We start from the raw sequence: 89,438 nt of genomic DNA, 5'->3' as shown, positions 1-89,438 counted from the left end.
TCCGACGCCCAGGTTCCACGTTCCTTCTGTGTCGGCCAGGTCGATGCCGCCCATGTCGGCGAGCACGCGGAACACGTCGTGCGGCGCCCACGTCGAACGCTCCACCTCGGCCCAGGAGCCGCGCGGCAGAACGCGCGCCAAGTTCGCGGCGATGCCCCCGCCGGTGACATGGCTGAGCGCATGGACGGCCCCCGGATGCGCGTCGAGCAGTCGCACGAGCGGCCCCGCGTAGAGGCGGGTCGGCTCGAGCAGCACCTCGCCGACCGTGCCGCCCAGAGCATCCGAATGATCGGTGAAGCCGACGCCCGCGCCCGCCAGGATGTGACGCACGAGCGAGAAGCCGTTGCTGTGCACACCGGATGATCGCATCGCGATGACGACGTCGCCGTTCGTCACGCGATCCGGGCCGAGCAGGGCATCCGCCTCGACCGCGCCGACCGCGGCACCGGCAACGTCGTAGTCGTCGACGCCGAGCAGGCCGGGGTGTTCCGCCGTCTCGCCCCCGACCAGCGCTGTGCCCGTCTCGGCGCAGGCGTTCGCGATGCCGGCGACGATGTCGGCGATGCGGTTCGGGAACACCTTGCCGCAGGCGATGTAGTCGGTCATGAACAGGGGTGCGGCACCGACCACGATGATGTCGTCGACGACCATGCCGACGAGATCCTGGCCGATGGTGTCGTGCTTGTCGATGGCCTGCGCGATGGCGACCTTCGTGCCCACGCCATCCGTCGACGTCGCCAGCAGCGGGCGCTTGAACGCGGTCAGGAACGACACGTCGAAGAGACCGGCGAAGCCACCGAATCCGCCCAAAACCTGCGGGCCGTGCGTGCGGGTGACGGCCTTCTTCATGAGTTCGACGGCGAGGTCTCCTGCCGCCGTGTCGACACCGGCGCGGGCGTAGCTGTCAGCCATCGGCGTGATCCTCTTCTGGGGAGTTCGCCGGGGGTTGCCCGGCGTGAAAGACTATGGTCAACAATCACTCTACGGTCTGGAGTCTGCACCGAATGTGCGGCATCGTCGGCATCGTCTCATCGGAGCCTGCCAACCAACTCGTCTACAACGCCCTCCTCCTGCTGCAGCATCGCGGCCAGGACTCGACGGGCATCGCCACCGCCGAGGGCTCGACCTTCCACTTCCACAAGGCCAAAGGCCAGGTGCGGGAGGCGTTCCGCACGCGCGACATGCGCGCGCTGCCCGGCACGATGGGCCTCGGGCATGTGCGCTACGCCACCAAGGGCACCGCCGAGAACGAGGAGGAGTCGCAGCCGTTCTACGTGAATGCGCCGTACGGCATCATGCTCGTACACAACGGCAACCTCACCAACACCCGCGAGCTCACCGACGAGCTGTTCCGCATCGACCGGCGGCACCTCAACACTCACTCCGACACGGAACTGCTCGTCAATGTGCTCGCCAACGAGCTGCAGGAGCAGGTCAGCGGCACCGACCTCGACCCCGAGCAGATCTTCGCCGCCGTCAGCCGCGTGCATGAGCGGGTCGAGGGCTCCTATGCGGCGATCGCGCTCATCGCCGGGCACGGCCTTCTCGCGTTCCGTGACCCGTTCGGCATCCGGCCGCTCGTACTCGGGCGTCGCACGAGCGGGCTGGTCGGCGACGAGTGGGTGGTCGCATCCGAATCTCTCGTCCTGGAGAGCGGCGGATACGAGATGGTGCGCGACATCGCTCCGGGCGAGGCCGTGTTCATCGCCAAGAACGGTGAGATGGTGTCTCGCCAGTGCGCCGCCAACCCGGTGCTCATCCCCTGCTCGTTCGAGTACGTGTACCTGGCCCGGCCCGACTCCATCATGAACGGCATCTCCGTCTATGAGGCACGCCTGCGCCTCGGCAACCGCCTCGCCGACACCATCGCCAAGCACACGCCGCTCGGCGACATCGACGTGGTCATGCCCATCCCCGACTCGTCCCGCCCCGCCGCCATGCAGGTCGCCCAGAAGCTCGGCGTCGAATACCGCGAAGGCTTCTACAAGAACCGCTACGTCGGCCGCACCTTCATCATGCCCGGCCAGGCGGAGCGCAAGCGCAGCGTCAAGCAGAAGCTGAACGCGATGGGCAGCGAATTCAAAGGCAAGAACATCCTCATCGTCGACGACTCGATCGTGCGCGGCACCACCTCGAAGGAGATCGTCGAGATGGCCCGTCAGGCGGGCGCCAACAAGGTCACCTTCACCTCGGCTGCGCCGCCCGTGCGCTACCCGCACGTGTACGGCATCAACATGCCCTCGCGGCAGGAGCTCGTGGCGCACGGCCGCAAGATCCCCGAGATCACCACGGAGCTCGGCGCCGACCACCTCATCTACCAGGAGGTCGCCGACATGCAGTCGGCCATCCTGGAGGGATCCTCGGTGCAGTCACTCGAGATGAGCTGCTTCACGGGCGACTACGTCACCGGCAACGTCAGCGAGGAGTACCTGCGCTGGGTCGAGCAGAACCAGCTCAGCTAGCGGGGCTCTCGCCGGGCTTGTCCGGCTCCTGTTGCGTGTCCGGCTCCTGCTGTTCGTCCGGCTCCTGCATGCTCTCGTGCTCGACGGTGACCTCCGCTGCGCGCCTGCGCGAGCGACGATCCAGCACGAGGGCGACGATCGCGCCGAGCACGATGCCGGCGGGGATGCCGTAGAGGGCCAGGTAGCCGAAGGTCGCGCCGAATCCGACCCGACGGTCGAGGTCGCCGACCGCGGTGAGCACGAACGCGACGATCGCGCCGAGGCCCGCGCCGAGCACCAGGAACACGGGCAGCTTGGGGGCACGGCGGATGCTCACGCGCTCCTGCTCCCGGACGACCCGCGGCTCCACGGGCTCCCCAGCGGCGCCGTCAGCCTCGTGCGGGCCCTCGGGCGTGTCCTGCTGTTCAGTCATGCCTCCATTGTCGCCCATTCGGGCTCGGGTTATTCTCCCCCTTTGGCGACCCCGGGCATCCGCACCCGCTCCGCGACGCGAGCCCGCCCATCCCGATCCGCGAGAGGTCAATACTGGCCCCACCGGCGCGAACTTGGGCAACTTTCTGACCACTCGCGGCGCCTCTTGAGGACGCGAGCCCCGCGAGAGGTCAACGTTCGCCCGAAGATGCCCCTCGAACGGCGAGTAATGACCACTCGACACGACACGAGCGACCACTCAGAGCTATACGAGGTCGTCACGCCGCCACGCGACGGGCAGCAGCCCTGTGAGGTCTGCGCGGGTTCCGGATGCCGACACGCGGGCGGCAGAGACGGCATCCGCCCAGGAGAGGGCACCGGTGGCGAGCTGCAGCCAGGTCGCGGCATCCGTCTCGATGACATTCGGCGGGGTGCCGCGCGTGTGGCCGGGGCCTTCGACACATTGCACGGCACCATGCGGCGGGACTCTCACCTCGAGGGTGTTGCCGGGCGCGGCATCCGCCAGCATCTGCAGAAGGTAGCGCACGGCGGTCGCCTCGATCATCCGGTCGTCCGATCCGGCGAGCGCCTGACGCACCGCCGCCTCGCCGACGAGCGGCACTATTCTCGCTTTGGCCATGGAACAACGGTAACAAGCTCACCACGCACGCGGCGGATGATCGTGCCCGCCCGGGAGTGACGAGTGTCACCTCTGCCAGAATCTAGGCATGGATTCCGCCGCCGATCATCTGACCGCCGAGCTGCTGCCCCGCGCGGGCAGCCTCTCTCGCAGGGTCTGGAGTTGGGCGAAGACGCTCCTGGGCGCGGCGACGGGACTCGGAGACGGGCTGCCACCTGTCGACCTCGTGATCCGGCGCATCCCCTCAGGCGCGGAGGTGATGCGGACACCGGCGGATGTCGGTTCTCCGGATTTTCTGCTCGAACAGGTGCGGAGCGATCTGCAGGAGATGACGGTCGACGAGTTCCTCTCCGAGTGGAGAGCGGAATGAGCCCGCTCGCACACTGAGCGGCGACCGCTACTCTGGCAGGGTGAGAATCCTTGTACTCGGTTCCGGTGCCCGCGAGCACGCCATCATCACCGCGCTGCTCGCCGAGGATGCCGGCCACGAGATCATCGCCGCCCCCGGCAACGCCGGCATCGCGGCGAGCGTTCCCGTGATCGCCCTCGACCCGACGAACCCGGGCATCGTCGCCGACTTCGCCGTCGACAACAGCATCCAGCTGGTCATCATCGGCCCGGAGGCGCCGCTGGTCTCCGGTGTCGCCGACCGCGTGCGCCGCACCGGCATCGCCGTGTTCGGCCCCGACAAGGCGGCAGCCCAGCTCGAGGGCAGCAAGACCTTCGCGAAGCGCATCATGGAGGCGGCGGGCGTGCCGACCGGCCGGGCCACCCGCGCGGGCACCCTCGAGGAGGCGATCGAGGCGCTGGATGCCTACGGCGCCCCCCATGTGGTGAAGGCAGACGGTCTCGCAGCGGGCAAGGGCGTGCTGGTCACCTCCGACCGCGACGCCGCGATCGCCCACGCCACCCACTATCTGGCGCAGGGCAGCGTGCTCATCGAGGAGTTCCTCGACGGCCAGGAGGTGTCGCTGTTCCTGCTCTCCGACGGCCATGATGTGCTCCCCCTGAGCCCCGCGCAGGACTACAAGCGCCTCGGCGACGACGACGAGGGCCCCAACACGGGCGGCATGGGCGCATACTCGCCGCTGCCGTGGCTGCCCGACACCTTCGTCGACGAGGTCATCGACACGATCGCCGTGCCCACGGTGCGCAGGCTCGCCGAGGAGCAGACGCCATTCATCGGCCTGCTCTACTGCGGCCTCATCATCACCGACCGCGGCATCCGGGTCATCGAATTCAATGCGCGCTTCGGCGACCCCGAGACGCAGGTGGTGCTGCCGCGTCTGGTCACCCCGCTCAGCGGGCTGCTCTTCGCCGCCGCGACGGGCGGCCTCGCATCGCTGCCGCGCCCCCGGTTCTCCGACGATGTCGCCGTCACGGTCGTGCTCGCCAGCGAGGGCTACCCCGAGACGCCCATCACCGGGCGGCCGATCACGGGCATCGATGCGGCCCTCGCCGTGGAGGGCGTAACCATCGCGCATGCGGCGACCGCAGCATCCGCCGATCACAACGATTTCGTGTCGACCGGCGGCCGCGTGCTCAGCGTCGTCGCGACGGGCGGCGACTTCGCCGAAGCCCGCTCGCGTGCCTACCGCGCGCTCGACGCGATCACGCTCGAGGGCGGCCAGTTCCGCAGCGACATCGCCCTGCGCGTCAGTGATGAGGCGAGCGCGTGAATCTCGTCGGCTGGCAGCACGAGTACTCGGGCAAGGTCCGCGATCTCTTCACCTCTGCAGACCAGCCGGGGCGGATGCTTGTGGTCGCCAGCGACCGCGTCAGCGCCTACGACCACGTGCTCGAGCCGGGCATCCCGGGTAAGGGCGAGCTGCTGACCCGGCTCAGCCTGTGGTGGTTCGACAGGCTCGATATTCCCAACCATCTCGTGGAGGGGAGCGTCCCCGCCGAGGTCGCCGACCGCGCCATGCTCGTGAAGGCGCTCGACATGTTCCCGATCGAATGCGTCGTGCGCGGCTACCTGAGCGGCAGTGGCTGGAAGGAGTATCAGGCCACGCAGTCCGTCTGCGGCGTGCCCCTCCCCGCCGGCCTCGCCGACGGTGACCGCCTGCCCGAGCCCATCTACACGCCCGCCTACAAGGCGCCGCTCGGCGAGCATGACGAGAACATCAGCTTCGAGCGCACCGTCGAACTCGTCGGCGCCGACACCGCCTCAGCCCTGCGCGAGCTCTCGCTGCGGGTCTTCTCGCAGGCATCCGCCATCGCCGAGGAGCGCGGCGTGATCCTCGCCGACACCAAGTTCGAGTTCGGGGCGGATGTCGACGGCACCATCACCCTCGGCGACGAGGTCCTGACCAGCGACAGCAGCCGCTACTGGGACGCATCCCTCTACGCCGCCGGCAACCGCACCGCCAGCTTCGACAAGCAGATCGTGCGCGACTGGCTGAGCGCCCACTGGGACGGCATCGGCGTGCCCCCGCAGCTGCCGCACGAGATCGTGGAGCGCACAGCCGCCCGCTATCGGGAACTCATCGAGCGCCTCACGGCGCAGCAGGGAGCATCCGCATGACCGCATCTGAGATCGAGCACGAGATCAAGTCCGTGGCGTACGACCACGCCGACAGCACGATGCTGCGCGCCGCGCAGCGGGCCGAGATCGCGGCCGCCTACGGGGGCGAGGAGACCGAGCCGGGCGAGCCGCTGAGCGCCGCCGATGCGGCCCTGTTCCTGGTCGCCTACGACGACGGCATTCCGGCCGGATGCGGTGGGCTGCGCATTCTTGAGGGCGGCGACGCCGAGGTGAAGCGCATGTATGTGACTCCGTCTCGGCGGGGCACGGGTGTTGCGCCCGACGTACTGCACGCCCTGGAGGCGGCGGCGCTCGAGCTCGGCATCGCACGGCTGGTGCTCGAGACGGGCGACCGACTGAAGGCGGCCATCCGCTTCTATGAGCGTGAGGGCTACTCCCGCATCCCCAACTTCGGCGCCTACGTGGACGCGCCATTCAGCTTCTGCTACGCGAAGACGCTTCTGCCGGCATCCTGATCGTGAATCGGGAATAGAGAAGAGAGAAGGTTGTTGCTACAACCATGAGCACACTCGACATTCTCGCCGCAGACACCGCCATGGGCGCGGTCACCCTCAAGGTCGCCGACCTCGACACGATGATCGCCTTCTACCGTGACGGCGTCGGCCTCACCCTCCTCGCACAGGAGGGCAACACCGCCATCCTCGGCCGCACCGGCAACGCCTCGCTCGTGCTCGAGCTCGCCCCCGAGCTGAAGCACGCGCCCGATTCCGCCGCCGGGCTGTTCCACACGGCCTTCCTGTTCGCCGAGAAGAGCGACCTCGCCGCATCCGTCTACTCGACCGCGAAGCTCTACCCGAACAAGTTCACCGGCAGCTCCGATCACTTCGTCAGCAACGCCTTCTACTTCGACGACCCCGAAGGCAACGGCGTCGAACTGTACTGGGACACCGACCGCAGCCTGTGGGAGTGGAACAACGGCTCCGTGCACATGGGCACCGTCTACCTCGACCCGAACCGCTTCCTGCAGGAGAACCTCACCGAGGCAGGACTCGCCGCCCCCACCGTGGGCGAGACCGGCATCGGCCACGTGCACCTGAAGGTGGGAGACATCCAGACGGCGAAGCAGTTCTACGTCGACACCGTCGGCTTCGAGGTGACCATCGAATACGGCACCCAGGCGCTGTTCGTGAGCGCCGGCGGCTACCACCACCACGTCGGCATGAACACGTGGCACAGCTCGGGCGCCCCCGCCCGCACCCCCGCGCTAGGCCTCGGTCAGGTCGCCATCCAGGTGCCCACAACGGATGAGATCGGCGCACTCGCCGAACGGCTGACGGCCCGCGGCATCCAACAGGCAAACGACGGCAAGGTGCTCACCTTCGACGACCCGTGGTCGAACCTGATTCGGGTGACGGCTGCGGCGTAACCCGCACCCACCCCTGCGCCGGCACCCGCGATCGGTCACTTCTCACCCCAAGGGCTTCTCCTTCGGGCGAGAGATGACCACTCACGCACTTGAGCGAAAAGTGAAAGCTCGTGAAAGGTCACTTCTCGCCCCAAGACCGCGGACGAAGGGCGAGACTTGACCACTCGCACGCGGAGACGCGAAAGCGGCCGACCCCCGAGGGGGCCGGCCGCTTCTGCGTGCGGGGTGCTACTCGCCGACACCCACGGGGTCGGCCGACGCGATGTCACCGTGCTTGACGGCCTCAATGAGCTTCGCACCGAGACCCGAGTCGACGGAGGTCCAGTACCAGATGAAGCGGTCCTTGATCGCGGGGACCGTCAGGGCGCCGTACTGGCCGGCGAGCGTCTGAAGGAAGCGCGCCTTCGACTCCTCGGTGAACACCTCACGGTAGAGGGTGCCCGCCTGGCCGAAGTCGTCGTCCTCCGAGTGCAGGGTCTGCGCGGCGCGCACGAGCTCGCCGTCGCTCTCCCAGCGACCCTCGGATGCACGGGCCGGGTCGGCGGCGGGGCCACCGAACGAGTTCGGGGTGTAGACGCGAGCCGAAGCATCCGGGTAATTGAAACGCATCTGGCCCTCGTGCTGGTAGTTGGTCACCTCCGTCGCGTGCGGACGGTTGACCGGCAGCTCGTTGTAGTTGGTGCCGATGCGGTTGCGCTGGGCATCCGGGTACGAGAACACGCGAGCCATGAGCATCTTGTCGGGGCTGATGCCGATGCCGGGAACCAGGTTCGACGGCGAGAACGCGGCCTGCTCGATCTCAGCGAAGAAGTTCTGCGGGTTGCGGTTGAGCGTGTAGTGCCCGACCTTCTGCAGCGGGTAGTCGGCGTGCGGCCACACCTTCGTGATGTCGAAGGGGTTGAAGCGGTACGTCTTCGCGTCCTCGTACGGCATGATCTGCACGAACACATCCCAGGTGGGGAACTCGCCGCGCTCGATGGCCTCGTACAGGTCGCGACGGTAGTAGTCGGAGTCGGAACCGGCGAGCTTCTCGGCCTCGGCGGCCTCCATCAGCTCGACGCCCTGGCGGGACTTGAAGTGGTACTGAACCCAGAATCGCTCACCCTCGGAGTTGATCCACTGGTAGGTGTGCGAGCCGTAGCCGTTGAGGTGGCGCCACGACTTGGAGAGACCGCGGTCACCCATGACGTAGGTGACCTGGTGGGCCGACTCGGGCGAGAGAGTCCAGAAGTCCCACTGCATGTCGGCGTCGCGCAGGGCCGAACCGCCGAGGCGCTTCTGCGAGTGGATGAAGTCAGGGAACTTGATGCCGTCGCGGATGAAGAACACCGGAGTGTTGTTGCCGACGATGTCGTAGTTGCCCTCGGTCGTGTAGAAACGCAGCGCGTAGCCGCGCACATCGCGCCAGGTGTCGGGTGAGCCCTGCTCGCCGGCGACAGACGAGAAACGCAGAAGCATCTCGCTCTTGGCGCCCTGCTGGAACACTGCGGCGCGCGTGTACGCCGACATGTCCTCGGTCGCCTCGAACTCACCGAACGCTCCGCCGCCCTTGGCGTGCGGGTTGCGCTCCGGCACGCGCTCGCGGTTGAACGAGGCGAGCTTCTCAACGAGCGCGAAGTCGTGAAGCGCGGTGATGCCGTCGGGGCCGGTCGTGAGCGAGTGTGCGTCGCTCGCGAGAGGCGCCCCACTCTGGGTCGTCGTGAAGTTGGTCACGGTGTCTCCTTCTATCTGTTGGGTTCGGTGGTCGCGTTGTGGCATGAGGGGCAGAGTCCCCAGAAGGTGACCTCTGCAGTGTGGATGGCGAAACCAGAAGCATTCGACGGGGTCAGGCAGGGCGCCTCACCGACGACACAGTCGACGTCTTCTATGGCCCCGCATCCGCTGCACACCACATGGTGGTGGTTGTCGCCCGTGCGCAGCTCGTAGAGCGCGCTCGAACCGGCCGGCTCGATTCGGCGCAGCAGTCCGGCGCCGGTGAGCGCGGCGAGCACGCCATAGACGGCCTGCAGGGAGGTGCCGGGCAGCGTCTGCCGCACGGCGCCGAACACGGTGTCGGCGTCGGCGTGCGGGCTGGCGTCGAGCGCGCGCAGCACGGCCACGCGGGGCTCAGTCACCTTGAGACCGGCACCGCGGATGCTCTCGCCGAGCGTCTGCGTCGTGGCCGTTTCCATGACATCCATTCTAGCGTTGTTTTGAGTAATTCAAAATAAGGCGGGCCTAAGCATCCGGGTAGAATGAAGGCATTCATCCGCGCGATCCCCTGGAGTGAACCGTGCCCACAATCGTCGTCGAGGTCATGCCCAAGGCCGAACTGCTCGACCCCCAGGGCAAGGCCGTCTCCGGAGCCCTGCACCGCCTCGGCAAAACCCACTTCGCCGGCGTGCGCATCGGCAAGCGCTTCGAGATCACCGTCGACGAGATCACGGATGCGGTGCTCGCCGAAGTGCGCGAGCTCGCCGAGACAATGCTCTCCAACTCGGTGATCGAAGACGTCATCAGCATCACGACGCCCGACTCGGCCGTCGCAGGGGAGACGCACTAGTGACCATGCGCATCGGCGTCATCACCTTCCCCGGCTCGCTCGACGACCGCGACGCCGCCCGCGCCGTTCGCTTCGCCGGCGCAGAACCCGTCGCCCTGTGGCACGGCTCGCACAGCCTCGAAGGCGTAGACGCGCTCGTGCTGCCCGGCGGCTTCAGCTACGGCGACTACCTGCGCTGCGGCGCCATCGCCGCGCTCTCACCGATCATGTCCGAGGTCATCGACGCGGCCAACAAGGGCATGCCTGTGCTCGGAATCTGCAACGGCTTCCAGATGCTCGCCGAAGCGCACCTGCTCGAGGGTGGCCTCATCCGCAACGACCACGGCAGCTTCATCTGCCGCGACCAGCTCCTGCGCGTCGAGAACGCCTCCACCGCCTGGACGGGCAACTTCGAGCAGGGCCAGGAGATCACCATCCCGCTCAAGAACGGCGAAGGCGGCTTCATCGCCGACGCCGACACCGTCAAGCGGCTCGAAGGCGAAGGCCAGGTCGCGTTCCGATACCTGGGCGTCAACCCGAACGGCTCAGTCAACGACATCGCGGGCGTCTCGAACGCGCGCGGCAACGTCGTCGGCCTGATGCCGCATCCGGAGCACGCCATCGAGGAGGGCTTCGGGCCCGACACCCACGCCGCCATGCGCAACGGCACCGACGGCCTCGCATTCTTCACAAGCGTCATCACGCAGGCGCTCGTCGCGCGGTAGCCTCAGCGAAGGCGGCAGCCTCAGTCGTGGGGCTGCTCCGACGACACGCGCGGCTGCTCCAGCGACACCCGTGTCACCGGCAGGGCCTCAGGATGCTCCGCCTGCAGCCAGGTCATGATCTCCTCGCGCACCAGGCAGCGCAGCGCCCACTGGTCGCCCGAGTCTGCCGATGAGACGAGAAAGCGCAGGGTCACGAAACCGCCCTCCGACCCTGTGACGAGCACGCTGGCCGCGCGCCGATCCCAGGCATCCGAGCCCTCCACGATCTCCATGAACTTCTCGCGCACCGCCTCCACGGGCACGCGCCAGTCGAGGTCCATGTACACGGTGCCGAGGATCTTGTCGGAGCGTCGCGTCCAACTCTCGAACGGCTTCGACGTGAAATAGGTGCTTGGCAGCACCAGCCGCCGCTCATCCCAGACATTCACCACCACATACGACAGCGTGATCTCACCGATGCGGCCCCACTCGCCCTCGACGACAACCACATCACCCACCCGGATGGCGTCACTGAACGCAAGCTGGATGCCCGCAATCAGATTGCCGAGCGTCGACTGCGCGGCCAGGCCGGCGATGATGCTGACGATGCCCGCCGAGGCAAGAACACTCGCCCCCACAGCCCGCACCTCAGGAAACGTGAACAGCACCGCGCCGAACGCGATCACAGCAATAAGCACCGTCGCGAGTCGCTGCACGACCGACAGCTGGGTGCGCATCCGCCGAGCCTCAGGGCCGAGAACGCCGCTCGCGTCGTAACGCGCCATCACCCTCTCGATACCGAACGACGTGATCGCCGACAGCAGCCACCCGGCCGTCAGGATGACCACAATCAGGAACACCCGCGACAACGCCGGCCACCACGGGAGGTCGGCGGGGGCGCTCACCGCACAGGCGACCCACAGCGCCACAACCAGCAGCAGGAAGCGCCAGCGGTGACGCATCCGCTGCAACAGCAGGCCCATCCACGGGGCGCGCCTGCTCGCTAGGGCCACCACCAGCCGCACGAGCAGAACCAGCACCACCACAGCCACCACCGCCACGGCGATCGCGAGGAGCGTGCCCAGCCACGGGCCCCATCCGGTCAGGTCGTCTTCTTGGATCGGCATCCGCCCAGCCTAGGCACGGGCGCGCACGAGATCGAACTTTCGCATGATGGGCGAGCCTCCCGCGCACGAGAGAATGGTCGAATGACCACGACCTCCCCACCCACGACCCGCCTGACCCCGCAACGCTTCTACCGCGTCGTCGCCATCGCCGAGGCCATCACCTGGACGCTCCTCATCGCCGGCCTGCTCATGAAGTACGTGTTCGACGCCGGCGACCTCGGAGTGCGCATCGGCGGCAGCATCCATGGCTTCGTGTTCCTGCTGTATGCGGCGACCGCCGTGCTGGTGGGCGTGAACCAGAGGTGGAGCATCCGCCTCATCGTCGTCGGCGTGCTGACCGCGATCGTGCCCTACGCGACCATCCCGTTCGACCTGTGGCTCGACCGCCGCGGGCTGCTCGCCGGCCGCTGGCGCACCGAGAAGACGGATGACCCGCGCGACGCCCACTGGATCGACCGGCTCATGAGATGGTTCCTGAAGCACCCGCTCGTGCTCGTCGCATTCGTCGTCGTCGTCGTCGCCGTGATCTTCACGGTGCTGGTCACTCTGGGGCCTCCCGGGGGGCGCTGACCCGTACTTCTCCTCCCCTTAGCTGCGGCACTGCTTGCCCGAACGCGGCGCCGGCGTTCAGCCAGTGTAGGAGGTGGTTCCGGCGAGGCCGATGAGCCCGCCGATTGCGGCCAGGATGACCCCGCCCAGCAGCACCCAGAACAGCATGAACAGGGCACCGATGACGATGCCGGTGATCGCCATCCCCCTGCCCGCCGGCTCCTTCTTCAGGCCCACGATGCCGAAGATCAGCGCACCGAGCGGCACCAGAAACGTGAAGCCGAAGAGGATGGATGCGAGACCCAGCACCATCGAGGTGACGCTGAGGCCGCGCGGCGGGGCCTGCACGAAGTACACGGGCTGCGGCTGGCCGGCAGGCTGGTTCAGGGCGGGATCGCTCATGGCTGTGTCATCTCTCTGGGCGCCGTCTCTCGGGGCCGGTTCGGTTGCATGCATTCTCAGGTTCGGCGCGTCCCCAGCAAACTAGCAGGTCTCGAGACTGCACAAAACGTACGTTTTCGGGCCAAAAGCGTGCGATCTGCGTACTCTCGGCGGACGCGCGCGCGGCGACCGTCGTCGAGAGTGCACGAAACGTACGGTTCGAGGCGAAAAGCGTGCAATACGTGCAGTCTCGGCGAGGGGTGCGGGCGGGAGCGGATGCGGGCGGGCCGGGCACAGAGGGCCGGGCCGGACGGGGCGGATGCGGGCGGGGCGGATGCGGGCGGGGCGGATGCGGGCGGGCGCCAGGCAGGCGGGCGGGCCACACAGGGAGGGGTGGGCCAGTCAGGCAGGCGGGCCAGGCCAGGCGGGCGGGCCACACAGGAGGGGTGGGCCAGTCAGGAGGGGCGCCGCCAGCAGCTCGGCCGGGCACTCAGGGGCTCGCGTGCGCGACGGCCTGCAGCGCTGGCGTGCGCGTCTGGCTGCGCGGGTCGATGGCGACCCGCAGGTGCGTGCCCCGCGCGGCGAGCTCAAGCGCCTGCTCGACCTCCCCGAGCCCGAAAGTTTCGCCCACGAGCGACGCGAAGGGGTACCGCCCGGCGGCGCCTTCGAGGTACTCGGCGGCGCGCTCCAGCTGGCCGCCGCCGTAGTTGTGCACGCCGCGCAGGGTGACGAGCCGACGCACGATCGACTCCGGGTCGATGGGAACCAGCTCGCCGGGTGAGACGCTGCCCACCAACACGACAACACCGCCGACGCCGACCGTAGACACGAGGGCGGCGACGGCGGAAGGCGCACCCGACATCTCGATGGCGACAAGCGGTTCCCTGCTGCCCTGTTCGAGCATCCGGGCCAGTGTCGGCTGAAGTGCCACAGGCTCGACCGCGGCGGCCGCACCGAAGCGCAGCGCGACCTCGCGACGCATCGCATCCGGATCGGAGACGATAACCGTGGCGCCCGCATCCGTCGCCATGGCGCAGGCGGTGAGGCCCAGCAGGCCGGCCCCGGCGATGACGACCGTCTCGCCGGCGAGGGGAACGACCCCGGATGCCGCATCGAGCGCGGCAACGACAGTGGCGGTCGCGCAGCTGGCTGGGGCGATGACGGCGGCGGGCAGCTCGTCGTCGACGATGATGACAGCGGTTCCGGCGAGCACCTGAACGTGCGTGGCGAAGCCGCCGCTCAGCTCCCAACCGCGACGAACCCTGTCGTGCCCGTACTTGGCGAGGGTGCGGCACTTCTGGCTGAGGCCGCGCACGCAGCGATCGCAGTCGCCGCACGCGACCGCGACTGACCAGATGACGCGCATGCCGACCATGAGCGGGGTGCCATTGGATGCCCGCGCGTGCTCGCCGAGGGCGACCACCCGTCCCACCTGCTCGTGACCGAGCACGAGCGGAGTGTCGGCGCTGCGGTGGCCGAGCACGGTGTGCAGATCGGAGCCGCAGACGGTCGCCAACTCGACCTCGACGAGCAGGTCGCCAGCTCCGAGCGAAACGCCCGGGGTGGCGATCTGCACGAGGGGGTGGCCGGCTCCCGACCAGACGACGGCCGTCGGCGACGGGCTCAGCAGCACATCCCGCGTGGGGTGGGTGGCGTTCGGCATGCCGACTACTCGATGACGTCGTCGATGCCGAGCAGCGGCGCGAGTTCCGCGATGCTGTCGAGCACGACATCCGCACCGGCCGCCTCAAGGGTCTCGCGGTCGTGGGCGCCCGTCAGAACACCGACGATGAGGCCTGCGCCCGCGTTCACCCCCGAGAGCATGTCGCTGGCGGTGTCACCGACGATGACCATGCCGGCGGTGCCCGAAGCGCCGACGCGCATCAGCGCGGTGAGGGGCAGATCCGGGAACGGCCGACCGCGGCCAGCCTCGGCGGGCACAAGCGTCACGTCGACGAGCGCCGCCCAGCCGAGCACCTCGAGGATGGCGTCCATGGTGGCCCGCGAGAAACCGGTGACGAGGGCGATCTTCACATCGAAGTCACGCAGCTGGCGCAGCAGCTCTTCCGCGCCGGGGATCGCCTCGATGCCGCCCTGGACGGCGAGCTCCAGGTAGGCGGTCTCGAAGGCTTCGTTGGCACGCTCCGCGGCAGCATCGTCTGCGGCAAGCGCCCGGAACACGTCGATCTTCGACTGCCCCATCGTCTCGCGCACATAGCCGAGAGCGCCCGCAAGCTGCTCGTCGCCGTCGACAATTCCGGTGCGCTCAGCGGCGAGCGCGAAAGCCCGCTCGACGAGGCCGTCGTCGCGCACCGTGGTGCCGGCAAGGTCGAGCACGACGAGTTCGATCTCCACGTCGAGGTCTTCGTCGAGCTCCTGTGCGATGTCGCGTTCGATGGTCATGGTGCGCCCTCCGTTGTTCGCCATACGCCGGATACTCACGGCGTTGTCGTAACGTCACGCTAGACAGCGCAGGGCAACACGAGCGGATGCCCCGGTTAAGCCGCGATGAACGGAAGGCGTCAGCTACGCCCCGCGGTCAGCGAACAAGCTCTTTCTCCATGCGCGCGTACGAGGCCTCCATGCCGTCGGTCATGCCCGTGGCGAGGATCATGTCGCGCAGTTCCCTGCTGGGGTACTCGATGAGCAGGGTGAGAAGGGTTGCCCCATCCTCCTCGTCGAGGCTCAGATCGTTCACCGTGCCCGGGCCGTCGACGCCGGTCATGCGCTCCGTCGTGACCATGCGGCGCGGGGCCTCCACGAGGAGCGCTTCGCCCTCGAAGCCGAACGCCTCACCCTCGGTGCCGTCGACCGGCGCCCAGGCGGTGCGGTAGCTGTCGCCTGCGGCGGCCGCGATCACACAGTCCGTCATCACCCAGCCGTCCGGGCCGAGCAGCCACTGGCGCATCAGCTCGGGCTCGTTGTGGGCGCGCCAGACGAACTCGCGCGGGCCCTCGATAAGGCGTGTGATGCGCACATGGGTGTCATCGAGCAACTCGGTGCGTGTGCCCTTGCCCTGCGCGTAGGCGCGCAGCCCCTCCAGCACGATGTCGAGCTGGTTCATCGCCATGGTCGAGCCCTCGACCATGCCCATCGCTGTGAGCTGTTCGAGCGCTTCGACCGAATCGAAATAGGTGACGTTGATCATCCGCGTGCCCGATTCGGTGACCTCGAACTCGTACGTCATGCGCATCGACGGCATGCCATCGGCGGCCGCGCCGTCGCTGTCGACGAAACCGTCGATCACCTCGAAACGGCGGGGCTCATCGATCATGAGGAACTCCCACGCCCCGGATGAGCGCTCGCCCTGCGGGCTGGTCATGTGGTACCTCGCGCGACCACCGACAGTGTGGTCGAATTCGGTGAACGTGGCCGGCCATCCGGGCGGGCCCCAGAAACGCTCAAGCTGCCGCGGGTCGGTGAAGGCGGCCCACACCCGCTCGACGGGGGCGGCGAAATCGGCGACGAGCGTCATGGTGAGCTTCTCGGCATCGGTGGTGACATCGGTGACAGGCATGTCATTCTCCTTCAGGTTGGGCGGCCAGCAGCACGTCGAGGCGATCGACGCGTGTTCGCCAGAGGTCTTCGTAGCGGGCGAGAAGGGCCCGCGCGCGGGCGATCATCTCAGGATTTGCGCGCACGAGACGTTCCCGCCCCTCCGCACGCTTGACGATGAGCTGAGCCGCTTCGAGCACGGCGACGTGCTTCTGCACGGCCGCGAACGACATGTCGTATTCGCGGGCCAACTCCGAGACCGACTGCTCCTCGGCGATCGTGCGTCGCAGGATGTCCCGCCGCGTTGATGCGGCGAGGGCCTGGAACATGCGATCGATGTCGACATCACTCAACTCATTTTGTGCAACCATTTGGTTGCACGTTACGCCTGCGTCGGGCATCCGTCAAGAGGCGATCGAAACCACTTCAGCGGCGGCTACGCGTCCACAGCATCCGCGCCCCGACGCCGACCGCTCCGATCGCCGCAGCCACCACGACAGGGCCCAGGTCGACCCAGAGAGCCATGCCGAAGACCTGGGCACCAGCATCCGCCATCTCAGCGAGATCCCCATCCAGCACGCGCATACCCAAGGCATAAGCGGTCGCGGTGAACAGCGCGGGAATCAGCCACAGCGCGAGGAGGAGACCCGCCCAGACGCCGAGTCGGGCCACAGGCTTGACCCCGCACCAGGCGAGCGCAAGCCCCACGATGAGCGCCGGCAGCCACCGCAGCACATCTGCCGCGAGCGGCGGGTACCCGGCCAGACCGGTCACTGCGACGATTCCCGTGCCGATCCAGGAGGCGAACGGCACCGCCGCGAGGCCGACACCGAGCGCAACAGGGCCAACAGAACGCCGCGAGGTCAACCGGAATGCGAGCAGGGCGAGCAGCGCACACGCCTCAACGCCCGTCAGCATCCCCGTGAAGTAGAAGAAACCGCGATCGTCGGCGCCCTCCGCGAAGGCGCCGACACCATCAGCGACAACCACAAAACTCTGCACAATCGCGATCGTGTGCACCACCAGCAGCCCGGCGGCCACCGGACGGGCCGCTATAGGACGCCGCCGCCGGATGACACGAACAGCAAGCCCGGCCACCACACCTCCCATCACGAGCAGCGCCAGCAGCGTGATCGCCTGGTACTGACTCACCGGAAGCAGTGCGAACGGCATGTCCTCGGGAAGAGTCTGCGTCGTCCACAGGTTCTGCAGCGGCAGGCGCCCGCCATCGAGAAGGGCCGGCAGGATGCCCCCTGCTGCGGCAAGAGCACCGAGGGTGAACGGCGCGATGGCCGAGATGAGGCGTGCGCGGGCCGCTTCGGCAGCAGGCCCTGCCGCGGTGTCGGCGGCGGCTGAAGCATCGGCTGCGGAGTCGGCTGACGGCACGGCTGCAGGCTCGGCTGCAGCGTCGGCTGCGGGCTCGGCTGACGGCACGGCTGTGGAGTCGGCTGACGAGTCGGCATCGGCATCGGTCACGGCTGAAGCATCGACTGCGGGCTCGGCTGGGGGCACGGCTGCGGAGCCTGCTGAAGGCACGGCTGCGGAGCCTGCTGAAGGCACGGCTGCGGAGTCGACTGCGGGCTCGGCTGTGGGCTCGAGCACCGGATCGGCTGAGGGGTCGGCGGGGGCATCGGTCACGGCTCAAGCGTGGCAGACGCCCCGGACATCCGCCCCTCCTCTTCGCCGAGACTACGCAAATCGACCGTTTGAGCCGGAAAAGCGTGCGATTCGCGTACTCTCGCTGAACATCCGAGTGTCCGTCACCCCTCCAACTTCGCCGAGACTGCACGAATCGCACGCTTTGGGCGCGAAAGCGTGCGATTCGTGCAGTCTCGGCGAAGTGGGGGTGGGGAGGCAGGCGGGCGGATGCGCGGCGGGCGGATGCGCGGCGGGCGGATGCGGTGAGCTGCAGCGGTAGACTGGCCGAGCCGGCGAACGTGCCTGCGGCATCCGTAATCCTCTGGGAGAAGCCCCCTCGTGACCGACGTCTCAGCCACCCCCCGCCACCATGTCGCCGACACCGTCTCGAACGCCGTCGCAACGCCCGAGAAGGAGCAGCCGTATGCGGCGCTCGGGCTGAAGCCGGACGAGTACGCGAGCATCCGCGAGATCTTGGGCCGCCGCCCCACGAGCGGCGAGCTGGCCATGTACTCGGTCATGTGGAGCGAGCACTGCTCCTACAAGTCGAGCAAGAAGTACCTGCGCCAGTTCGGCGAGAAGGTCAGCCCGGCCATGAAGAAGAACCTCATGGTGGGCATGGGCGAGAACGCGGGCGTCATCGACGTCGGCGAAGGCTGGGCGGTCACCTTCAAGATCGAGTCGCACAACCACCCCAGTTACATCGAGCCGTTCCAGGGTGCCGCGACCGGTGTCGGCGGAATCGTGCGCGACATCATCTCCATGGGTGCGCGCCCCGTCGCCGTCATGGATGCCCTCCGCTTCGGCAAGATCGATGACCCCGATACGGCCCGCGTCGTGCACGGCGTCGTCAGCGGCATCAGCTTCTACGGCAACTGCCTCGGCCTGCCCAACATCGGCGGCGAAACCTACTTCGACTCCGTGTACCAGGCCAACCCGCTCGTGAATGCGCTCGCGGTCGGCGTGCTCCGCCACGAGGACCTGCACCTGGCCAACGCCCGCGGCGTCGGCAACAAGGTCGTGCTCTTTGGGGCGCGCACCGGCGGCGACGGAATCGGCGGAGCATCCATCCTCGCCTCCGACTCCTTCGACGAGGGTGGCCCCACCAAGCGGCCCGCCGTGCAGGTCGGCGACCCCTTCGCCGAGAAGGTGCTCATCGAGTGCTGCCTCGAGCTCTTCAAGAACGAACTCGTTGAGGGAATCCAGGATCTCGGCGCGGCCGGCATCTCGTGTGCGACCTCTGAGCTCGCGGCCAACGGCGACGGCGGCATGCGCATCCAGCTCGAGAACGTGCTGCTGCGCGACCCCACGCTCACGGCCGAAGAGATCCTGATGAGCGAAAGCCAGGAGCGCATGATGGCCATCGTGCGCCCCGAGAAGCTCGACGCTTTCATGGCCGTCGTGAACAAGTGGGACGTCGAGACGAGCGTGCTCGGCGAGGTCACCGAAGGCGACCGCCTCGTGATCACCCACCACGGCGACGAGATCGTCAACGTCGACCCCAACACGGTCGCCGTCGACGGGCCCGTGTACGACCGACCCGTCGCCTACCCCAGCTGGATCGACGCGCTGCAGGCTGACACGTCCGCCCGGCTGCCCCGCGCATCCGGCCCCGACGAACTGCGCGACCAGGCCCTGCGCCTGCTCGGCAGCCCCAACCTTGCCTCCAAGGAGTGGGTCACCAACCAGTACGACCGCTACGTCGGCGGCAACACCGCCCTGTCGTTCCCGGATGACGGCGGCATGGTGCGCATCGACGAGAACAGTGGGCTCGGCTTCGCCGTGGCGACGGATGCGAATGGCCGCTACTGCCAGCTCGACCCGCGGCAGGGCGCCCGCCTCGCGCTCGCGGAGGCGTACCGCAACGTCGCCGCCACCGGCGCGACCCCCGTCGCCGTCAGCGACTGCCTCAACTTCGGCTCCCCCGAGAACCCTGAGGTCATGTGGCAGTTCAGTGAGACCGTCGAAGGACTCTCGGATGCCTGCCTCGAGCTGGAGATCCCGGTCACCGGCGGCAACGTGTCGTTCTACAACCAGACCGGCGACGTGCCCATCCACCCGACCCCCGTCATCGCCGTGCTCGGCACCATCGACGACGTCGCCCGCCGCATCCCCAGCGGTTGGCAGGACGAGGGCAACAACATCTACCTGCTCGGCACCACCCGCGACGAGCTCGACGGCAGCGCCTGGGCCGGAGTCATCCACGACCACCTGGGCGGGCTGCCGCCCACCGTGTCACTCGACGACGAGAAGATGCTCGCCGGGCTGCTGCACTCCGGCGGCCAGGGCAGCCTGCTCTCCTCCGCGCACGACCTCGCCGACGGCGGGCTCTTCCAGGCGCTGGCCGAATCGGTGCTGCGCTTTGGCGTCGGCGCCCGCGTGTGGCTGACCGGAATCACCCAGCGCGACGGCGTCGACGAGACGGCGGCCATGTTCAGTGAGTCGACCGGCCGGGTCATCGTCAGCGTCCCGCGCGAAGACGATGTGCGCTTCGTCGGCCTGTGCGAAGGCCGCGGCTACCCTGTGCTGCGCATCGGCGTCACCGACAACAACGGGCAGCTGGAGATCCAGGACCAGTTCACGGTGTCGGTCGACGAACTGCGCGGCGCGCACACCGCCACACTGCCGGAGCACTTCGGGGCGGTCGTCGGCGGCTAGCGAGGCGGAGGCGCGTTCCGCGCTACTCAACCCGCGGGAGTTGCTCGGCGGCTAGTCGCCGTTGCGGATGCGGTCATGGTGGTGGATGACCTCCGCGACGATGAATCCGAGGAACTTCTCTGCGAACTCCGGGTCGAGATTGGCCTGCTCGGCGAGCACCCGCAGGCGCGCGATCTGCACCTTCTCCCGCTCCGGGTCAGACGACGGCATACCGTTCGCCGCCTTCAGCTCGCCCACCTGCTGCGTGAACCTGAACCGCTCCGCGAGCATGTGGATCAGCGCCGCATCGACATTGTCGATGCTCTTGCGCAGCCTCAGCAGATCGGATGCGGCATCGTTCTCGCTCATCACGCCCTCCAGGCCGGCCCGCCCCATGCGGTGGCCACCACCCAATTTACAGGGTGGCGACCGTCAGTCGGGCAGCCCGCGGAACAACACCGGGCGACCGCCCTGCGCCGCAAGCCGCTGTTCAAGCCCGGCCCGAACATCCGGCCATTCCTCGAGCAGGATCGAGTAGACCGCGGTGTCGCGCCAGCTGCCATCGGCGCGTCGTCTCACGCGCCGCAGCACACCCTCGAAGGCGGCCCCGATGCCGGCGATCGCCGCCCTCGACCGCTGATTGATCGCATCCGCCTGGATCTTCACCCGCCCGAAGCCGCTGTCGAAGGCGTGGCCGAGCAGCAGCAGCTTCGCCTCCGCGTTCACGGCCGTGCCCCACACCTGCGGCGCGTAGGCCGTCCAGCCGATGTGCGTCGACTCGTTCTCGACATCGAAGTCGGCCAGCGAGCTGGTGCCGATGACCTCGCCATCGTGCGGCCCGCCGCGCAACAGGACCGCATACGGGATGCCCGACGCGAAGGGGTAGTAGCCGCGAGCCCACTCGGCGAAACCTTCGGCTGTGTCGCTCAGCCCCGCCGGGCCGCCGCCGTAGCCTCCGGCGAAGACCTGCGGATGCCCTATGGCCGCGAACAGCGCGGGCATGTGCTCATCGCGCAGCGGTTCGAGGGAGATGTAGCGCCCCTCGAGGCGCTCGGGCTGGGGTCGTTTCGCGGTCACGAAATGCAGTCTTCCACCGAAAGTGCCACGATGGTATCCGTGACCACCACAGAGCTCTTCTCCAGGTCGGCCGATGCCTTCGTCTCACTGCTCGGCGAGGTGACCGACGATCAGTGGTCGCTGCCCGGGCTCGGCGTCTGGGATGTGCGCAGCCTCGCGGGCCACACCGCCCGCGCCATCCTCACCGTTGAGAGCTACCTGGGCCAGGATGAGCCCGGCGGCGTCACCATCCCCAGCGCCGAGGACTACTACAAGTCGGTGCTCGAACAGTTCACCGACCACGCCTCCATCGAGCGGCGCGGCGTCGAAGCCGGCGAGTGGCTCGGGGCCGACCCCGTCGCGACCGTGCGCGAAGCGCTGCAGCGAACCCGCGCGCTGATCGCCCGGCAGCCCGCAGACCGGGTGGTGTCGATCGGCGGCATGGGCATCCTGCTGAGCGAATATCTGCGCACCCGCGTCGTCGAGCTGGTGGTGCACTCCATCGACCTGGCTCGCGCAATCGACTCCGACTTCACCCCTCCCGCGGATGCTGTGATGGGCACCGTGGCGCTCCTCAGCTCGACCGCGGTGAACAAGGGGCAGGGCACGCCGCTGCTGTTGGCGCTGACAGGGCGGGAGCCGCTGCCGGCCGGGTTCACGGTCGTCTGATCTGCCTTCCCGGCTGCCCCGCGCATCCGGATGTCGTGATCACCTCGCGAGCGTCACTCCGCGTCGGGGTCGCTGCCGCCACGCCTGCTGTACAGGAAGTAGCTGAGCAGGGGCGTGATGATGACCGCGATGATGATGAGGATTCCCGGGGTGAGCCATGGCGAGACATGGTCGGTGCTCGCCTCCGCGGCGGCGAGCACGGTGACGGAGCACAGAAGCAGCAGGATTGTGGTGGTAGCACCGAGCAGCGGCATCACTGGCCCCCTGCCCGCACGTGTCGATCATCGCCGGGGCAGGTCGTCCACCCCGATATACCGATGATTCCACGAATTGCGCGCGCTCTCTACTCCCGCAACCGGGGCGCAGGCCTCCGGGCATCCGCATCGTTGTGCGGCTTTTATGTCGTTGTGCGTGCACGGGCGCGCACAACGACATAAAAGCCGCACAACGTCGGCGCGGCAGCGCTCAGCTCAGCCGATCAGGTCGTGGCGCACGACGATGGCGTCACGGCCGGGGCCGACGCCGATCGCCGAGATGCGCGAGCCGCTGATCTTCTCCAGGGCGAGCACGTAGTCCTGCGCATTCTGCGGCAGATCTTCGAAGCGACGCACGCCGGTGATGTCCTCCGACCATCCGGGGAACGTCTCGTAGACGGGCTTCGCGTGGTGGAAGTCACTCTGCGACACGGGAACCTCGTCGACGCGCACACCGTCAACCTCGTAGGCGACGCAGACGGGGATCTCGTCGAGCCCGGTCAGCACGTCAAGCTTGGTGAGCACGAAGTCGGTGACGCCGTTGATGCGGGCCGAGTAGCGCGCAATGGGCGCGTCGTACCAGCCGCAACGACGCGGGCGACCCGTGGTGGTGCCGAACTCGCCGCCGTTGTTGCGCAGGAACTCGCCCGACTCGTCGAAGAGCTCGGTCGGGAACGGCCCAGCACCGACGCGGGTCGTGTACGCCTTGACGACGCCGATGACCCGCTCGAAGCGGTTGGGGGCAACCCCGGAGCCGGTGGCGGCACCGCCGGAGGTCGCATTCGAGGAGGTGACGAACGGGTATGTGCCGTGGTCGACATCCAGCATCGTCGCCTGGCCTGCCTCGAACAGCACCGTCTTGCCCGCATCGAGCGCCTGCGTGAGCACGAGCGCCGTGTCGGCCACCATGGGGCGCAGCCGCTCGACGTACTGCAGCAGGTCTTCGACGATCTCGTCGACGGTGATCGCACGCCGGTTGTAGATCTTGACCAGCAGGTGGTTCTTCTGGTGCAGCGCACCCTCCACCTTCTGGCGCAGGATGTTCTCGTCGAAGAGATCCTGGATGCGGATGCCCACCCGGTTGATCTTGTCGGCGTAGGTGGGGCCGATGCCGCGACCCGTTGTGCCGATCTGGCGCTTGCCGAGGAAGCGCTCCGTGACCTTGTCGAGCGTGCGGTGGTAGTGCGTGATGACGTGCGCGTTGGCGCTGACCAGCAGACGGGAGACGTCGACGCCGCGGGCGATGAGCGCGTCGAGCTCCTCGAAGAGCACCTCGATGTCGACGACGACACCGTTGGCGATGACGGGCACGACCCCCGGGGAGAGGATGCCCGACGGCAGCAGGTGCAGCGCGTACTTCTCGTCGCCGATGACGACGGTGTGACCGGCGTTGTTGCCACCGTTGAACTTGACGACGTAGTCGACGCGGCCGCCGAGGAGGTCGGTGGCCTTGCCCTTTCCTTCGTCGCCCCACTGGGCGCCGATGAGCACGATTGCGGGCATGGGTGTTCCCTTCGAAAATATGACGGGGAGAACTGACAGTCTATCGCGCCCGGGCGCTGCGGCGCTGGGTCGCGCCTTGACCCCGCACTGTTACGCCGGGTGACACCACCACTTGGCGGGCTCCGGCGCCGTGCGTACCGTTGAAGCCATGTGCCGGCTGCTGGGTTTTGTGTCTCACACCGAGACGACGATTCCGGATGCCCTGGGCCACGATTTCGAGGAATTCACGGCGCTCTCCGCGGGTCTGCATGGCGATGGCTGGGGTTTCTCCGGCGAGCGGCGGGGTCAGCGCACGCTGACGGTGGCCGCCGAGTCCGCCCACACGAGCCGCGACTACGACGCCGTGCTGCGCGGATCGCGGGTGACGAGCGGCATCGCCCACCTGCGGGCCGCAACACTGGACCTTCCCGTGTCGGAGGCGAACACGCATCCGTTCGTGCACGGCGACCTGTCGTTCGCGCACAACGGTTCCATCCGCGAGATCGCGTCCATCGAGCCGCTCATCGATGCGGACCTGCGGGCGGGCATTCGTGGCGACACCGACAGCGAGCGCTACCTGCTGGCCCTCGTTTCTGAGTTTCGGCGGGCATCCGTTGTCGACGCCATCCGCACAGTCGTCTCGCGGCTCGGCGAGGTCGCCGAGGAGGCGAGCCTCAACGCCCTGCTGCTCACCCCCGATGAGCTGATCATCGTCGCCGATGACGCGAGCAAAGCCCCCGACTTTCTGGGCGCCGACTACTACGAGCTCGCCTATCGCGTCGGTGCCGACTTCACCGCCGTCGCCTCGAGTGGATGGCAGCGCGACGGCTGGCAGCGCGTGCCGGAGCGCAGCATCCTCACGATCGACCGCCGCACGCAGCACGTGACCGTGCACGAGCTCGACACGGTGCTCACGTCCGCCGCCTGAACCTGCAGCTGAACAGCCGCTCGAGCCTTCCGCAGGAGATCTGCTTCGACACGCGGATGCCGGCGAGCTCGCTGCGGCGCGGCATCCCGTTGCCCCTGCTGAGCGCGCCAGACGACGAAAGGCCCCGGGTTGCGAAACCCGGGGCCCTTCTCGTTTTGGCTAGTAGACGACCGTGAGGGTGTTGCTCACACTCATCAGGGTCACCACGCTCGCCGTGATGAACCCACCGATGTACGGGTTGTTCGTCGCACGGTAGATCTTGCGCGACACCACCGCAGCAGCGGCCAGCAGCACGATCACCGGGAACAGCCAGATACTGTTGATGCCGCCGAAGCCCGGGATGAGGTGCCCCGTGTTGGCGAATGTCGTGTACTGAGCGACGACGAGCACGATCGGTGCGAGCGAGTTGAACAGCACCAGGACGGCCGTGTTGAGCCACTCCCTGCCCTTGATGGTGAACCGGTTGAAGCTGTTGATGGCCACCGAGTTCGCCAGGAAGTACAGCAGGAACATCGGCAGGTACAACAGCGCGATACCGACCTTGTCAGGCGTGAACGCCTTGACGGCGACAACCCAGAGCCTGAAGTCGGTCTTGAAGAAGTAGTCGAGCATGAACACGATGCCGAACGCCGCAACGACGACGACGGCTCCGAGGCCGATGCCCTGCCAGAACTTCTTCCACCCGGGCAGAACGCCCAGGTCACGCAGGTTCTGCCCCTCGCGCCGGCCGAACAGCCAGTAGGCGACACCCATGATGACGATCGCCGCAATGCCGTTGATCGCCGCCCAGAACGCGATGAAGAACACGGCGCCCTGCGTGAAGATTGTCGGAGTCACGTTGAAGGCGATCCCGCTGATCCACGGCTGCTGACTGACCCAGATGTAGCTGAATCCGGAGAAGAGCGCAGACACCAGCAGGCCGCCCCAGAACCAGGCGTGACCCTTGCGCGTCGCGGGGGCGAGCTCCGCCGTCGGCGTGTGCTTCAGGCCGGCGAACGCCCGCGTCGTCAGGAGTGCGCGGGCGAAGGCGACGAGGAAGATACCGAAGCCGATGAGACCCAGGGCGGTGAAACCCTCCTTGACCTGCCAGATCTGCGAATCTGCGGCGATCGGCTCAGGAGCCCCGAACGCGTTCTCGAAGAACTCGACCTGGCTTGCGACCGTGGTCTTCGAGATCGTTCCCCACGGGTGCGTCTCCGCCGGCGTGTACACGACGCGGCTCGTCTCGACACCATCGACCGTGTCGGTGTAGAACTTGCCCGCCTCACGGACATCCGTCGCCTCCTCCGGGTCGACCCCGAAGTTCAGGAAGGACTGGGCGTTGGGGGTGCCGATGTACTCACGCGGAGGCGTCAGCACAGCACCATTCTCGTCGTAGCTCCGGAAGAAGAACTCGTCATACTGGTCGGCCACAATACCTGTCGGGCGCGCGCCGTACAGGTTGAAGTACTTGTTGTCGTCGGCGGCGTCACGATAGACGGCGTCATTGTCGACCAACAGCACAGCCTTGATGAGCTGCTCATCGGCCGCGTTGTCGATGGCGACCGAGAAGTTCGCCGCCCGGGCACCGTTCGAGTGACCCGAGACCCCCAGCTTGTCCTTGTCGATGTAGGGCAGATCGGCCACGAGCTTCACAGCGTCGTACATGCCGGTGCCGCCGAGCGTCAGCTCGCTGGCAACGAGCGGCTCCGAGTTGCCGTGACCGTACATGTCGATCGACAGCACGACGTAGCCGCGGCGCGCGAGCTCGACATAGTTGGCATCCTGCATCTCGCGGTTGTTCCACCAACCGTGGCTGACCACGACCGCGGGGGCCGGATTCTCTGCCGTCGCCGACGCAGGCTTGAACAGCAGTGCGCTCATCGTCTGGCCGGAGGCGGTCTCCCACCTCATGTCCTTGATGGCGACAGAGCCGCCACCCGTCTGAACAAGCGACGCGCCGATCGCGGATACGACCATCAAGGCCACGGAGAGGACCAGCCAGAAGCTGTTCCTCCTGATCATCTTCTGTTTCATGTGATTCCCGACTCCTTCGTGTGGGTCTCGCTCTTTACTGTGGTGTGTTCGTGAGCCGCCTGAGCTGCTCGTCATGGGGTCAGGGTTCAGACGCCTCCACGTCGTCGTCGACCCAACCCATGGTCTTCGTCACCGCCTTCTTCCAGTTGCGGTAAAGCCTGTCTCGTTCGCCGTCGGGCATCGTCGGCGACCACCGGGCGTCTTCAGCCCAGGTGTCGGCGACCTCCTGTGTGCCCTTCCAGAACCCGATCGCGATGCCCGCGGCGAACGCGGCGCCCAGCGCCGTCGTCTCGGTGACACGCGGCCGAATGACATCGACGCCGAGCTGGTCGGCCTGGAACTGCATCAGCAGTTCGTTGGCGACCATGCCGCCGTCGACGCGCAGCTCTGCCAACTCGACCCCAGCATCCGCATTCATGGCCTCCATGACCTCGCGGGTCTGGAACGCGGTCGCCTCGAGAGCGGCCCGCGCGATGTGGGCCCGGTTGACGAAACGGGTGAGGCCCAGCAGGGCACCGCGGGCATCCTGCCGCCAGTGCGGGGCGAAGAGACCGGAGAAGGCCGGCACGAAATATGCGCCGCCGTTGTCGTCGACCGAGAGGGCGAGCCGCTCGATATCGGATGCCTCGTTGATGAGCCCCAGATTGTCGCGCAGCCACTGCACGAGCGACCCGGTGACCGCGATCGACCCCTCCAGCGCATAGACGGGGGCAGCGGAACCCAGCTGATAACACACGGTCGTGAGCAGCCCGTTGGCGCTGTCGACCCGCTTGGTGCCGGTGTTCAGGAGCACGAAGTTGCCGGTGCCGTAGGTGTTCTTCGCCATGCCCTCGTCGAAGCAGGCCTGCCCGAACATGGCCGCCTGCTGGTCGCCCAGGATGCCCGCGATCGGCACGCCGGGCAGCATTCCGTTCTCGCTGCACGTGCCGTACACCTCAGATGACGAACGGATGCTCGGAAGCATCGACAGGGGAATCCCCAGTTCCGCGGCGATGTCCTCCCGCCAAGAAAGCGTGTCGAGGTCCATAAGGAGGGTGCGCGAGGCGTTCGTCACATCGGTGACGTGCACCCCACCGTCGCGGCCGCCCGTGAGATTCCAGAGCAGCCAGCTGTCGATCGTGCCGAAGAGCAGCTCGCCCGCTTCTGCCGCCTCACGGCATCCGTCGACGTTCTCGAGGATCCATGCAACCTTGGGGCCGGCGAAATAGGTCGCCAGGGGGAGGCCCACGATCTGCTTGTAACGGTCAACGCCGGCCTCGCCTGCCAGACGGTCGACGATGGACTGCGTGCGGGTGTCCTGCCAGACGATGGCGTTGTAGACCGGGCGGCCGGTGAGCCTGTTCCAGACGACGGCGGTCTCCCGCTGGTTGGTGACCCCGACGGCGGCGATGTCATGCGGGCTGAGCTCGGCCCGGCTGAGGGCGATGCCGACGGCCTCACGCACACTGTTCCAGATCTCCACCGCATCGTGTTCAACCCACCCGGCGCGGGGGAACAGCTGACGGTGTTCGAGCTGGCCCGACGAGACCACGCGGGCACTGCGGTCGACGATGATCGCCCGCGTGCTTGTGGTCCCCTGATCGATCGCCATCACATACTCGGCACTGCCCGCATTCGCCATCGAACGCTCCCCTCCTGCGTTCTTCACTCAGCCGGTCGCCTTCTCGTCGGAACGCAGAGCATCCACAACCGACACGGCCCTGCTCCTCGCCTTCGCGGCGGAGGCGTCGTCGGGGCTGAGTCGCGCATCCTGCTCAGCGGCAGCACGTTCGCGGTATGAGCTGGTCTCCTCGAGCATCCGGCCTGTCGACCAACCGAGCAGCGGCGCCATGATCGCCGCGATCTCGTCGAGGCTCGCAACGCCCTCATTCTCGTATTCGTACTGGATGCGCGTGCGCCGCAGCAGCACATCCTCCAGATGCAGCGCGCCCTCCTGCGTGGCCGCGTAGGCGATCTCTGCCCGGAGATACGCGGGCGCCTCGGCGAGCGGCACGGCGAGCGTGGGGTCGGCATCGCAGAGCGCGGCGATCTGGGTGACCTCCGCGCCGTAGCGGTGCAGCAGGTGGTCGACGAGCTGATCGCTCCAGCCGAAACGCTCGATCGTCGCCGCGATGTCGGCGCGCGCGCCATCGAACCCTTCGGCCCCGAGCAGCGGAATTCCGGCCGTCGTGGACGGGATCGACCGTGCGCCGTCGCCGAGTGCGAAGTCGACAGCATCCTTCGCCATGACGCGGTAGGTGGTGAACTTGCCGCCGGCGATCACAGTGAGACCCGGAACCGGTGAGGCCACGGTGTGCTCGCGCGACACCTTCGCGGAGGACGTGCCCTCCTTGGTGCCCGGCTGCAGCAGCGGGCGAAGCCCCGCCCAGGTGCCCACGACATCACCTTCGCTGAGCGGATGCTTCAGCACGGCATTCACCCGTTCGAGCACGTACTCGACGTCAGCAGCCGTGGGGGTCGGGTTGGTCAGATCTTCCGCCCAGGGGGTGTCTGTCGTGCCGATGACCCAGTAGCGCGACCACGGAATCACGAAGAGCACGCTCTTCTCCGTCTGCAGGATGAGGCCATCCTGACCGGAGATCCGCTCGCGCGGGACAACAATGTGGATGCCCTTCGAGGCGAGCACCCGCAGACCGCCGGGCTCCCCGGCGAGTGCCTGCGCCTCCTCCGTCCAGACACCGGTTGAGCTGATGACGGCACGCGCCTTGACCGTGATGGACTCGCCCGTCTCCAGATCCCGGATGATCGCGCCGTCGACTGCGCCGGCGCTGTTCTTCGTGAGCTCGGTGACCTCGGTGCGGGATGCCGCGATGGCACCCTGCGCTTGGGCGGTGCGCACGGTCGTGAGCACGTACCGCGAGTCGTCGACAGTCGCATCCCAGTACTCGATCGCGCCGATGGCCGCCTTTTCCGAAAGATCGGGGAACACCCGTGCAAGCTCCTTGCGCCCCAGGTGGCGGTGCCACGGCACCGAACGCTTGCCGCGCTTGAGGCTCGCGAGCGAATCGTAGAGGGCGATTCCGGCGCCGATGAACGCCCGCTCCCAGAGGCGGTGGCGCAGCGGGTAGAGGAACGGGATCGGACGCACCAGATGTGGTGCGATTCGGGTGAGCAGCAGGTCGCGCTCGGTGAGCGCCTCGTGCACGAGCTTGAAGTCGAGCATCTGCAGGTAGCGCAGGCCACCGTGAACGAGTTTGCTGGAGCGGCTCGAGGTGCCTGCTGACCAGTCCTGCGCCTCCACCACCGCGGTGCGGAGACCGCGGGCTGCGGCATCCAGCGCGATGCCGGCGCCGGTCACTCCGCCACCGATGACCAGGATGTCGAGTTCGGCGCCCTCTTCGGTGCTCGCGGCGAGCGCACGCAGCGCTGCGCTGCGCGTTTCTGCTGTCAGACGACTCTCGGTCATGGTGCTGCGATACCCCTGAACTTTCGGCGGTGACCCGTTTGCTGTGAAAACGCTGATGCGTCTTGTTTTGGAGTCTATGGGTGCGCCACGGGCTTATGGCAAATCGCGCAGGCATCCTGCACAAACGTGCAGAATGGGGACATGGACACATCCGGTCACGAAGCGATGCTGCTGTCAGTCGCCTCCATGTACTACCTGCAGGACATGAAGATGGAGGCCATCGGCGCCCAGCTGCACATGTCGCGCTCCAGCGTCTCCCGCCTCCTCAAAGAAGCCAGAGAGAAGGGGCTCGTCGAGATCACGCTGCGCCCGACACCCACGAAAGCGCCCGGCATCAGCCAGCGCATCGCCTCCGCATTCGGCGTCGACGCCCAGGTCGTGCCCGTGCCCGACTCCGCCGACGAAGCAGAACGGCTCGAGCAGGTCGCCCGCGCGACGGCACGCCTCGTCACCAACTGGTTCGACTCAGACATGGTGCTCGGCATCGCCTGGGGCACGACACTGTCTGCAATCGGCCGGCACCTCACCAAGAAGCCGACACGCGGCAGCTCGGTCGTGCAGCTCAACGGCGCCATGAACAACCGCACATCAGGGGTCGAATACGCCGCAACGCTCATGTCGCGCTTCGGCGACGCCTTCGACGCCACCGTGCACCTGTTTCCCGTACCCGCGTTCTTCGACTTCGCCGCCACACGCCGCGCGATGTGGCGCGAGCGCTCGGTCGCGCGCGTGCTCGACGTGCAGCGCCGAGCCGACATCATGCTGTTCTCCATCGGCGCGATCGCCGGAGAGATCCCCAGCCACGTGTACTCCGCCGGCTACCTCGAAGCGGATGACATCGCGACGCTCGCCCACGAAGGCGTCGTCGGAGACGTCTGCACCGTGTTCCTCCGCGCCGACGGCAGCTACGAAGACCTCTCCCTGAACGAACGTGCAACAGGCCCGACCCCGGCCGAGCTGCAGTCGGTGTCGCGCCGAGTGTGCGCCGTGGCCGGCGACAGCAAGATCGTGCCGCTCCTGGCCGCCCTGCGCGCCGGAACGATCACGCAGCTCATCATCGACGAGCAGACCGCGACCGGTCTCGTCAGCCGCATCTCGGCATCCGAATCATCACTGTCACGGAGGTGACGACTTGTGGCCGCCCGCGCATGCTTCCGCAGGAGATTTGCCTCGACGCGCGGAGGCCGAAGCCCCGGCGGCGGCGTGGCGCAGCATTTCTCCTGTTGAGCGCAGCGGGTCGGTGTCTCCTCAGCGCAGCGGGTCGGTGTCGCCTCAGCGCAGCGGGTCGAACGATTTCAGCAACGGATGCTCGGCCGCGCCCGTGATCGAGTCGGCGAGGATGCGGCCGGTGAGCGGCCCCAGCGTGACGCCCCACATGCCGTGACCCCCTGCGACGTGCACCCGCGGCGAGCGCGTCGCACCCACGAGCGGCAGCCCGTCGGCCGTGCAGGGCCGTGAGCCGACCCACTCCTCCTCGCGCGCCTCCCAGTCGACACCGCGGAACAGCGGCCGTGCAGCCTCGACCATGGTGGTCACGCGGCGCGGGTCTGGTGGCGCATCGCCGGGCCGGAACTCCATCATCCCGCCCACGCGCAGGCGGTCACCGAGCGGGGTGCAGGCGACCCGCTGGGCGGGAAAATAGATCGGATGCGTCGGCACCGTCTCCGGGCGCACGCTGAAGCTGTAGCCGCGGCCAGCCTGCACGAGCTGCCGCACCCCGAAGCGCCGCGCGAGGCGGCCCATCCACGTGCCCGTCGCGATGACGACCTGGTCGGCGATCCTGCCCTCCGGCTCGCCCACGACATCGATGCCGACGCCGAGCTCGCCCAGATCGGTGATGCCGACGACATCCGCCCCCTCCACGATCTCGCCGCCGCGCGCACGGACCGCCGCCGCGAGCGATTCCATGAACACGGGCGGATTGATGTAGCGCTGCCCCGATATGCGGATGCCGTGGGTCACCGCATCGCTCACGGTCGGCTCGATCGTGCGCAGCTCGTCGCCGCTGATGCGCTCGAAGTCGACGGCCCCGCCGCGCAGGGCGATCTCGTCGAACTCGTGCTCGAGCACTCCGCGGTCGCGCTCGGAGACGAAGCCGGTGAGGAACGGGTCGGCGACGATCGTGCGATTCTCGACGCCGCCGTCGGCGAGACGGTCGAAGGAATCGACGCCCCACTTGTTGATCTCGGCGAACGCGGTCATGTTTCTGCGCCACCGGGGCGGGGTCGAGTTCAGGGCGAAGCCCGCGAGGAAGCGCAGCAGCCGGGGGTCCACGGAGAACGGCACGAAGACGGGTGAGGCGGGGTCGATGATGGCCTTCAGACCGAAGGAGAAGATGCCCGGCTCCGGCAGCGGAAGGGTGAGCGCCGGCGCGATCCAGCCCGCATTGCCCCAGGATGCGCCCGCGGCGACGCCCTCACGGTCGAGCACCGTGACCGCAACCCCGTGCTCCTGCAGGAACCACGCGGTGCTGAGCCCCACGATGCCTGCTCCGACGATGGTGACATTCTCGGCCTGCGGCACCGCGGTCCTCCTTTGGATCGGTCTCTCCTGCCAGCATACGGCCCGGTATACAGAAGCGGGAACTTCGCGCCGGGAGCCCCGATTCAGCCGGGGAACTCCACATGCTGCATGACCCAGGCATGCATGGCAACGGCAGCCGCTGCCGAGGCGTTGATCGACCGAGTCGAACCGAACTGCGTGATCTCAACCACAGCATCCGATGCCTCGATCGCCTCAGGCGACAAGCCAGGGCCCTCCTGCCCAAACAGCAGCACGCAGCGCTCCGGCAGGTCGAAGGTCTCGATGATGACGCTGCCCGGCACATTGTCGATCCCAATGATCGGCAGCCCCTCGGCATCCGCCCACTCGACGAGCGCGGCAACCGTGTCGTGGTGCATCACATGCTGGTAGCGGTCGGTGACCATGGCGCCGCGCTTATTCCAGCGCCGACGGCCGACGATATGCACGGTATCGGCGGCGAACGCGTTCGCGCTGCGCACGATCGAGCCGATGTTCATGTCGTGCTGCCAGTTCTCGATGGCGACATGAAACGGATGCCTGTGCTCATCGAGGTCCGCAACGATGGCATCCATGCGCCAATAGCGGTAGCGGTCGATGACGTTGCGGGTGTCGCCGCGCTTCAGCAGCTCCTCGTCGTAGTGCCCGCCCTCCGGCCACTCACCGCGCCAGGGGCCGACCCCCGCAGTGGAGAGTTCATGGGTGGCGTTCGGCTCGTGCTGCATCCCTCAAGGCTAATCGCCTTGCCCGCGACGCTGAGACTGCACGAATCGTCCGTTTCGGGGCTGAAAGCGGACGATTCGTGCAGTCTCGCGCATGTCACCGCATCGACGCCATGAGGTTCGGCAGCCAGAGCACGATGTCAGGGAACACGATCAACAGGGTCACCAGCACCGCCTCGCACGCCAGGAAGGGTGCGACGCCCTTGAACACCGTCTCGAGCTTGATTCCCGTCACACCGGCGATCACGAAGCAGTTCATGCCCACCGGCGGCGTCAACAACCCGATCTCGATGAGCTTCACCAGCAGGATGGCGAACCAGATCCCGTCGAAGCCCAGGCCGATGATGGTCGGGTAGACGATCGGCACGACGATGACGACCACCGCCAGCGAGTCGAGGAACATCCCGAGGGGGATCATCATGAGCAGGATGAGCACGACGATCAGGATCGGCGGCACATCCAGCCCGGCGAAGAAGCGCGACAGGTTGTTGGGCACGCGCGCCGAGACCAGGAAGTAGGCGAAGATACCCGCGCCCACCACCACGGCGAACGCCATGCTCGTGACGGATGCCGACTCCGCGAGGCCGTCACGGATGCGGCCGATGATGGCCCGCACCCCCGATTTGAAGTGCTCCGCGATGAGGGCGATCGTGGCAATCACCGCCGCGAGCGCTGCCGACTCCGACAGCGTCGTGAGTCCCGTGAAGATGCTCACGATCACGACGGCGATGATGAGCACCAACCAGAAGACGCTTCGCAGTTCCGCGAAGAGTGAACTCGACCGGACCCCCGCGTTCGTGTCGATCGACACCGTCGGCGCGGTCACATCGGTGACGTCGACCGAGCCGCCCGCGCCGGCGGCGCCGACGCGCTGCAGCACTTCGGCGTTCTCGCTGATTCGGCGGCCATCGCGCTTCACCAGGATGAGGGCTGTGATGATGTAGGCGACGGCCGAGAGGATGCCCGGCACGATTCCCGCACTGAAGAGGGCTGCGATCGATTCCCCGCTCATGATCGAGTACATGATCATGATGATGCTGGGCGGGATCAGGATGCCGAGGGTCGCGCCGATTGCGACGATTCCGGTGGCCAGTTCGGCAGAGTACCCGTGACGGATCATCTGCCGCACCGAGATCTTGCCGAGGGTTGCCGCGGTCGCCACGCTGGAGCCGGAGACAGCCGCGAAGCCGCCGCTCGCGCCGATCGTTGCGATCGCGAGGCCACCCTTGAAGCGTCCTGCGACACGGTTGATCACCGTGTAGACCCGTTCGGGTATTCGTGCCTGCGTGGCCATCGCCCCGAGCATTATGTAGAGCGGGATGACGACGAGCGAGAATTTCGCGGTCGATTCGAATGGCACGTTGGCGAGCACGCTGTCAGCCACTTTGAAGGAGTGCAGCATGACGGTGCCGATGGCCCCCGAGAATCCGAGCGCGAACGCGACGGGCATCTCGATGGCGAGCATCAGGAAGAACAGTGCAAGAACGACGATGACGATGAGTTCTGCAGACATCAGACGGCTCCTCCCTCTGTGTGGTCGGTGGCCCCGGATGGCGTGCGGCCCGTCAGGTGCACGAGCCCCTTCACGAAGAGGACGAGGGCGAGGAACACTGTTCCGACCGCCACAAAGGCTCGTGACGGCCAGACGGGGAAGTTGAGGAGGCCGGTGCGGTATTCACCGACCGTGAACGACTGGAGGGCACGTTCGACGAGTTCGAAGCCCATCCAGGCCAGGAACACCGTCGCCAGGATGAGGGCGATTCCGCGCATCCGGTTCGCGGCGGCCGGCGAGAGCCTGTCGGTGAGAAGCGTGACACGCACATGCGTTCCGTTGACCTCGGACTGGGCAAGACCCAGGAACACCGTCATGACGAGCCCGAGCTCGGCGATCTCGAACAGCCCGCGGATGGAGGTGCCACTGGTTCCGCGCATCACGACCTCGGCGGTGAGCAGCAGCGCCAGTGCGCCGCAGAGGACTGCCGACGCGACGGCGAACCATTTCGCCGCCGGTCGGAGTCCTCTCTCCCAGAGGGAAACGACAAACACTGTTATTAGCCTCGCGCCAGGCAGTACTCAACCGGAGCAACGTAGGTGCTTGTTGCCGAGGCGTCTTCGAGCTGCTGCAGGTAGTCGGCGTAGAACGCGTCGACGTCGGCGTCACTGCCCGCCTTGACCTCGCTCTTCCAGTCGTTCAGCAGGGTGTCGCCCACGGCGTCGGCCCACTTCTTGGACTCGGCGTCGCTCCAGGTGCTGAGCGTGACGCCCTGGTCGGCGGCGCGGTCGCAGGTCTCATCGAAGATCGCATCCAGGTATTCGCCGGAGAGGCCACCCCAGACGGTGTCGCTCGCCTCCGTCATGATCTTCTGGATGTCGGCCGGCATGGTGTTCCACACCTCGGCATTGATGATGGCCATGACGTTGATGAACGAGCCCGACTGGGTGTCCGTCATGTATGGCGTCACCTCTCCGAGGTTCCACTCGGTGATGGCCGACTCGAGGCCGGTCGCCGACCACGCGTCGATGACACCGTTCTCGATCGACTCGTAGATCTCGCTCACGGGGATCGCCGACGGGTTGGAGCCCGCGATCTCGGATGCCTTGAGCATCCGCGCGGTGCTGCGCACCGACAGGCCCTTGAGCTCGGCGTAGGAGTCGACCGCGGTCTTGGTGCCGAGGATCGAGGTCGTGACGGGTGCGAAGTAGAGGGCGTGGATGCCTTCGGCCTCGAACTCTGCGGCGTAGTCTGCGTTGCTCTCGTAGAGGGAGGCCGCTGCTGCGGTCTGCGCAACCGGGTCCTTCGCCACGAACGGCACCGTCACGACGTTGGCGAGGGGGAATTCGGCGGGGTGGAAGGCCGGCGAGGTGTAGGCGATGTCGGCACGGCCGTCCTTGGCGCAGGCGAGGCCGTCCATCGTCGAGCAGAGCGAGCCCATGTAGAACGGCTCGATCGTGACGCGCCCCTCGGTCTTCTCCTCGACGATCGAGATCCATTCGTCCATGGCCATGCTGTAGTAGCCCTCTGGGGTCGTGTACGACGTCCAGGTCAGGTCGAAGGTCTCTTCGCCGTCGGCGCCGGTGGTCGCGGAACATCCCGCAAGTACCAGGGCAGCTGCCGCCAGGGTTCCGATCGCCGCGAGCTGCGCCCGCCGCTTGTTCTTGATTGTCACTTCATTGTCCTCTCAGATGGTGCGGTGTCCCGGCGCCGAGAACGGCGACGAAACGGAAGATGCGCACAGTGCCTGCATGACCTCGCGGTCATGCCTCCACTGCGAACGCATCAGGCTGGGGGTGGCCGTCGGTTGCGGCCTGTCGGGGCTTGAGCACCCGGTGGAGGTGCTGCAGGCGTGTTTCGCTCTTGCGCTCCTGCCGCCGGCGAAGCGTGGCCGTGTAGTTCTCCTTCGTGCGAAGGATGTGCGCCGTCAGGATGTCCCCGATGTCGGCTTCCCTGCCGTCGGCGAAGACATCCCGGATGGCTTCGTGATCGGCGAAGGACCGCATCGGTTCCGCCTCGGTGTATGTCGCGAGGTGGGTGCGAAGCGCCGCCACCTGTACGAGGTTCATGGTGTAGCTCTTGCGCAGGTAACTGTTGTCGCAGTTGTCGAAGAACACCTGGTGGAATGCGGTGTCGGCACGGCCGTACTGCTGCATGTCCCGCTCGGCGATGGCCTGAGTCATGGTGTCCACGACCGTGGCGAGTGCCTCTGCCGATTCGGCCCTGTGCCGCCGGAACGCCCAGGAGACGGCCTGCTGTTCCATAGCGAGGCGGAAGTCGCAGAGTTCGGCGATCTGTTCCTCGGTGGGCACGAAGACGTAGCTGCCGGAGCGCGGAACGATCTGCACCAGACCCTGGGTCTGCAGCAGCTGGAGGGCCTGGCGGACGGGTGTGCGACTCACGCCCAGCACCTCGGCGAGGGTGTCTTCGGAGAGGGACTCTCCCAGATCGAGGGAGCCGTCGAGGATCGCGTCTTTCACATGGGATGCCACACGATCCGAAAGCGAGCCGCTCTCCTGCGCTGTTGCCATTCGGCGATCTCCTTTGACACGCTCCATTGACGGGTATCCGTCTTGTATACACGATTTCTCGCGGTTGTGTACATCTTTGAGCGCTAATCTTGTATACAAGACGGGTACTCTTTCAGTATCCAATCACTTCACAAGGCGGTCGAGCAATGACATCACTCAACGAACTGACGGTGGCGATCACCGGCTCAGGCCAAGGAATCGGCCACGCGATGGCGATGCGCTTCGCCCAACAGGGAGCCAATATCGTCATCAGCGACATCGACGATGACAGGGCCACAGCATCCGCCGAAGCAGTTCGAGAGCTCGGCGGCAAAGCCATCTCGGTCCGCGCCGATGTCACCGACGCGGATGACTGCACCGCACTCGTCGCCGCCACGGTTGCCGAATTCGGTCGCCTCGACGTCATGATCTGCAACGCGGGAATCATCCAGGTCAAACCGCTGCTCGACGTCACCGCCGACGACTGGAACCGCACGATGAACGTCAACGTCACCGGCACGCTGCTCACACTGCAGGCAGCAGCCCGTCAGATGCTCAGCCAGGAGCCCCTCTCCGCCGGTCGCCCCAAGGGGAAGATCATCACCATGGCCTCCATCGCGGGGCGCTACGCCGCCGGCCCGATGGCGCCCATCATCCCGCACTACCGCGCCAGCAAGGCCGCCGTCATCAACCTCACCCACAGCGCCTCCTACACGCTGGCGCCAGACGTGACAGTCAACGCCATCTGCCCGGGGCTCGTCGACAATGACATGTGGAAGCTCATCGACCGGGAATGGTCCGAGGTCGAAGGATGGGAGACAGGAACAGCCTGGAAGACGCGAACCTCGGCCGTGCCACTCGGTCGCCCCCAGACCATGGACGATGTCGCGGGACTTGCCGAGTTCCTCGCCTCTCCCGCATCCGACTACATGACCGGCCAGGCGATCAACATCGACGGTGGCCTCACCGTCGGCTGACGCCGCGGAACCCCAGCACCCTCAACGAAGAGAGAAGGACAACCATGACCACAGCTGCACCCGTCCCCCTCGGCAACGCCCAGAGACTGCGACGCCTGATCGACTCCGGCACCCCCGTGCAGGCGCCAGGAGCTGCCGACCCGCTCACCGCCCGCCTCGTCGAACAGGCGGGGTTCGCCGCCGTGTACATGACCGGCTTCGGCGTCACCGCAGCCCGCCTGGGCGTGCCCGACCTCGGAATACTCACCCAGAGCGAAATGGCAGACGCCGCACGCGCCATGACCCGCGCGGTCGACATCCCCGTCATCGCCGACGCCGACAACGGATACGGCGGGCCATCGAACATCGAACGCACGGTGCACGAATACATCCAGGCGGATGTCGCGGCGCTGCACCTCGAAGACCAGACCAGCCCGAAGAGGTGCGGCCAGATGGCCGGCGTGCAGCTCATGGAGGAGGAGCGCGCCGAGCGGCACATCCGGGCAGCCGTCTCCGCCCGCGCCGACCGCGACATGCTCATCATCGGGCGCACCGACGCCCTCGGCGTCGAAGGGCTCGACGTGGCCCTCGACCGCGCCAAACGCTACCGTGACGCCGGTGCAGACCTGCTCTTCGTCGATGGTGTCAAGACCCTCGCCCAGGCAGAGGAGATCGGCCGCCGACTCGAGGGGCCGAAGGTGATCGCCCTCATCACGGGTACAGAAGCCGCCAACCTCACCCTTGACGAGGCGCGCGAACTCGGCTTCTCGATCGTGCTGCACCCGCTCGACGCGCTGTTCGCGGCCACCGCGGCCGCAGCATCCGCTCTCGCCACCCTGCGCGCTGACGGCTTCTCGAACGCGGCCGCCCAGTTCAGCTACGACGACTTCATGGGCGTCGTGGGACTCGAGCACCATCAGGGGCTCGACGACAACTACGGCTCCTGAAGGCGCTCGCTGAGCGCTCAGCACCGAGACTGCACGAATCGTCCGCTTCGGGCCCGAAAGCGGGCGATTCGTGCAGTCTCGCGCAGCATCCGGTAACAACAGGCTGGCCGGATGCCACGGCGAGCGCCCGGCCCCGGACATCCGCGCCGACCTCTACGATTGAGACATGTCGAAAGTTCTCACCAGCCTGCCCGTCGGCGAGCGTGTCGGTATCGCCTTCTCCGGCGGACTCGACACCTCTGTAGCCGTTGCCTGGATGCGCGACAAGGGCGCCGTGCCGTGCACCTACACCGCAGACATCGGGCAGCCCGATGAGCCCGACATCGACGCGGTGCCCGACCGCGCGAAGGAGTACGGCGCCGAGATCGCGCGCCTCGTCGACTGCCGCGCGGCGCTCGTCGAGGAGGGCCTCGTGGCCCTGCAGTGCGGCGCGTTCCACATCCGCTCCGGCGGCAAGACCTACTTCAACACGACGCCGCTCGGCCGCGCCGTCACCGGCACCATGCTGGTGCGTGCCATGAAGGAGGACGGCGTCGAGATCTGGGGCGACGGCTCCACCTACAAGGGCAACGACATCGAGCGCTTCTACCGCTACGGGCTGCTCGCCAACCCGCGCCTGCGCATCTACAAGCCGTGGCTCGACGCAAACTTCGTCACCGAGCTGGGCGGCCGCAAAGAGATGAGCGAGTGGCTCGTCGAGCACGGCTTCCCGTACCGCGACTCCGTCGAGAAGGCGTACAGCACGGATGCGAACATCTGGGGTGCGACGCATGAGGCGAAGCTTCTCGAGCAGCTCGACACCGGATTCGAGATCGTCGAACCCATCATGGGCGTCGCCTCCTGGCGCGATGACGTCGAGATCGCCACAGAGGATGTCACCGTCACCTTCGAGGCCGGGCGACCGGTAGCCCTCAACGGTGTCGAATATTCGGATGCCGTCGCCCTGGTGCTCGAGGCGAACGCGATCGGCGGCCGGCACGGCCTCGGAGCATCCGACCAGATCGAGAACCGCATCATCGAGGCGAAGAGCCGTGGCCTGTACGAGGCGCCCGGCATGGCCCTTCTGCACATCGCGTACGAGCGCCTGCTGAACGCGATCCACAACGAAGACACCGTCGCCAACTACCACAACGAGGGCCGCAAGCTGGGGCGCCTCATGTATGAGGGCCGCTGGCTCGACCCGCAGTCGCTCATGCTGCGCGAGGCGATCGTGCGCTGGGTCGGCTCGGCCGTCACCGGTTCGGTCACGCTGCGTCTACGCCGCGGCGACGACTACACGATCCTCAACACGGAGGGCCCGGCGCTCAGCTACCACCCCGACAAGCTCTCGATGGAGCGGGTCACGGATGCCGCCTTCGGCCCCGAAGACCGCATCGGCCAGCTCACCATGCGCAACCTCGACATCGCCGACTCGCGCCAGCGCCTCGAGCAGTACGCCGCGCAGGGCATCGTCACGGGCGAGACCGCGAAACTGATGGGCGAGCTCACGGCGAGCGACGCCGACGACATCGCGATCACCGTCACGGGCGACGCTGCGGATGCTGCGGCGGAGGCCTCCCTCGACGGTGCCGCGTTCGACTTCGGCACCGACTGAGGCACAAGTTCTGAGGGGTGCCGCTCCACCGCGCCCCATAGGATTGCGGCATGGCTGATCGCGACAACATTGAGTGCTGGCTGACCGACATGGACGGGGTTCTCGTCCATGAGAACAATCCCGTGCCGGGGGCATCCGAGCTGCTCGCCCAGTGGACCGAGCGCGGCATGCCGTTCCTTGTGCTCACCAACAATTCGATCTTCACACCGCGCGATCTGGCCGCCCGGCTGCGCGCATCCGGCCTCGAGGTTCCCGAGAGCGCGATCTACACGTCGGCGCTCGCGACGGCCGACTTTCTCAAGTCGCAGAGCCGCGGCGGCACCGCCTATGTGATCGGCGAGGCCGGTCTCACGACGGCCATGCACGAGGCCGGTTTCATCATGACGGAGAGCAACCCCGATTTCGTGGTGCTCGGCGAGACGCGCACGTACTCCTTCGACGCGATCACGAAGGCGATCCGCCTCATCGGCAGGGGCGCCCGCTTCATCAGCACGAACCCGGATGCGACGGGGCCGAGCGCGGAGGGCCCGCTGCCCGCGACGGGTGCGGTCGCCGCGCTCATCACGAAGGCGACCGGCATGGAGCCGTACGTTGTCGGCAAGCCGAACCCGATGATGTTCCGCTCGGCGATGAACAAGATCGGCGCGCACAGCGAGAACACGGCCATGATCGGTGACCGCATGGACACGGATGTCGTCGCCGGCATCGAGGCTGGCCTGCACACGATCCTCGTGATGACGGGCATCAGTGACGAGGCGGAGATTCTGCGCTACCCGTTCCGCCCCGACGAGGTGCTCGCCAGCGTCGCCGATCTCGTCGAACGCTAAGCAAGCCCTGTCGCAGATATCGAGGTCGCAGATATCGAGGAGGAAGTCGCATCCGGGCGCGCAAAGTTCCTCGTTGACGTGAGCCTGCGCGAAAAGCTCCCTCTTTTCGGCGCAGGCAGCCGGGCAGCGCAGGCGGGCGGGCGGGCGGGCGATCTCTTACTCGCTGGGGACGAGTGACCCTGTCAGCGATTCCCCGGATGATCGGGTGACGAAGCAGAAGAAGTCGCGATCGCCGTTGCCCCACTCTGTGGCGCCGCCCGGGTAGCTGAACTCGAACTGCAGATCCGTGTACTGGCCGGCCACACCCAGGTCGAGCAGCGAGGGGTTGCAGTAGTTGGGCAGTAGCGCCTGCCAGCCCGCAGCATCCTGATATTCGATGACCTCGTCGCCGATGAGCCCGCGTGAGACGAGCTGCGCCGGATGCTCGACACCGCAGTCGACGACGGTGAACGATTCTGCCCACACGGTGTCGAAGGGGCTGATGCACTCGCCGCCCTGCAGGGTGTTCCATGCGTGGTCGCCGGGAGCGAGCGGCCCGGAGACGGGAGCGGGCTCACCGCCGGGCTCCTGGGCGGGAGGCTTCTGCGTCTGCGAGCCGGCCAGTCCGGCACCGAAGGCGTACAGGCCGACGAGGATGATCACCAGGAGCAGCACGCCCGCCGTGACGACGAGCGCCTTCTGCATTCCGGTGAGGCCGAACCAGAACAGGTAGGGCGAGAACTTCTTGCGTTCCCCGTCGCCGCTGCGCGGGGCGGGAGCTGCAGTCGCCGGCTCCCATTCGGGCTGCTCATGCAGCGACTGCCACTCGGCGGGCTGCGGCTCACCGGCATCCGGAACTGCGCCGGCGGTGTCGGCGGGCTGCTCGTCTGTGGGGGCGGCGGCGGGGTGCTGCCCGGCGAACGCCCGCGGGTCGGGGCCGGTCGCGCCCGATGCTGCGCCGGCGCCCGGAAGCCCATAAGTCGCGCCGGCCGGCGCCTCTGTCGCATGCGGCGCGTCACTCGCCCCCGGCAGCCCGCCTCGCAGCGCCTCCTCCCGCGCGGCCGCCTCGCGCGCCTCGCGGCGCGACTGCGGTGCCGCGGCAGGCGGCTGCGGGTACGAGGCCGCGGCCGCGGCCGCACCCGAAACCTGCGGCGCCACCGGCTGCTGGGGCGGCGCACCCGCAGCGGAACCCTGCTCCGCCGGAGGGGCCACGAAGGGGTTGCCGAGCACGCCATCCTCGTAGTCCTGGAACTGCTGCTCACCGAACAGCGAGTCGAGGCCGGCGTCGGGCAGGCCTTCTGGGTCGTGCTCGTCGCGGCCCTTCGTCATGGCTCGAGCCCGAGATCACCCAGCGAGATGGCGGCGAGATACCGGTAGCCGGCAGCCTCGATGACCTCTTTGGCCCCCGTGGCGCGGTCGACGACGACAGCGACGGCGACGATCTGGGCGCCCACCTTCTCGAGTGCCTCCGCGGCGGCGAGCGGTGAGCCACCCGTCGTCGAGGTGTCCTCGAGCACGATGACGCGGCGACCCGAGACATCCGGACCCTCGACCTGACGGCCACGCCCGTGGTCCTTCGGCTGCTTGCGCACCACAAAGGCGTCGTAGGCGAGACCGCGGGCGGCACCCTGATGCAGAACGGCGGATGCGATGGGGTCGGCCCCCATGGTCATGCCCCCGACGGCGGCAACATCGGGCACTTCGGCGATGAGGTCGAGCATGACCTGGCCGATGAGCGGGGCAACCCTGTGGTCGAGGCTCACCTTGCGCAGGTCCACGTAGTAGCTGGCCTTCTTGCCACTCGTGAGCGTGAAGTCGCCGTGGAAGACCGCGTCGGCCTTGATGAAGTCGATGAGCTGGGTTCTGGCATCCGTCACCCGGCGATTCTACCGGGGGCAATAGCCTGAGGGCATGTTCTCCGGTGGCGGCGGCCCGTGACAGGCCATCTGGGTACGTCAAGTACGCGATTCTGCTCTTCACGACCGGCCGGAGCATCCGATTGGCGTACTCGAGCGGCTCTTGTGGCTCGCGGGTTCGGTAGCGTTGGGAGCATGCGCGTCGCCACCTGGAATGTGAACTCCATCCGCACCCGTCACGGCCGGGTCGTCGACTGGCTGCTCCGCGAGGATGTCGACGTGCTCGGCATGCAGGAGATCAAGTGCAAGCCTGAGCAGTTCCCCCTCGAGGCCTTCGAGGAGGCCGGCTACCAGGTGCACGCGCACGGCCTCAACCAGTGGAACGGTGTCGCCTTCGCGAGTCGCCTCCCGATGGAGGATGTGGCGACGAGCTTCGCCGGGCAGCCCGGATTCCTGAAGGGCCATGAGGGCCCGGATGCTCCGCTCGAGGCGCGCGCGCTGGGAGTCACCGTCGAGGGGGTGCGACTGTGGAGCCTCTACGTGCCCAACGGCCGCGCGCTCGACGACCCGCACTTCACCTACAAGCTGGACTGGTTGGCCGCCCTGCGCACCGATGCCGCCGCGTGGCTGGCCGCGCATCCGGGGTCGCCTCTTGCCCTGATGGGCGATTTCAATGTCGCCCCGACGGACGCCGACATGGGTGACCCGTCGTTCGTGCACGGGGTTTCGACGCACATCTCGCAGCCGGAGCGTGACGCGTTCTTCGCCTTCGAGTCGGCCGGGTTCAGCGACGTTGTGCGCCCGCTCGTGCCCGAGGGTTTCACCTTCTGGGACTACAAGCAGCTGCGGTTCCCCCGCAACGAGGGCATGCGCATCGATTTCATTCTGGGTTCGGATGCCTTCGCCGACCTGGTGACGGATGCGAGCATCCACCGCGACGAGCGCAAGGGTGACGCGCCCAGCGACCACGTGCCCGTCGTCGTCGACCTCGATGTGCAGACCGAGGACGACGACGACCGGCCGATGATCTTCTAGGCCCCTCGCTACGGGGCGCGCGGCTCAGGCCGGTTCGCGCGCAGCACCTCGAGGCGGGCGCGGTATTCGGTCTCGTCGATGTCGCCCTGAGCGAAGCGCTCCGCGAGCGTCTTCTCGGCGTCGCGTGCTCCGGCGGTGGCGTTCCACTCACGATGGGCGAAGTGTTCCCTGCGGCGTCGGCCGGCGAACACGAAGAGGCCGACGAAGACGGCGATCCAGAACAGTGGAACGAACACGACGAACCAGGGGAATCCTCCTCCGGCCCAGTGAGCCATGACCGGCCCGTGGTCGGCGGCGACCTGGCCGAGCGTTGTGGTGAATGTGGTGAGCACGATGGTGTCCCTTCATGAGGCGGCCCGCACTGTGCGACCCGCTTCACCAAGACTCGTCTCGCCCGCCCTGTGGCGAATCTGCCCGCCGGATGAATCCCGCTACTCTCTGCGGAGCATCCGCCGCCTGCGCCGCCACCGCGACAGGGGGCCAGCTCTGTCCGAGGCGTTTTCGGCGAAATGAGCCGCCCGTTCCAGGCTCATTCCACCGAAAACGCCTCGCAGCTCAGGCGATACGCCCCAGGCGCTACTGCCGCCCCGGCGAGACCAGGCCCGTCTCGTAGGCCGTGACCACGAGTTGCACGCGGTCGCGTGCGGCGAGCTTCGACATGATGCGCGACACGTGCGTCTTCGCCGTGAGCGGGCTGAGGAACAGCCGCGCGCCGATCTCCTCGTTGGTGAGGCCCTCGCCGACGAGGGCGAGCACCTCGCGTTCGCGACCGGTCAGCGCGTGCAGCGCCGTCGCATCCGGGTCGTGTCGCAGCGTTCCGGCGACCCGCTCGAGCAGCCGCCGCGTGACGCCCGGTGAGAGCAGCGCCTCGCCGCCGGCGACGACGCGCACCGCCCTGATCAGTTCGACCGGCTCGGTGTCTTTCACCAGGAACCCGCTCGCCCCCGCCCGGATGGCGTGCACCACGTATTCGTCCAGTTCGAAGGTTGTGACCACCACGACGCGCGTTGCGGCGAGGTTCTTGTCTGCGACGATCTGCTCGGTCGCCCACAGGCCGTCGCCGTCGGGCATGCGGATGTCCATGAGCACGACGTCGGGGCGCTCCCGGGCGACCACGGCGAGCGCCTCGCGGCCCGTGCCCGCCTCGCCGACGACCTCGATGTCGGGTTCGGAGTCGAGCAGCGCGCGGAAGCCGCCCCGGATGAGCTGCTGGTCGTCCGCGACGACGACCCGGATCATCGGGCGCCTCTCACGGGGATGCTCCCGCGCACCCGGAAGCCGCGCACGCCGTCGCGGGGGCCCGCCGTGAGCGTGCCGCCGAGCAGTTCGGCGCGTTCTCGCATGCCCAGGATTCCGCGGCCCTCGGCATCCGTCGCGCCCCTGCCGTCGTCGGTGATCTCGACAATGTAGTCGCCGTTCTCCTCCGCGAGCCGGATCGACAGCGCGGATGCCTCCGCATGGCGCACCGCGTTGGTGACGCTCTCCTGCACCAGCCGGTAGAGCGCCATCTGCACTGCGGCCGGCGGCGGCGTCTCGATGCTGTCGTCCAGGGTGACCGCAAGCCCTGCGCGGGTGGCCGTGTCGGCGAGTTCGTGCACCATCGACAGTTGCGGCTGCGGCAGCAGGGGGGAGTCGCCGTCGCGCAGCATCCCGAGCACGCCGCGCACCTCGTCGAGCGCGACCCGGCTGGTCTGTTTGATGTTGGCGAGCGCCTCGGCCGCCTTCTCCGGCTGCCGCTCGATGAGGTGCAGCCCCACCCCGGCCTGCACGGAGATCTGCGACAGCGAGTGCGCGAGCACGTCGTGCAGTTCGCGGGCGATGCGCACGCGCTCCTGCTGGGTGGCGTCCTCCCGCCTGCGCTCGAATGCCTGGCGGGCGGCGCGGATGCCCTCACGCCGGCCCCGGATGCCCGCACCGATTCCGAGGCTGAGGAGCAGCCCGACGGTGAGCGCCGCGATCGGGAACGGTGCCGCAGCCGAACCCACCACGCTCGGCCCGACCACGCACAGCAGCCAGGCGGCCGCGACCGCGGAGAACACCCAGGCGCTGGCACCCCGCACGATGCCGAGGATCGTCGCGAAGGCGAACGCCACATAGGGCGGGCCGGCGGGCGGGGCGAAGAGGAAGTCGGCGGATGCTGCGGCGGCGACGATCGCGACGACCGGTCCCGGGAATCTGCGCGCCGCGATGAGGGCGAGAGGCCCGATCAGAGCGAGGGCGAGGCCCAGGAGGAGGACGGGCAGCTCGGCGGTTGCGGCCACCCACTCGGGGCCCGGCCCGTGCCACTCGGGCAGGTTCGACACACCGCCGTCCGCAGCGCGCACGGTGAGGAACACGGCCACCGGAACCTGCACAAGGAAGGAGACGACGACCGGCAGCCACAGTCGCACGGCGGGCGGCATGCCGAAGCGGGGAGGGGCGTCATCGAGCGAGCCGTCGCCGTGATGCCACGACGAGGACATCCACTCTGACCGGCGCATTCTCACAGCGTACTTACACGGCGGGGCCGCGGCATCCGGTGTGCGGATTGCGGCCCGTACTCCCTGGGGAGTACGGGTGCCGGCGACCTGGCCGACCGGGGCGAGCATCCGCCCCCTTCATCGTTCACCCGACACTTCGCGACACACCTGCACGCGCCTGAGGGGCGGCTGTGTCGTGAGGTGTCGGGCGAGAGCATCGCCCTCAGTGCAGCAGCGCCGCCAGCAGCACGAGAACGGGCAGCGATCCGAGTGTCGTCACGAAGACGGTGTCGCGGGCGAGGATCTCTCCCCTGTTGTAGCGCTGCGCGAAGTTGAACACGTTCTGCGCGGCCGGCAGTGCCGCGAGCGCCACCACGACGAACAGTTCGTGGCCGCTCAGCCCGAAGACGAGCGCGCCGACCGCCCACGCGACGACGGGCATGACGATCAGTTTGAGCGCGGATGCGACCACGACATCCCGCCGCGCGGAGCCGGCCTGCAGGATCTTCTGGCCGTGCAACGAGATTCCGTAGCTGATGAGCATGAGCGGCACGGCGGCACCGCCGATGATGTGGAAGGGCTGCATGATCGGCTCGGGCACCTCGATGTGGGCGATGGAGAAGATCACGCCCAGCAGCGAGCCGATGATGATGGGGTTGCGCAGCGGCTGGGTGGCGATCTTGCCGAGCGAGCTGGGGCCGCCCGTGGTCATGTCGAGCACGGCGAGGCCGATGGGGGCGAACACGAGCAGCTGCAGCAGGATGACGGGGGCGGATGCGCTGATGTCGCCGAGCACATAGACGGAGACGGGGATGCCGATGTTGTTGGCGTTGACGTAGCCGGACGCGAATGCCCCGATGACCGCTTCGGGGATCTTTCGGCGCCAGAAGACGACGGCCACCAGCAGGAAGACGGCGAACACGGCGAGCGCCGCGACGAGGGAGACGACGAGCAGCGGCGAGAACAGCTTCTCGACCTTCGCCTCGGCGAGGATCGTGAACAGCAGGCACGGGGATGCCACGAAGTAGACGAGGCGGGCGAGCACGGGCTGCGCATGCGGGCCGAGCAGGTTGATGCGCCCGATGACGTAACCGGTGCCGATGATCGCCGCGATGATCGCGAAGCCGATCAGTACACCAACCATTGGTTCATTCTTACAGACGGCGGGCGACGCATCCGTCGGGCTCGGATGCTGCGCACAATTTATTCTTGACAAGCGATAGTCAGCGATATATCTTCGAGCTATCGCAAACGAGAGAAGACTTCAATGAGAAACCACCACTTCACAGACAGCACCCCGCACGACCGCCGAGGCGGCGGGCGACGCTTCCACCACGACCCCAGCCATCACGGCCACGAGCACGGCGCAGGCTTCGGCCCGCGTGAAGGCTTCGGGCCCGGGTTCGGGGCCCGCGGCGGCTTCGGCCCCCGCGGCCAGCGCCGAGCCGGCCGCGGCGATGTGCGCCTCGCCATCCTGTCGCTGCTCGGCGAGGGAGCATCCAACGGTTACGGCCTCATCAAGGCCATCGCCGAGAAGACGGGCGGCACGTGGCGGCCCAGCCCCGGCTCCGTCTACCCGACCCTGCAGCAGCTCGTCGACGAGGAGCTCATCAGCTCCACCGGCGACGGGCGTCGCACCGAATTCGAACTGACGGATGCCGGCCGCGCCTACGTCGACGAGCATTCAGAAGATCTCGCCAAAGCGTGGGATGCGACTCCCGGGCGCTCCGAGCACGAGACGGCACTGCACGAGAGCATCGGCAAACTCATGGGCGTCGTGCACCAGTTCAGGCTCTCCGCCACCGACGAGCAGCGCGCCGCGGCCGCCGAGAAGCTCGACGAGACCCGGCGGGCGCTCTACCTCATCCTCGCGGACTGATGTAACTCAGGACTGATGTAACTCGCGGAGCCGGTCTCTGCCCCCGCCCCTCTCCGCCCCGCCCCTCTCCGCCCCCGCCCCTCTCCGCCCCCGCCCCTCTCCGCGATTGGTCACTTTCTACCCCCAAAATCGCGCGCATGAGGCAACTTTCGACCACTCGCGGCAAGCGCACACCCGCACACCCCCGCGACCACTCGCGGCAAGCGCACACCCGCACACCCCCGCGACCACTCGCGGCAAGCGCACACCCGCACACCCCCGCGACCACTCGCGGAAAGCGCACACCCGCGCACACCCGCGACCACTCGCGGCAAGCGCACACCCACGCACCCCCGCGACCACTCGCGGCAAGCGCACACCCGCACTCGCACCCGCACCCACCCGCGAGTGGTCACTATGTTCCCCACCTGAGCCGCGGAAGGGCTTATTTCGACCCTTCGCAGCCGAGAAGGGCGCTCGCTACACCTTGTAGCGGGCGCCTTTGTGTTCTGCGGGCAGGCGGTCGCCGTTGCCGTGCAGCTTCTGGCGCAGCGTGCCCTCCACATATTCGGTGGGGTAGGCGCCGCGAGCCTGCAGCACGGGCACCACATGCTTGATGACATCCTCGAAGGTGCCGGGCGTGATCGCGTAGGCGATGTTGAAGCCGTCGACGTCGGTCTCGGCGACCCACTCCTGCAGCTGGTCGGCGATCTCTTCACCCGAGCCGACGATGGTGGGGCCGAGCCCGCCGATGGCGCTGTGCCGGGCGATGTCACCCACCGTCCATTCGCCGCCTTCGGCGTTGGCCTGCTGAAAGTTGGTCACGGCCGACTGGATGGCGTTGCTCTTGACGTTGCCGACGGGCTCGTTCAGGTCGTACTGCGACAGGTCGATGCCCATCCACCCGGACATGAAGACGAGCGCGCCCTCCTCGCTCGCGTACGACAGGTACTCGTCGTATTTCGCGCGCGCAGCATCCGGGGTCTCGTCGGTGATGATCGTGAGCAGCGTGTAGATGCGGGCCGAGTGGCGGTCACGGCCGGCCGTCTCGAGGGCGTCGCGGATGCGCTTCACGGTCGCCGCCAGGATCTCCTTGGTCGGCGAGGCGACGAAGATGGCTTCGGCGTTGCCCGCCGCGAACTCGATGCCGCGCGGTGACGCCCCGGCCTGGTAGATCACGGGCGTGCGCTGCGGCGACGGCTCGGAGATGTGGATGCCGGGCACCGTGAAGTATTTGCCCTTGTGGTCGATGTCGTGCACCTTCGACGGGTCGGTGAACACGCCCGCCTCGCGATCGACGACGACGGCGTCGTCCTCCCAGGAGCCCTCCCACAGCTTGTAGAGCACCTCGAGGTATTCGTCGGCGTGCGCGTAACGCTCGTCGTGTTCCATCTGGTCGTCGTGCCCCATGTTGCGGGCGGCGGAGGGCAGGTAGCCGGTGACGACGTTCCAGCCGACGCGGCCTTCTGTCAGGTGGTCGAGTGTCGTCATCCGACGCGCGAAGGGGTACGGATGCTCGTAGGCCGTGCCCGCGGTGACACCGAATCCGAGGTGCTCGGTGACGGTGGCCATCGCGGAGACGAGCATGAGCGGGTCGTTCACGGGCACCTGGGCGCCGTGCTTGATGGGCGCCTCGTTGCTGTCACCGTAGACGTCGTAGGTGCCGAGGACATCCGCGATGAAGATGCCGTCGAAGCGGCCGCGTTCGAGCAGCTTGGCCAGCTCGGTCCAGTAGCTGAGCTTGTTGTAGTCGCGCGAGCGGTCCTGCGGGTGCCGCCACATGCCGGAGGACTGGTGGGCGACGCAGTTCATGTCGAAGGCGTTGAAGCGGATCTGGCGGGGAGTTTCGGGCATGAGGAGACCTTTCGCGCGGGGGCACTCAATGGTGCGCCGCCTCGCCCGGGAGCGCCACGCGCGCAGCAACATTTCGTCATGAACCCGGATGCCGCGCCGCGGGCGGCGATGATCTGGTGCACGTATGCCCCAGCCGAATGAGGACGAATGACCATCACCACGACACCACCGCGCACGCGAAGCCCCTGGTCGGGCGTCGCCTCCGCCGCCGAGTCCGAGCGCTGGCTGGCGGTGGCGCAGTCCGTCGCCGACGAGCTGGCCAAGGATGCGGTGGCCCGCGACAGGGCGAACACCCCGCCCGTCGAACAGCTGGCGCTGCTACGCGAGAGCGGACTCGCGAACCTGCTCGTGCCCGCACAGGCGGGCGGGCACGGCGGCCACTGGGAGACCGCGTTCGGTGTGGCGCGCGTGCTGGCCCGCGCCGACGCATCCATCGCCCAGATCCTCGGCTACCACTACCTCAACCAGGCCTGCGTCGTGTTCTACGGCACCGACCCCGCCCGCCAGGCGGAGTGGCTGCGCCGCAGCGCCGAGGGCTCCTGGGTCTGGAGCGACTCGTTCAACCCGGTCAGCCCCGACCTGGCTTTCACCGCCGACGGCGACGGCTACAGGCTGAGCGGCGTCAAGCGCTTCGCGACCGGGGCATCCGTCGCCGATGTCATCATCGCGGGCGCCGTCGCTGAGGGCGGTGCGCTCGACGGCCGACTCGTGGTCTTTGCGATCGAGGGCGACCGACCCGGCATCGAACACCCGGGCGACTGGGACAACGTGGGCTACCGCGCCAGCGCGAGCGGCTCGGTGCGGTACACGGATGTCGCGGTCAGCCCCGACGACATCATCGGCGTCGACGAGGATGAGCCCTTCTCCTCGGTCGTCACCCCCGGCGTGCAGCTGCTGTTCGGCAACATCTACCTCGGCATCGCTGAGGGCGCGCTCGCCCAGGCGCGCGAGCTCACCCGGGCACGCCCGGGGAGCTGGTTCCTCAGCGGCGTCGACCGCTACTCCGACGACCCGGTCACACATCGCCTCTTCGGCGAGCTTGTGGCCCGCACGGTCGCCGTGGAGGCTCTCGCCGACCGACTGAACCGACGCTACGACGAGGCAGTCGCGCTCGGGGCGGCCACGACATCCGATGATCGCGCCGCCCTCGAGATCGCGGTCGCCCAGCTCAAGGTCATTGCCACAGAGGTCGGCCTCGATGTCTCGAGTCGCGTGTTCGAGGCGACCGGTGCGAGTTCGACGAGGGCGGCGGTCGGGCTCGACCGGCACTGGCGCGACATCCGTACGCACAGCCTGCACGACCCTGTCGACTACAAGAAGATCGAGGTCGGCGCCCACTACCTGAACGGCACGATTCAGCCCGTGTCGCTGTACACCTGATGGGCTACGCAGCGCTCGCGGCCAAGTACCGGCCGGTCTTCGCGCGTATCGCCGAGGGTTCACTGCAGCGTGAGCTCGACCGCGTGCTTCCGTTCGAGCAGATCGGCTGGCTCAAGCAGTCCGGCTTCACGGGGGTTCGCGTGCCGCGGGAGTTCGGCGGCGACGGGGCGAGCCTGCCGGAGCTGTTCCGCCTGCTCGTCGAGCTCGCCGCAGCCGACCCGCATGTGCCGCAGGCCCTGCGCGGGCATCTCGCCTTCGTCGAAGATCGCCTCTGCGCGCCGGCCTCCTCCGAACGCGAGGAGTGGCTGCGCCGCTTCGCCTCGGGTGAGCTCGTCGGCAATGCCGTCACCGAGATCGGCTCCGTCGCGCTCGGCGACACGACCACGCGGTTGACAGCCGCCGGCGACGACTTCACCATCACGGGGCGCAAGTACTACTCGACCGGCAGTATCTTCGCAGAATGGATCGACGCATCCGCCCTCGCCCCTGACGGCACAGAGGTCGCAGCGCTTGTGAGCACGGCGACGGATGCGGTGACCGTGAGCGACGACTGGACGGGCTTCGGGCAGCGGCTCACCGGCAGCGGCACGACCGTCTTCGACGCGGCCCCCGTGCGGGCCGAGCATGTGCACCCCTTCGCGGAGCGCTTCTCGTACCAGACATCGCTGTACCAGCTCGTGCTCGTCGCCGTGCAGGCCGGCATCGCCCGGGCGGCGGAGTCGGATGCCGTGCACCAGGTGGCCACGCGGGCGCGCTCGTTCAGCCACGGTAACGCCGCCCAGACGCGCCACGACCCGCAGGTGCTCGAGATCGTGGGCCGAATCTCGGCAGACGCCTTTGCTGCGGAGGCCGTCGTGCTGCGGGCCGCAGAGGAACTGCAGCTCGCCTATGAGGCCCGCACCCCGGAGGAGCGGGCGGCGAGCAGGCGCGAGGCGGAGATCGCGTCCGCACGAGCGCAGGCAATCGTCGCCGAGCTGTCGCTGAGGGCCGCGACCAGCCTTTTCGACGCGCTCGGCGCATCCGCCACCTCGACTGGCCTCGCCCTCGACCGGCACTGGCGCAACGCCCGCACGGTCGGCTCGCACAACCCTGTCGCATTCAAGGCGCGCATCATCGGCGACCACCTCGTCAACGACGCGGAGCCGCCGTATGAGTGGGCGATCGGCGTGCCGCCGGCACCGGATGCTCAGAAGTCCGCCCGGTAATAAAAGGTCACGAAGCGCCGCAGCAGCCGGGGCGCCGCTACTTTTTCTCCACCTGCCCTTCTTCTCTTCGTTCCGAACGGACCACCCACCATGTCATCGACAACAACAGTCGTCCCCGAGGCCGCCGAACCGGCCGCGGTGCCGTCGCGCACCCTCCGCGGTTCGCTCGGCGTCGCCAGCATCGTCTTCATCGTCGTCGCGGCTGCTTCGCCGCTCGGCGTCATCGGCGGGCCGGTGCCGCTCGGCATCGCCAACGGCAACGGCGCCGGTTTTCCGTTCACCTTCGTCGTCGTCACCGCCGTCCTGCTGCTGTTCGCGGTCGGGTTCACGACGGCCACCCCGTTCGTGAAGTCGGCAGGCGCCTTCTTCGCCTATGTCGACAAGGGTCTCGGCCGTAGCGCAGGCCTCGGTGCCGCGTTCGCCGCGCTGCTGTCATATCTGGCACTCGAGGCCGGTGTCTTCGGCATCTTTGGCCCGGGCTTCGACGCTCTCCTGCAGAGCTACGGCCTGCCCGCTGTGCCGTGGTGGGTCTACGCGATCGTCGGGTTCGTCGTCGTGTCTGCGCTCGGCTACCTCAACATCAACCTCTCGGGCAAGATCCTCGGCGTACTCCTCATCGCCGAGGTCGCCATCGTGCTGGTACTCGACGCCGTGGTCGTCTTCGGGGGCGGAGGCCCTGAGGGCTTCTCGACGGGCATCGTCACGCCGGCCGAGATCGTGTCGGGCGCGCCCGGTTTCGCGATCCTTTTCGCCATCCTCAGCTTCATCGGCTTCGAGGCGACCGCCGTGTTCCGCGACGAGGCGAAGAACCCGGAGCGCACGATCCCCCGCGCCACCTACATCTCGCTCATCCTCATCGGCGTCTTCTACACGCTGTCCAGCTGGGTGCTCATCACCGCCAACGGTGAGAGCGACATCGTCGCGAACGCGGGCGAGAACGCCGGCAGCATCCTGGCGACCACGACGGAGGCGTATCTCGGCTCCGTCGGCGGGCACATCATCCAGTTGCTGTTCGTGACAAGCCTGTTCGCGTGCATCCTGTCGTTCCATAACATCGGGGCACGCTACGTCTTCGCCCTCTCCAAGAAGGGCGTCTTTGCCGAGCGGCTCTCGCGCCCGCACCAGAAGCACGGCTCGCCCGCGCTCGCCTCGCTTGTCACCTCGGCCGTCGTCGCCGTGCTGGTCATTGCCGCCGTGCTGCTCGGGCTCGACCCGATCAACCAGTTCTACACCTGGCTGGGCGGCATCTCGGCGGTCGGCATTGTGCTGCTCCTCGTCATCACGAGCACCGCCGTGATCGTGCTGCTGCGACGCGAGCACCACGAGCTCAGCCGCTGGAAGACGCTCGTGGCGCCGGGCCTCGGGCTGCTCGGGCTGCTCGCGTTCTTCGTGATCATCCTGCAGAACCTGCCGGTGCTCGTGGCGGAGGAGGGCTACGGCCCGTTCTCGTGGGGCATCCTGGCACTGTTCGCGGTCGCGTTCGCGCTCGGGCCGATCGTCGCCCGCGTGCGCAGGCATGTCGACCTCTCGTAGCCGAGCGGGCCTCCTCGCGCCGAGAGAAGCCATCGAGAGTACGCAAAGTGCTCGCTTTTCGGCCCAGATCGTGCACTTTGGGTACTCTCGCGCCGCAGGGCGATGTTGCGTAACGTGACGGCGCGATTCGGGGCCGGCGAGCCCTCCGCCTAGCGTTGAGGGCGTGACGCTCTCTTCCGCCCCCATCCGTGAACTCCTCGTCGAATCGCGCCGGCATCCGGCGCCCGAGGCGTTCGCGGCGACGGCGAATGTGGGGCCGGATGCGTGGGCCGAAGCATCCGCAGATCCTGTCGCCTTCTGGGAGAGGGCTGCGCACCGCCTCGACTGGGCGCAGCCCTGGCACACGGCCCACACCTGGAAGCCGGCGCTGCAGCCGGATGGCTCACTCGAACCGCCGCAAGCGGGCTGGTTTCTCGGCGGCAGGCTCAATGTCGCCGTCAACTGCGTCGACAGGCATGTGGATGCGGGCCTCGGCGACAAGGTGGCCTACTTCTTCGAGGGCGAGCGCGGCGACACCCGCGCCTACACGTTCCGGCAGCTGCAGGAAGAGGTGTCGAAGGCCGCCAACGCGCTCACCGAGCTGGGCATAGGCCCCGGCGACCGCGTGGTCGTGTACCTGCCGGTGATCCCGGAGACCTCCATCATCACGCTCGCGATCGCGCGCGTCGGCGCTGTTCACTCGCTCGTCTTCGGCGGTTTCAGCGCGGAGGCGCTCCGGTTCCGCATCGAGGACACGGGCGCGAAGCTGCTCGTGACCAGTGATGGGCAGTTCCGGCGCGGCAGGGCGGTGTCGGTGAAGGCACAGTCCGACGAGGCTGCGGCAGGGCAGCCCACCCTGGAGCATGTGCTCGTCGTGCGCCGCACAGGCGACGAGGTGCCCTGGACGGAGGGACGGGATGTCTGGTGGCATGACATCGTCGACCGGCAGCCTGCTGTGCATGAGGCGCAGGATTTCGACTCCGAGCATCCGCTGTTCATCATCTACACCTCGGGCACGACCGGTCGCCCGAAGGGGCTCGTGCACACGAGCGGCGGCTATCTCACGCAGGCGTCGTGGACGCACTGGGCCATCTTCGATGCGAAACCCGACGACGTCTACTGGTGCACGGCCGACCTCGCGTGGGTGACCGCCCACACATACGCGCTGTACGGTCCGCTCTCGAACGCGACCACCCAGGTGCTGTACGAGGGAACACCCGACACCCCGGTGCCCGGCCGGCACTTCGAGATCATCCAGCGTTACGGGGTGACCACCTATTACACGGCGCCGACGCTCATCCGCAGCTACATGACGTGGTTCGCCGACGGCCTGCCCGCCTCGTATGACCTGTCGAGCATACGACTGCTCGGCTCGGTCGGCGAGGCCATCAATCCTGAGGCATGGACGTGGTTTCGAGAGCAACTCGGCGGCGGCATCGCCCCCATTGTCGACACCTGGTGGCAGTCGGAGACGGGTGCCGCCATCATGGCGCCGCTGCCGGGCGTCTCGACACTCAAGCCAGGCTCGGCGAACCGCGCCCTGCCCGCCCTCACGACCCATGTTGTCGACGACGCGGGTGAGCCCGTGCCACCCGGCGCGGGCGGCTACCTCGTCATCGAGGGCACCTGGCCCGCCATGGCGAGAACCGTGTGGGGCGACGCGCAGCGCTATCTCGACTCCTACTGGGCGCGCTTCGCCGACCGCGGCTACTATTTCTCGGGCGACGGGGCCAAGGCGGATGCCGAGGGCGACATATGGGTGCTCGGCCGCGTCGACGACGTCATCAATGTGTCCGGCCACCGCCTCTCGACGATCGAGATCGAGTCGTCGCTCGTCGCGCATCCGCTCGTCGGTGAGGCTGGCGTGACGAGAGGAACGGATGCGAGCACAGGCGAGGCCATCGTCGCCTTCGTCGTGCCCGCGCGTGCCCTCGCGGAGGGGGAGGACGTCGCCACCCTGCTGAGGGCGCATGTTGCGAAGCAAATCGGCCCGATCGCGAAGCCGCGCGATGTGATCGTGGTTGCCGAGCTGCCGAAGACTCGGTCGGGCAAGATCATGCGCCGACTGCTCGGAGACATCATCGACGGGCGCGAGCTGGGCGATGTGACGAGCCTGCAGGACTCCTCCGTGCCCGCACGTATCGCCGAGATCCTGGATGCCGCCGACAGAGATTCCCTGCGCGGCATATAGGCGCTGGTCGCTCCGGCCCCTAAAGTAGGGGCGTGACCGTCGACTCCCCCGTGACCTCCAGCCCCGTGGTCGGGATGGTCTATGACCATCTGCTCACCTCCATCCACGACGGCAGCCTTCAACCGGGCGACCGGCTCAGCGACGGTCGCATCGCCGAGGAGTTCGACGTCTCGCGCACGCCCGTGCGGGAGGCCCTGCAGCGCCTGCGCGATATCGGCGTGGTCGAGGCATCCGCAAACCGCTTCACCCGCGTCGCCGTGGTCAGCCCCCGGCAGACGATCGACGCCATGGCCGTGTGGGTGGCGCTCTGCTCCGCTCTCGTGCGCGAGGCGGTGCAGCGCGTCGATGACGACATGATCGAGCGCATGGAGCAGCACCACCGCGCCTTCGTGAGCAGACTGCCCGTGCAGGACTTCCAGGGCCTCGCCGATGCGAACTTCGACTTCTATGCCGAGCTGCGCGCCGCCTCGCGCAATGAGGCGCTGCTGCGTTCCCTCACCGGGGTCGTGCACATGATCCGTCTCGGCAGCCTGCACCTGCCGGAGGCCATCAATCTGGAGCAACTCGCCGGCTGGCAGAGCGCCCTCCTGGAGGCGCTGCGGGCGCGCGATCTCGACGGCGCGCTGGCGGCCGTCGACGGGCTGCGCGGCATCCGGATCCCGCAGGCCTGACCACACCGGAATCGCCCCCGCTCTGGCCATCGGCCATCCGCAGGCATAGCCTCGAAGCATGTCGCGACTGGAGTTGAACGGCGCCTCGCTCTACTACGAGACCGAAGGCGAAGCATCCGCCCCCGCCCTGCTGCTGGTGCATGCGGGCATCGCGAACCTGCGGATGTGGGACCCACAGGTGGCAGCGCTGGCGGCGTCACATCACGTCATCCGCTACGACTCGCGCGGTTTCGGGCAGACCACGAGCGACGACGTCGAGTTCTCGGAGCGCGCCGACGCGCTCGCCCTGCTCGACCATCTGGGCGTCGACCGGGCCACGATCATCGGATGCTCACGCGGCGGCCGCCTCGCCATCGACCTCGCCGTCGACACACCCCAGCGGGTGAGCGGCCTCGTCGTCATCGGCGGCGGCCCGAGCGGGTTCCCCGATGTGGAACTAACCGAGGCAGAGGATGCGGCCATCGACCTCTGCGACGCCGCCTACGAACGCCAGGACTGGGCGGAGCTCAGCCGCCTCGAGGTGAAGCTGTGGAGCATCGGCGTCGGGCGCGACGAGAGCACGCTCGACCCCCAGTTCGTGCGCACCGCCTACGAACTCGACGCGGCCAACCTGCGGAGCGCATCCGATAGGCCCGTGCCGATGCAGCTCGAGCCGCCCGCCTACGACCGCGTCGTCGACGTGACAGTGCCGACCCTCGTGGTCGTCGGCGACCACGACCTCAGTGAGGCGCTTGCCCAGTACGAGTACCTGCTGTCGACGATCCCGCGGGCAGACGGATGCCGTTTTCCCGACTCGGCGCACCTTCCGAGCGTCGAACACCCCGACGAGTTCGCGCGGGTGCTGCTGCGCTGGCTCGACGAGCACTCGCTGTAGCCTGCCGGTTCCGCCTCCCGGCGGATGTGGCATGCGGCTCGGCCTCGCTACGGTGGGACGATGAACGATTCGTGGGTGCGCCCGCTCCCCGGCAGGAGCGGCTATCGGCGTGACGCGGTGGGCGCCCTGCTGCTCGTCGTCGGCTCTGTCTTCACCGTCGCGCTGTACGCGCGCATCGGCTGGTACGATGACCCGGCGCCGCTCTGGCTGACGATGCTCGCCGTGGCCGGGTTCACGATTCCGCTCGCCTTCCGCCGCCGCTTTCCGGCGATCGTCGCGGTGGTCGTGTCGTTGGCGTTCTTCGTCACGGGCCAGTTCGCCGTGCCGGAGATGCTGATCAGCCAGATCGCGCTCTTCATGGCCATCTATTCGCTCGGCGCGTGGGGCCGCAGCCGCCGCACGGCGACGGTCGTGCGCATTGTCATCATCGTGGCCATGTTCGTGTGGGTCACCGCGAATCTGCTTGTGACCGTCAGCGACCCCGAGCTACTGCCGGGCGTCTCCCGTTCGGGCATCTTCTCGCAGTTCGCGTCGTTCGCGCTCATCAACTTTCTGACCAATGTGCTGTATTTCGGCGGTGCCTACTATTTCGGTGACCGCATGTGGGCATCCGCTCGCTCCCGCACTGAACTCGAATCGCGTACGGCTGAGCTGGCGGCCGCACGCGAGGTGAGCGCCCGGCAGGCGGTTGCCCTCGACCGGGTGGCCATTGCCCGTGAACTGCACGACGTCGTCGCCCACCACGTCTCCGTGATGGGGGTGCAGGCGGGTGCCGCCCGGCGCGTGCTTCCGACCGACCCTGAGCAGGCATCCGCATCGCTCGGCCTCATCGAGCAGAGCGCACGGGCGGCCGTCGACGAGCTTCACAAGCTCCTCACGACGCTGCGCGACGGAGCAATGGATGCGCCGGATGCGCCGAAAGAGTCAGCCTCGACCCGCGGCATCGAGCAGCTGGCTGAGCTGGCGGAGCAGAGCCGCTCGGCCGGCACCCCCGTCACTCTGCAGATCATCGGACGACCCCATCCTGTAACCCCCCTTGCCGGTTTCACCCTCTACAGGGTCGCGCAGGAAGCGCTCACCAATGTGCGAAAGCATGCGGGCGAGAGGGCCAGTGCGGACATGCGACTGCGCTACCTCGAAGGACGCGTCGAACTTGAAGTGACCGACGACGGGGTGGGCCGCTCACTCGCAACCGGCGGCCACGGCCTCGGTCACACCGGCATGCGGGAGCGCCTCGCCGCCGTCGACGGCACCCTCGAGGTGGGCCCGCGATCGCGCGGCGGCTACCTGGTGCGCGCGAGCGTGCCCCTCGACCCGGCAGGAGCCTCATGACCGAAAACGCGACCAGGGTTCTTCTCGTTGACGACCAGGAACTGGTGCGCGCCGGCTTCCGCATCATCCTGCAGAGCGAGCCCGGCATCGAGGTCGTCGGCGAAGCAGGCAACGGGGCCGACGGCATCCGCCTCGCCCGCGAACTGCAGCCCGACGTGATCTGCATGGACGTGCAGATGCCGGGGATGGACGGGCTCGAAGCCACCGGGCTGCTCGTCGCCGACGCATCCGTCGCCGCATCGGTGCTGATCCTCACAACGTTCGACCGCGACGACTACCTCTTCGAGGCGCTGCGGGCCGGTGCGAGCGGATTCCTGCTCAAGACGGCCTCACCCGAGCAGCTCATCGACGCCGTGCAGGTGCTCGCGCGCGGCGACGCGCTGCTCTCACCGAACGTCACGAGACGCGTCATCGCCTCCTTCGCCGACGACGGCGGGCCACGAGGAGAGCGGATGCGGGCAGCGGCCCCCTCACTGGCCTCAGATCTCACAGATCGCGAAGCGGAGGTGCTGGCCCTCGTCGCCCGCGGCCTCAGCAATGCGGAGATCGCCACAGAACTGTTCCTCGGCGAAGCCACCGTGAAAACGCATGTGTCGAAGATTCTGATGAAGCTCGGCGTGCGGGACCGCATCCACGCCGTCATCCACGCCTACGAAACCGGCATCGCCTGAGGCGGGGCCGCCCGGCGGTCGAGGGTTTCGAGGCGCTCCCCCTCGCTCCCCCTCACGGCTGAGCAAGACCCGCCTCACGGGGGAGGCGCGCTGTCGGCCGCTGCCCCTAGCGTGGAGTCATGCTCGAACTCACCGACATCAACCGCTCCTTCGGCGAGCGCACTGTTCTGCGCGATGTGTCGTTCACTGTCGAGGGGGGCCGCATGACGGGCTTCGTCGGCGGCAACGGCGCCGGCAAGACCACGACGATGCGTGTCATCCTCGGTGTGCTCTCCCCCAGTTCCGGCACGGTCACGCTTGACGGCGAGCCGCTCACGGCGGAGCGCCGCAAGCGCTTCGGTTACATGCCGGAGGAGCGCGGCCTCTACCCGAAGATGAAGATCGGCGAGCAGATCGTGTATCTGGGCCGGCTGCACGGCATGTCGAACGCGCAGGCCACCAAGAACACGGATGCTCTTCTTGAGCAGTTGGGGCTGGGCGAGCGCGCAGGCGACACCGTCGAGAGCCTCTCTCTTGGCAACCAGCAGCGCGCTCAGATTGCGGCGGCGCTCGTGCATGACCCTGAGGTGTTGGTGCTCGACGAGCCCTTCTCTGGCCTTGACCCGCTTGCCGTCGAGGTTGTGCTGAACGTGCTCAAGGATCGCGCCGCCCGCGGTGCGCCTGTTCTGTTCTCCTCCCATCAGCTCGACATCGTCGAGCGGCTCTGCGACGACCTGGTGGTGATCGCGGATGGCGAGATCCGCGCGAGCGGCTCCCGTGAGGGGCTGCGTGATCAGCACTCCGGCAACCGCTACGAGCTTCAGCTCGACGGTGATGCCGGCTGGTTGCGCGACGAGCCGGGCGTTACGGTGTCCGACTTCGATGGCGGTTTCGCCGTGTTCGACGCCGACAGCCCCGAGGTTGCCCAGCGGGTGCTGCAGAAGGCCGTGGGGCTGGCGCCTGTTATCCGTTTCGCCCCGCAGCATCCGTCTCTCGCTCAGATCTTCAAGGAGGTCATCCAGTGACCACGCCCCGCAACACCGATTATGAGACGCCCGGTTTTCTGTCGGCGACCTGGCTGGTCGCCGAGCGTGAGATGAGGATGCGGCTGCGCAGCAAGTCGTTCCTCATCTCGACGGGCATCCTGCTGCTGATTGTGCTCGCATCCGTTGTCATTGGCGGTTTCACCAGCCAGAACGTGTCGCTGGCGAAGGTTGCCGCTGTCGGTTCGGCCATCGAGGTTGCCGAGAGTTCGGGCGCTTTCGAGGTGACGGAGGCAGCGGATGTCGCTGCGGCCGAGAAGCTGGTTCGTTCTGGTGACGTCGAGGCCGCGATCGTGCCGAGTGATGACCCGACGGCGCCCCTCGGCGTGTCCGTGATCGCACTGGAGGATGCCCCCGGCAGTGTTCTGTCGATGCTGAGCGTCACACCCGATGTGCAGTTGCTCGAGCCGGTCGACCTCGGCCAGAATCCGTTCCTGATCTATCTGGTCGCGATCGGCTTCGGGCTCATCTACTTCATGTCGGCGATCACCTTCGGGCAGACGATCGCCCAGAGCGTCGTCGAGGAGAAGCAGACGCGCATCGTCGAGATCCTCATGGCGACGGTGCCCGTGCGGGCGCTGCTCGCCGGAAAGATACTCGGCAACAGCATTCTCGCGTTCGCGCAGATCGCCCTCATCGCGGCGCTCGCAGGGGTGGGGATGCTGGCCAGCGGTCAGGACATCCTGTTCGCCGACCTGGGGCTGTCGCTGGTCTGGTTCGTGGTGCTGTTCCTGTTCGGGTTCATCCTGCTCGCCGCGCTCTACTCGGCGACGGCGGCGCTCGTCTCCCGTCAGGAGGATATGGCGACGGCGACCGCGCCCGTCACCTACCTGGTGATGATCCCGTACATCCTGGTGATCATGTTCAACGACAACCCGCTCGTGCTCGGCATCATGTCGTATGTGCCATTCTCGGCGCCCGTGGGCATGCCGATGCGCGTGTTCCTGGGCACGGCGGAATGGTGGGAGCCGGTGCTGTCGCTGGCCATCCTGCTCGTCACGACGGCCCTGGTCATCGCGCTCGGTTCGCGCATCTACTCGAACGCGCTGCTGCGCATGGGCGCCCGCGTGAAGCTCAAGGAGGCCCTGCGCGGCTAACTGCCGCCGGGCCACTCGCGGGTGGCAGACTTGTGCGGTGAGACTTCATGATGAGACGGTGCGGCATTTCGCGAGCGACAACTATGCGGGTGCGCATCCTGAGGTGATCGCGGCGATCGCTGAGGCGAATGGCGGGCACCAGGTCGCGTACGGCGAGGACGACTACACGGCACGCCTCCGGCTGCGCGTGCGCGAGCTGTTCGGCGAGCAGGCGGAGGTGTTCCCCGTGTTCAACGGCACGGGTGCGAACGTTGTCGCCCTGACGAGTCTGCTGCCGCGCTGGGGCGCCGTCGTCACGGCCGCGACAGCGCACATCAACACCGATGAGGGCGGCGCCCCGGAGCGGGTGAGCGGTCTCAAGTTGCTGCCGGTGCAGACGCCCGATGGCAAGCTCACCCCTGAGCTGATCGACCGCGAGGCGTGGGGTTGGGGCGACGAACACAGGGCGCAGCCGCTCGCGGTGAGCGTGACCCAGTCGACCGAGCTGGGCACCGTGTATTCGGTGGAGGAGCTCCGTGCGATCTGCAAGCACGCGCACGCCCGCGGCATGCGCGTGCATCTCGACGGCGCGCGCCTGGCGAATGCGGCCGCGCACCTGGGGGTGTCGCTGCGCGAGATGACGACGGATGCCGGGGTCGACATCCTGAGCTTCGGCGGCACCAAGAATGGGCTGCTCTACGGTGAGGCTGTCGTCGTGCTCGACCCTTCGGCGGTCGACGGGCTGCTGTTTCTGCGCAAGCTGACCATGCAGTTGGCGTCGAAGATGCGCTTCGGCTCCGCCCAGCTGCTCGCGCTGCTGGACGATGGGCTGTGGTTGCGCTCTGCTCAGCACGCGAATGCGATGGCGGCCCGGCTGTTCGCCGCCGTCGAGGGCATCCCCGGGGTGACGGTCACGCAGCGGGTGCAGGCGAATGCGGTGTTCGCGGTGATCGCCCCGGATGCTGCGGCGCGACTGCGCGAGCGCTTTCGCTTCTACGACTGGAACCCGGCGACGGGCGAGGTGCGATGGATGACCTCGTGGGACACCACGGAGGCCGACGTCGACGCGTTCGCGGCAGCCATCCGGAGCGAACTGGGCACCTGAGCACAAACGAACGAAACAAATCGTCACCTGGGCCGGACGCGGCCGCCCACCTCCTAGCCTGAGGGTTACCTCGAACCTGGAGATGCCCCATGACGCTCGTCGACACCACCTTCCCGTCCAGCAATGTCGCTTCGATCCCGGAGCTCGCCGATCACTGGAAGAAGCTCGACCTGGCGGAGATCCTGCGCCGGCCCGCCGCATTCCTGTCGGTGAGTCAGTCGAATTCGCTGTACAGGCCGGGCGGCGCCCAGTTCGGTGAGCGGCACGATCTTCGCGGCAGCCTCGAGGCGACCGTCCGCTCCGTGGAGGCCGCCCGCGCGCGCGACAACTTCGTCTCGTTCAACTGGGTCGGCTATTCGGTGTTCCGCCAGGACTACCCGCAGACGGATTTCGACCGCGTGCAGTACGACTCGTGGACAGGCGGCGTCGACGCGACACCAGACCAGATCGCTTGGGACAACGAGCTTGTCGGCGAGCTGCGCGAGCTGGTGAGGCCGGGCGACAACGAGCTCTTCGAACGGGCGCTGCAGACAGCCTTCGTGGGCACTGACCTGCCGTTGGAGTTGGCCCGCAAGAAGGTCGAGGTCGTCGTCATCACAGGAATCCACACCGACTGGTGCATCGAGGGCAACGCCCGCGCCGCCCGCGACAACGGCCTGCTGCCGATCGTGATCGGCGACGCCACCGGATGCAACCGTCCCGAGAACGAGCCGGCCACATTCCAGCGCATCAACCAGTTCTTCGCCCCCGTGATCTCGTCGGCGACGTTCATCGAACTTCTCGGCGCCTGAGCCGGAGAACGGGACAGCACCATGGGTAACATTGGCCTGCTCTTCGTCGGTATCGTCCTGCTCGTCAACGGGCTCAACTCGCTCGGTGTGGTGCCGGCGCGCAGCGCCGCCATACTGAATCTCTTCGTCGGCACCATGCAGGTGGTGCTGCCGACGATCATCCTGATCCAGAACGGTTCGGATGCGGCGGTCGTCTCCGGCACCTGGCCCACCTACCTGTTCGGCTTCACCTACCTCTACTTCGGCCTGGGCATCCTTCTGAAGCTCGAGCCGGAGGGCTTCGGCTGGTTCAGCGCCTTCGTCGCCGCTCTGGCGTTCTACCATGCGATCATCAGCGTCGCCGGCGATCCGGTCTATGCGGTGATCTGGCTCACGTGGGGCATCATGTGGACCCTCTTCTTCCTGCTTCTCGCACTCGGCAGGTCGTCGCTCACCCGGTTCACCGGTTGGTTCCTGGTGCTCCTGGGCATCCCCAGTTGCTCCTTACCCGCCCTGTTGCTCATCAACGGCGTGTGGAGCACATCCCCCGCCGTCGGCGTCTTCGCCTTGGCGCTTCTCGCAGCGGCGACGGCACTCGCTGTGGCGCTCACGCGCTCGAGCGTGTTTCGCGATGCCGCCCGAGTCGAGGCAACCCCGTCGCCTGCGGTTGTGGCCGAACCGGCCTGAGCCAAATACCCCTCAAGCCGGGGGCATCCCCCAGGATGCCCGCCCCGAGCGGGCGTCAGACCTCCTGCTTGGCCACCGTCAGTGAGTCGGCGTCGGGGTCGATCGAGACGAGCACCATGTCGCCGTCGACGATCGTGCCGCCGAGGATGGACATGGCCAGCTTGTCGTCGATCTCCTTCTGCATGAGGCGGCGCAGCGGGCGTGCACCATAGATCGGGTCGTAGCCCCGTTCGGCCAACCAGCGCCGGGCATCCGGGGTCACTGCCAGGTCGAGTCGCCGACCTGCGAGTCGCGCGCCCAGGCGGTCGATGTACAGCTCCACGATCTGGGCGAGATCCTCTTCGCTGAGCGGCGAGAACACGACGATATCGTCGAGGCGGTTCACGAACTCCGGCTTGAAGGTCTGCCTCACAGCGAGCTGCACGGCCTCCTCCTTCATCTCAGGCGTCATGGTCTGGTCGACGAGGAACTGGCTGCCCAGATTGGAGGTGAGGATGAGGATCGTGTTGCGGAAATCGACCGTGCGGCCCTGACCGTCGGTGAGCCGGCCGTCATCGAGAACCTGCAGCAACAGATCGAACACCTCGGGATGCGCCTTCTCGACCTCGTCGAGCAGAATCACCGAGTACGGGCGGCGGCGCACCGCCTCGGTGAGCTGGCCGCCCTGCTCGTAGCCGATGTACCCGGGAGGGGCACCGACGAGGCGAGAGACGGAGAACTTCTCTCCGTACTCACTCATGTCGATGCGAATCATCGCCTTCTCGTCATCGAACAGGAAGTCGGCGAGCGCCCTCGCCAGCTCTGTCTTGCCGACGCCGGTCGGGCCGAGGAACATGAAAGAGCCTGTCGGCCTGCTCTCGTCGGCGATGCCGGCGCGTGAACGGCGCACAGCATCCGAGACGGCCTCGACGGCCTTCCTCTGCCCGACGAGTCGCTTGCCAAGCTCCGCCTCGAGGTGCAGCAGCTTCTCTGTCTCGCCCTGCAGGAGGCGCCCGACGGGGATGCCCGTCCAGGCGGCGACGACGGCCGCGATGTCGCCCTCGGTGACCTGGTCGTTGACCATACGGTCGCCCTGCACCTCGGCGTGCTCTGCCTCGGCGAGGCGCTTCTCGATCTTGGGGATGACCTCGTAGCTGAGCCGGGAGGCGGTGACGTAGTCGCCGTCGCGGATGGCCCGCTCGACGTTGATGCGCGCATCGTTGAGCTGCGTCTTGAGCTCACCGACGTCTTGCAGCGCCGTCTTCTCGTTCTTCCACCGCTTCTCGAGTTCGAGCAGCGTCTGGCGCTTCTCGGCCATGTCGAGGCGCAGCTTCTCGAGGCGCGCCTTCGATGCGGGGTCCTTCTCCTTCTTGAGGGCGAGCTCCTCGATGGTCATGCGGGCGACCATGCGTTCGAGTTCGTCGATCTCGACAGGCGAGGAGTCGATCTCCATCTTGAGCCGACTGGCGGCCTCATCGATCAGATCGATGGCCTTGTCGGGCAGCTGGCGGCCGGTGATGTAGCGGCTGCTGAGCGCGGCGGCCGCGACGAGCGCATTGTCGGCGATGGCGACCTTGTGGTGCGCCTCATAGCGTTCCTTGAGGCCGCGCAGGATGGCGACGGTGTCTTCGACGCTCGGCTCGCCGACGTAGACCTGCTGGAAGCGGCGCTCGAGTGCCGCATCCTTCTCAATGTATTCGCGGTACTCGTTGAGGGTGGTGGCGCCGATGAGGCGCAGCTCGCCGCGCGCGAGCATGGGCTTGAGCATGTTGGATGCCGCGACGGAGCCTTCGCCGCCGCCCGCGCCCATGAGCGTGTGCAGTTCGTCGATGAAGGTTATGACCTCACCGTCGGAGTCGTTGATCTCTTTGAGCACCGCCTTGAGGCGCTCCTCGAATTCGCCGCGGTACTTGGCGCCGGCGACGAGCGCGGCGAGGTCGATGGAGACGAGGCGCTTGCCCTTGAGGGAGTCGGCGACGTCACCGGCGACGATGCGCTGCGCGAGGCCCTCGACGACGGCGGTCTTGCCGACGCCGGGCTCGCCGATGAGCACCGGGTTGTTCTTGGTGCGACGGGTGAGCACCTGGCTGACACGACGGATCTCGGCATCACGGCCGATGACGGGGTCGAGTTTGCCTGCCCGCGCGATCTCGGTGAGGTCGAGGCCGAACTGTTCGAGCGCGCTCTTCGGCTCTTCGTCGCTTCCGGGCGCTCCCTGCATGTTGGCCATACGCACCTCTCCTCTCAAAGTTGAGCCTTACAGACTCAAATCTACTCGGGCATCGTGTGGGCTGCCGCCCGGTTCTCCCCGCCCTCAGCGAACAGAACCCCGCCTATCGTCATCTTGGTCGAGTCGGCCCTCAAAGGTCGACACCGTCACAGTAAACTTCGGGTTCTGGCCTGCGAGACGTGTCGGCCCGACCGCGCGCGTCAGCGCGGGCCGGTAGCGCAGATGCGAGTTGAACACCGTCCACAGTTCGCCGCCGGGCTTCAGCACCCGGGCCGCCTCATCGAACAGCGCCAGCGCGACGCCCGCATGCACGGCGGAGCCGACGTGGAACGGCGGGTTCAGCAGGATGAGATCGGCGCAGTCATCCGGCTGCGAACTCAGCCCCACATCTCGCACAACAGTGACGGGCAGCCCGTTCGCCTCAGCGGTGGCCCTGGTGGATGCGACGGCTGCGGCAGACTGGTCGCTCGCGAGAACGGCCAGGCCGGGGCGGCTCTTCGCCAGCGCGCAGGCCAGAATTCCGGTGCCGCATCCGAGATCGACCGCGGTGACGGCATCCGGTTTCATCTCGCGCAGAAAGCCGAGCAGGTAGCGGGTGCCGATGTCGAGCTTGGTGCCGGAGAAGGCGCCGCCGTGGGCGCACACCCACAGGCCGAGCTCATCATTGAACTCGCGCAGGGGGTACACGGTGTCGGGGGCCTGCTCGTGCACCCCGCGGGCGACAAGCACGCGCGACTTCTGCCGGGCCAGCGACGCCGTCACCGACGAGAAGTGACGGCCGAGCACCTCGTTCATCGCGGGCGTGAGGTGCTTGATGCGGCCACCCGCGAAGACGCGAACCTCGGGGTCGGCGTGGCGGGCGATGGCGGCGGCGATCTCGTCGAGCTCCGCCAGATTGCGGGGCAGCTGCAGCAGAACCGTGCGGGCTCCGGCCAGCAGCGCCTCGCCGAGCGGGTGGCTCACGAAGGTTCCGTCGAGGCCCACAAGTGCGGCGTTGTGGCCGAGGGCGAGCTCGCCGCTGAGCGGATCCTGGTGCACTCGGATGTCGAAGGCGTTGTGCAGCGCGGCCGCCCCCAGCGTGAGCGCACCGTAACGGTCACCGATCACGGCGACACGGTCGGGGGCGGATGCGATGGAGTCGGCAGCCTCATCAAGCAGCAGCCGGTCGCTCGCGTCGACGGCAAACAGGTTCTCGGCCTCCACGTCGGGAAAGCGACGCAGGCGCTCGAAGTCGAAAACGGGCGCGGCCATCAGCCACGCTCCAGTGGTCGCCAGACGACCAGCTGGTTGTGCCGGCGAGTACGCTCGCCTGCTCGCAGCGACTCGACACGGCCGGTCTCGTCCGCAGCGAAAACGCGCCGGCCCGGACGGTTGAGCAGTTCGTCGGCGAGCGCGCCCTCAAGCTCGTGCACGCGCTGCGCCAGCTCGGTGACCCTGTTCTCAAGCTCAAGGATGCGCCGGATGCCCTCCAGGCTGACCCCTTCAGCGCCCAGCGCACCGATCTCCCGCAGCTGCACGACGTCACGCATCGAGTAGCGCCGCGACTTGCCGCTGGTGCGCTTGGGGCTGACGAGCCCGAGCCTGTCGTATTGGCGGAGTGTCTGCGGGTGCATCCCCGCGAGCTCGGCGGCGACGGCGATCGCAAAGACGGGCGCTGTGGGGTCCATGCTCACCCCTTTCGGGCCCTCGCCAGCAGGTCGTCGCGCGGGTTCTCATCCGGAAGCGCCTTCGCGAGCGCCTTGACGGCCTTCTCCGCGTCGCCGCTCAGGTGGCTGGGAACAACGACCTGCACTGTGGCGAGCAGATCGCCGGCCCCCGCTGCTGCCGCGACGCCGCGCCCCTTGACCCGCAGGACTCGGCCGCTCGGGGTTCCGGGGGCGACCTTCAGTTTGACGGGTGAACCGCCGAGAGTCGGCACCTCGATGGTGGCGCCGAGAGCAGCCTCAGCGAAAGTGACCGGCACGTCGACGCGCAGATTCTTGCCGTCGATCTCGAACACCGGATGCTTGCGGACAGTGACCGTGAGGGTCAGGTCCCCGGCAGGGCCGCCGTCGATGCTGGCCTCGCCCTTGCCGCGCAGCCTGATCTTCTGGCCATCGTGCACGCCCGGGGGAATGCGCACCGTCATCGGCTTACCGTTGACGCCCTCGAGGCGCACGGTGTCGCCCTTGACGGCCGACTCGAAGTCGAGCGTGGTCGTCGCGTTCACGTCGCGACCCCTGCTGGGGCCGCCAGCACCGCGGAAGCCGCCGGATGTCTGCCCGAAATTGCCGCTGCCGAACAGGCCACCGAAGATGTCACTGAAATCTGCCGAGCCTGCACCGGCGGCCCCGGGGCGCTGCGCGCCGCCGCCGAACATCCCGCCGAACACGTCATCGAATCCGCCGGCCTGGCCGCGGCCGCCCGAGGTGAAGCGCGGCTGGCCGAGGCCCATTGCGCGCACCTGGTCGTACTCGCGGCGCGTCTCCGGGTCGGAGAGTACCGAGTTCGCTTCGCTGATCTCCTTGAAGCGGGACTCGGCCTTCGCATCGCCGGGGTTCGAGTCGGGGTGGTACTTGCGGGCGAGCTTGCGGTAGGTCTTCTTCAGCTCTGCATCGGACACATCCTTGGACACGCCGAGCACCTTGTAGAAGTCCTTCTCCAACCAGTCTTGGCTGGCCATCCGCGACTCCTCTCGAAAGTCTTACTGCGGGTTGATTGAGTAGCGCGGTGACCGACCTCGCAAGCTCGGTCGGCGCTGGGGTCGCACAATCGCTGGCGCGATTGTCCCTAGCTCCACCGCGCTACTCAACCAGCAGTTGTTGTTGTCAGTCCTCCTGCGGCACCGCGACGGCCACCTGGGCGGGCCGCAGCAGACGCTCGCCCAGCTGGTAGCCGACCTGGTGCACGTCGAGCACCGTCATGACGGTGACATCAGCGGAGGGCACCTGCGCGATCGCTTCGTGCAGGTTGTGGTCGAACTCGTCGCCCTTCTCGCCGACCCTGGTCAGGCCGGTGCGTTCGAGCGTCGCACGGAACTTCTGTGCGATGAGCGCGAATGCCCCATCGGAGAGGTCGCCGTGCGCTTCGGCCCGGTCGAGGTCGTCGAGCACGGGCAGCAGCGATCCGACAACGTCGGCGACGGCGAGGACGCGATTGGTTTCGCGATCCCGGTCGACCCGCTTGCGGTAGTTCGCGTATTCGGCCTGCAGCCGCTGCAGGTCGGCAAGGCGTTCTGCCGCGAGGTCACCTGCGGTCTCCTCGAGGAAGGAGAGGTCCGTGTCGTCGAGGCTTGTCTCGACGTCTGGCCCTTCCGCTTCGATGAGCTCTTCGTCTGTGCCGACGTCGGGGGCGGGAGCGTTCTCGTGCTGCTCGCCTTTGCCCTTCTTCTCGTTCTTCTTGTCACCCATGGTGCTACTTCGCCTGTCCGTCGGTGGGCTCGTCGTCGACAACCTCGGCGTCGACAATGTCCTCGTCGGCTCCTGCGGTCGCGTCGGGCTGCTCGCCGGCGGGCGCTGCGGCGTCTTCGGCCTGCGCTGCGGCGTAGATCTCTTCACCGATCTTCTGCTGGCTTTCGCTGAGCTTGTCGAGGGCGGTCTTCACGGCCGCCTCGTCGTCGCCGGCGAGTGCCGTCTTGAGCGCATCGATGTCAGCCTGAACCTCAGTCTTGACACCTTCGCTGAGCTTCTCGTCGTTCTCCTTGATGAGCTTCTCGGTCGAGTAGACGAACTGCTCGGCCGCGTTGCGCACCTCGGCGTCGTCGCGGCGCTTCTTGTCTTCTGCCGCGTGCTCTTCGCCCTCGCGAACCATCCGCTCGATGTCTTCCTTGGAGAGAGCCGAGCCGCCCGTGATGGTGATCGACTGCTCCTTGCCGGTGCCCTTGTCCTTCGCGTGGACCTGCACGATGCCGTTGGCGTCGATGTCGAAGGTGACCTCGACCTGCGGGATGCCGCGGGGTGCCGGGGCGATGCCCTGCAGCTCGAAGGTTCCCAGGTTCTTGTTGTCGCGGGTGAACTCGCGCTCGCCCTGGAACACCTGGATGGCGACGGACGGCTGGTTGTCGTCAGCCGTGGTGAACGTCTCGCTGCGCTTCGTCGGGATGGCCGTGTTGCGCTCGATGAGCTTCGTCATGATGCCGCCCTTGGTCTCGATTCCGAGGCTGAGGGGGGTGACGTCAATGAGCAGAACATCCTTGCGCTCGCCCTTGAGGACGCCCGCCTGAAGCGCGGCACCAACAGCGACAACCTCATCCGGGTTGACGCCCTTGTTGGGCTCCTTGCCGCCGAGCATGTTCTTGACGAGATCCTGCACTGCGGGCATGCGGGTGGAACCACCGACGAGCACAACGTGCGACACCTGGTCGACGTTGACGCCGGCCTCCTTGATGACGTCGTGGAACGGCTTCTTGGTGCGCTCGAGCAGGTCCGCGGTGAGCTCTTCGAACTTGGCGCGGGTGAGCGTCTCGTCGAGGTTCGCAGGGCCATTCTCGGTGAGCGACAGGTAGGGCAGCTGGAGGCTGCTGCTCATGGACGAGCTCAGCTCCTTCTTGGCCTGCTCTGCGGCTTCCTTGAGGCGCTGCTTGGCGATCTTGTCGGTGGAGACGTCGACGCCGGTGGTCTCCTTGAAGCGCTTGATCAGGTAGTCGACGACGCGCTGATCCCAGTCGTCGCCGCCGAGGCGGTTGTCGCCGGCGGTCGAGCGCACCTGGATGGTGGAGAAGTCGTCATCCTTGCCCACCTCGAGGAGGGAGACGTCGAAGGTTCCGCCGCCGAGGTCGAAGACGAGGATGAGCTCGTCTTCCTTGCCCTTGTCGAGGCCGTACGCGAGCGCGGCGGCGGTGGGCTCGTTGATGATGCGCAGCACGTTGAGTCCGGCGATCTCACCGGCATCCTTCGTGGCCTGGCGCTCCGAGTCGTTGAAGTATGCGGGAACAGTGATGACGGCATCCGTCACAGGCTCGCCCAGGTACTGCTCAGCGTCACGCTTGAGCTTGGCGAGGATGCGGGCCGAGATCTCCTGGGGCGTGTACTTCTTGCCCTCGATGTCCTGGGTCCAGTCGGTGCCCATGTGGCGCTTGACGGATGCGATGGTGCGGTCGACGTTGGTGACCGCCTGGCGCTTGGCCGTCTCGCCGACGAGAGTCTCGCCATCCTTCGTGAAGGCGACGACCGAGGGGGTCGTACGGAAGCCCTCCGCATTCGCGATGACGGTCGGCTCACCGCCTTCGAGTACAGAAACCACAGAGTTGGTGGTTCCGAGGTCGATTCCTACTGCACGTGCCATGCGCGTTCTCCTTCTTACTTGCTTACGTTTCTCGCGGGTTGAGTCCGACCGGCGGGTTGAGTAGGCCCTCTAGGGCCGTATCGAAACCAGAAGCGCCAGTGAGACTTGAGCCTCATGCACTCAAGTTTATTCACCGTCGATTTGCTGTCAAGCCAGATCCGCAAAACTTGAGTCACTCACACTCAACTTACAGTTGAGGCACTCGCGAAGAAAGCCACCAATTGTTTACCGGGCACCGCTAGCCTGAGCGCATGAGCAACGAGTCCCCTGACGGCGACACCACGGGCAGCGACGTCACCGCGACCAGTATCCACGTGCCAGCAGCAGCCAACTCGGGCGCCATCGGCGCGATGGGCCGTGACCTGCCCGACGGCGAGCACAGCATCCCGCGCAAGCAGGTGTTCTCATGGGCCCTGTGGGACTGGGCGACACAGCCGTTCAACTCGGTCATCCTCACCTTCGTCTTCGTTGCCCTGTATCTCGTCGGCGACAGCTTCATCGACCCGGCCATCGTTGCGCTCGGCACCGACAGTGCCGACTACAAGGCAGCATCCGCCGCCCTCGACAGCCAGTTCGGCTTCGCGCTCTTCATCGGTGGCCTGTTCGTCGCCGTTCTCGCCCCCGTCATGGGGCAGCGCGGCGACTCCTCGGGCAACCGCAAACGCTGGCTGCTGATCAACACACTTCTGCTCATCGTCTGCATGGCGCTGCTCTTCTTCGTCGAAGCCGCTCCCGCGTACTTCGTTCTCGGCATCTCCCTTGTATCCGCCGGCAGCGTCTTCAGTGAGATCGCCGGAGTGCACTACAACGCGATGCTCGCGCAGGTCTCCACGCGGCGCACCGTCGGCAAGGTCAGCGGCCTCGGGTGGGGCTTTGGCTACCTCGGCGGCATCGTCGCTCTCGTCATCGTTGTCATCGTGACCCAGCTCGACTGGTTCGGCATGGACACCAGCAACGGTATGGCCTACCGGATCATCGCCCTCGGTTGTGCCGTCTGGGCCATCGCGTTCAGCATCCCGATCATGCTCAATGTTTCCGAAAGCGCGGGGCGCACTGACCGGCCCAAGGTCGGGTTCTTGCGCAGCTACGTCGTGCTCGGCCACGACGTTGCACGCATCTTCCGCACCAGCCGCAGCACCTTCTGGTTCCTCATCGCCAGCGCCATCTACCGCGACGGGCTGGCCGGCGTCTTCGCCTTCGGCGCCATCATCGCCGCCAAGGTGTTCGGCTTCAGTAATAACGAGGTGCTCATCTTCGGCATCGTCGCCAACCTGGTTGCCGGCATCTCGACCATCCTCTCCGGTCGCCTCGACGACCGCTTCGGAGCCCGCGCCGTCATCATGACCGCACTCGGTGGCCTCATCGTCGCCAGCCTTGTCGTATTCTTCCTGCACGATCAGGGGGTCATCGTGTTCTGGGTGGTGGGCCTGGTGCTCTGCATGTTCGTCGGCCCAGCCCAGGCCTCCAGTCGCTCGCTTCTCGCCCGTCTCGCCCCCGCAGGGCACGAGGGTGAGATCTTCGGTCTCTATGCAACGACGGGGCGCGCCGCGAGCTTCATGGCACCCGGCCTGTGGGCACTCTTCACCAGCGTCTTCGTCGGAACCCACTGGGGCATCCTGGGCATCGCCATCGTGCTCCTCGTCGGCTTCGTGTTCATGCTCTTCGTGCGCACCCCGCAGCACGTGCGCGGCTGAGTCTCGCGCCGCCGGACGTAACAGGGGTGGCGGATGTCGGTGGGATGACAGAGGGTGGGAGCATGACCAACACTGCTGCAAAGGCCGAACTGCTCAACTCGCTGCACATCCCGGGCGAGCCGCTCATCGTCAGTAACGTGTGGGATGCCGTCACCGCGCGCATCGTCTCCGAAGCGCCCGGGGTGAAGGCCCTCGCCACCGCGAGCCACTCCATCTCCTTCGCGCACGGGGTGCCCGACGGTGAAGGCCTCACCGTCGACCAGGCCCTTGCCGCCGCGAAGATCATCATCGATGCCACCGAGCTGCCCGTCTCCGTCGACTTCGAGAAGGGCTACGCACCGGGTGCTGCCGGCATAGAAGAGAACGTGACCCGCCTCATTGAGGTGGGAGCCGCCGGGCTCAACATCGAAGACAGTGTGGGCGCGCCCAAGGCGCCACAGTTCGAGGTCGACGTGGCCGCCTCGCGGGTTGCCGCGGTGCGTGCGGCCGCCGACCGCGCGGGGGTTCCGCTCGTCATCAACGCGCGCGTTGACACTCTCGCCGGCGGGGGCGAATGGCGCGAGGCCGTCACCCGCGCCAACGCCTACCTCGCAGCTGGCGCAGACGTCATCTTCTTCCTCGGGCTCGGCGACGAAGACAAGGTCAAGCGCGCCCTCGACGAGGTCAACGGCCGCATCTCCGTGATCTCGAACCCGAAATCTGTGCCGCTCAAGCGGCTCGCAGAACTCGGCGTCTCCCGCGTCAGCTTCGGGCCGGGAACCCTCGGGCTCACCCTCTCGCACCTTCAAGCGGCGGCGACCCAGCTCACCGCGCTGGGAGACTACCCGGCAGAGCTCGGATTCACATACTGACGAGCACACTGCGGGGGTGCTGCACGCGGGGGTTGTCGCGGCGGGGGCACATGCGTAGGGTCAAGACATGGCTGAACGACCGATCGGCTACTGGCTCAAGTTAGTCGACAGGCTCATCGACGAGCGATTCGCCGCGATCCTCGAAGAGCACGGCGTCACGCGCCGACAGTGGCAACTTCTCGGAATCATCACCACCGAGGGGACCCCCGTCGACCTGCTCGACAGCGCCATCGCCCCCTTCCTACCCTCCGACGGCTCAGAAACATCCGCGGACCATCTCGACGAGCTCATCGAGAGCGACTGGCTCGACTTCGACGGCGAACTGTACAAGCTCACCGAACGCGGTCAGCAGGCCTTCGGACGGTTGAGCACCGTCGTGGGAGAGCTGCGTGGGGCCGTCGGTGACGGCGTCAGCGAAGACGACTACACGACCACACTCGCCACGCTGGAACTGATGGCGCGAAACCTCGGCTACACCAACTCCGCAGACACCAACTGAGCGGCACCGCCCGCAGGCACACCCGGTAGGCGCACCCGGTAACCTGCCGCCGGAGAAGGCTCAGCCGAACGACCACCATGCGATCAGCAGCATCGTCACGACGAAACCGCTGAAGAAGTTGAGCCACAGAAAGCGACGCCAGCCCCGGTTCGCCGTCTCGGAATCATCATCCGCCACATTCCAGAACGGAATGACGGCGAGGATGTAGGGCACCGCGAGAACAGCCGCGAGCAGCGCCGGCCACCCGGCAAACAGGAGAAGAACACCGGATGCGGCATACGCGACAGTGGCGATGCGGACGGTCGCGCGGCCACCAAAGACGGTCGCGATCGACGCGATTCCGCCCTCCCGGTCGGCCACAATGTCTTGAACGGCGCCGAAGGCGTGACTCGCAACACCCCACACGAAGAACGCGCCGAGGATGGCGACCAGCTGCGGCGTCACGTGTGCGCCAGCCAACACGAGGGCGTAGATGGCGGGTGAGACGAAGTGGGTGCTCGAGGTGAGCGAATCGAGCACCGGTCGCTCTTTGAAGCGCAGTCCGGGCGCGGAGTAGGCGTAGACGGCGAACATGCTGACGGCGAGAACAACCCACGACGCCGGGTTGCCCACGAGCACCAGGTAGACGATGAACGGCACCGTCGTGACGGCGGCCGCCCACAGGGTGACCCTGTGCATCCGCGGTTCGAGGAGTGCACCCTCGACGCCACCCTTGCGCGGGTTGGCGAGGTCTGACTCGTAGTCGAAGACATCATTGATGCCGTACATCGCCAGGTTGTAGGGGATGAGAAAGAAGAGGGTTCCGAGCACGAGGGTCAGATCGATCTCACGCGTTGTCGTGAGGTACGCGGCCGCAAACGGGAATGCCGTGTTGACCCAGCTGAGGGGGCGCGAGGAGACGAGAAGAGCTCTAAGCGTCGACACCGCGGGGCCTTTCGAGTAGCCGCCAGAGGCAGGGTAGAAGAATGACAGCAGCGATCGCGTACGCAAAATCTTCGAGCGGTGCGAGGCCGATGAACTGGCCCGAGATGCGATCTGGGTTGTAGCCGAACAGGCCGATGGCGATCATCACATTGTCGAAGACCGCCGTCATGATGAGCACCGCGGCCGCCGTGATGCCCACCGCTCGCCAGCGCGGCGCACGACGAACACCGACGGCCGCGGCCACGACGATGAGCACAACGCCCAGAAATGCGAAGTTGAGCATCCAGTAATCCATCATGCGGTGCCCCTCCCCGCCCGGGGGCGCCCAGCGTCGCGATGGGTGAGGGCCCCGTAGGCGTTCATGCTGAGGTAGCACAGCAGGGCGAGGAAGAAGGGTTCCTCGAGCGGCAGCTCGGGGGCGAGCAGGATGCCTGTCATGAAGTCGGTTTCGCCGCGAAAGAAGATGTCGAGACCGATTCCGAAGAGATCCCACACGATGAAGAACACCAGACCGGATGCGAGCACGATCGTCGCTCGACGACGATCGCGCCAGAAGAACAGGCCGAACCGTCGATCGAGCAGCACCATGCAGCCGAGTGACGTGAGCAGCGCGCCAAGGTAGATCAGGCCCATCAACGCGCATCCCGCGGCTCGGGCAGCGGGCCCGTCGACACGTCGCCGCGGAGGCGTTTGACGACAAGCTCGGCACTGATGAGACACATGGGAAGCCCGATGCCGGGGATGCTGGAGGAACCAGCGTAGAGGAGCCCCTTCACGCGGCGGCTCACATTTCCGGCGCGAAAGAATGCGCTCTGACGCAGAGTGTGTGCCGGCCCGAGGGCGGAACCCTTCCACGCGTTGAGGCCGCTTTCGAAGTCGCCGGGGCCGACGACGCGACGCACGACGATGCGCTCGGCGAGGTCGGGAATCGCTGCCCAGTCGGAGATCTGCGCAATGACCTCGTCGGCGAGCGCCTCCAGGCCGTCGAGGCCGGGGTCGGCGGGCACAGGGACGAGTACGAACACGTTCTCGTGGCCGTCGGGGGCGACATCAGGGTCGACGCCGCTGGGTTTGCAGATGTACAGGCTGGGTATTTCTGGCATGCGGGTGGGCTTGTCGAAGATGGCACCGAAGTTGTTGCGCCAGTCGCTCGCGAACAGCAGGGTGTGGTGTTCGAGCTGGGGGAGTTCACCCTTCACCCCCAGATACAGCAGGAGGGCGCCAGGGCCGGCGACGCGTGAGTCCCAATATTTCTGCGGGTATGTCTGGTGCTGCGGTTCGAGCATCCGCGTTTCTGTGTGGTGCAGGTCTGCGGTGGAGACGACGAGGTCGGCGTCGATTCGCTCCCCACTCTCAAGCTCGACCCCGACGGCTGTGCCGTCGGCGACAAGGATTCGGGCGACGGGTGCGGATGTTCGCACCGTCACCCCCGCGTCGATGGCCAGTTGCGCGATGCGCTCGATGAGGCCTGTGAAGCCGCCCATCGGGTAGTAGACACCGTCAGTGAGGTCGAGGTGACTCATGAGGTGATACATGCTGGGGGTGAGATACGGTGACGATCCGAGGAACACGGCCGGGTAGCCGAGTATCTGCCGCAGTCGCGGATCTTGAACGGTGCGGGATGCGAACGAGTCGAGCGTCTGCAGCAGCAGTCGCACCAGCTTGGGGCTGCGTCGGAGGACATCGCCGCGCAGCAGTGGGGTGAACGATTCGAACGTCGAGTACAGGAACCGCCGCTTCGCCATTTCGTAGGTTTCGGCGGCGGAGTCAAGGTAGCGGGCCATCCGGGCGCCGGAGCCGGGCTCGATCGAGTCGAACAGCGCCAGGTTCGCCTCTCTACCCACCTGCACCTCGATGGGGTCGCGGTGCCCCTCGAAGTAGACGCGGTACCCGGGGTCGAGTTTGACGAGCTCGAGTTGCTCTTGCGCCGAGGTGCCCATGAGTGTGAAGAAGTGGTCGAAAACTTCGGGCATCAGGTACCAGGAGGGGCCCGTGTCAAAACGGAAACCATCCTGCTCCCACACGCCGGCACGGCCGCCGACGCTTTCCTGCTTTTCGAGAAGGGTCACCCGGTGCCCCTCGCGGGCGAGGAGGCCCGCCGTGGCGAGCCCCGAGATTCCGCCACCGATCACAACCGTGTGGGTCATGCCTGCGGCATCCTTCCGGCGAGTGACGCTGCCGCCAGTCGCAGCTTCACGGCCGTGGGAACACTCACTCGTGCGGTGAGGATGTGGTCTGCCGGAGTGTCGCGCAGCCGGCGGGCAAGTTCCGCGAAAAGGCAGTGGGCGAGGGCGACGGCGCGGCGGCTGCGGCGCGGTAGCAACGGCAGCGACGCACGGGAGATGCGAAGCTCGGCGTCGATGTCGTCGAGGATGAGCAGCTTCTGCTCTTCGTCGAACTTCGCAATGTCGACGTGCGGAAAGTAGCTGCGACCGAGTGTCTCGTAGTCGTCCGCGAGGTCGCGAAGAAAGTTGACCTTCTGAAACGCGGCGCCCAGGGCGCGCGCTCCACGCTCGAGCTGATCGTGCTGCTGAGGCGTGCGGTCGTGCCCGTAAAGGAACACGCGCAGGCACATGAGCCCTATGACCTCCGCCGAACCGTAGACGTAGCGTTCGAAGCTGTCGTCGTCATGCACCGTTTGCGTCAGGTCGGCGCGCATGGAGGCGAAGAACGGTTCGGTCAGCTCGCGACCGAAACCGACCTTTCGGGCGGTTGTGGCGCAGGCGTGCACGATCGGGTTGGTGCTGAATCCGAGCTCGAATGCCTGCACCGTCTGCGCTTCAAGCTCGTCGAGGCTCTGCGCCGCGTCTTCTCTGCTGAGGCCCGCATCCTCTGAAACACCATCGACGACCTCATCGGCGACACGCACGAGCGCATAGATGTTGGCGATGTCGCGCCGCACTGGAGCATCGAGCAAGCCGGAGGCCAGACCGAACGAGGTCGAATACTGCCGGATGACGACCGCCGCCGCCGCCTCAGAAACGCTCGTATAGAGGTCGAGTCGACTCATCTGCCTCTCCTCAGAACGGTCTCGATGACGGGCTCCAAACCTGCACGCAGTGCCTCAGGCATTTCGGCACGGGCGAGCACGTTCCGCGCCCGCTGCACATGCTCGGCAAGCAGAGCTTCAGCATAGGCTCGCGCACCACTCTGATCGAGCTTCGCCCGAAGACCATCGGCTTCGAGGTCGGAGAGTGTCGGCGAGCCGAACAGGGGGACCATCTCACGCCAGATTTCTGTGGACGCGGCGTGCGCGACCAGTACGGTGCGTTTGCCTTCGCGCAGATCACTCGTGGTCGATTTGCCGGTCTCCTCCGCGTCGCCAAACACTCCGAGGAGGTCGTCGACGATCTGGTAAGCGGTGCCCAGTTCGCGTCCGAAGTCTTCGAGCGAGGCGACAACGGCATCCGACGCGCCGGCCATGACAGCGCCAGCCATGAGGGGGCCCTCAAATGAGTACACCGCCGTCTTCAGGCGCGCCATGGTGAGGATACTGTCAACAGTCGGGATGCTGATGGCCCCCGAATAGTCGAGGTCGAGCAGTTCGCCGGCCGCACTCGCGAACAGCGCGTCGTCCATCAGGTCGAGGACGCGACGGCGACGGCGACCTGTTACGCCGCTGCGGTCGATGAGCCGGTACGAATAGAACAGCGCAAGGTCACCGGCCACGACGGCAGCGCTCAGGCCACGGTGCTCGGCCTCGTGCTGAGGGGCACCTGCGGCGAGCGCTCGATCGCGATAGGTTCCCGAGATGTTCGGCAGGCCCCGTCGCACGAAGTCACGGTCGATGACGTCATCGTGCACGATGAGGGCGGTGTGCAGGAGCTCGAATGCGGCCCCCACCCAGGCGACCGCCTCATCATCAACGCCGCCGAGACCGTCGTACGCAGTGAAAACCATCCTCGGCCGGAACAGTTTGCCGCCCGTGGTGCTGTGGCGCAGTTGTCGCCACAGCTCAACATATTGAGGTCCGTGCTGATGCGCGCGCCGCCCCGAAGAGGAGAAAAACTCGTCGAGCACGCGCATGACCCGCTCGTCTCTGCGCGATTCCTTTGGGGCCGGGCCCGCATCCCCATGGGGCAGACTACTGCTCATGGAACTCTCCGAACTTGTTGTTCTGCTCTCTGACGACGGCAAGCCGATCGGCACCGCCCCCAAGTCGAGCGTTCATAGCTCGGAGACTCCGCTGCATTTGGCGTTCTCGTGCCACCTTTTCAACGAGGCCGGCGAGGTGTTGGTCACCCGTCGCGCACTCAGCAAGGCCACCTGGCCGGGGGTGTGGACCAACAGTTTCTGCGGTCATCCGGGTGTCGACGAGTCGTTCGAAGACACCATCACGCGTCGTGCCGTGCGCGAACTCGGGGCCACGGTCACCGCAATCGAACCGATTCTGCCGGACTTTCGTTACCGCGCCGTGGACGCATCCGGAGTCGTCGAAAACGAGGTGTGCCCGGTGTTCCGCGCGACCCTGGTCGGAGAGGTGAACCCCTCTGAGGATGAGGTCGGGGAGTTTGCCTGGGTTCAGCCGACGGCCCTGGCCACCGCCGTCAAGGCGACGCCCTTTGCCTTCAGCCCGTGGCTGGTCATGCAACTGGCGCAGTGGCCAGGCGCCACGGAGGGAGCGCACTGACGCTGCGCTGACGAGACAGAACCTCACGACGAATCTCCTGCGGGAATGCTGCTTCGGTACACGTCGATGACGCGACGCAGGTAGCGGGTTATCGTGTCCTTCTCTGTCTCGTCGAACTCGCCAATGATCTCGTCGATGCCCGTGATCATCGGCATAAGAGTGCTCATGGCCTTCGCCACAGACTCTTTCGCGGGCACCACAACAACCCCGCGCCGGTCGGTGGGGTGCGCAGCTCTGCTCACGTGACCCACCTTGGCGAGCCGGTCAACCACGACCGTCGCAGCGGCGGTGCTGATTTGGAGCCGGCGTGCGATCTCGGTGGGGCTCAGTGGCCCACTCATGATCAGATGCTGCATCGCCTGAAGGTCTGTGGGGTTGACGGTGAGCTCCCGGCCCATATACCTCTCGAACTCGTCACCGAGTGACGTGAATTCACGGAGCAGACGGGTGCTCTCGTGCACAGGAACCTGCGGGCCCTCCGCACGATTGTTAGTCATGATTTATATCTTACATGTAAGGTAGCTAACGCTTCTAATAATCCACTTGCCTAGTAAAGGACGACCATGGGCCCCCTCCGCAACGTCATCACCGGACGGCGCACGTCATGGATCGTGCTCGTCGTCGCCCTCGCCGCAGCACTCGCACTGCTGCTCTTCGGCGGCAAAGCCACAGAGGACGCCCCCGGCAACGGCCTCCCCGACAGTGCCGAATCCGCCGAGGTCGCCGCCCTCCAGGAGAAGCTCCCCGGCGCCGACACGACGGCCGCCCTCATCGTCTTCTCCCGTGACGGCGCCACGCTCAGTGAGGCCGACGTCACCGCAATCAACGAACGCCAGAAGGCTCTCACCCCTCTCGCCACATCCGACTTCTTGCCGCCCGCTCAGATCTCGGATGACGGCACCACGGCGCTCGTCATCGTGCCGCTTAAGACACTCAATGACGTTCCGGTGCAGGCCGAACGGGCCACCGACATCCGCACCACCGCGAACGAAGACCTCCCTGACGGGCTGACCGCGCTTCTCACCGGGCCTGAGGGTTTCGCCGTCGACATTGCCGCCGTGTTCAAGGGCGCCAACTTCACCCTGCTGCTCACCACGGTCGGTGTGGTCGCGGTGCTCCTGATCGTCACCTACCGCAGCCCGTGGTTGTGGCTAGTTCCGCTCGCGGTCGTCGGAATGGCCGACGCCGTAGCCGGGGTTGTGGCCCGCAATGTGGCAGCCCTCGTCGGCATTCCCATCGACGCGTCAATCACCGGCATCCTCTCGGTGCTCGTTTTCGGCGCAGGGACCAACTACGCCCTTCTGCTCATCGCCCGGTACCGCGACGAACTGCGCATCCACGAAGACCGCCGCACGGCCATGAGTTTTGCCCTCCGCGGCGCGGGGCCCGCGATCATTGCCAGCGGTTCGACCGTCGTGCTCAGCCTGCTCACCCTGCTGTTTGCCGAACTTGGCGGCAACCGGGCGCTCGGTTTGGCGTGCGCTGCGGGCATCGTCGTCGCCATGATCTTCGCACTCGTCGTGCTCCCTGCCGCTCTCGTTTTGTTCGGTCGCGGCCTGTTCTGGCCTTACATTCCCCGTTTCAACTCTGAGGATCGCCTCGCGAAGGGGTTCTGGCACAAGCTCGGTACTCTCGTCTCCCGTAAACCTCTCGCCGTCGCCATCGTCGGTCTTCTACTGCTCGGCGGGCTCGCCGCGGCCGTACCGCAGGTGCAGGTTGGTCTGTCGCAGACCGAGAAGTTCACCGCCACCCCCGAGTCGGTCACCGGCCAGGAGATTCTGGCTGACGCTTTCTCGGCAGGTAGCGGCTCACCGGCCGTCGTCATCGCCAACAGTGACCAGGCACAGGATGTTGCGGATGCCGCATCCAGCGTTGCCGGGGTCACCTCGGCGACCGTCGGCGACAGCGACGGGAGCATCACACAGATCAGCGTTTCGCTGAATGCTGCCGCCGAAACGGATGAGGCTTACGACACCATCCGGGCGCTGCGAGACAAGGTGCACAACGTCTCCGGGGCGGATGCGCTCGTCGGTGGTGTGGACGCACAGAGTCTTGATTCGGCGACCGCTCAGGAGCGTGACCAAGATTTGGTGATCCCGCTCATCCTTGCCCTGGTCTTTTTGGTGTTGGTGCTTCTGTTGCGCTCTGTGGTGGCGCCGATCATCTTGCTGCTCACCGTTGTCGCATCATTCTTTGCGAGTGTGGGGGCGAGCTGGCTGCTGTTCCAGTCGGTGTTCGGTTTCTCTGCCCTCGACAACTCTGTTCTGCTTTTCAGTTTCCTGTTCCTGGTGGCGCTCGGGGTCGACTACAACATCTTCTTGGTGACGCGGGCCAAGGAGGAGGCCGAACATTTGGGTACCCGGCCGGGAATGATCCGGGCACTGTCGGCCACCGGCGGTGTCATCACGAGCGCCGGCATCCTCCTTGCAGCGGTTTTCGCCGTGCTCGGCGTTCTGCCGCTCATAACGCTCACCCAGATCGGCATCATCGTCTGCGTCGGCGTTCTTATCGACACTCTCCTGGTGCGCACCGTCATTGTGCCGGCGCTCACCTTCACGTTGGGCGACTGGTTCTGGTGGCCGCGGCACCGGCGCAACCGCGTTCGCGACGCCGAGCCGGCGAAGCACGCAGCGTAGGGGCGCTACAAAGGTTGCCCCGGATGCCGGTCAGGCGCCGGGGCGGCCCGCGTCGGTCACCGAGACGTCGGTGCGGTGGAAGTTCAGGTGCGAACGCGACGCCGTCGGCCCGCGCTGCCCCAGGTAGCGGGAGAAGGTCGCGCCAGAACCGTACGGCTTCTCGGCCGGCGAGGTGAGCCTGAAGAAGCACAGCTGCCCGATCTTCATGCCCGGCCACAACTTGATCGGCAGTGTCGCCACATTGCTCAACTCCAGCGTGACATGACCGGAGAAACCCGGGTCGACGAAGCCGGCCGTGGAATGCGTGAGCAGGCCGAGGCGACCCAGCGAGCTCTTGCCCTCGAGGCGCGCAGCAACATCGTCGGGCAGCGTGACCTGCTCGTAGGTGGAACCGAGCACGAACTCGCCCGGGTGCAGGATGAACGCCTGATCCGGGTCGACCTCGACCAGGTGGGTGAGCTCCGGCTGATCCTCCGCCGGGTCGATGAACGGGTACTTGTGGTTGTCGAACAACCGAAAGTAGCGGTCGAGGCGCACATCGATACTCGACGGCTGCACCATCTCCGGGTCATACGGGTCAAGGCCGATGCGGCCTGAGGCGAGTCCTGCGGTGATGTCGCGATCAGAGAGCAGCATGGTGACGAGACTAGTAGACGGATGCGCCGGCTCGGTTCCCGCCCGGGGGAGGTGTCGGTAGTATGGTCAGGTTCGTTGCGCCCACAAGGTGTTGACGGATGCGCGGATGTAGTTCAATGGCAGAACTTCAGCTTCCCAAGCTGATAGCGCGGGTTCGATTCCCGTCATCCGCTCTCATCAGGGATTTCCGCGCGATCCGCTCCGCCCGAAGTCACCGAAACGCGCGCGATCCGCTACTTACTCGGGGTTTTCAGCGAAGGCAGCCAGATGCTCTGAGTGGTCGGGGAGCACCACGGCCGCGCCCGGCGCGTAGCTCCTCCGCGTGATCTTGGGATCAGCATGCCCAAGCTGCCCCTGCGCCGCCTCGATACCGATCTCGACGTCGAGATGATGAGCCACCGCCTTGCGCGTCGACTTCGGAGTAGTCCACTCGACATCCGTGCCCTTGACCGCAACAGCCCACGACTGCCGAAAGTTCTCGGGCCACCGAAGCTTGCCCGTCGATGAGGGGAACACCCAATTGCCATAGGCATTGATGCGACGTCGCACGAGCATGTCGATCGCGAAAGCCGGTAGTTTCAGCCGACGAACGTCGCGCTCCTTGGTGTGCGGCTGTCGCGTCACTCCGACGCCGGCGATGCGCACGACCGTTGCCTGGATGGTGACGACCCAGTTTTCGAGGTCGATGTCTTTCTCCCAGTCGAGCGCGAGCACTTCGCCGGGCCGGGCGCCGGTCGCGAGGAGCATGTCGCAGATGTCGGCGATGTCGTGCTCGGCGCCATTGCGCGCCGCGGGCAGCGCGTCATAGGCAGCCATGGCCTTGCGGAGCGCGTGCACGTCCGCAAGGCTGGGCGCTCGGGGATCTGCGGCGTCGGGGCGCGCCGGCAATAGCAGTGATGACGCTGGGTTGTCGATGTCGGGGATCATTCGTACGGCGTGCGTGAAGATGCCGCGGAGGACTACGCCGAGCATCCGCGCTTGTTCGTCTCCCGAGTTCTCTGCGACGCGGTCGATGAGTCTCTGAAGTCGTGGCACAGTCGCCTCGCGGATACGCACGGCGCCGACATGTTCGTTGATGTGCGCGCGGATGGTGGACGCGTAGCGGGCCTTCGTCGCAGTCGACCGCTTGGACTTGTCGAGCTCTGCCATCCACTCCTCAGCGAGCACTTGCAGCGTGGTCTCGCGCGTGAGATATTCCGTCGTCGGCGTGAGTCGCTTCTTGAGTGCCTCGATCAGCTTTCGCTCTGCGTCGGCTGGCGTCTTCCCCTGGCGCTGCATGGGCCGGGTGCGGCCGTCTGAGTCTCGGTAGTAGGCGACCGCGGTGTCCTTGCCGCCGACCGTCGTGCGGCGGATCTTGCCCCACGTCTCGAGGACGAGTGGCGGCCTAGCCATGCTCATGCCGCATTGCGATCGAGAAGCGCGCGCTCGATGAGGTCAGCGGATACTCCGAGATGGTGGCACCAGTCCCCTGGGTCGGGGCTGATGAGCGCGGCGTGTTCGAGCGCCCCAGGTGCGACGAGCTTTCGCACTGCCCACCTATCGGCGCGGAGTTCATTACGCGGGGTGGATTCCTGATGGCCGAGACAGACGTGCCCCATCTCGTGCGCGAGCACCGACCGCTCGACGATCTTCCGCATGCGTGGCTGCAGGATGATCGTCCGATACTCCGGCAGCCACAACCCGTTTGCTGTGCGCAACCGCTGATACTCGATCCTGACGCCGATCTGGTCGGCGTGCTCATGCGGGTCATACGTCGTCCCCAGCTTGATCTCCATCGATCTCCCCCGGTGTGATGTTCCGCGGTTCGTTCGCCGCGTGCTTTGTTGTGGCTTCCGATCCCCGCTCACGGGCATCCTCTATGTCGCGTACGACATTCGACAGGCTGCCCCATGCGGGCAGCGTCTTGATGGGATGGACGCCCTCGCGTTCGTGAGCCCGCCGGAGAATCTCGCCTATCAGAATCGAATCAGGAAATTCTGCCAAGGCACGCTGCGCCGAAGCGGGCGGCACGTAGTTGTCGATCGATGCCTGCGCCGCAATGAGGCGCCGGGAGTGGTCTTGGTCGATCTCATCGGACTCAAAGCCAGCGGCACGCAGCGCAGACGAGTGCGAGACATTCAGGGTATTCGCAACGACGATGGCGTTTCTGTAGGACGGGCTTTCTTTGCCACTGAGCCATTTGCTGGCGCGATCGCGCTTGACGGTGCCATGCGAGTTGTTCACGAGGTCGGCTTGGCGCCACCTCTTCGAATCGAGCATCTCTTGGAGCCATTCGGCCCAGATCTCGGCACGGTTTTCGTTGTTCGTCTCTTCCACGCATTCAGTGTTGCGCATACGCAACGAAAGGTCAACTAAAAACTATGTTGCGCGCACCAGACGATGTATGTATGGTTATCGCAACACCCTGTATCGCCCACCAGACAAAGGAAAGTTCATGCTACTTATCAGCCCCTCAGCACTTACTGAGGTAGCTCGTGAGAACGGCTGGCTTCACACGTCGGGACGCCTCGCTGGCACGGTCAACGCGTCGAAGATGGCGCTCGGACTTGGCGTCGCGAAGTCAACGATCACTCGCGCCTATGACGGCGGCGCAGCCGGAATGGCCTTACTCGAGAAGCTTTCGAGCGTGAGCGACCTGCCTCTCGACGCGCTCGTGGAGCGGAGGCCAGCATGATCGGCCCGGTCTTCACGGTGAAGAGAGCAGCCGAGTACTGCGGCATCAAGACGCAGACCCTCTACAACCTCAAGGCAGCAGGCAAGGGCCCGAAGGCGTACAAGCAGGGCCGTCTCACCGTCTACTACCCGGCCGACCTCGACGCATGGCTTGCCGAGCGTCTCGTCGCCGCTTAGACCGCCAGTTCCCCCGCTGGCCCCGGGGAGCGAGACGACCCCCTCTTCTCGCTCCCCACTCCCTCTTCACCAAAAAGAAGAACCCCCGGTTGCAGCCGGGGGTGAAGCAGAAAGGCAAGGACATGCCAACCACTGAGAACAGTGTAGCGATCTTCAGCTACATCGGACAGGACGTGCGCACCCTGCGCGGCCTTGACGAGATCTGGTTCGTCGCCGCCGACGTCGCCCGCATCCTCGGATACAGCGAGCCCGCCGCGATGACCCGCACTCTCGACGAAGACGAGAAGGGTCTGCGGATTGTGCAGACCCCCGGCGGAGACCAGAGCGTGCTCGCAATCAACGAGCCGGGCCTCTACTCCGCGATCCTTCGCAGCCGGCGACCCGAGGCGAAGGAGTTCAAGCGGTGGGTGACACATGTGGTGCTCCCGGAGATCCGTCAGAAGGGTTCCTACCTGGCGCCGGTCGCGCTCGACATGGGCGCCATCCGTCAGCTGAATCAGGCGGTCGCTACTCTGCTCGAGCACAACGAACAGGTGACCGCAGAACTCGCCGAAGCCACACCGCGCGCTGAGGCGTGGGATGCGATCGCATCCGCCGAGGGCGACTACTCGGTCGGTGACGCGGCGAAGATCCTCGCCCGCGCCGGCATCCCGACCGGTCCGCAGCGTTTGTTTGCGCAGTTGCAGCAGATCGGGTGGACGTTCCGGGGCGGCGACATGGCGTGGCGTGCACGGGCTGACCGTGTCGACCGCGGGTATCTCGCGGAGAAGCCGACGTTCCATTACCACCCGGGGACTGGCGCTCGCGTCGTGGACCCGCCGCAACTGCGTGTGACCGTGAAAGGCATCGAGCAGTTGCGGAAGCGGCTGCACATCGGCGCACTCAAGGCGGTGAGTGCGTAATGCGCGAGGAGTGGCGTCCCGTCGTCGGGTACGAGGGGAGGTACGAGGTGAGCTCGGCCGGCCAAGTGCGGTCTTTGCTGAGCGGCACAGCTCGCGTCTTGCGGCAACCGCGACATCCACGGTGGGGTCATCGTCACGTGAGTCTCATGCGCGACGGGGCGCACAGCGTTCACAACGTGCACCGCTTAGTGGCGTTCGCGTTCATCGGTGCGCCGACTGGACCGGTGGTCCGGCACCTCGACGGCAACCCCGACAACAACGCCGTGACGAACCTCGCCTTCGGAACCGTGGCCGAGAACAACCGCGACACGATCCGGCACGGGCGCAACGTCAATGCGTCTCGGAAGACATGCACCAATGGGCACGACTTCGACGACGCCAACACATACATCCGACCATCCGGTGCTCGAACCTGCCGCGCGTGCAACCGCGACGCTGCAGCCCGAGTCGCCGCGCGCAGAAAAGGACTCGCAGCATGATCGCCACTCTGCTCATCGCGGGCGCGCTCCTGTGCCCTCCTGGGACTGTCCCCGGATGGCTGGATCGGTCGGGTGAGCCGACGTCGTGTGTGAATGACGTCGCCGTATGGGAGGAGCCTGCCGTGGTGCCCCCGCTGGGCGAGTTCCTGCCCGTCCCGGTGGAGCCGCTCACCCAGTTGCCGCACACCGGCCCTGACCCTGCCGCCCCTCTGGTCGGCGGCATCGCACTACTCATCCTCGGTTTCGGGCTCATTGTGGCCCGCCGACTCACCCGACAGGACAACTCATGAGCACCATCGACCACAAGGCGGAGGCAGTGGGCTTCGTCGTCTACAGCGGTGATATGAATCCGGAGGTCACCGGCGAGCGGGCAATGCATGCCCTCGGGCTGGCGCAGGTGCACGCGACGCTCGCACTCGTGGAGCAGCAGAAGCTCGCGAACCGGATCGCTTGGGTGCACTCGCACCAGAG

Annotated in this window: 92 protein-coding genes, 1 tRNA gene and 1 pseudogene (1 of these 94 cut by a window edge); 45 read left to right on the top strand and 49 right to left on the bottom strand. The window is 67.0% G+C overall.

Annotated features, from left to right (window positions below):
• On the bottom strand, positions 1-912 hold a 912-nt coding region (gene purM / locus FB562_RS11455; protein WP_141881431.1), incomplete at its 3' end, for a phosphoribosylformylglycinamidine cyclo-ligase.
• Between the two features lie 92 nt (positions 913-1,004).
• Here purM and purF point away from each other — a divergent pair.
• Positions 1,005-2,462 (top strand): amidophosphoribosyltransferase, encoded by a 1,458-nt coding sequence (gene purF / locus FB562_RS11450; protein ID WP_141881430.1) that lies wholly within the window; start codon positions 1,005-1,007, stop codon positions 2,460-2,462.
• Here the strand turns inward: purF and FB562_RS11445 are convergent.
• Positions 2,455-2,874 (bottom strand): hypothetical protein, encoded by a 420-nt coding sequence (locus FB562_RS11445; protein ID WP_141881429.1) that lies wholly within the window; start codon positions 2,872-2,874, stop codon positions 2,455-2,457. The genes purF and FB562_RS11445 overlap by 8 nt on opposite strands.
• A 264-nt stretch (positions 2,875-3,138) precedes the next feature.
• A complete protein-coding gene (locus FB562_RS11440; RefSeq protein ID WP_141881428.1) occupies positions 3,139-3,513 on the bottom strand; it encodes a sterol carrier family protein in 375 nt (124 codons plus the stop codon).
• An 88-nt stretch (positions 3,514-3,601) separates the two neighbouring features.
• On the opposite strand from FB562_RS11440, the gene FB562_RS11435 reads away from it, so the two are divergent.
• The 5 genes from FB562_RS11435 to FB562_RS11415 are packed head-to-tail and all read left to right on the top strand — an operon-like array spanning position 3,602 to position 7,427.
• Positions 3,602-3,883: a hypothetical protein gene (locus FB562_RS11435; protein ID WP_141881427.1), complete on the top strand. Its 282-nt coding sequence runs from the start codon at positions 3,602-3,604 to the stop codon at positions 3,881-3,883.
• A 40-nt stretch (positions 3,884-3,923) separates the two neighbouring features.
• Positions 3,924-5,192, top strand: coding sequence for a phosphoribosylamine--glycine ligase (gene purD / locus FB562_RS11430; RefSeq protein WP_141881426.1), 1,269 nt, complete (start codon positions 3,924-3,926; stop codon positions 5,190-5,192).
• Complete coding sequence (locus FB562_RS11425) at positions 5,189-6,040, top strand: phosphoribosylaminoimidazolesuccinocarboxamide synthase (RefSeq protein WP_141881425.1); 852 nt, start codon at positions 5,189-5,191, stop codon at positions 6,038-6,040. The genes purD and FB562_RS11425 overlap by 4 nt, the downstream gene beginning before the upstream one ends.
• A complete protein-coding gene (locus FB562_RS11420; protein WP_141881424.1) occupies positions 6,037-6,516 on the top strand; it encodes a GNAT family N-acetyltransferase in 480 nt (159 codons plus the stop codon). Before FB562_RS11425 ends, FB562_RS11420 begins: the two co-directional genes overlap by 4 nt.
• Positions 6,517-6,560: 44 nt before the next feature.
• The gene (locus tag FB562_RS11415; protein WP_246081468.1) at positions 6,561-7,427 is read left to right on the top strand and encodes a VOC family protein; all 867 of its coding nucleotides are present in this window, start codon (positions 6,561-6,563) and stop codon (positions 7,425-7,427) included.
• A gap of 228 nt (positions 7,428-7,655) precedes the next feature.
• Here FB562_RS11415 and FB562_RS11410 read toward each other — a convergent pair whose 3' ends face one another.
• Positions 7,656-9,140 (bottom strand): catalase, encoded by a 1,485-nt coding sequence (locus FB562_RS11410; protein WP_246081467.1) that lies wholly within the window; start codon positions 9,138-9,140, stop codon positions 7,656-7,658.
• An 11-nt stretch (positions 9,141-9,151) separates the two neighbouring features.
• A complete protein-coding gene (locus tag FB562_RS11405) occupies positions 9,152-9,598 on the bottom strand; it encodes a Fur family transcriptional regulator (protein ID WP_141881422.1) in 447 nt (148 codons plus the stop codon).
• A 101-nt stretch (positions 9,599-9,699) separates the two neighbouring features.
• Between FB562_RS11405 and purS the strand changes: the two genes are divergently transcribed.
• Positions 9,700-9,969, top strand: a complete 270-nt coding sequence (gene purS, locus FB562_RS11400; protein WP_141881421.1) for a phosphoribosylformylglycinamidine synthase subunit PurS — start codon at positions 9,700-9,702, stop codon at positions 9,967-9,969.
• 5 nt (positions 9,970-9,974) lie between these two features.
• Positions 9,975-10,673, top strand: a complete 699-nt coding sequence (gene purQ, locus FB562_RS11395; protein WP_141881448.1) for a phosphoribosylformylglycinamidine synthase subunit PurQ — start codon at positions 9,975-9,977, stop codon at positions 10,671-10,673.
• 20 nt (positions 10,674-10,693) lie between these two features.
• On the opposite strand, the gene FB562_RS11390 is transcribed toward purQ, so the two are convergent.
• A complete protein-coding gene (locus FB562_RS11390; RefSeq protein WP_141881420.1) occupies positions 10,694-11,779 on the bottom strand; it encodes a mechanosensitive ion channel family protein in 1,086 nt (361 codons plus the stop codon).
• Between the two features lie 81 nt (positions 11,780-11,860).
• On the opposite strand from FB562_RS11390, the gene FB562_RS11385 reads away from it, so the two are divergent.
• The gene (locus FB562_RS11385; RefSeq protein WP_141881419.1) at positions 11,861-12,349 is read left to right on the top strand and encodes a DUF3817 domain-containing protein; all 489 of its coding nucleotides are present in this window, start codon (positions 11,861-11,863) and stop codon (positions 12,347-12,349) included.
• 57 nt (positions 12,350-12,406) lie between these two features.
• On the opposite strand, the gene FB562_RS11380 is transcribed toward FB562_RS11385, so the two are convergent.
• The 6 genes from FB562_RS11380 to FB562_RS11355 form a co-directional block, all read right to left on the bottom strand.
• Positions 12,407-12,730: a DUF4190 domain-containing protein gene (locus FB562_RS11380; RefSeq protein WP_185740559.1), complete on the bottom strand. Its 324-nt coding sequence runs from the start codon at positions 12,728-12,730 to the stop codon at positions 12,407-12,409.
• A 469-nt stretch (positions 12,731-13,199) separates the two neighbouring features.
• Complete coding sequence (locus FB562_RS11375) at positions 13,200-14,372, bottom strand: zinc-binding dehydrogenase (protein ID WP_141881417.1); 1,173 nt, start codon at positions 14,370-14,372, stop codon at positions 13,200-13,202.
• A 5-nt stretch (positions 14,373-14,377) separates the two neighbouring features.
• A complete protein-coding gene (locus tag FB562_RS11370; protein ID WP_141881416.1) occupies positions 14,378-15,136 on the bottom strand; it encodes an HAD family hydrolase in 759 nt (252 codons plus the stop codon).
• Between the two features lie 112 nt (positions 15,137-15,248).
• Positions 15,249-16,226 carry an SRPBCC family protein gene (locus FB562_RS11365; protein ID WP_141881415.1) on the bottom strand — a complete coding sequence of 326 codons (978 nt, stop codon included), beginning with the start codon at positions 16,224-16,226 and terminating at the stop codon, positions 15,249-15,251.
• Position 16,227: 1 nt separating this feature from the next.
• Positions 16,228-16,575 (bottom strand): ArsR/SmtB family transcription factor, encoded by a 348-nt coding sequence (locus FB562_RS11360; protein ID WP_141881414.1) that lies wholly within the window; start codon positions 16,573-16,575, stop codon positions 16,228-16,230.
• A 55-nt stretch (positions 16,576-16,630) separates the two neighbouring features.
• Positions 16,631-17,842, bottom strand: a complete 1,212-nt coding sequence (locus FB562_RS11355; RefSeq protein ID WP_185740567.1) for a hypothetical protein — start codon at positions 17,840-17,842, stop codon at positions 16,631-16,633.
• A gap of 339 nt (positions 17,843-18,181) precedes the next feature.
• Here FB562_RS11355 and purL point away from each other — a divergent pair, with 339 nt between their 5' ends.
• Entirely contained in the window at positions 18,182-20,500 is a 2,319-nt protein-coding gene (gene purL / locus FB562_RS11350; RefSeq protein WP_141881412.1) for a phosphoribosylformylglycinamidine synthase subunit PurL, read from the top strand.
• A gap of 51 nt (positions 20,501-20,551) precedes the next feature.
• Here the strand turns inward: purL and FB562_RS11345 are convergent, their stop codons facing one another.
• Together FB562_RS11345 and FB562_RS11340 are read right to left on the bottom strand one after the other, a co-directional pair.
• Positions 20,552-20,848 (bottom strand): chorismate mutase, encoded by a 297-nt coding sequence (locus tag FB562_RS11345; protein ID WP_141881411.1) that lies wholly within the window; start codon positions 20,846-20,848, stop codon positions 20,552-20,554.
• A gap of 63 nt (positions 20,849-20,911) precedes the next feature.
• Positions 20,912-21,556 (bottom strand): GNAT family N-acetyltransferase, encoded by a 645-nt coding sequence (locus FB562_RS11340; RefSeq protein WP_141881410.1) that lies wholly within the window; start codon positions 21,554-21,556, stop codon positions 20,912-20,914.
• A gap of 39 nt (positions 21,557-21,595) precedes the next feature.
• On the opposite strand from FB562_RS11340, the gene FB562_RS11335 reads away from it, so the two are divergent.
• The gene (locus FB562_RS11335) at positions 21,596-22,204 is read left to right on the top strand and encodes a maleylpyruvate isomerase family mycothiol-dependent enzyme (protein WP_185740558.1); all 609 of its coding nucleotides are present in this window, start codon (positions 21,596-21,598) and stop codon (positions 22,202-22,204) included.
• 53 nt (positions 22,205-22,257) lie between these two features.
• Here the strand turns inward: FB562_RS11335 and FB562_RS11330 are convergent, their stop codons facing one another.
• A complete protein-coding gene (locus FB562_RS11330; RefSeq protein WP_141881408.1) occupies positions 22,258-22,458 on the bottom strand; it encodes a hypothetical protein in 201 nt (66 codons plus the stop codon).
• Positions 22,459-22,674: 216 nt separating this feature from the next.
• Positions 22,675-23,961 carry an adenylosuccinate synthase gene (locus tag FB562_RS11325; RefSeq protein WP_141881407.1) on the bottom strand — a complete coding sequence of 429 codons (1,287 nt, stop codon included), beginning with the start codon at positions 23,959-23,961 and terminating at the stop codon, positions 22,675-22,677.
• Positions 23,962-24,109: 148 nt separating this feature from the next.
• Between FB562_RS11325 and FB562_RS11320 the strand changes: the two genes are divergently transcribed.
• Positions 24,110-24,868: a class II glutamine amidotransferase gene (locus FB562_RS11320; protein ID WP_141881406.1), complete on the top strand. Its 759-nt coding sequence runs from the start codon at positions 24,110-24,112 to the stop codon at positions 24,866-24,868.
• Positions 24,869-25,027: 159 nt separating this feature from the next.
• On the opposite strand, the gene FB562_RS11315 is transcribed toward FB562_RS11320, so the two are convergent.
• The 3 genes from FB562_RS11315 to FB562_RS11305 form a co-directional block, all read right to left on the bottom strand.
• On the bottom strand, positions 25,028-26,884 hold the full coding sequence (locus FB562_RS11315; protein WP_141881405.1) for an alpha/beta hydrolase family protein: 1,857 nt from the start codon (positions 26,882-26,884) through the stop codon (positions 25,028-25,030).
• 79 nt (positions 26,885-26,963) lie between these two features.
• Complete coding sequence (gene glpK / locus FB562_RS11310) at positions 26,964-28,505, bottom strand: glycerol kinase GlpK (RefSeq protein ID WP_141881447.1); 1,542 nt, start codon at positions 28,503-28,505, stop codon at positions 26,964-26,966.
• 27 nt (positions 28,506-28,532) lie between these two features.
• The gene (locus FB562_RS11305; RefSeq protein WP_141881404.1) at positions 28,533-30,290 is read right to left on the bottom strand and encodes a glycerol-3-phosphate dehydrogenase/oxidase; all 1,758 of its coding nucleotides are present in this window, start codon (positions 30,288-30,290) and stop codon (positions 28,533-28,535) included.
• Between the two features lie 141 nt (positions 30,291-30,431).
• Between FB562_RS11305 and FB562_RS11300 the strand changes: the two genes are divergently transcribed.
• A complete protein-coding gene (locus tag FB562_RS11300) occupies positions 30,432-31,418 on the top strand; it encodes a sugar-binding transcriptional regulator (RefSeq protein ID WP_141881403.1) in 987 nt (328 codons plus the stop codon).
• Between the two features lie 144 nt (positions 31,419-31,562).
• Here FB562_RS11300 and FB562_RS11295 read toward each other — a convergent pair whose 3' ends face one another.
• The 6 genes from FB562_RS11295 to FB562_RS11270 form a co-directional block, all read right to left on the bottom strand.
• The gene (locus FB562_RS11295) at positions 31,563-32,813 is read right to left on the bottom strand and encodes an NAD(P)/FAD-dependent oxidoreductase (RefSeq protein ID WP_141881402.1); all 1,251 of its coding nucleotides are present in this window, start codon (positions 32,811-32,813) and stop codon (positions 31,563-31,565) included.
• A gap of 83 nt (positions 32,814-32,896) precedes the next feature.
• Positions 32,897-33,535: a TrmH family RNA methyltransferase gene (locus FB562_RS11290; RefSeq protein WP_141881401.1), complete on the bottom strand. Its 639-nt coding sequence runs from the start codon at positions 33,533-33,535 to the stop codon at positions 32,897-32,899.
• Between the two features lie 94 nt (positions 33,536-33,629).
• The gene (locus FB562_RS11285; protein ID WP_141881400.1) at positions 33,630-35,045 is read right to left on the bottom strand and encodes a TRAP transporter large permease; all 1,416 of its coding nucleotides are present in this window, start codon (positions 35,043-35,045) and stop codon (positions 33,630-33,632) included.
• Complete coding sequence (locus FB562_RS11280; RefSeq protein WP_141881399.1) at positions 35,045-35,578, bottom strand: TRAP transporter small permease; 534 nt, start codon at positions 35,576-35,578, stop codon at positions 35,045-35,047. Before FB562_RS11280 ends, FB562_RS11285 begins: the two co-directional genes overlap by 1 nt.
• Before the next feature lie 5 nt (positions 35,579-35,583).
• The gene (dctP, locus tag FB562_RS11275; RefSeq protein ID WP_141881398.1) at positions 35,584-36,699 is read right to left on the bottom strand and encodes a TRAP transporter substrate-binding protein DctP; all 1,116 of its coding nucleotides are present in this window, start codon (positions 36,697-36,699) and stop codon (positions 35,584-35,586) included.
• Positions 36,700-36,787: 88 nt separating this feature from the next.
• On the bottom strand, positions 36,788-37,555 hold the full coding sequence (locus tag FB562_RS11270) for a GntR family transcriptional regulator (RefSeq protein WP_221625412.1): 768 nt from the start codon (positions 37,553-37,555) through the stop codon (positions 36,788-36,790).
• A 146-nt stretch (positions 37,556-37,701) separates the two neighbouring features.
• Between FB562_RS11270 and FB562_RS11265 the strand changes: the two genes are divergently transcribed.
• The 4 genes from FB562_RS11265 (at position 37,702) to FB562_RS11250 (ending at position 41,858) form a co-directional block, all read left to right on the top strand.
• A complete protein-coding gene (locus FB562_RS11265; RefSeq protein ID WP_221625411.1) occupies positions 37,702-38,511 on the top strand; it encodes an SDR family NAD(P)-dependent oxidoreductase in 810 nt (269 codons plus the stop codon).
• Between the two features lie 44 nt (positions 38,512-38,555).
• Positions 38,556-39,437 carry an isocitrate lyase/PEP mutase family protein gene (locus FB562_RS11260; protein WP_141881396.1) on the top strand — a complete coding sequence of 294 codons (882 nt, stop codon included), beginning with the start codon at positions 38,556-38,558 and terminating at the stop codon, positions 39,435-39,437.
• A gap of 166 nt (positions 39,438-39,603) precedes the next feature.
• Entirely contained in the window at positions 39,604-41,031 is a 1,428-nt protein-coding gene (gene argG, locus FB562_RS11255) for an argininosuccinate synthase (RefSeq protein WP_141881395.1), read from the top strand.
• Positions 41,032-41,081: 50 nt separating this feature from the next.
• Positions 41,082-41,858 (top strand): HAD-IIA family hydrolase, encoded by a 777-nt coding sequence (locus FB562_RS11250; protein ID WP_141881394.1) that lies wholly within the window; start codon positions 41,082-41,084, stop codon positions 41,856-41,858.
• 156 nt (positions 41,859-42,014) lie between these two features.
• On the opposite strand, the gene FB562_RS13680 is transcribed toward FB562_RS11250, so the two are convergent.
• A complete protein-coding gene (locus FB562_RS13680; RefSeq protein WP_185740557.1) occupies positions 42,015-43,166 on the bottom strand; it encodes a hypothetical protein in 1,152 nt (383 codons plus the stop codon).
• Positions 43,163-43,714 carry an orotate phosphoribosyltransferase gene (pyrE, locus tag FB562_RS11235; protein ID WP_141881391.1) on the bottom strand — a complete coding sequence of 184 codons (552 nt, stop codon included), beginning with the start codon at positions 43,712-43,714 and terminating at the stop codon, positions 43,163-43,165. Before pyrE ends, FB562_RS13680 begins: the two co-directional genes overlap by 4 nt.
• Positions 43,715-43,888: 174 nt before the next feature.
• Between pyrE and FB562_RS11230 the strand changes: the two genes are divergently transcribed.
• Positions 43,889-44,728 (top strand): exodeoxyribonuclease III, encoded by an 840-nt coding sequence (locus FB562_RS11230; RefSeq protein WP_141881390.1) that lies wholly within the window; start codon positions 43,889-43,891, stop codon positions 44,726-44,728.
• 8 nt (positions 44,729-44,736) lie between these two features.
• On the opposite strand, the gene FB562_RS11225 is transcribed toward FB562_RS11230, so the two are convergent.
• From FB562_RS11225 to FB562_RS11210, 4 genes are all read right to left on the bottom strand, one after another.
• On the bottom strand, positions 44,737-45,060 hold the full coding sequence (locus tag FB562_RS11225; RefSeq protein WP_246081466.1) for an SHOCT domain-containing protein: 324 nt from the start codon (positions 45,058-45,060) through the stop codon (positions 44,737-44,739).
• Positions 45,061-45,304: 244 nt separating this feature from the next.
• Positions 45,305-45,967, bottom strand: coding sequence for a response regulator (locus FB562_RS11220; RefSeq protein ID WP_141881389.1), 663 nt, complete (start codon positions 45,965-45,967; stop codon positions 45,305-45,307).
• Positions 45,964-47,208 carry a sensor histidine kinase gene (locus tag FB562_RS11215; RefSeq protein ID WP_185740556.1) on the bottom strand — a complete coding sequence of 415 codons (1,245 nt, stop codon included), beginning with the start codon at positions 47,206-47,208 and terminating at the stop codon, positions 45,964-45,966. Before FB562_RS11215 ends, FB562_RS11220 begins: the two co-directional genes overlap by 4 nt.
• A 202-nt stretch (positions 47,209-47,410) precedes the next feature.
• Positions 47,411-48,331, bottom strand: a complete 921-nt coding sequence (locus FB562_RS11210) for an AEC family transporter (protein ID WP_141881387.1) — start codon at positions 48,329-48,331, stop codon at positions 47,411-47,413.
• Positions 48,332-48,454: 123 nt separating this feature from the next.
• Between FB562_RS11210 and FB562_RS11205 the strand changes: the two genes are divergently transcribed.
• The gene (locus FB562_RS11205; protein WP_141881386.1) at positions 48,455-49,066 is read left to right on the top strand and encodes a PadR family transcriptional regulator; all 612 of its coding nucleotides are present in this window, start codon (positions 48,455-48,457) and stop codon (positions 49,064-49,066) included.
• 459 nt (positions 49,067-49,525) lie between these two features.
• On the opposite strand, the gene FB562_RS11200 is transcribed toward FB562_RS11205, so the two are convergent.
• Positions 49,526-50,899: an LLM class flavin-dependent oxidoreductase gene (locus tag FB562_RS11200; protein ID WP_141881385.1), complete on the bottom strand. Its 1,374-nt coding sequence runs from the start codon at positions 50,897-50,899 to the stop codon at positions 49,526-49,528.
• A gap of 147 nt (positions 50,900-51,046) precedes the next feature.
• Here FB562_RS11200 and FB562_RS11195 point away from each other — a divergent pair, with 147 nt between their 5' ends.
• The 13 genes from FB562_RS11195 (at position 51,047) to FB562_RS11135 (ending at position 65,395) form a co-directional block, all read left to right on the top strand.
• On the top strand, positions 51,047-52,279 hold the full coding sequence (locus FB562_RS11195; RefSeq protein WP_141881384.1) for an acyl-CoA dehydrogenase family protein: 1,233 nt from the start codon (positions 51,047-51,049) through the stop codon (positions 52,277-52,279).
• The gene (locus FB562_RS11190; protein WP_141881383.1) at positions 52,279-53,484 is read left to right on the top strand and encodes an acyl-CoA dehydrogenase family protein; all 1,206 of its coding nucleotides are present in this window, start codon (positions 52,279-52,281) and stop codon (positions 53,482-53,484) included. The genes FB562_RS11195 and FB562_RS11190 overlap by 1 nt, the downstream gene beginning before the upstream one ends.
• A gap of 90 nt (positions 53,485-53,574) precedes the next feature.
• Entirely contained in the window at positions 53,575-55,017 is a 1,443-nt protein-coding gene (locus tag FB562_RS11185) for an APC family permease (RefSeq protein ID WP_141881382.1), read from the top strand.
• Between the two features lie 163 nt (positions 55,018-55,180).
• The gene (acs, locus tag FB562_RS11180; protein ID WP_425459829.1) at positions 55,181-57,187 is read left to right on the top strand and encodes an acetate--CoA ligase; all 2,007 of its coding nucleotides are present in this window, start codon (positions 55,181-55,183) and stop codon (positions 57,185-57,187) included.
• 32 nt (positions 57,188-57,219) lie between these two features.
• A complete protein-coding gene (locus FB562_RS11175; RefSeq protein WP_141881381.1) occupies positions 57,220-57,858 on the top strand; it encodes a GntR family transcriptional regulator in 639 nt (212 codons plus the stop codon).
• A 58-nt stretch (positions 57,859-57,916) separates the two neighbouring features.
• Positions 57,917-58,732, top strand: a complete 816-nt coding sequence (locus FB562_RS11170) for an alpha/beta fold hydrolase (RefSeq protein WP_141881380.1) — start codon at positions 57,917-57,919, stop codon at positions 58,730-58,732.
• 60 nt (positions 58,733-58,792) lie between these two features.
• Positions 58,793-60,064: a sensor histidine kinase gene (locus tag FB562_RS11165; RefSeq protein WP_141881379.1), complete on the top strand. Its 1,272-nt coding sequence runs from the start codon at positions 58,793-58,795 to the stop codon at positions 60,062-60,064.
• Positions 60,061-60,735 carry a response regulator gene (locus FB562_RS11160; protein WP_141881378.1) on the top strand — a complete coding sequence of 225 codons (675 nt, stop codon included), beginning with the start codon at positions 60,061-60,063 and terminating at the stop codon, positions 60,733-60,735. Before FB562_RS11165 ends, FB562_RS11160 begins: the two co-directional genes overlap by 4 nt.
• A 119-nt stretch (positions 60,736-60,854) precedes the next feature.
• Positions 60,855-61,739, top strand: a complete 885-nt coding sequence (locus tag FB562_RS11155; protein ID WP_141881377.1) for an ABC transporter ATP-binding protein — start codon at positions 60,855-60,857, stop codon at positions 61,737-61,739.
• Complete coding sequence (locus FB562_RS11150) at positions 61,736-62,854, top strand: ABC transporter permease (RefSeq protein WP_281284321.1); 1,119 nt, start codon at positions 61,736-61,738, stop codon at positions 62,852-62,854. The genes FB562_RS11155 and FB562_RS11150 overlap by 4 nt, the downstream gene beginning before the upstream one ends.
• A gap of 37 nt (positions 62,855-62,891) precedes the next feature.
• Positions 62,892-63,938, top strand: a complete 1,047-nt coding sequence (locus tag FB562_RS11145; RefSeq protein WP_141881376.1) for a threonine aldolase family protein — start codon at positions 62,892-62,894, stop codon at positions 63,936-63,938.
• Positions 63,939-64,027: 89 nt separating this feature from the next.
• Positions 64,028-64,729 (top strand): cysteine hydrolase family protein, encoded by a 702-nt coding sequence (locus tag FB562_RS11140; protein ID WP_141881375.1) that lies wholly within the window; start codon positions 64,028-64,030, stop codon positions 64,727-64,729.
• A 21-nt stretch (positions 64,730-64,750) separates the two neighbouring features.
• On the top strand, positions 64,751-65,395 hold the full coding sequence (locus tag FB562_RS11135) for an AmiS/UreI family transporter (protein WP_141881374.1): 645 nt from the start codon (positions 64,751-64,753) through the stop codon (positions 65,393-65,395).
• A gap of 55 nt (positions 65,396-65,450) precedes the next feature.
• On the opposite strand, the gene FB562_RS11130 is transcribed toward FB562_RS11135, so the two are convergent.
• From FB562_RS11130 to dnaK, 6 genes are all read right to left on the bottom strand, one after another.
• Complete coding sequence (locus FB562_RS11130; protein WP_141881373.1) at positions 65,451-67,604, bottom strand: ATP-dependent Clp protease ATP-binding subunit; 2,154 nt, start codon at positions 67,602-67,604, stop codon at positions 65,451-65,453.
• An 84-nt stretch (positions 67,605-67,688) separates the two neighbouring features.
• Positions 67,689-68,855 carry a class I SAM-dependent methyltransferase gene (locus FB562_RS11125; RefSeq protein WP_141881372.1) on the bottom strand — a complete coding sequence of 389 codons (1,167 nt, stop codon included), beginning with the start codon at positions 68,853-68,855 and terminating at the stop codon, positions 67,689-67,691.
• A complete protein-coding gene (locus tag FB562_RS11120) occupies positions 68,855-69,271 on the bottom strand; it encodes a heat shock protein transcriptional repressor HspR (protein ID WP_141881371.1) in 417 nt (138 codons plus the stop codon). Before FB562_RS11120 ends, FB562_RS11125 begins: the two co-directional genes overlap by 1 nt.
• Positions 69,272-69,273: 2 nt before the next feature.
• Complete coding sequence (locus FB562_RS11115; RefSeq protein WP_141881370.1) at positions 69,274-70,266, bottom strand: DnaJ C-terminal domain-containing protein; 993 nt, start codon at positions 70,264-70,266, stop codon at positions 69,274-69,276.
• Positions 70,267-70,411: 145 nt separating this feature from the next.
• On the bottom strand, positions 70,412-70,993 hold the full coding sequence (locus tag FB562_RS11110) for a nucleotide exchange factor GrpE (protein WP_141881369.1): 582 nt from the start codon (positions 70,991-70,993) through the stop codon (positions 70,412-70,414).
• A 4-nt stretch (positions 70,994-70,997) separates the two neighbouring features.
• Positions 70,998-72,866, bottom strand: coding sequence for a molecular chaperone DnaK (gene dnaK / locus FB562_RS11105; protein WP_141881368.1), 1,869 nt, complete (start codon positions 72,864-72,866; stop codon positions 70,998-71,000).
• A 251-nt stretch (positions 72,867-73,117) separates the two neighbouring features.
• On the opposite strand from dnaK, the gene FB562_RS11100 reads away from it, so the two are divergent.
• From FB562_RS11100 to FB562_RS11090, 3 genes are all read left to right on the top strand, one after another.
• Positions 73,118-74,560: an MFS transporter gene (locus FB562_RS11100; RefSeq protein WP_141881367.1), complete on the top strand. Its 1,443-nt coding sequence runs from the start codon at positions 73,118-73,120 to the stop codon at positions 74,558-74,560.
• A gap of 62 nt (positions 74,561-74,622) precedes the next feature.
• Positions 74,623-75,411, top strand: a complete 789-nt coding sequence (locus FB562_RS11095) for an isocitrate lyase/PEP mutase family protein (protein WP_246081465.1) — start codon at positions 74,623-74,625, stop codon at positions 75,409-75,411.
• A gap of 67 nt (positions 75,412-75,478) precedes the next feature.
• Positions 75,479-75,910, top strand: coding sequence for a helix-turn-helix domain-containing protein (locus FB562_RS11090; protein ID WP_141881365.1), 432 nt, complete (start codon positions 75,479-75,481; stop codon positions 75,908-75,910).
• 60 nt (positions 75,911-75,970) lie between these two features.
• Here the strand turns inward: FB562_RS11090 and FB562_RS11085 are convergent, their stop codons facing one another.
• From FB562_RS11085 to FB562_RS11065, 6 genes are read right to left on the bottom strand one after another with little or no spacing between them, the layout of a single operon-like run.
• Complete coding sequence (locus FB562_RS11085; protein WP_185740555.1) at positions 75,971-76,834, bottom strand: prenyltransferase; 864 nt, start codon at positions 76,832-76,834, stop codon at positions 75,971-75,973.
• On the bottom strand, positions 76,821-77,132 hold the full coding sequence (locus FB562_RS11080) for a lycopene cyclase domain-containing protein (protein ID WP_246081464.1): 312 nt from the start codon (positions 77,130-77,132) through the stop codon (positions 76,821-76,823). Before FB562_RS11080 ends, FB562_RS11085 begins: the two co-directional genes overlap by 14 nt.
• Positions 77,129-77,467, bottom strand: a complete 339-nt coding sequence (locus FB562_RS11075; RefSeq protein ID WP_141881364.1) for a lycopene cyclase domain-containing protein — start codon at positions 77,465-77,467, stop codon at positions 77,129-77,131. The genes FB562_RS11080 and FB562_RS11075 overlap by 4 nt, the downstream gene beginning before the upstream one ends.
• Positions 77,467-78,981, bottom strand: coding sequence for a phytoene desaturase family protein (crtI, locus tag FB562_RS13675; RefSeq protein ID WP_185740554.1), 1,515 nt, complete (start codon positions 78,979-78,981; stop codon positions 77,467-77,469). The genes FB562_RS11075 and crtI overlap by 1 nt, the downstream gene beginning before the upstream one ends.
• Entirely contained in the window at positions 78,978-79,844 is an 867-nt protein-coding gene (locus FB562_RS13670; protein WP_185740553.1) for a phytoene/squalene synthase family protein, read from the bottom strand. The genes crtI and FB562_RS13670 overlap by 4 nt, the downstream gene beginning before the upstream one ends.
• Complete coding sequence (locus FB562_RS11065) at positions 79,841-80,860, bottom strand: polyprenyl synthetase family protein (protein WP_281284324.1); 1,020 nt, start codon at positions 80,858-80,860, stop codon at positions 79,841-79,843. Before FB562_RS11065 ends, FB562_RS13670 begins: the two co-directional genes overlap by 4 nt.
• A 67-nt stretch (positions 80,861-80,927) precedes the next feature.
• Here FB562_RS11065 and idi point away from each other — a divergent pair, with 67 nt between their 5' ends.
• Entirely contained in the window at positions 80,928-81,464 is a 537-nt protein-coding gene (gene idi, locus FB562_RS11060) for an isopentenyl-diphosphate Delta-isomerase (RefSeq protein WP_141881362.1), read from the top strand.
• Between the two features lie 23 nt (positions 81,465-81,487).
• Here the strand turns inward: idi and FB562_RS11055 are convergent, their stop codons facing one another.
• On the bottom strand, positions 81,488-81,961 hold the full coding sequence (locus tag FB562_RS11055) for a MarR family winged helix-turn-helix transcriptional regulator (RefSeq protein ID WP_141881361.1): 474 nt from the start codon (positions 81,959-81,961) through the stop codon (positions 81,488-81,490).
• 66 nt (positions 81,962-82,027) lie between these two features.
• Here FB562_RS11055 and FB562_RS11050 point away from each other — a divergent pair, with 66 nt between their 5' ends.
• Complete coding sequence (locus tag FB562_RS11050) at positions 82,028-84,100, top strand: MMPL family transporter (protein WP_141881360.1); 2,073 nt, start codon at positions 82,028-82,030, stop codon at positions 84,098-84,100.
• A gap of 30 nt (positions 84,101-84,130) precedes the next feature.
• On the opposite strand, the gene dcd is transcribed toward FB562_RS11050, so the two are convergent.
• Positions 84,131-84,736: a dCTP deaminase gene (gene dcd, locus FB562_RS11045; protein WP_141881359.1), complete on the bottom strand. Its 606-nt coding sequence runs from the start codon at positions 84,734-84,736 to the stop codon at positions 84,131-84,133.
• 102 nt (positions 84,737-84,838) lie between these two features.
• On the opposite strand from dcd, the gene FB562_RS11040 reads away from it, so the two are divergent.
• A tRNA-Gly gene (locus FB562_RS11040) sits at positions 84,839-84,909 on the top strand.
• A gap of 64 nt (positions 84,910-84,973) precedes the next feature.
• On the opposite strand, the gene FB562_RS11035 is transcribed toward FB562_RS11040, so the two are convergent.
• The 3 genes from FB562_RS11035 to FB562_RS11025 are packed head-to-tail and all read right to left on the bottom strand — an operon-like array spanning position 84,974 to position 87,052.
• Positions 84,974-86,128 (bottom strand): tyrosine-type recombinase/integrase, encoded by a 1,155-nt coding sequence (locus tag FB562_RS11035; RefSeq protein WP_185740552.1) that lies wholly within the window; start codon positions 86,126-86,128, stop codon positions 84,974-84,976.
• Positions 86,129-86,130: 2 nt separating this feature from the next.
• The gene (locus FB562_RS11030) at positions 86,131-86,511 is read right to left on the bottom strand and encodes an ImmA/IrrE family metallo-endopeptidase (protein ID WP_185740551.1); all 381 of its coding nucleotides are present in this window, start codon (positions 86,509-86,511) and stop codon (positions 86,131-86,133) included.
• Positions 86,483-87,052 carry a helix-turn-helix domain-containing protein gene (locus FB562_RS11025; RefSeq protein ID WP_141881356.1) on the bottom strand — a complete coding sequence of 190 codons (570 nt, stop codon included), beginning with the start codon at positions 87,050-87,052 and terminating at the stop codon, positions 86,483-86,485. Before FB562_RS11025 ends, FB562_RS11030 begins: the two co-directional genes overlap by 29 nt.
• A gap of 217 nt (positions 87,053-87,269) precedes the next feature.
• Here FB562_RS11025 and FB562_RS13665 point away from each other — a divergent pair, with 217 nt between their 5' ends.
• From FB562_RS13665 to FB562_RS11000, 7 genes and pseudogenes are all read left to right on the top strand, one after another.
• Positions 87,270-87,410 (top strand): hypothetical protein, encoded by a 141-nt coding sequence (locus FB562_RS13665; protein WP_185740550.1) that lies wholly within the window; start codon positions 87,270-87,272, stop codon positions 87,408-87,410.
• Positions 87,407-87,586 carry a helix-turn-helix transcriptional regulator gene (locus FB562_RS11020; RefSeq protein ID WP_141881355.1) on the top strand — a complete coding sequence of 60 codons (180 nt, stop codon included), beginning with the start codon at positions 87,407-87,409 and terminating at the stop codon, positions 87,584-87,586. Before FB562_RS13665 ends, FB562_RS11020 begins: the two co-directional genes overlap by 4 nt.
• Before the next feature lie 122 nt (positions 87,587-87,708).
• Positions 87,709-88,488, top strand: a complete 780-nt coding sequence (locus FB562_RS11015; protein ID WP_185740549.1) for a BRO family protein — start codon at positions 87,709-87,711, stop codon at positions 88,486-88,488.
• Positions 88,488-88,595 (top strand): annotated as a pseudogene (locus FB562_RS13970) (NUMOD4 domain-containing protein); the annotation flags it as partial. The gene FB562_RS11015 and the pseudogene FB562_RS13970, both read left to right, overlap by 1 nt.
• 39 nt (positions 88,596-88,634) lie before the next feature.
• Positions 88,635-88,967: an HNH endonuclease gene (locus tag FB562_RS11010; protein ID WP_221625413.1), complete on the top strand. Its 333-nt coding sequence runs from the start codon at positions 88,635-88,637 to the stop codon at positions 88,965-88,967.
• The gene (locus FB562_RS11005; RefSeq protein WP_141881352.1) at positions 88,964-89,257 is read left to right on the top strand and encodes an LPXTG cell wall anchor domain-containing protein; all 294 of its coding nucleotides are present in this window, start codon (positions 88,964-88,966) and stop codon (positions 89,255-89,257) included. Before FB562_RS11010 ends, FB562_RS11005 begins: the two co-directional genes overlap by 4 nt.
• Positions 89,254-89,438, top strand: the 5' portion of a protein-coding gene (locus FB562_RS11000; protein WP_141881351.1) for a hypothetical protein. It continues 58 nt past the right edge of the window; the window shows 185 of its 243 coding nt (coding positions 1-185); the start codon lies at positions 89,254-89,256; its stop codon lies off the right edge, out of view. The genes FB562_RS11005 and FB562_RS11000 overlap by 4 nt, the downstream gene beginning before the upstream one ends.

The sequence above is a fragment of the Homoserinimonas aerilata genome (assembly GCF_006716125.1).
GTDB classification, from domain to species: Bacteria; Actinomycetota; Actinomycetes; order Actinomycetales; family Microbacteriaceae; genus Homoserinimonas; species Homoserinimonas aerilata.
This window is presented reverse-complemented; position numbering and strand designations above follow the sequence as displayed.

Coding starts and splice junctions, on each gene's coding strand:
- purF (WP_141881430.1), top strand. CDS start 1,005: ATGTGCGGCATCGTCGGCATCGTCTCATCGGAGCCTGCCAACCAACTC.
- FB562_RS11445 (WP_141881429.1), bottom strand. CDS start 2,874: ATGACTGAACAGCAGGACACGCCCGAGGGCCCGCACGAGGCTGACGGC.
- FB562_RS11440 (WP_141881428.1), bottom strand. CDS start 3,513: ATGGCCAAAGCGAGAATAGTGCCGCTCGTCGGCGAGGCGGCGGTGCGT.
- FB562_RS11435 (WP_141881427.1), top strand. CDS start 3,602: ATGGATTCCGCCGCCGATCATCTGACCGCCGAGCTGCTGCCCCGCGCG.
- FB562_RS11420 (WP_141881424.1), top strand. CDS start 6,037: ATGACCGCATCTGAGATCGAGCACGAGATCAAGTCCGTGGCGTACGAC.
- FB562_RS11415 (WP_246081468.1), top strand. CDS start 6,561: ATGAGCACACTCGACATTCTCGCCGCAGACACCGCCATGGGCGCGGTC.
- FB562_RS11405 (WP_141881422.1), bottom strand. CDS start 9,598: ATGGAAACGGCCACGACGCAGACGCTCGGCGAGAGCATCCGCGGTGCC.
- purQ (WP_141881448.1), top strand. CDS start 9,975: ATGCGCATCGGCGTCATCACCTTCCCCGGCTCGCTCGACGACCGCGAC.
- FB562_RS11390 (WP_141881420.1), bottom strand. CDS start 11,779: ATGCCGATCCAAGAAGACGACCTGACCGGATGGGGCCCGTGGCTGGGC.
- FB562_RS11385 (WP_141881419.1), top strand. CDS start 11,861: ATGACCACGACCTCCCCACCCACGACCCGCCTGACCCCGCAACGCTTC.
- FB562_RS11380 (WP_185740559.1), bottom strand. CDS start 12,730: ATGAGCGATCCCGCCCTGAACCAGCCTGCCGGCCAGCCGCAGCCCGTG.
- FB562_RS11375 (WP_141881417.1), bottom strand. CDS start 14,372: ATGCCGAACGCCACCCACCCCACGCGGGATGTGCTGCTGAGCCCGTCG.
- FB562_RS11370 (WP_141881416.1), bottom strand. CDS start 15,136: ATGGCGAACAACGGAGGGCGCACCATGACCATCGAACGCGACATCGCA.
- FB562_RS11365 (WP_141881415.1), bottom strand. CDS start 16,226: ATGCCTGTCACCGATGTCACCACCGATGCCGAGAAGCTCACCATGACG.
- FB562_RS11360 (WP_141881414.1), bottom strand. CDS start 16,575: ATGGTTGCACAAAATGAGTTGAGTGATGTCGACATCGATCGCATGTTC.
- FB562_RS11345 (WP_141881411.1), bottom strand. CDS start 20,848: ATGAGCGAGAACGATGCCGCATCCGATCTGCTGAGGCTGCGCAAGAGC.
- FB562_RS11330 (WP_141881408.1), bottom strand. CDS start 22,458: ATGCCGCTGCTCGGTGCTACCACCACAATCCTGCTGCTTCTGTGCTCC.
- FB562_RS11325 (WP_141881407.1), bottom strand. CDS start 23,961: ATGCCCGCAATCGTGCTCATCGGCGCCCAGTGGGGCGACGAAGGAAAG.
- FB562_RS11320 (WP_141881406.1), top strand. CDS start 24,110: ATGTGCCGGCTGCTGGGTTTTGTGTCTCACACCGAGACGACGATTCCG.
- FB562_RS11315 (WP_141881405.1), bottom strand. CDS start 26,884: ATGAAACAGAAGATGATCAGGAGGAACAGCTTCTGGCTGGTCCTCTCC.
- glpK (WP_141881447.1), bottom strand. CDS start 28,505: ATGGCGAATGCGGGCAGTGCCGAGTATGTGATGGCGATCGATCAGGGG.
- FB562_RS11305 (WP_141881404.1), bottom strand. CDS start 30,290: ATGACCGAGAGTCGTCTGACAGCAGAAACGCGCAGCGCAGCGCTGCGT.
- FB562_RS11300 (WP_141881403.1), top strand. CDS start 30,432: ATGGACACATCCGGTCACGAAGCGATGCTGCTGTCAGTCGCCTCCATG.
- FB562_RS11290 (WP_141881401.1), bottom strand. CDS start 33,535: ATGCAGCACGAGCCGAACGCCACCCATGAACTCTCCACTGCGGGGGTC.
- FB562_RS11285 (WP_141881400.1), bottom strand. CDS start 35,045: ATGTCTGCAGAACTCATCGTCATCGTCGTTCTTGCACTGTTCTTCCTG.
- FB562_RS11270 (WP_221625412.1), bottom strand. CDS start 37,555: ATGGCAACAGCGCAGGAGAGCGGCTCGCTTTCGGATCGTGTGGCATCC.
- FB562_RS11265 (WP_221625411.1), top strand. CDS start 37,702: ATGACATCACTCAACGAACTGACGGTGGCGATCACCGGCTCAGGCCAA.
- FB562_RS11260 (WP_141881396.1), top strand. CDS start 38,556: ATGACCACAGCTGCACCCGTCCCCCTCGGCAACGCCCAGAGACTGCGA.
- argG (WP_141881395.1), top strand. CDS start 39,604: ATGTCGAAAGTTCTCACCAGCCTGCCCGTCGGCGAGCGTGTCGGTATC.
- FB562_RS11250 (WP_141881394.1), top strand. CDS start 41,082: ATGGCTGATCGCGACAACATTGAGTGCTGGCTGACCGACATGGACGGG.
- FB562_RS13680 (WP_185740557.1), bottom strand. CDS start 43,166: ATGACGAAGGGCCGCGACGAGCACGACCCAGAAGGCCTGCCCGACGCC.
- FB562_RS11230 (WP_141881390.1), top strand. CDS start 43,889: ATGCGCGTCGCCACCTGGAATGTGAACTCCATCCGCACCCGTCACGGC.
- FB562_RS11220 (WP_141881389.1), bottom strand. CDS start 45,967: ATGATCCGGGTCGTCGTCGCGGACGACCAGCAGCTCATCCGGGGCGGC.
- FB562_RS11215 (WP_185740556.1), bottom strand. CDS start 47,208: ATGCGCCGGTCAGAGTGGATGTCCTCGTCGTGGCATCACGGCGACGGC.
- FB562_RS11210 (WP_141881387.1), bottom strand. CDS start 48,331: ATGGTTGGTGTACTGATCGGCTTCGCGATCATCGCGGCGATCATCGGC.
- FB562_RS11205 (WP_141881386.1), top strand. CDS start 48,455: ATGAGAAACCACCACTTCACAGACAGCACCCCGCACGACCGCCGAGGC.
- FB562_RS11200 (WP_141881385.1), bottom strand. CDS start 50,899: ATGCCCGAAACTCCCCGCCAGATCCGCTTCAACGCCTTCGACATGAAC.
- FB562_RS11195 (WP_141881384.1), top strand. CDS start 51,047: ATGACCATCACCACGACACCACCGCGCACGCGAAGCCCCTGGTCGGGC.
- FB562_RS11190 (WP_141881383.1), top strand. CDS start 52,279: ATGGGCTACGCAGCGCTCGCGGCCAAGTACCGGCCGGTCTTCGCGCGT.
- FB562_RS11185 (WP_141881382.1), top strand. CDS start 53,575: ATGTCATCGACAACAACAGTCGTCCCCGAGGCCGCCGAACCGGCCGCG.
- FB562_RS11170 (WP_141881380.1), top strand. CDS start 57,917: ATGTCGCGACTGGAGTTGAACGGCGCCTCGCTCTACTACGAGACCGAA.
- FB562_RS11165 (WP_141881379.1), top strand. CDS start 58,793: ATGAACGATTCGTGGGTGCGCCCGCTCCCCGGCAGGAGCGGCTATCGG.
- FB562_RS11160 (WP_141881378.1), top strand. CDS start 60,061: ATGACCGAAAACGCGACCAGGGTTCTTCTCGTTGACGACCAGGAACTG.
- FB562_RS11155 (WP_141881377.1), top strand. CDS start 60,855: ATGCTCGAACTCACCGACATCAACCGCTCCTTCGGCGAGCGCACTGTT.
- FB562_RS11140 (WP_141881375.1), top strand. CDS start 64,028: ATGACGCTCGTCGACACCACCTTCCCGTCCAGCAATGTCGCTTCGATC.
- FB562_RS11135 (WP_141881374.1), top strand. CDS start 64,751: ATGGGTAACATTGGCCTGCTCTTCGTCGGTATCGTCCTGCTCGTCAAC.
- FB562_RS11130 (WP_141881373.1), bottom strand. CDS start 67,604: ATGGCCAACATGCAGGGAGCGCCCGGAAGCGACGAAGAGCCGAAGAGC.
- FB562_RS11125 (WP_141881372.1), bottom strand. CDS start 68,855: ATGGCCGCGCCCGTTTTCGACTTCGAGCGCCTGCGTCGCTTTCCCGAC.
- FB562_RS11120 (WP_141881371.1), bottom strand. CDS start 69,271: ATGGACCCCACAGCGCCCGTCTTTGCGATCGCCGTCGCCGCCGAGCTC.
- FB562_RS11115 (WP_141881370.1), bottom strand. CDS start 70,266: ATGGCCAGCCAAGACTGGTTGGAGAAGGACTTCTACAAGGTGCTCGGC.
- FB562_RS11110 (WP_141881369.1), bottom strand. CDS start 70,993: ATGGGTGACAAGAAGAACGAGAAGAAGGGCAAAGGCGAGCAGCACGAG.
- dnaK (WP_141881368.1), bottom strand. CDS start 72,866: ATGGCACGTGCAGTAGGAATCGACCTCGGAACCACCAACTCTGTGGTT.
- FB562_RS11100 (WP_141881367.1), top strand. CDS start 73,118: ATGAGCAACGAGTCCCCTGACGGCGACACCACGGGCAGCGACGTCACC.
- FB562_RS11095 (WP_246081465.1), top strand. CDS start 74,623: ATGACCAACACTGCTGCAAAGGCCGAACTGCTCAACTCGCTGCACATC.
- FB562_RS11090 (WP_141881365.1), top strand. CDS start 75,479: ATGGCTGAACGACCGATCGGCTACTGGCTCAAGTTAGTCGACAGGCTC.
- FB562_RS11080 (WP_246081464.1), bottom strand. CDS start 77,132: ATGATGGATTACTGGATGCTCAACTTCGCATTTCTGGGCGTTGTGCTC.
- FB562_RS11075 (WP_141881364.1), bottom strand. CDS start 77,467: ATGGGCCTGATCTACCTTGGCGCGCTGCTCACGTCACTCGGCTGCATG.
- crtI (WP_185740554.1), bottom strand. CDS start 78,981: ATGACCCACACGGTTGTGATCGGTGGCGGAATCTCGGGGCTCGCCACG.
- FB562_RS13670 (WP_185740553.1), bottom strand. CDS start 79,844: ATGAGTCGACTCGACCTCTATACGAGCGTTTCTGAGGCGGCGGCGGCG.
- FB562_RS11065 (WP_281284324.1), bottom strand. CDS start 80,860: ATGCGCGTGCTCGACGAGTTTTTCTCCTCTTCGGGGCGGCGCGCGCAT.
- idi (WP_141881362.1), top strand. CDS start 80,928: ATGGAACTCTCCGAACTTGTTGTTCTGCTCTCTGACGACGGCAAGCCG.
- FB562_RS11055 (WP_141881361.1), bottom strand. CDS start 81,961: ATGACTAACAATCGTGCGGAGGGCCCGCAGGTTCCTGTGCACGAGAGC.
- FB562_RS11050 (WP_141881360.1), top strand. CDS start 82,028: ATGGGCCCCCTCCGCAACGTCATCACCGGACGGCGCACGTCATGGATC.
- dcd (WP_141881359.1), bottom strand. CDS start 84,736: ATGCTGCTCTCTGATCGCGACATCACCGCAGGACTCGCCTCAGGCCGC.
- FB562_RS11035 (WP_185740552.1), bottom strand. CDS start 86,128: ATGGCTAGGCCGCCACTCGTCCTCGAGACGTGGGGCAAGATCCGCCGC.
- FB562_RS11030 (WP_185740551.1), bottom strand. CDS start 86,511: ATGGAGATCAAGCTGGGGACGACGTATGACCCGCATGAGCACGCCGAC.
- FB562_RS13665 (WP_185740550.1), top strand. CDS start 87,270: ATGGCGCTCGGACTTGGCGTCGCGAAGTCAACGATCACTCGCGCCTAT.
- FB562_RS11020 (WP_141881355.1), top strand. CDS start 87,407: ATGATCGGCCCGGTCTTCACGGTGAAGAGAGCAGCCGAGTACTGCGGC.
- FB562_RS11015 (WP_185740549.1), top strand. CDS start 87,709: ATGCCAACCACTGAGAACAGTGTAGCGATCTTCAGCTACATCGGACAG.
- FB562_RS11010 (WP_221625413.1), top strand. CDS start 88,635: ATGCGCGACGGGGCGCACAGCGTTCACAACGTGCACCGCTTAGTGGCG.
- FB562_RS11005 (WP_141881352.1), top strand. CDS start 88,964: ATGATCGCCACTCTGCTCATCGCGGGCGCGCTCCTGTGCCCTCCTGGG.